Below are 115343 nucleotides of genomic sequence, written 5' to 3' on the forward strand. Positions count from 1 at the left end.
ATAAGGTCCTTCGCAAGCTCAGGATGACACACGCTTTTTTCACCATTCACAACTTCACAAACTCACCACTCACCATTTCACTACTTCACATAAAATGGAATATTGGCCGTTGCTACGTTGTCGTGTCCGTCGTAAGCGTACACGAACAGCCGGTAGGCGCCTTCCGTAGCAGGAGCTTTTAGAGTAGTCTGCCCCTTGGCATTGGCCGGAATCAGGCCCTTAATAGGAGCAGGCCGGCTTTCCCGGTCACCGCCGGATTTGAGGTCGGTGCTTTCCGGCAGCAGTTCCCAGCGGTAGGTCAGCGGGTCTTTGTCGGGGTCCGTGACGGTGGCTAGGGCCGTGTAGGGGCGGTTGGGCTCCAGGTACACCGAATCGGTTGCCAGCTTGCCGTTGAGGCGGAACGCGGCCAGGTGCGGGGCGCGGTTCTGTGGCCACTTGCCACTCCACAGGTACTGCATCACATCCACCACTTCCGACTCCTTGCCATCCTCCGTAAAGATGCCATACCAGGTAGGCGTGCGCTCCTGCTTTTGCCCCCACAAAAACACGTAGGTACCTAGGCACTGAGTTTTGTCCTTCGCCACCGAGGCCTCGTAGCGGCTCTTGTACACGGCGGCTTTCTGGCTGCTGGTTTCTTCCACCGAGGCTTTCCAGGGCGTCACGGGGCTTTCCCAGTGGCCGGTGGGGCCCCACTCGGCCACCACGTAGGGGCCGGTCCAGCCGGTGGCGCGTACCTGCTGCGGAATAGCGGCCAGCCCGGCGTAGGTATTGATGCTGAGGATGTCCACGGCCGGGCATTTGGCTTTGATGTAGTCGACTTCCTTTTGGTTGAGGCCCGCCAGCACGGTGCTGGTGGGGTGGTTGGGGTCTACTTCGTGAATCATTTGGGCAATCTGCTGCACGGCATCCCACACTTTGGGGTTCTTGTACTCCAGATTCAGCTCGTTGCCGATGCCCCAGAACAGCACGGCCGGGTTGTCTTTGTACTTCAGCACCTCGGCGCGCACCTTTTGCAGCTGCTTGGCCACGGCCTGTGGGTCATCGTAGTTGAAGCCGTGCCGCTCGCGGGCCACGTCGAGACCCATCATCACAGTGAGGCCGTTCTTATTGGCTTCAGCCAGCACCTTGTCGGCGCCGTTGGTGCTCCAGGTGCGGATGGAGTTGCCACTATAGGCTTTCACGCGCTCGGGAAACTGCCCGCCACCGGCGCCTTTAATAAAGTAGGGCTGGCCACCGCGTAGCAGTTCGTAGCGGCCGTTGGCTTGTTTCACTTCTACCTTGATAGGCTTCGTTTGAGCCTGGGCGGCCGTGGTCAGAGAAAGCAGGGTAAGGGTAAGGTAGGCTTTCATATTGGGTAGGGAATGGAACGTAGGGCTCCTAAATTTAGTCGTATTTTGCCCATATTTCCTCCTATTCTTATTTATGTCTACCACCCAGAAATCCTGCTGTACCAGTTGCCTGATGGGCAGGCCCAGCTGCACGTACAGCTCCAGAACGAAACCGTATGGCTGACGCAGGCGCAGATGACGGATTTGTTTGATACAACCAAACAGAACGTCAGCCTACACGTTCGCAATCTTTTCAAGGAAAGCGAACTGGATGAAACGGCAGTTGTCAAGGAGTCCTTGACAACTGCCGCCGATGGCAAAAGCTACCGCGTCAAACACTACAATCTCGACGTGATTATCTCCGTCGGATATCGGGTGAAGTCGCTGCGGGGCACGCACTTCCGGCAGTGGGCTACCCAGGTTTTGCGCCAGTACCTGGTGCAGGGCTACGCCTTCAACGAGCAGCGCCTACGCGAGAGTAGCCGCCAGCTGAACGACCTCAAGCGCCTAGTGCAGTTGCAAGTCGACATCGCCGCTACCCAGGAGCTAACCACCGCCGAGTCGGGGGCGCTGCTGCGGGTGCTGGGCAATCGAAGGTCAGCGTAGCTAAGCGCATTGCGGCCTTCCTGTTCGTGTGGTTTCTGGACCGCAACCAGTGCCTCTACAAGCCCGACGGCTCCCGCCGCCTCGCCGACAACGCCCTGGTGGCCCTTACCCTACTCATCGCCGAAAGCAAACCCGAAGACAAAGACACGATGGTGACGCTGGTGGTAAACCTGATCAACCAGGAAAATAACTCCCGCCTACTGGCTACGCCGGCAGGGCCATATTCCTATACCAACCCTATCCTACCCTCCTCGTAAGTATATAGATACAAGCTCTTTATAAACCCCTCACACACCTATGAAAAAGCTACTCTTTACTTCTGCCCTTTGCTGCGGGTTGCTGGTGGCTGGCCTCGATACAACGGCCTTCGCCCAGACCGACGCCCCGGTTACCGCCCAGGCCAACGGCAATCTGCTGAATATGTCGCGGCTGTCGACCAACCACAACACCCTGATGAAAGCTGTGAAAGCCGCCGGCCTCGACGAGAAAGCCCGCGGCACCACCAAGTACACTGTGTTTGCGCCGACCGACGCGGCCTTCAATAAACTGCCCAGCGGCAAGCTCGACGAGCTGCTGAAGCCGGCCAACAAAAAGCAGCTGGCCCTGCTCATTTCCTACCACGTGGTGCCCGGCAGCTACCTGGCCGCCAACCTCAAAGACGGTCAGACGCTGACTACCGTGCAGGGCGAAAAGCTCACGGTGATGCGCCAGGGCAAATCTATTATGATTAAAGACGCCAAAGGCAACACCGCCAACGTGGTAAACACCGACATCATTGCCTCCAATGGCATTGTGCAGTCCGTTGATGCGGTGCTGATGCCCACAAAGTAGGCTGACATTCAACTTTCTATCTAAAAAGGCCCGGCGGTAGTACTACCCGCCGGGCCTTTTTATGCCTGGGGCTGCTGCTACTTCGCTTGCAGCCTTATTTGCCGACTTTGCAGCCCCGGCGCCTGCATCTGCACCGTGATATTCCCGGCGGCCATGGGCTGCACAAACACCAGCAGCTTGCCGTGGTAGGCCCGGTGTTGCGGGGCCTGGTAGTTCTCGTGGCTGGCCAGGTCGCCGCTTTCGATGCCTACTACCCGGCCGGGTCCCTGTACCGATACCGTTACTTCGTTGGCTGCATCGGGCACCGGGTTGCCCTGCTTGTCGACTATAGTTACGGCAAGTTGCGCCAGCTCGTGGGTGCTGGCGGCCAGCTTGGTGTGGTAGGCGGTGGCGTGCAGGGCGTGCGGCGCGGCGGCTGTGCGCAGCTCGGCGCGGCTGGCCTCTTTGCCTTGGTTGTAGCCTTTGAGCAAGACAGTTCCCGGCTGGTAGGGCACGTCCCAGTACACCTCCCTACCCTGCTTACGACCCAGTGATTTTCCGTTGACAAACAGCTCGGCCGCCTCGCAGTTGGTGAAGCCTACCACCCGCACCTGCTCGCCCGCGGGCCAGTTCCAGGAGGGTTGCAGCCGGCGGTGGCTCACGTTGGTCGAGCTGCCGGCTGTGGGCGCGGGAGCAGCGGCCACGTAGGCCATGGGCTGGGTGGTCCAGAGGCTTTGGCGGAAGTAGTACTCGGGTTTCGGGAAGCCGGCCAGGTCCAGCAGGCCCGCGCCATTGCTGCGCTGGGGCCACTTGCCCGCCTCGCCGAGGTAGTCGATGCCGGTCCAGAGGTATTGGGCCGAGATGTAGGCGTTGGTATCGACGGCCGCCCAGGCGTCGCGGCCCATGCCGTTTTCGCTGCCGTAGATGATGCGGTTGGGGTACTTCTGGTGGTCTTCGGGGTAGCGAAACTCCTGGTAATTGTAGCCCACCACGTCGAGCACGGCGGGGTAGTCGGTGAAGTTGGACATCACCACGCCCGCCAGCGCCGCCGTGATGGGCCGCGAGGTGTCGTACTGCTTGGCTACCGCCACCAGGTGCCGGGCCAGCTCGCCCAGCCGACTAGCCGGCGGGTGGTCGGGCAGGTAGCCTTTGCCGTAAATCTGCGGGTTGCGACCGGTGTTCAGCACCTCGTGGGAGTAGGGGTCGTTGGGGTAGTCGATTTCGTTGCCGATGCTCCACATAATGATAGAAGGCCGGTTACGGTTGCGCAGGATCATGTCGCGCAGGTCGCGGTCGGCCCACTCCTGGAAGTGCTCGTGCGAGCCGAACTTAGCCGGCGTGCCCACGTTCCAGCCTTCCACCCACTTGTTTTTGCCTACCTCCCACTCGTCAAAGGCCTCGTCCATTACCAGGAAGCCCAGCCGGTCGCAGAGCGTGTAGAAGTAGTCGGCGTGGGGGTTGTGGCTCATGCGTATGGAGTTGCAGCCTACTTCCTTCAACGATTTCAGGCGCCGCTCCCACACCTCGGCGGGCACGGCTACGCCCAGCGCGCCGGCATCGTCGTGCAGGCACACGCCTTTGAGCTTGGTGTTCTTACCATTCAGGAAAAAGCCCTGCGCCGCATCAAACCGAATGGTGCGCACGCCTACCTCTTCCTCCACCGTATCCAGGGGCTTGCCCTGCACCTCCAGCGCCACGCGCAGCTTGTAGAGGTAGGGGTTCTCCACCGACCACAAGGTAGGCCGGCCGATGTGCAGCGTGAGGGCAGCCGGCGTATCGGTGCCGGGCTGGGCCTGCACCTGCTGCTGCGTAGTGGCTACTACCTTGCCCTTGGCATCTGAGAGAATAGCTTTTACTAATACCGGCGTAACCGCCGAGCTGGCGTTGGTAACGGCTACCGTCACCTGGCCCGTAGCTTCGGCCGCCGACACTTCAGGCGTAGTAAAGCCTACCCCCCACCGCGCCACGTGCACGGGCGCGGTGCCTACCAGGTACACGTTGCGATAGATGCCCGAGCCGGTGTACCAGCGCGAGTCGGCCACTTGGCTGTGGTCTACGCGCACGGCCAGCACGTTCTTGCCCTGCAGGTTTAGGTAGGGCGTCAGCTCGTACTCGAAGGAGGCGAAACCGCTGGGGCGCTTGCCTAGGGAGTGACCATTCAGCCAGACCTCGCTGTTCTTATATACGCCATCGAAGTACACGAACACCTGCTGGCCGCGCAGCTCGGCGGGCACCGCAAACGACTTGCGGTACCAGCCTACCCCGCCGGGCAGAAAAGCCGTGGCGCTGGCCCACTCCTGGCTGAATGGTCCTTCGATGCTCCAATCGTGGGGGAGCAGCACGGTGCGCCAGGCGTGGTCGTCGAGGGCCGGCGTTTCGCCGGCGGCCACGTTGCCCTTGTGAAAGTGCCAATCGTCGTTGAATAGGAGCGTGTGGCGGTCTTGCGCGCGGACGTTTGTGGAGGCGAGCCAGCCCCACACGAAAAGCAGCGCAAGTAGGAATTTACTGGTCATGGGAAAGGAATTATGGCGTTATTATATGCTATTCATATAGAAAACCGCCTGTCATGCTGAGCTTGTCGAAGCATCTCGCGTGCTGATGCTAGATAGTATTCAACATCAGCACGCGAGATGCTTCGACAAGCTCAGCATGACGTTCTGACGGTCTGTTGGTGACACTTAGCGAAAGTTGCCGACAAGGGTAGTAATCGACTGCGGTGCCACCTGCACCGGCTGCCGGGCACGCGGCGCGGGGGTAGGCGCCAGATTGGCCGTGGCCGAGGTGACGTAGGCACGCTGCGGCCGCCAGAATTTCCGGCCAAGCTGCACGTTCAGCGCCGCCACATCTTTGCCCGAGTTGACGACCACCACCACCAACTGCTTGCCGGCCGCATCACGATAGGCCGATACCAATAGTTGCTGCTCCGGGGTAGGCTTCGTGGCTACATCCGCCGCTACGCGCACGGCGCCGGGACGCACAAATCGGCTGTAGTTGCCCAGCGCCCACAGCATTTTGCTGTCGTAGTATTTGCCGTCGGTTTTGTTGCGGTCGATGTAGATGAGGCCGTCTTTGTATTCGTAAGGCGAAATGGCTACCCACCACTGCCAGGCCGCCGCGTTGGCGATGGCCAGATCGGTGTGGATGGTGCGCGCCAGGTATAGCGCGGGCGCCATGCCCAGGTCGCGTTTACTGCCGTTGATTTCGCCCGCGTTGTCGCCTAGGATGCAGTATTCCGACTGCCAGTAACGCAGGCCCGGCACCTGCAGCACCTTCTCGGCCAGCTGCTGCCGCACGGCTACCGCCTGGGGGTAGGGCGAGGTGGTGAAGTAGCTGTGCCCAGCTATGATGGGGACCACGCGCGGCAAGTCGCCCACGTAGGTAGGCGAGCCGGGCTTGAAAAACGCGTCGATTTGGTTGCCGCGCTCGGGTTTATCTTCTGTGGCCAGCAGGTAATTCAGCTTGCCCGCTTCGGCCAGCAGAATCTTGGTAGGCAGGCGTTGCTGCACCAGCTGCGCATTCAGGGCTTTGGTGAGGCCCGCAATTTCCGCGTTGCGGAAAGGCGTGCCTTCCTGGCCGCCGTCGCTCCAATCCCATTGGGGCTCGTTTACGGGGCTGAGGTAGTCGAAGGTGATGCCGGTGACTTGCTGCACGCCGGCTACCACGTTGGCCATGTAGGCGGCCGCGTCGGCGTAGTGCTCGGGGGCCAGGTTGGTGTGGGCGTCGGTGGCGTAGGCTTTACCGTTGACGGTGTACTGCACGGGCGGGCTGTACAGGAAGCCCAAAAACTGCCGAACGCCCCGCTGCTGCGCCGCTTTCAGAAACCACATCTGGCCGGCCTGCTTGGTCCAGTCGTAGGTGTTGGCCGAAGTCAAAAACGACTCGGCGCGGCGCCACTCATCCTTGATACCGCTTTGCTCGCCCTGCTGCGCGCTACCCGCCCCGATGTTGAACCGCCACATCGACAGGCCAATGCCCTTGGGCTGCCCACCGGGGCCTACCTCGGTGCTGAACAGCCAGTCGGCCATGGCGTTCTTTTTGGCCTCGGGCCACTGCCCCACAAACTGGCACGACCACGCATCGGAGGCGCTGAAGTTGTCGATGGTCTGGTAGGTTTTAGTGGGGTCGAGGGTGACGGTAACGGGTGCCTGGCCGCGGGCCGCGGCGGCCGTAAGCAGCAGAGTAGCTACCAGGTAAGAGGGTAGGTTTTTCATAAGCTATTCGTAAAAACGCTCATCACCCCAGTAGATGCGCGCCCTGCGCGACCTACTGGGGTGAGCCGACTGTTTGGAAGTAGAGACACAACATCTTGTGTCTCGTCGTTGAACAACTGGCGGATGCTTGGTCTTTGCAGCGTCCGCAATTCGGAACAAGTAAACAACCTCAGCAACGAGGAGACACAAAATATTGTGTCTCTACCCCTCTTCCACTTAATACCCTGGGTTCTGCACTACGTTGCCACCCGACAGCTGAATCTGCGTGGTTGGAATTGGGAACAGGTTGTTCTTTTCCGAAATCTGGTCTTTCACTTTGCCCTTGTCGTAGGGGTCGGTGCTGGTGAGCTGGGCAGCGTTGAAGGCCTGCATCACAGCCACCAGGCGCTTCTGGCGCACCAGGTCGTAGTAGCGGTGGCCTTCCATGGCCAGCTCCAGGCGGCGCTCCAGCCAGATATGATTCAGCAGGGCCGTGCCCGAGGAGGTGCGCGGCAGCACCGTGCCGGGCTGCAAGCGGTTGGCGCGGGCCCGCACCATGTTCAGCGACGACAGGGCCTTAGCCTCCTGTCCCAGCCGGTACGAGGCCTCGGCGTGCATCAGCAGCAGATCGGCGTAGCGCAGCTCAATGCGGTTGAGGGGGCCGTGGTCCAGCTCGTTGGCCGGGCGGTCGGCCAGGGGGAGGAACGTCTTGCGGCTGATGCGACCCGACTCGTTTTCCGAGAGCTTGGTGTCGTAGCTGGAGTAGTCAAAGTTGGCGGTTTTGGCCCCCACGTTGTCGCCCTGCTTGATGATGGTCCACGACCGGCGCGGGTCGTTTTCGCGCACAAAAGCCTGCTCCAGGTTGCTGGATGGCGTATTGAACCCCCAGCCACCATCGGCGCGGCTACGTTGCACTACCGTGAGGGCGGTGCCTACCCCGAAGGTTTGGTTGGCGCTGTAATTCAGCTCAAACAGCGACTCCGGCCCGTTCACGTTGCCCACGGTCCAGATGTTGCTGAAGTCGGTGCTCAGGTTGTACTCGTTGGAGGCCATCACCGTTTCGGCGGCCTGCTGGGCCTGGGCCCACTGCTCGGTGTAGAGGTAGGCTTTGGCCAGGTAGCCATTGGCGGCGCCTTTGGTGGCGCGGCCCAGGTCGGCGGTGGCGCGGGCACTCTTGGCGGGCAGCACGGCGGCGGCTTCCTGCAAGTCTTTGATTACCTGCGCATACACTTCGGCGGCGGTAGCCCGCTTCAGCGTTACCGACTCGCTGGGCGTTACGGGCGTGAGCACCAGCGGCACGCCGCCGTAGCCTTTCACCAGCTCAAAGTAGTTGTAGGCCCGGATAAACTTCACCTCGCCCAGCAACTGCTGCTTGAGCGTGTTGTCGATGGGGGCCGACTCAATGCCTACCAGCGCCGCGTTGCAGTTGCCGATGGACTGGTAGATGTGGGTGTAGCGGTTGTCGAACCACTCGTTGTTGGGCAGCCAGAAGAAGCGGGCAAAGTCGCCGAACTCGCGCTGGTCACCGGCAATGGCGTTGCCCTTCCAGGCGTCGTCGGAGCCGGCATCGCCAAACATGCGCGTGCGGTCAATCTTCCACCAGCCATCCTGGTCGGCCAGGGCGTAGCAGCCCATCACGGCCGCCTTGCATTCCTCGGCGGTGGCGTAGTAGTTGTTCACGTTCTGCTGGCCCTGCGGGGGCTTGTCCAAGAACGATTCGCAGCCTTGCAGGCCCAGGCCAAGCCCAAGCATCAGGGTAAGGGTAATGCGGATATTTTTCATGATACAGTGCGGTGGGAATGGATTAGAAGCCGATGTTGGCGCCTACCAGGAAGGTGCGGGCTGTGGGGTAATTGCCCAGGTCTACGCCGCGGTTCAAGGCCGAGGCGCCGTCGGTGTAGGAGCGGCCGTACCCGATTTCGGGGTCCACGCCGCTGTAGTTGGTGAAGGTCAGCAGGTTTTGGGCACTCACGTAGAGGCGCAGGCTGCTGGTGTGCAGCATGGTGTTTACGCCCTTGGTGAAGGTGTAGCCGAGCTGCAAGTTGCGCAAGCGGGCGTAGGAGCCGTTTTCCACGTAGAAGTTGGAGAAGCGCGTGAGGTTCTGGTTGTTGTCGTTGGCTACAATGCGGGGCACCGTGTTGGAAGTGCCTTCGCCGCTCCACGCCATGTTTTCGAGGCCGGCAATCTTGTTGTAGTTGTAGCTACCCGAGTACCACCAGCCTTTGTTGGCGTTCACGATGTCGTTGCCGAGGCTGCCGATGAGGGCGGCTTGCAGGTCGAAGCCCTTGTAGCCCATGGTCAGGTTCACGCCGAAAGTCAGATCGGGGGTAGGGTTGCCGATGTACTTCTGGTCTTTCTCGTCAATCACGCCGTCGCCGTTGAGGTCGGCAAAGCGGAAGTCGCCGGGCTTGGCGTTGGGCTGAATCAGCGTGCCCGAGGCCGAGCGGTAGGCGTCTATATCGCCCTGGTTCTGGAAAATACCGGTGTTTTCGTAGCCGTAGAACCCGCCCACGTAGCCGCCTTCCTCGGTTTTAGAAGGGCGTCCGAAGATGGGCGTGTTGCCGGAGTAGATGGCCTGGCCGTTGGCTAGTTTGTCAATCTTGCTGATGGCGCGGGTGGCATTCACGCTCAGGCCGTAGGTAAAGTCGCCCTTGGTTTCGGCGTAGCCCACCGTGAAGTCGAGGCCGTTGGTATTCATGCTACCCACGTTGGTTACGGGGCTGTTGTAGCCGTAGCCCGCATGGCCCGGAATGGCCTGGAACATGAGCATGTCGTAGGTGTTGCGGCGGAACACGTCGGCGGTCAAGGTCAGACGGTTTTGCAACAGACCCAGGTCCACGCCAATGTCGTAGTCCTCCACGGTTTCCCACTTCACGTTGGGGTTGGGCACGTTGCCCTGGATGGCGCCCAGTTGCAGGGTGCGGTCGGGGCCGGTCACGTAGTAGGTTTTGCCAATGGTGCCGGTGTAGGCGCTGTTGGTCAGGCTGGCAATATTCTGGTTGCCTACCCGGCCCCAGCTGGCGCGCAGCTTGGCAAAGTTCAGGGCGTTCTGGTTTTTCAGGAAGCTCTCCTCCGACACCAGCCAGCCCACCGACACCGACGGGAACGTACCCCAGCGGTTGTCCGTGGGGAATACCGAGGCGCCGTCGCGGCGGATGCTGGCGCCCAGCAGGTACTTGCCGCGGTAATCGTAGTTCACGCGCCCAATCAGCGAGGCAATGGTGTTGGTGAAGGTGTTGCCGCCAATAGCGAAGCCCGTGGTGGCCGCGTCGGGGTAGCGCAGGCTGGGGTCGTTGCTAGGAATGCCCTGGCCCGAGGTGTATTCTGTATTCGTCTGGAAACGCTCCAAAGTCACGGCCGCCAGCGCCGACACGTTGTGGTCGCCAAAGGCGTGGGTGTAGTTCAGCGTGTTGGTGTTGTTCCAGTTGATTTCAATGTTGTGCTCCCGCACCACCGAGTTCACCTGGTTGCGCTCGTTGGCGTCGATGGTGTAAAACGGGTTGAAGTTGTTGCGGCGGTACACGTTGTTGTTGGTACCAAAGCGCGTTTCAGCAATCAGACCCGGAATGAATTCGTAGTTGGCGTACACGGTGCCCACCAAGAAGTACTGCTTGCGCTTGTCGTCGTTGCGCTCCACCGTGGCCAGGGGGTTGCCCACGTCGGTAGGCGAGGCGCCGTAGTAGTCGTAGGGGTTGCCGGAGGTGCCAGCCACGCGGGCGGGCGTGATGGGGTCGTCGTTGAAAGCGTCGCGGAACAGCGAGCCGCTGTTGAGGTAGTTGCGCGAGGTCATCGAGATGTTGAAGTCCTCCCCTATTTTCAGGCGCTTGGTGGCCTGGTATTCCGATTTCATGCGCAGCGCCAGGCGGTCAAAATCCGACCCCTGCACCAGCCCACGCTCCTTGAAGTAGCTCAGGCCGGTGGAGTACACCACCCGGTCGCTGCCGCCGGAGAGGCCCACCGAGTAGTTCTGCGTGATGCCGCGGCGGGCAATCTGCTTCCACCAGTTGGTGGTTTCGGTGTACTGCTCGGGGTTGGGGTACACAGCAGGGTTGCCGGAGTTGGCTGCCGCTAGGTTCATGATGCGGGCGTACTCACTGGCCGAGGCCATATCGGGCACGTTGGTAGGGTTGGACACGCCGAAGGTTCCGTCTACCGTGATGCGCGGCTCGCCCTTGGTGCCGGCTTTGGTGGTAATCAGCACCACGCCATTGGCTGCCCGCGAACCGTAGATAGCCGCCGAGGCCGCATCCTTCAGCACGCTCAGGGTAGCAATATCCTTGGGGTTGAGGTAGTCGATATTGGCTACCGGCAGGCCGTCTACCACGTAGAGCGGGCTGTTGCCGTTGATGGTCGAAATACCCCGAATCAGGATTTGCGGGGCCGCGCCGGGCTCCGAGCCCGCGCCTACCACCGTTACGCCGGCGGCTTTGCCTTGCAGGGCGCTACCCACGTCGGCCACGGTCAGCTTGCTCAGCTCCTCGCCTTGCACCGTCGTCACGGCGTTGGTGAGGGTGCGCTTTTCCTGCGAGCCGTAGCCCACCACCACCACTTCCGACATCACCTGGTTGTCGGCGGCCAGCGTCACGTTGATGTTGGTGCGGCCGCCAACAGTTACCTCCTGCTGCTTGTAGCCCACAAAGGAGAATTGCAGCACGCCAGTGCCGGCGTTGGGTACATCGAGGGTGAAGTTACCATCGGAGCCGGTGGCGGTGCCGGTAGTGGTGCCTTTTAGGAGCACTGTTACGCCGGGGAGATTGGCGCCTGTTTCATCGCGCACAGTACCGCGCACAGTGGCCGACTGAGCAAAGGCGGTTGTCAGCGAACAGACGCACAGCAGGAATAACAGGCACGCGGCGTACCATCGCGGGGGTAGAAAGTTTTTCATACGATAAGGTGGGTTGAGAGAAAGAAAAGTACTGGCAAGATCATCGGCTGCTACGGGGTGTTGGCTGCGGTTCACCCTTGGGTGGCCTCTGGCGTTGCAGGCGCAACGGCGCTGCGCACGGCGGCTTTTGCGTGGGGTGCGCAAGCCGAACACAATCGATTGCAAGGAATGTCCAACCGGCGTGATTCTTGGGACAAAGCTACCGGCTCGCCCTGGTTATGGGTGGGTACATTCTCGTGAAAAAGCGGGGTCATTTTATACAAATACCCCGTAATCAGGCCATTCAGGGCCTATTTGACCCGTGCGGCGCACCGGTGCGAGACGGGTTTATCCGCACGCCTACCTGTACGCCAAGGCCAGCCACCCCCAACAATTTGCGGTGCCAACGCAAGCCCGCACAGCTTCATCTCAGGCAGCCGTTGCCGGTTCGGCCAAACGAAAAATGCTCCTGACAAACGGCTATTTTCCGTTCGTCAGGAGCAGGTGTTGGGAGCAGCGTTGCCCCCTACCCTCGCTGCGCGGGAGGGCAGCGGCGCACTACGATTTGTCGATGCGATACAGGCGGCCCTGGTCGGTGATGGCGTACAGGGCGCCGTCGCTACCCTGGGTCACGGCCCGGAACCGCTGCCCCTCGTTTGCCAGCAACCGCTCTTCGCCTACCACCCGGTTGTTGCTATCGATAACCAGGCGGATGAGATGCATGCCGCTGAGCGAGCCGATAAACAGGTTGTTCTGCCACTCCGCTACGCGGTTGCCGCTATAGAAAGTCATGCCGCTGGGCGACACCACCGGGTCCCAGTAGTACACAGGCTGTTGCAAGCCTTCTTGCTGCTGAATGCTGCTGCCGATGGGCTGCCCGCTGTACTCGATGCCGTAGGTGATGGTGGGCCAGCCGTAGTTGGCACCCGCTTGCAGGCGGTTGATTTCGTCGCCGCCGCGGGGGCCGTGCTCACTCTGCCAGGCCTCGCCCGTTACGGGGTGGATGGCCAGCCCCTGCGGGTTCCGGTGCCCGATGGAGTACAGTTCGGGGAGGGCGCCCGCCTGCGCAAACGTTGGGTTGCCGGGGGCCGGGCGCCCGTCTTTGGTGATGCGCAGAATCTTGCCCAGCGCCGACGATACCACTTGCGCCTGGGGCCGGGTCACTAGGTCCGACCGTTCGCCGGTGCTCACCAGCAGGTTGCCGGTGCGGTCGAACACCACCCTACCCCCGTAGTGCAAGGTGCCCGCGTAGGCAGGCGCGGCCCGATAGATAACGGTAGCGCCTTCAATCGTTCGTTCGTCCGTTGCCAGCCTACCCTTGGCAATGGCCGTCACGTTACCGTCGGGGCGGGCTTCCGAAAACGACCAGTACACCATCCGGTTGGTGGTGAAAGCAGGGTCGAGGCATACGCCCAGCAGGCCGCCCTGCCCGGCCGGGTTCACCGCCGGAATGCCCGTAATCGGCTCCCCGACCGCACCGGCAGCCGTCACGATGCGCATGCGCCCGGCCTTTTCGGTCACCAGTACCCGCCCATCGGGTAGCCCGGTGATGCCCCACGGATTGGTCAGGGAAGACGTGATGACCTCCGCGCGGTAGCTGGCGGTAGTAGTCACGCCGCCTACCCGGGTTTGCCCCGCGAAGGCCGGCTTATAAGTGGTATTGGGGGCGTTGGTTTCCACCGGGTCGGTGGTAAGAACAGGCGTCACCGGATCGGTAGCCTGTTCTTTCTCATCTGAACACGAGAGGAAAACCAGGGAGGAACCAAGCAGCAGAAGCAGACAATGTTTCATAGAGGCAGGATAAAGTGGGTAAACGGCTGGCCGGCCGCGTTCGTATCTCTTTGTACGTTGAATACATAAGGCCTTACCACTTCTTCTTTACGTTGCTGCGCCTAAGTGGTCGTAAAACTCCTCCGTGCTAGTAGGTTGCCCACGTCTTTCCGGACGCCCGCTACGGTGGCGTCGGTGCGTCCGTAACGTGCGCTTGCCTGGCATTGGAGCAACCCTATCTCTAGGAACACTGTAGTGCAGGTGCATCGGGGCCAGAGAGCCGCAATGAACTACCCAGCTCGGCGTGCTGTCTTCAAGGCATCTCGCTCGTAGTGTATTGTGTATGAAAACCGTTTTTCTCTCGCTGCTTAGCGCGGGGGTGTTGGCTAGCGTAGCCCTACCCTTTGCCAGCAGGGTAGCCCCCAAAACCACTGCTCCTACCCTGCCAGCCGCGGCCCGCGTGCCCGTGGTGGTGGAGCTGTTCACCTCGGAGGGCTGCTCCAGCTGCCCCGCGGCCGATGCCACGTTGCGCGAATTAGTTGCCACCCAGCCGGTGCCGGGCGTAGAGATACTGGCACTGGGGGAACACGTGGACTATTGGAACCGCCTGGGTTGGAAAGATGCTTTCTCATCGGCGCAGTTCACGGAACGGCAACGGCAGTACGCGGCTCGGTTCGGGACCGGCTCCTACACCCCGCAGGCCGTCGTGAATGGCCAAGCGGAGTTGGTAGGCAGCCAGCGGCAGAAGCTCACGGCGGCCATTACGCAGGCCGCCACGGCCCCGTACGCTACCATTCGCCTCACGCGCCCTACCCCGACCAGCGTACACGTGCAAGTGTCTGCCCTACCCGCCGGCACCACGCAGAGCCAGGTGCTGCTGGCCCTCACCGAAGCGGGGCTGTCGTCGCAGGTAGGGCGGGGCGAAAATGCGGGGCGCTTGCTGCGCCACGCGCCCGTCGTACGGGTTTTGCGCACCGTGGGCACGGTAGACGGCACCGGCAGCTTCGTCGCTACGGTGCCGCTCCAGTTGGCCGCGCAGTGTCACTCTGCGGAGGCGCGCGCCGTGGTGCTGGTGCAAGAAACCGCCTCGCGCCGCGTGGTAGGCGTGGCTAGCCTGGCGTTGGGTGCTGGTACCGACATTACACAATAGACGCGCTGGCAACCGAAAGCGCCCTGTTGCACAATCGGCAACAGGGCGCTTTCGGTTGTTACGGGTAGGCTAGGCGGCTAGTTGATCTGATACGCTGGCTGCGTGGCTTCCATGGGCACCCGCTCGTCGAGGAGGGTTTTGCCGGCCAGGTACACCACCACCGACAGCCCTACCTTGTTCACAATATCGGCCACCGAAAACGACAGGTGCACCCAGTTCATATCAATATCAAGCACCGACAGCACGTAGCCCAGCGGGTACACGCCCCAGGTGGTAACCGTAGACAGCGCAATGATTTTGAACGACTTGCGCTCGATGGGTTTGGCTTGCTCCCTGAAGCGGCTCCAGAGGCGATACAGCACAAACGGCACCACCAGGTAGCCTACCGTGGACACGGCGCCCCAGAACAGCTTTGGTCCTAACAGGATGTGCCCGGCGGCATCCAGCTGCTGCTCGCCAATGTAGCCGGTCAGCACCATAAAGAAGTCGGCCAGCAGCAGGGCCGTGATGGCGCCCTTGGCCTTAGCCGGCTCTACGCGCAGCATCGATACCATTTTCAGCAGCAGCAGCGGCGTGGTCACGGCCCAGTCCATGTAGCGGTACTGCCCGATGGCGTTGTAGCTGGTGCGGATCAGTTCCTGCCGCTCCGCCTCCGTGCCCAACGCCGACAAATCGGCCAGCATGTGCCGGTAGTAATCCTGAATGAAGTAGTACGACAAGCCCGCCACGGCCGCAATAATGGCGCCCATCACCCGCGTAATGCGGTGCTCGGGCACAATGCTATTGTGGGTGGTGAGGGTGAAGATGAGGTTGGCCAGAAACGCGTACATAGCCACCAACATAAAGAAGTACACGACCATGGAAAGGACGCCTACGTTGGCCGCCGTGGGCACGAAAATGTCGGAAAGGTGCATGAAAGAAGAGGGTTTGGTGGAGGAAAGAATTTGCCCCCTCTTCTACGCGCTTTCGCAACTGCTCGAATAATAAAAATTAACGATTTTTGTTATATAATTTATTGTTATACAAGCACTTAATAATAAACTCGTGAAGATTTCATGAATTTCAATAATTAGATTAAGAAGCACTCCTTCTGGCTTTGCCTAACTGTACTGCACACCAATACGCTTTTTAGCCTAGCTCCCATTTGAGGATATATTAGTTAGAAGCAGTAGGTTGTAACGTTTTCACTTCACCCTTTACCTTTTATCCCAATGATATTTTATGGCACCCGCTCTTCTCACTTGCTCACTGAACCGGTAACTGACGTGGTGTGTGCTTCCTGCTACACGCCTAATACGCTCCAGATCAGCATCTTCGGGCGCTATGCCCACGTGTACTGGGTTCCGTTTTTTCCTATTGGCAAAATAAGCGTATCAGAGTGTGAACATTGTCGGCAGGTGCTGGAAGGCAAGCAGATGCCTGAAGCGCTAAAAGCTAAAGTAGCTCAAGTAAAGGCCCACGCTAAAATACCATTCTGGCATTTTGCAGGCCTTATACTTATAGCCGTTGCTATTGTTGTGAGCTTCGTGTTCAACTATGTCAACCATCAGCACACCACCGCATACGTGGCGCAGCCGCAGGTAGGCGATGTATACCACGTCCGGACAGACAGTGCCTATTCGCTGCTGAAAGTAGCCGCCGTGCACGGCAATAGCGTGGAGCTACTAGCCAACGACTACCAAACCGACAACCTCAGCCGCCTCAATGAAATCGACAAACCAGAAAACTACGCTGAGGAGCCTTTCGACCTCACACCCCTGGATTTGCAGATTATGCTGCAAAAGGAGCAGATAGTGAAGGTAGAGCGGGACTGAGAAATACTGGCGTATACTTAATTATGAATTACCCTACGCTAAGCACGGTCTTATTTCTGGTTCGGTGAAACTAAGTACCGATACGCAATCATCCGCGCCGGTAATTAAAAACTCTCGACACTCGAGCAGCTTAGAGGTAAATCCCCCAGCATCATCTTCCATATCAAGCCATCCTCCACTTCGGACCTCAAAAAGTGCGTTTTCCGGTAATAGCTTAGTTTTCCATAGAACTTCCCAATAATTTATCATATCCCTCTCATCCAAGAGTTTAAAGCCTCTGGGGTTGTTGAATACGATTTGATAATCAACGTCTTCATCACCGTTGCTATGATAGTAGATGATTAGCTTTCGCGTTTTTATTCTATAGTCTAACCCCGCTACTATCGGATTTATGAATGTGGTAATAGCTGTTTGGAGAGTCTGAAATTTCATTTCTCTCATTATCAAGTTTTCAAATACATAATCAAATATATTTTCACGGCTTTCCCGCCATCGTAAACACCAACTCCCCACCCTTCACCACATCGTCATACGCCAGGAACGGCCGCGTGAGTTTCTGGCCATTAAGCCGCGCTTCCTTCACGTACACGTTCTTGTCACTCTGGCTTTTGACTTTGATGCGGAAGGTCTTGCCGTTTTCCAGGTTGATGGTGGCGCCGTACACGGCCGGGCTGCCGAGGGCGTACTCCGGCGAGCCGGGGGCCACGGGGTAGAAGCCCAGGGAGGAGAAGATGTACCAGGCCGACATCTGCCCGCAGTCGTCGTTGCCACCGAGGCCGTCGGGGGTAGGACGGTACATTTTGGGCAGGATCATGCGCACGCGGGCTTGGGTTTTGTAGGGCTGACTGGTCCAGTTGTAGAGGTAGGCGGCGTGGTGGGCGGGCTCGTTGCCGTGCACGTAGTTGCCGATGATGCCGTCGCGGGTGATGTCCTCGGTTTCGGCGAAGAACTCGTCGGGTAGGTGCATGGTGAACAGCGAATCCAGATGGGGCACAAACTTCTTCTCGCCACCCATTTTGGCGACGAGCCCGGCCGGGTCCTGGGGCACGTAGAGGCTGTAGTTCCAGGCGTTGCCCTCGATGAAGCCCTGGTCGTTGGTGCTCAGCACATCAAAACGCTGGCGGAACGAGCCATCGGCAAGGCGGGGGCGCATGAAGCCAATGCGCGAGTCGTATACGTTCTGCCAGTTTTGGGCGCGCTTGCTGAACTCGGCGGCAATGTCATTTTTGCCCAGTTTCTTGGCCAGCTGCGCAATGCACCAATCATCAAACGCGTATTCCAGCGTTTTCGACACCGAGGAGCCGCTTTTGTCTTCGGGCACGTAGCCCAGCTGCTCGTAGTAGCCGATGCCGTCGTAGCGCTGTTGGTGGGCGGTAGTCACGCAGGCGTCGAGGGCGCGCTGGGCTTGGTCGGCAGGCACCACGCCTTTCAGCACGGCGTCGGCAATCACGGGCACCGAGTGGTAGCCAATCATACACCAGTTCTCGTTGGCGTAGTGGCTCCAGATGGGCAGCATGTGCAGCGTGCTCTGGTCGTAGTGCGCGAGCATGGATTGCACCATGTCGGCATTGCGCTGGGGTTCCAGCAGATTAAAGAGCGGGTGCAGGGCGCGGTAAGTGTCCCAGAGCGAAAAGGTGGTGTAGTTGGTGAAGCCCTTGGCCTGGTGGATGTTCTGGTCGAGGCCGCGGTACTGGCCGTCTACGTCCATATAGGTAGTAGGGCTAAGGGCGGCGTGGTACATGGCCGTGTAGAAGTTCTCCTTGTCTACCTTCTTCGGCGACTCAATCACCACTTTGCCCAACTGCTCCTGCCACTGCGCCTGCCCCTGGCGCTTCACCGCCTCAAAGTCCCAGCCCGGAATTTCGGCCCGCAGGTTGCGCAGCGCCCCCTCGGTACTCACGCCCGACAAGGCCATTTTCACCTTGATTTTCTCGTTGGCCGTGGTCTTGAAATCGAAGTACAGGCGCAACTGCTCGCCGGCCAGTTCGGGGAAGTTGTGGGCCTGGTCGAACCTACCCCAGAAGCCGCGGTACACCTGCCGCTTGGAGTAGTTGCGGCTGCCGTAGCTCGCAAACGGCTTCGAAAACGCCATGGCGAAGTACTCCACGCGGGTGCGTGCCCAGCCGTTGGTTTGGCGGTAACCCGTTATCAGCGAGTCGTTTTCGACTCGCACAAACGTCCAGACGTTCTTATCGGGGTAGTTGTAGATGCCGGCCGTGAGGTCGAGGATGATGTGCGCCTGCTCGGACTGGGGGAAGGTGTACTGGTGCATGCCTACCCGGTTGGAGGCCGTCAGCTCGGCCAGGATGTTGTGGTCGTCGAGCTTGACGCGGTAGTAGGCGGGCTCGGCAACCTCGTTTTGGTGCGAGAACCGGGAGCGGAAGCCCTTCTCGGGCTGGTCGGCGGTACCAGGGTTGAGTTGGAGCGGGCCGGTGGTGGGCATCACCAGAAAGTCGCCCAAATCGGAGTGGCCGGTGCCGCTGAAGTGGGTATGCGAGAAACCGACGATGGTTTTATCAGCATACTGATAGCCAGCGCAGTACTCGTATACCTTGGGGTTGTACTTGCCGTTTTGCTCGTAGCTGATGGTGTCGGTATCGGGCGAGAGCTGCACCATGCCGAAGGGCACCGTGGCACCGGGGTAGGTGTGCCCCATCTTGGCCGTGCCCACCAGCGGGTGGGCGTACTGCACGAGGTTGTCGGGGGTAGCTTTCTGGGCGAAAGCGGGTAGGGAGGCGAGAAGAAGAGTGGTTAGGGTCAGGCGTTTCATCAGCTTCAGGAAGGGGCGTTGAAGCTGGGAAGTTAGGAGAAAACGTTGCGGAAAAAGACCTTTTTGCAGTATGACGCAAATATTTATTCACGAAATACAGTAGCGTAAAATATGTTATTCTATTGCAATTCAAATCTTTATGAAATAATGTTTTTATTATTTCGTAGATAAGTTGATAACTGTCACTAACCAATCATAACGCCTTATGAAAGCTACCCTTCTCCTATTTATTTGTTTAATGCCCTACACTTTGTGGGCGCAGTCTCGTGCAGCTGATAAATCTAAGCCAACTGATAAGGGTTCTGCTAAGGAAACCATTATCAGCGTGCGCACTGTCACTCCGCCAGAGCGCACTACACATCAGCGAGCCGAGAAATTACCGGCCCCAGGTGTTTATCAAAGCAAACCCCACGCGCTACGCATTCTAGTTCCAGACTCAACAAAAGACGCTCTTCCCCATGCACGCCTTTCTACTTCTGCCGCCAAGGGTCTTATTGCGCCACTGCCCAAGGAGCGTTTACAAAGAGTAAAGCCAAAGCAATAGTTCAGCCAGTTGAACTGCTGGGCTAGCGTGCATCTACAGTGCACGCTAGCCTTTCTTTTTTACTATTTAAGCCAAAAAAATATCTGATAATCACAACTGTATGTTAACTTAGTCGATTGCTACGTCCTGTTTCTCATACCCTCGCACTATGCGTAACTGTTTCTCTGGCAGCTTTTTTCTGTTGCTTTTCCTCGGCGCCACCCTACCCACCCAGGCCCAGCAGCCCCTGTTCAGCTTGCTTAGCCCCAAGGAAACCGGCATCACCTTCCAGAACGACATCAGCGAGACGGAGGCCTTGAACGTGCTGTCGTACGAGTACTTCTACAACGGCGGCGGCGTGGCCGTGGGCGATATTAACAACGACGGCCTACCCGACTTGCTGTTTACGGGCAACATGCGGCCCAACCGGCTCTACCTCAACCAGGGCAACTTCAAATTCAAGGACATCACCCGCCAGGCCTCGCCGCTGCTGGAAGGCCGCAAGGACAGCTGGAAAACCGGCGTGACCATGGCCGACGTGAACGGCGACGGCCTACTGGACCTCTACATCTGCTACTCGGGTAAGAAGGACGAAGCCACGCGCCGCAACCAGCTGTTCATCAACCAGGGCAACGCGACTTTTAAGGAGGAAGCCCAGACGTACGGCCTCGACGACCCCGGCTACAGCACCCAGGCCACTTTTTTCGACTTCGACAACGACGGCGACCTAGACATGTTTCTGCTCAACCACAGCATCAAGAAAATTGACAACATGGCCTTTGCCAGCCTGAAAGGGCAGGCCGATGTGCTGTCGAGCAACAAGCTGTTTCGCAACGACAAGGGCCATTTTACGGACGTATCCAAGGCTGCGGGTATTGTGCAGAACCCGCTCACATTCGGGCTGGGCATTGCCGTGGCCGACATCGACCAGGACGGCTGGCAGGATATCTACGTCACCAACGACTACAACGAGCCCGACTACCTCTACCACAATAACCACGACGGTACCTTCACTGACCAGTCGAAGCAGGTGCTGCGCCACCACTCCCACTTCTCGATGGGCGTGGACGTGGCCGATTTCAACAACGACGCCCGCCCCGACATCCTGACCCTGGACATGATGCCGGCCGACAACCACCGGCAGAAATCCTTGCAGTTGCAGGAGAACTACGAGTCGTTTGCCTTGATGCTGCAACAGGATTTGTACCACCAGTACATGCGCAACATGCTGCACCTCAACAACGGCGACGGCACGTTCAGCGAGATTGGGCAGCTGGCCGGCGTGTCGAATACCGATTGGAGCTGGTGCCCCCTACTGGCCGATTTCGACAACGACGGATACAAGGATATTTTCATCAGCAACGGCTACCTGCGCGACTACACCAACAAGGATTTTTTGCGCTATTGGGGTGATTACAAGATCAAAAAAGCCATGGCGCGGGAGCCGTTCTTATTGATGGACTTGGTGACGGCCATGCCCTCCACGGCCGTGCCCGACTACATTTTCCGCAACAACCACGACCTCACCTTTACCAACAAGCAAACCGACTGGGGCCTAAACCAGACCAATATGTCGAACGGCGCCGTGTACGCCGACCTCGACAATGATGGCGACTTAGAGCTGATTGTGAACACGATAAACCAGCCCGCCAGCATCTACCGCAACCGCAGCGTGGAGGATCAGCACACGGCCTACCTGGCGTTCAAGCTCACGGGCGCGGGTCAGAACACCCAGGCCGTGGGCGCCAAGGTGTATGTGTACGCCGCTGGCAACGCGCAGTATCAGGAGGTGAACCCCAACCGCGGCTACCTTTCCTGCGTGCCTACCACCCTGCATTTCGGGTTGGGTAGCAGCTCGGTAGTGGATTCGGTGCGGATTGTGTGGCCCAACCAGACCCGGCAGCTGCTGACCAAGGTGAAGGCCAACCAGTTGCTAAAGCTCACCAGCCCAGCGTCTAAGCAACTGGCAACCCGCCCGGCCCCTACCCCCAAAGTCCTGTTTCAGCCGGCCGCGCCGCTGTTTGCTTTTCAGCCCGAGGAAGTGGCGCTCAACGACTTCAAGCGCCAGCTGCTGATGCTGTTTATGTATTCCAAAACCGCCCCCGTGCTCACGCAGGCCGACGTGAACAAGGACGGCCTCGACGACCTGTTTGTGAGCGGCGCCCCCGGCGAGTTGGGCCGCCTGTACGTGCAGCAGCCAGGCGGCACCTTCCGCGAAACGGCGCTGGCGGGCGGCCCTACCCCCGCCGCGGGCACCGTGGCTGCGGCTACTTTCCTTGATGCCAACGGCGACTCCTACCCCGACCTCTACCTGGCCAAGGGCGGCTATGCGCTCTACGAAGCCGACACCCCCGATTTGCAGGACGAGCTGTACCTGAACGACGGCCACGGCCGCCTGACGCTGGCTGCCAATGCCCTACCCCCGCTGCACGGCAGCAGCAAAGGCTGCGTGCGCGCCGCCGACGTAGACGGCGACGGCGACCTGGACCTTTTCGTGGGAGGCCGCGTGATACCCGGCCAATACCCGCTAGCGCCGCCCAGCTACCTGTTGCTGAACGACGGCAAAGGCAAGTTTTCGGCAGTGGCCGACGCGCCCTTTGCCCGCGCCGGCATGGTGACGGACGCGCAGTGGGTAGACCTGAATAAAGACAAGCGCCCCGACCTGGTGCTGTGCGGGGAGATGATGCCGCTGATGGTCTGGATCAACACCCCGCAGGGCTTCCAGGACCAAACGGCCGACTACTTTGCTACCCCGCAGCAGGGCTTTTGGTTCAGCCTGCATGTGGCCGACGTGAACCAGGACGGTCAGCCCGACATTATGGCCGGCAATCTGGGGCTGAATACGCAGATCAGGGCCACGGCGCAGCAGCCGGCTGAGCTGTACTATGCTGATTTCGACAATAATGGCTCCATCGACCCCTTCCTCAACTTCTACCTCGATGGCAAGAGCTACCCCTTTGTGAGCCGCGACGAGCTCAACGAGGTTATCTACCCGATGCGGCGGCGGTTCACGTCCTACAAAGCCTACGCCGACGCCACCATGCAGGATATTTTTCCGGCCGAGGAGCTGAGCAAGGCGAAGAAGCTGGAAGCCAATGAGCTGCGTACCATGCTCTACCTCAACCAAAACGGTAAATTTGCAGCTACTCCCCTACCCACCGAGGCGCAGTTTTCGGCCGTGACCCACATCCGCAGCGGCGACTACAACCACGACGGCCACCCCGACCTGCTCCTGCTCGGCAACCACTCCGACAACCGCCTGAAGCTGGGCAGCTTCGACGCCAACTACGGCTGCCTGATGCAAGGCAACGGCAAAGGGGAATTCCGCTACGTAACCCAGCCCCAGGCCGGCCTGTGCGTGCTGGGCGATGTGAAATCGGTGAGTGAAATAACGGTGAATAAGCAGCCCTACCTGGTGGTGGGTGTGAGCAACGGCGCCGTGCAGTTTTACAAGAAGCAAAAATGAAAAAGCAGGTCCTCTTCCTGATGAGCCTGGTGCTGGGCGGCCACGCCGCGGCCTACGCAGCCGCGCCTACTCCCCCCCTGAACCCCGGCAAGGCCTTGGATGCCATCAACATGACGCTGGTACACGATGTGGTGGCCCCGCCGGTGGCAGCGCGCTACTACGCCTACAGCACGCTGGGCGCCTACATCATTGTATCGGCCCACAACAAGAGCCTGCCCGCCCCTACCCGCTTCATTACGGGCTACACCACCGATTTGCGGCTGGATACGGTGAAGGGCAAATACGACTACCAGATAGCGGCCTATTATAGCATGCTGGAAGCGGCGCGCCTGCTGCTTCCTTCCGGCGAAAACCTGGCCGCAGAGGAAGAGGAATTTGTGCGCGGCCTGGAAAAACAAGGCGTGAAGCCGGCCGTGCTGGCGCAGTCGGTGCGGGTAGGGAAGCTGGCGGCAAAAGCGGCTGTTGCCTTCTCCAAAAACGACCGCTACAACCGTCTGAGCGCCCTGAAGCGCTATACTCCCCTAAAAGCAGAAGGCGCCTGGTACCCTACCCCACCTGCTTACATGGAAGCGGTGGAGCCCAACTGGAAAACGATTCGGCCGCTGATGATAGACTCGGCCGCGCAATTCCGCCCGGCCCCGATGGTACCGTTCAGCAAGGACACGGCGTCGGCGTTTCACAAGCAGGTGCTAGCCGTGTACAACGTCTCGAAGCACCTCACCGACGAGCAGCTACAGATTGCCCAGTTCTGGGACTGCAACCCGTTTGCGGTCAATACCGCAGGGCACATGTCTATCGGCTTCAAGAAAATTAGTCCCGGCGGACACTGGATGAACATTGGGGCGCTGGTGGCGCAGCAGCAAAAGGTAGGCTTCGACCGCACGGTGCTGGTGCTAACCATGGAAGGAGTAACGTTGATGGACGCCTTTATCAGCTGCTGGGAAGCCAAGTACGCTACCAACCGCATCCGTCCCGAAACATACATCAACCGCTTCATCGACGTGAAGTGGCAGCCGATTCTGCAAACGCCGCCCTTCCCGGAGTATACCAGTGGCCACGCCGTCGTGTCCAACGCCGTGGCCGAAATGCTCACCTACCTGCTCGGTGATAACATTGCCTACCTAGACAATACCGAAATTCCCTTCGGTAGCGGCGAGCGGGCTTTCACGTCGTTCCGACAGGCAGCCGCCGAGGCTTCCGTGTCGCGTTTCTACGGCGGCATTCACTACATGGAGAGCGTCAACAACGGCAACGAGCAGGGCCGGCAAATAGGTCGCTATCTGGTAACCAAGCTCCGCAACGCCGGCGTGAAGCCGCTGGCGAGTCGGTAGACATAGGACAAAACACCGCCTGTCATTCCTCGACGCGTCTGTCATCCTGAGCTTGCGAAGGACCTTCTCACGGTAAAACGACAAGCGTAACAACGACTCGTCCTAACGTGAGAAGGTCCTTCGCAAGCTCAGGATGACAGACGCGTCGAGGAATGACAGGCGGTGTTTTATCAGCCTATAACCTCTATACCCTACCGCTTCACCGTTTCCACCAATCCCTCATCGTTGATGCGCAGCGTAGCAGTGCCCGCGGCCGTGAGGGTGGCCGTAAACTGCTCGGGCGTAGCTAATAGCACCAACTGATTGGACTTCCCGGCCACCTCTACCTGCGGCGCGATGTTCAGCTCAGCCAGCGAGGCGGCGTAGCGGCCGTTTTTTTCGCGGTACTGCTGCTGGCGGTAGTACACCAGCCACAGGTAGCGCCGGCGCAGCTCGGCGGTAGGCAGCTCGAAAGCCGGCGCCTTGGCCTGGCGCGTGAACTGCAAATAGCCCCACCGCTCGGGGTAGTGCATGTTTATCACGCCCTGCGGCGACCATACCCAGTTGTGCTCGGGCAAATCTTTGCCGGCGGCGTCCTGCTGCTTCACGTACTTACCGTTGGCCGCCCGCGTGTCCCACTCCACCCTGGAGAAGTTGATGCGCCACAGGGTACCCTCAGTGGGAGCATTAAACGGAAAGCCTATGCGCACCGCCTTCAGCGGAATGGCCATTTCCACGGTCCAGCTCCGGTCCTTATCCTTGGGTTGGTTCAGGGTGCCGTCGATAGAAATGCCAGAACGCAGCCCAGCCACGTCCCAGCTGATGAGGGCGTCGCCGTGGTTGCGGTAGGGCTTGGGTAGGAACAGGTCGAAGATCTTGTTGAGGGCGTTTACTTCCACCTCGAAGTACTGGTGCGTGTTGTCATCGGGGTCGATGAATACCTCGAAGTCATTGTCTTTGTAGATGATGTCGTCGTGGTGCGTTTGGTAGGCCCAGATGTGCGGTTCCTGCAAGGTAGCGGCAATGAACAGCGTGGAGTCGTTCCAGAGCATTTTCACCCGCGTCTGGTAGGTAGGCAGCGGCTTGGCGGCGCCTTCGATATCCACGAAATCGGTGGTCCAGGGGGCTTGCTGCCAGGCGCTTTCCCGCAGGTTGCCATCCATAGTGAGGGCCTGCGTGGTGTGCGGCACCACGTAGCCTTTGGGCGGCGTGAAGAGGTGCTCTAGCCCCTGAAAAGCCTGTTTATCCTGCGCCGAAGCTGATAAGCCCGCCCCACTGAGTAGTAGCGTTAGTAATCCTGTTGTCGTGAAGTTGAAGAATTGATGCATGCGTGCAATACTTGGTAAAACTGGTTGATCTGACTTGCAATGGCCCTTATGCACTCGCTCGGCTGTGCCGAGTGAGGCCTACGCTTGAGGGGCTCTGCCCCGAACTCGGCTACGCCGTTTGAACGACACAGTTCGGGGTAGAGCAGACGCGCGCAGCGAAGCTGCTGGAGTATAGCCCTCACTCGGCACAGCCGAGCAAGGGCGGCAACTGGCTGACCTTACTACAAAAAAAGAGGCCTTACCCTACTACTCGGGGTAAAGCCTCTTTTCTCAATTAGGTTGGAACACTATTGTGGTCTGTCCCACCATACCCGCGAGGTCAGTAGGTCGCCGCCATTCAGGCTAGCTACACCCGAGCGGTATCCAGCGGGGTTGTTGGAAATTTCAGCGGCCGGATATGGCAGACGGCGCGGAATGGTGCCGTTGGTCACGTTGCCAGGGTAGTTCACGGGCGTCAGCATCGGGTAGCCCGAACGGCGCCAGTTAAACCAGCCTTCAATGAAGTTGAAGGTAGTAGACGTTTCCAGCCAGTACTGGTTGTTGATCTGCTGATAGGCCGCCATCGTGGATGTTGTATTCAGCGGGTGGGCAGTCACGTAGGCGGTAATGGTAGCACCCGGAATAGTAGCCGCCGCGTCCATCTGCGTCAGAGATTCCATAGCGCTGCGCAGGCCGTTGGCGTAGTGCATGGCGGCCGTAGCGCCCACGTTCCAGCCGCGGGTAGCGGCTTCAGCCAGCAGCAACTCCGTTTCGGCGTAGGTCAGCAGGAAGTTAGGAGCGTTGCGCTTGATGTACACGTTCACGCGGGGGCGGGAATATTTACCCAGCGGCGCAATGTCCTCACCTGTACCAGTCGGGCCAGGGTAGTCGGTGCGCTTCCGAATGTCGAACGCTCCACCGGCCAGGTCGTAGCCATTCGGCAGACCGAGCTGCGCGGCAGGGTCAGTGTTGCCGGTCAGCCCCTGGTTGGCGTTGTTGTCAGCACCCGCCTGTGGCACCTCGGCAATAACACCCAGTCGTGGGTCGTCGTTGGTGCGCAGGTAGTCAATCAGGGTCTTGCTCCACTTCACTTCCCGGAAGTCGTCGGTGGTGAGCAGGGCGCCCGACGTCGCATTCTGTATGTCACCCTGCGAGGCGTCGGTCTGCGCAATGGCGTTGTCGTCGGTCGACGTCATCGTACCGCCAGCCACAGCCTTCTCAGTCCAGGTACGAGCCAGGGTAGGGTTCACCTTGGTCATGCGCATGGCCACGCGCACCATCAGCGAGTAGCCCAGCTTCTTCCATTTCGCCACATCGCCGCCGTACAGCAGGTCGCCGGTAGCCAGCGGGGCCGAGGCATCCAGGCTGTTGATGGCTGACTCCAGCTGCGTCAGCAACGCTGGATAAATGTTTTCCTGCTTGTCGTAAGCGGGTGCCGTAATGCCATCTGCTGCCTTCAGTGCCTCCGAGAACGGAATATCCCCATAGGTATCGGTGAGGCGCTGAAAGATCATCACCTTCATGATGTTGCTGACGGCAATGACGTTGGCAAAACGCTCGGGGCTCTGCGTGTTGGCTACTCGGATGGCCTGCTCCAAGCGGCTCAGCGCCGTGTAGCAGTTGTTAAAGGTCAGTGCCTGATAGCCCCCAAAACCACCTGCGTTGACGTACTTATCCCCGTTGCCGTAGTAGTTGAACGTGCTGGCCAGCGCCTGAATGGCGGGAGCCTGGTACAGCAGCTGCGCGTAGCCCGTATTGGCGTAGCCCAACTGGCCGTCGGTGAGTAGGTAATTGGGGTTTAGGTTGTTAGCCGACGCCGCGTTGGGATTGGTATTGACGTCGTCGAAGCGGTCCTCGGAGCAGGACGTGCTCCAGAGTGCTGCGGTGAGTGCTATAAATAGGAATGGCTTTTTCATATTCCTTTATTACTTGAATTTTACGTTGAGCGTGAAGCCGTATGTGCGGGCAAATGGCAGAGAACCGCCTTCTACCCCAGCGTACGCTACCAGCGGAGAAATTGTATTTTCCGGATCGATGTTATCCGTGCGCTTCATAATCGTGAACAAGTTACGACCTACCAACGACAGCGTCACAGCCTGGAAAGGAGTTTTTGCGAGTACAGCTTGGTTGAGGGTGTAACCCAGCGTGAGTTGGCGGAATTTAATAAAGCTACCATCAAGCACAGCCAAGGCATCCACGTTGTTGATCAGCTTGGGATAGTACACATAAGCCGGCACCACAATGTCGTTGACTTCGTTCGTTACGTTGCCGTTTGCGTCCATTTTCACCCCTTGTGCCACAACACCGGTTTCGCGGCCTTCCAGGGTGGCTTTGTTCAAACCACGCGTATAAGAATAGTATTCCGTGGCCGACAGTACTTTGTTGTTGAACTTGTAGTCGATTAGGAAAGACAGGCTGAAGTTGTGGTAGTTGAAATCGTTGTTCCAGCCGCCGAACAGGTTGGCAATGCCCGAGCCCATCGGCTTCAACTCACCCCGCACGGGTACGCCATCGGTTCCAATCACCACGTTGCCGTTGGCATCGCGCAGGAAGTCGTATGCCCGGATCTGGGCAATTGGCAGGCCTTGCACAATGGCAATGTTAGCACCGCCGTTGGCGCCTGGGCGGTAGGTACCGGTTTGCAGCGGGTTGTTAGCGCCGTTGTCAATGTCCAGTACCTCGTTTTTCAGCTTGGTGATGTTGAACGACGACGTCCAGGTGAAAGCACCCGTTTTCACCGGCGTTACAGTCAGGGCAGCTTCCACGCCGCGGTTCAGGGTAGAGCCCAGGTTCACTGATTGGCTGCTATAGCCAGTAGCCGGCGACAAGCTGGCGCCTACAATTTCGCCATCGGTTTTGCGGCGGAAGTAGGCCACATCCAAGCCAATACGATTCTGGAAGAACTTCAGCTCCGTACCTACCTCATACTCGTTGAGGCTATACGGCTTCAGGTTGGCGTTGGGCAAGCGCGAATCGAATGAGGCACGCGGAACCCCATTGATGGAGCGGTTGATATTGTAATAGAAATCCGTTTGGTAGGGCTGAGCCGGCTCGCCGCTGGTTTCGGCGTAGGAGGCACGCAGCTTGCCGTAGCTCAGCACCGAAGACTGCAGCAGGTCCGAGAAAATAAAGCTGGCCGCTACCGAAGGCGTGAAGAGGCTCCGATTGTTGCGCGGCAGGGTAGAGAACTGATCATAGCGGCCCGTCGTGCTCAGCGTTAGATACTTATAGGTAACGTCTGCTGTGTAGTAGGCCGAGAACGTTTCCAAGAGGCTGTATTGATACTCCTGACCAGGGGTACGCAGGTTGGAGGGCGAGTACAGGTAAGGAACAATAAACTGCCCGCCAAATAAACGCGTAGCTTCAAAATTGTTGCGGCGGTAGTTGGTACCCACACTGGCACTCACCGAAATATCCTGGTTCAGGTCTTTGCTGAACGACAGCAGTGCGTCGGTGTTTAGTTCCAGGCGCGAGCCCAGGGTCAGGTTTTCCAGGTTACCTTCCCCGTTGGCCGAATACAGCGTGCCGTAGGGCGCCACGTTGAAGCGTCGGTCGCTGGAGTAGTCGTAGCCTACCCGGCCTTGCAGGAACAGGTAGTCGGTGAAGGCGTAGCGAGCCGACAGGGCGCTGATGAGGCGCTTGCGCGAAAGGTCGTTTTTGAACTGGTTCACCACAAACCACGGGTTGGTGGCGTAGCTGTCGTTGTTCCAGGCCGTTTCCAGGCCGTTGTTGTCGGGGTCGTAGCCCGGCCGTAGGGTAGCCTGGTCGATGTTAGGCGCCAGGAAGATGATGTTGTTCGCGTTCAGCGGCGCGTCGCTCAACTGAGGGCGGTTGTTGTCTTTCTGGTCGATGTAGTTGGCCGTCAGGTTGAAGCTCAGCTTCTTGGTCAGGTCGTACTGGGTGTTGAAGTTCACCGTGCGGCGGGTCAGGCCGCTGTTGCGCAGAATCGACTTGGCATCCAGGTTCGATACCGACAAACGGTAGGTGCCTTTCTCACCGCCACCCGATACAGCCAGCGTGTTGGTCCAGGACGGGGCAACGCGGTAGAAGTTCTCGATGTTGTTCTTGTGCAGCGAGTAAGGGTGCTCCTGGCCGTCGATGCCGATAGTCGGCTGACCGTCCAGCCGCTCACCCCAGGCCGTGTTACCCGAGTTGATGGCTGAAGCCCGGTCGGAGGGGCGCACGCCCTGGCTGCCCTGGCCGTACACCGTCTGGAAGTCGGTGTTGTCTACTGCCTGGCTGAATTGCAAGTTGGTGTTGTACTCGATAGTGGTTTTGCCGCGGTTACCGCTTTTCGTCACAATCTGAATAACGCCGTTGGCGGCGCGGGCACCGTACAGGGCCGAAGCCGTCGAGCCTTTCAGCACCGTCATCGACTCAATGTCATCGGGGTTGATGTTGCTGATACCGTCGCCCAGGTCGGCGCCGCCCCACTCGCCAGAGCTACCGCGCACACTGTTGTCCATGGGCACACCGTTGATAACGATGAGCGGTTGCGAAGTACCCGAGAAGGATGTTACGCCGCGGATGTTGAGGCGGGCCGAGGAGCCGGGGCCGCCACTGGTGCCACCCACGTTCAGGCCCGCCACGCGGCCCTGCAGGGAGTTGGCCACGTTGGTTTCGCGGGCTACGTTCAGCTTTTCACCGTCTACCTTCGTGATGGCATAGCCAAGCTTGCGCTCGTCTTTCTTGATACCCAGGGCCGTAACCACTACCTCACCTAGCTCCTTGGTATCGTTTGCCAGGATGATATTAATGGAAGAACGGCCATTTACAGGCACCGTCTGGCTGATGTAGCCGATGTAGGAGAACACCAGCGAGGCGCCGTCTGGAGCCGTTACGGTGTAGTTGCCATCCACGTCGGAAGTGGCGCCTTGGGTGGTACCGCTTACCACCACGCTTACCCCAATCAGAGGCTCGTTACGGTTGTCGGTTATCTTGCCCGAGACTTTCGTCCCCTGCGCGTAGGCGTGGGCCTGGCACAGCAGCAAGAGTAGTACAAAGAACTGTAGAGTTTTTCTTATCATGGTGTATGGAGTGAGAGAAATGATGGAAATGAGCTACTTATGATGAAGCAGTCCGCGTCTCGGACTCAGTAAAAAGCACCAACTGCTTTCATGCTCTGCTCAACGGGCAGTACACAACAGCAGCGGAAAAGAAGTATATGGAAAGGGTGGGAAATCAGGGCGGCAGGTCTCACACAATCGGTTGCACCTTGTGGTGGATGGTGGCAACGCACGGCAGACGTACTTTTAAACACGAGTTTCAACCAAACTAAGGTAATAAGATTTTCCCGACATCTGGCAACTACTTTCTTTCAAACATACTGCTAGTGGTGAAGCAATCCAAATAGCGAATAGAAGAAATGTGTGCGTACACACGAAGTCAGAAGGTAACTTATGTACTACTTTTTATGAACAGCATGCAAAACCTGCGGCGAATCTAGGTCAAAGGTAGACGCAAAGCAAAATGTAATTTTTCCGTTATATTAACACAACACTCTCATGCCCACACCGGGTAGCAACCAGTGGGGTTTAGAGTACTCTTGCTGCTGTACCGCTAATCAGCTTACGGAGCGCCAACGGGAACCTACTATAACTGTACTTTAAGAAGCTTGTTTTAGTGGCTTAACTCAAACGTAATCATCGGTTAATTATAAAGCAAATAATATAAAATAAAAATGTGCGGGCACACGCAGAAGATAAAGCACGTATGTGTGCGCACACAAAAAAAAGTTTCTTCTCTGTAATATTGTCGTATTTTAGTCTACGATTTAGGACTTAATTTAGTAAATGTGCATTATTACGGTCCTGGTTTACTCGTAGTAGGCCGCCGCTTAATGCCCTATGCGGCTTTCATTCAATTTTCGACGCTTAGGAATTTCCCTACCTCCTCGGAAAACTGCTTCAGCCTGCGCTTTCTTCTGCCCTAGCCCGGCAGGTACCTTAGCTTCTACTCATGTAGCGTTGCAACGCTACCTCGATTTAAACGACCTTCTGGTACTGCTTATTTCCTTGCGTAATGGCACGCTTTATGGCTGCGGCCACGAAGCTACCTATTGAACCAACGCAGCTAGCCTGGGTAGGGAATAGCCACGGCAGCGCAACCTGCACGTTGCGGCCGCGCCATACGGAGCGGCCAACCACAGTTTTTTTTGCACTACAAGTATATACCAATCAGCCACTTAAGCAGCAAGTATTATTATGGGCAAGAATGCCGTACGCATCAAGGATATAGCAGCCAAAGCCAACGTTTCGGTGGGCACGGTAGACCGGGTGCTGCACAACCGCGGCCGGGTGGCCGAGGACGTGCGCCAGAAAGTGCTGCTGATGATGCAGGAGCTGGAATACGAGCCCAACATGATTGCGCGCACGCTGGGCGCCAACCGCACCTACCGGCTGGCGGCTGTGCAGCCCAGCCACACGCTGGACCCCTATTGGCAGGCCCCCTGGGAGGGAATCAACAAGGCGGCGCGGGAGTTGCAGCAGTACGGCGTGGTGCTCACGGTGTACCCCTACGATATGTCGCGGGTGGAGTCTTTCCGAGAGCAGATGGAGTTGGCCACACAGGCCCGACCCGATGGTATTGTGATTGCGCCGCTGTTCTACCGCGAGTCGCTGCCGTATTTTGAGCAGTGGCAGCACGCCCAGATTCCGTACGTGCTGTTCAACACCTACATCACCGAGATTAATCCGCTGAGCTACGTGGGGCAGGACTCTTACCAAAGCGGATTTCTGGCAGGCAAGCTCTTGCAGTTTGGGCAAACGCAGCCGGGCACCTACCTCATTGCGCACATTGCCGAGGACATTGCCAACTCCGTGCACGTGACGCAGAAAGAACAGGGCTTCCGCGACTACTTTGCGCAGCTGCCGGCCTCGCACGCCGCTGGCATCACTGTCCGCAGCATCGACCTCCCCTACCCCACCGAGCCTGCCTTCGCCGGTCGGCTTACCGGGCTGCTGGCCCAGAACCAGCCGGTACGGGGCATCTTCGTGAGTACGTCCAGGGCCTACGCCATTGCGCCCTACCTCCAGCCCTACCCCGCCGCTATCCGGCTGGTGGGCTACGATTTGCTGGAAGAAAACATCCACTATTTGCAGGAGGGCACCATTGATTTTTTGATCAACCAAAACCCTAAGGAACAGGGATATTACGGGCTGTATGCTTTGGCAGATCAGCTGGTGTTCAAAAAGGAAGTGTCTCCCCTCAAATACCTACCCCTGGATATTATTGCGAAAGAAAATCTACACTACTACGTGGAGAAATAGTTGGTTCTGACCCGCACTATCTGCTTCGATTATCGCCACTAAAAAGAAAGCCGACTACCTGAGGTAGTCGGCTTTGCGTAGCGCACAGCGAGGTGTAGACGCGTGCAGCAGGTTAGAGCAAGGTAGATCGGGTTATTGCATCACAGAGCGCGGCCGGTTTTCCGGCGCTACGCCCCAGGTAGGGCTTGGCTTCGGTCCCATTTCCAGCACCAGCGTACCGCCTTGCATCAGGTCTTGGTGGGTGATGTAGGACTTGAGGTAGGGCTGACCGTTGCGGGTCACAGACTGAATATACTTATTTGTGGCGTTATTATTCTTGGCTTCGATAGAAAGCGACTTGCCGCCGGGCAGAGCCAGTGTGGCTTGCTGCACCATGGGGCTGCCAAACACGAAGGCGCCGTTGGCCGGGTTCAGAGGATAGAAGCCCATGGCAGACAGCACGTACCACGCCGACATCTGCCCTACGTCCTCGTTGCCGATGATGCCGTCGGGCTTGGTGGTGTAGAACTGATCCATGATGAAGCGCACCTTGTCGGCGGTTTTCCAGGGCTGGCCCACGTAGCTGTAGAGGTAGGTGATGTGGTGGCCGGGCTCGTTGCCGTGGGCGTACATGCCAATCAGTCCCGAAATGTCGGGTGAGGCTTCTTCTCCCATGTTGCCCTGCACCGTGAACAGCGAATCGAGTTTCTGTGAGAAGCGCTTCTCGCCGCCCAGCAGGCCAATCAGGCCTTCCACGTCTTGGGGTACCAACCACGTGTACTGCCACGCATTGCCCTCTGTAAAGTCGCTCTTCATGTGCACCGACTGGAAGGGGCTGAACGGCGTGCGCCACTCGGTTTTGGATACGCGACCCCGCATGAAGCCCACGCTTTTGTCGAAATAGTTCTGGTAGTTTTTGGCGCGCTTGCTGAAGTAGGCGTAGTCGTCCTGCTTACCCATTTTCTTGGCCATCTGGGCAATGCACCAGTCGTCCACGGCGTATTCCAGGCCTTTCGATACGTTTTCTACCTCACTGTTGGCCGGGATGAAGCCCAGCTCCTTCACCGCTTTCAGGCCGCTTTCGTCGCGCATGGCGGTGGTTTTGATAGCCTCGTAGGCCAGGTTGGCATCGAAGCCGTTGAAGCCTTTGAGGTATGCATCGACCACCACCGGCACGGCGCTGTAGCCTACCATGGTGTTGGTTTCGTTGGCCATCAGGTGCCACACCGGCAGCTTGCCCTGCTGCTGGTAGATGGCCAGCATGGTGTTCACCATGTCGTTCACCCGGTTGGTTTGCAAGAGGGTAAACAAGGGGTGCGCCGCCCGGTAGGTGTCCCAGAGCGAGAAGGTGGTGAGGTTGGTGAAAGGCGCGTTTTTGTGCACCTGCTTGTCGGTGCCCCAATAGTCGCCGTTGTGGTCGTTGAAGGTCGACGGAGCAATCATGGTGTGGTAGAGCGCCGTGTAGAAAACCTTCTGCTGGTCCGGGTTTTCGGTTTTGATCTGCACCTTGCCCAGCTCCTGGTTCCAGGCGGCATCGGCGGCAGCCACGGTTTTCTGGAAATTCCAGCCGGGAATTTCGGCCCGAATATTCGCCAGCGCATTTTCGCTGCTCACGGGCGAAATACCCACTTTCAGCTTCACCTGCTCGCCGGCCTTCGTGGCAAACGTGACGATGCCCTTCAGGCGGATGCCCTTATTCGCTGGCACGGTGTTACCCAGCGAGTCTACTACCTGCACGCTGTTGAACTCCTGGATGGGTTTCGAGAGAACCGCCGCAAAATGCAGGCGCTGGTCGCGGGCCCAGCCCCTGGAGAAGCGGTAGCCTACTAGAGTGCTGTCGTTGAGCTTTTCTATATGCGTATCGGTGGCCTGGTCCCAGCCGATGCCCTGCTGCAAGTCGATGATCAGGTGTGCGTTTTTCGACTGCGGGAAGGTGTACTGATGAAAGCCTACCCGCTCGGAGGCGGTCAGCTCGGCCCGGATGCCGTAGCGCTTCAGCTGCACGGCGTAGTAGCCGGGGCGGGCAGTTTCGTCCTCGTGCGAAAACAGCGACACATAGCTGTTTTTCATATTTTTCACCGAGCCCCGCATCACCTTTACTTCGCCCGTAGTCGGCATCACCGCCACGTCGCCCAGGTCGCCGATACCGGTGCCACTGAGGTGGGTGTGCGAAAAGCCGATGATGGTGGAGTCGGAATAATGGTAGCCCGAGCACCAGTCCCAGCCCTCGGAAATGTTAACCGGCCCCAGCTGTACCGCGCCAAACGGCACGTTGGCCCCCATGAACACGTGCCCGTGGAAGCCCGTGCCAATGTAGGGGTCGACGAACCGGGTGAGGCCCGTGGGGGCCGGAATGAGAGCGGCAGGAGCGGTGGAGCCGCCGGCTACCTTGGCCGTGCCGGAGCAGGCGCTAAGCAAAGTAGCGCTGCCAGCCAGCGCCACAATAGACCAGACAGAGCGGGTGGGTTGTATTTTCATTAAACTATTTCGTTAGACTTTATTGCTTGTTGAGTGAACGTCATTTCGACCAGCGGGAGAAATCTCGCTTGGTAGTAATTTCTATCTAGCGTCAGCACGAGATATTTCTCCCGCTGGTCGAAATGACGTTCTGTTGGTCGCGAAGCAGAGCTTCGCGTTACTACTTAGTGTTTCAGCCAGCTGGCCGGTATTTCCCGCGGCTCGCTGCCGTCTTTGCTGTACTTGAGCAGCAACGTGTAGCCGCCTCCACCCTCTACAAAATCCAGCGCGATTGGGTGCAATCCTTTCGCCAACGCTACCTGCCCGGTTTTCTCGATGGCCGAGTGTAGGCCGTCGTTGTCGACCACCATGCGGTCGGCCAGGCGTAGGGTGCCGCCGTCGTCGCAGGTGAGGTAGAAGGTGTAGATGCCGGTTTCCGGCACGTCGAGGTAGCCCCGGAACTGTACCCCGAACTGGTCGGCCTCGGCTTGCTTGGGCACCTGCACGCTGGTTACGGTGGTGCTGCCGTTGGCCTTGGCCTCCTGCATCAGCGCCGATTTTTTGAAGTAGCCCGTAAAGTACGTGGCCGTGAGGCCCGGCGCCGGAGACTTCGCCGACACAGGCGCGGCGTAGGGCTGCTGCTTGTACCTGATGGTATAGGTGTCACCCCGCAGCCCTTCCGGCGTGAAAGCCACCAACTTCACCGTGGTGGGCTCTGTGATGGGTAGGGCGGCCGGCAGCACCGGTGAAGTGGGCGTGGGCGTGCTGCCGTCGGTAGTGTAGCGCAGAATCAGATTGTCGAGTGGCTTCTCGACCTGCAACGACGTTTTGTCGGTGAAGACGCTTTCCTCGGAGAAGCCTGCTAGGTCGGGCACGCGGTAGTGCACGTTCAGCTGGGCCAGGCGGGGGTAGTGCTGCCGGAGCCGGCTGAGGTAGGAGGCGTACTGGGTCTTATTGGTCCAGACCACCTCGGCCAAGGCCGTCATGCGGGGCATCACCATGTAGTCGGCGCGGTTTTCGGAGGGCACTTGTTCGGTCCAGAGGTTGGCTTGGGCGCCTAGAATGGCCTTTTGGGCCGTAGCGGGGTCGAGGTCAGCGGGCACCACGTCGAAGTTGTACACTTTCTCCACCGAATTCTTGTCTGGTAGGTTGTCGAAGTAGAGCGTACTCACCGGCGTCATAATGAGCGGATTGCCGTTGCGGATGGCTTTGGCGGGGGCGTCTTTCACCCAGCTGCGCCAGTACATGACGGTGGCCGAGGCGTCGATACCACCTTCCAGCATGTCGTCCCAGCCAATCATTTTCTTGCCCTTGCTCTGTAAAAACCGCTCAACGCGCCGCACAAAATAGCTTTGCAGCCCGTTCACGTCTTTGATGCCTTCCTTCTGCATCAGCTCGGTGCAGGCCGTCGTGCTCCAGCTGGTTTTGTCTACCTCGTCGGCGCCGATGTGCACGTAGGGGCTCGGAAACAGGGCCGCTACCTCCGTCAGCACGTTTTCCACGAACTCGTAGGTGGTCTCGTTGCAGGGGCAGATAGGGGTAGAAAACAGCTTGCCCCAGTCGTTTTTACCATTGCAGGTCAGGAAGGGGTAGGCCCGGATGGCGGCCATCATGTGGCCAGGCATGTCAATTTCGGGAATCACCTCGATGTGGCGGGCCGCGGCGTAGGAAATGATGCCACGCATGTCGTCCTGGGTATAGAAGCCACCGTACTCCGTTTGACCGTTGCGCTGGCGCAGGTGCTTGGGCTCTAGGGCAAAGTCGGGGTTATCCTTCGACTTTTTAATACACGCCGAATCCTGGTTGTTGAAGGTGCGCCACGCGCCTACTTCTGTCAGCTTAGGGTACTTCTTGATTTCCAGGCGCCAGCCTTGGTCGTCGGTGAGGTGCAGGTGCAGCTTGTTGAACTTGTAGAGCGCCAGCAGGTCCATGTACTTCTTCAGGTAGGCCACGTCGAAAAAGTGCCGCGACACATCCAGGTGCATGCCGCGCCAGCTATAAGCCGGCTGGTCCTGGATCTGCACGGCTGGCAGCGTCAACGGGACGCTTTTCCCCGCCTTTTCCACGGTAGGCGGCAGCAGCTGCCGCACCGTTTGCACCGCCCGAAACATACCCGCCGGCTCCTTCGCCGCCAGCGTCACCTGCTGCGGCGTGATGGTCAGCTTGTAGCCCTCCGGCGCCGTAATCGACGCATCGTAGCGTAACTCAATGCCGTTGGCGGCAGGTTTCTTCGCGGTTTTCAGCGACGCCCCTACCCCGTTACGCAGCAAGTTTTGCAACTGCTCGGCCTCCTGCGCAAAACGCTTGCTGTCTTTGGGTAGGGCCAGCTGGGTGTTCTTGGTGATGGTGAACGTACCCGTCGCCGGCGTCAGGGAAGCTGGGTAGGGAATCAGCGGATAGCGCTCGGGAGCCGTTTGAGCGGTAGCTGCGAGCGGAAGCAGAAGGAATAGGAGATACCAGAATCTTGTCATGCGCTATGTTAGGTCGTGCAATGGTTCACCCCACCCCCCGGCCCCCTCCCCTCCGGGAGAGGGGGAGCCACGGCGGCGCGGGCGTAGGCGTATGTTGCAAATCGTCAGGCTCCCCCTCTCCCGGAGGGGAGGGGGCCGGGGGGTGGGGTGAACCTACTGCGCCACCGGCACCACCTGCTTCACCACATTCCACCCTTCCACCGTCACCACCGGCGTGCCTACTTCCGCGCCGGGCGTGTAGTCCAGCGTGATGGTCTGCCGCCCGCCGGGCAGCACCGACACGTAGTTGTCGGTGTAGAAGGTAGGCAGCACACGCTTCTGGGTCTGCTGGTTCACCAGCGACACGCGGTTGAAGAAGGCCACGGGCTGGTTGGCGGAATTCGTCAGGGTCACTTCCACTTTGCCAGGCGCAGTTTGGCGGGCCTGCACGCCCAGGGGCGCTTTATTCATGGTTTGCAGGCCCGAGTATTGCCCTTTGGCGTCGGGTATCCAGTAGAAGTTCTGGCTCACGGGCTGCTTGTTCAGGTCTAGCAGTTGCAGGTTCAGAAACGTGCCTTTCTCCTTGGCCAGCTTGCGCATGGCGCCGGCAATGGGCAGGTATTTTTTGGCCTGCGAGGGGTTGATTTCCACGATTACCTGCGTCATACTGGTTTTCTTGCCAGCCATGTCGTAGGCATCTACCACCAGCATCAGGTCGCGCTTGGTTTCGAAGGTGTTATTCACCAGCACCACGGCGCTATCCACGGGATTGTACATCACGTGCAGCGGCTCGCTGCCGGTGCGCAGGCCGTAGAGGCAGGCGTTGGGGTCGAGGTAGTAGTCGTACATCTGGCCGCGCAGGGCGGTCCAGGGGTTTTGGGTTTTCCAGATGATGCTGCCCGTGTACCACTCCCACATGTGCGAGCTGAAGCCCTCCATCAGGGCGCGGTATTGGTCGTAGTTCACCAGCTGGGCTTTCAGGCCGAAGTCGCGCACGTTTTTGGGCGCGCCGTAGGGTAGCAGGTGGTCTTCGTAGCCGATGTAGAGGTGGTATTGCCACACCGAATCCACGGCCTCCGTGGGCCGTTTATCGGCGCCCAGGTAGCGCGGGGGCACCATATTCGCGGGCGGCACAAACCGCGCCAGCGACTCCTCATCGCCTACCCCCACCGAGCCCACTTCCGAGTTGAAGGGGTAGGTGCGGTGCGCCCAGAAGCTGCGCAGGTTCTGAATGCCGTAGGGTCCGTCGCCGTTGCCGCCCTGGTTGTTGTACGACATGCTATCCGAGTTGGAGTAGGGCACAAACCAACGCGTGCCGTCCAGCCGGGGCAGAATCGAATCCTGCAAGGCCGTGAGGATGTCTTTGGGCGGGGTGATTTCGTTGCCGCCGCACCAAATAGCCAGCGAGGCGTGGTTGCGCACCATTTTCACCTGGTCGGCCGCGGAGTTGATGAACAAGCGGTGGTCGTTGGGGTACTGGCGGCGGGTCCACTGGTCCTCCAGCTTCATGGGGTCCACCCAGCGGCCGTTGGCATCGCCCGACATCCAGAAGTCCTGCATCACCAGCATCCCGTACTTGTCGCAGGCCTGGTAGAACTCGGGGCGCTCCACCAGCGCGCCGCCCCACACCCGAATCAGGTTCAGGTTCATGTCGCGGTGGAAGCGGATTTCGGCGTCGTAGCGGGCATCCGTGAAGCGCAGCATGGCGTCGGAAATAATCCAGTTGCCGCCCTTGATGAAGATTTTTTGCCCGTTGAGGTGCACCTCCATGCTCTGCGTCGTGGTGTTCCACTCCCGCTGAATCTCGCGCACGCCTACCGATACCGTTTCCTCATCCGACACGGTTTTGCCCTTCACCAGGAATTGCAGCTTCGACTCGTAGAGCGGCTGTTCGCCGTAGCCGTTGGGCCACCACAGCTTGGGGTTGGGTAGGCTGAGGTCCTTCAGGCTCACCTGCTGGGTAGAGCGCGCCGGCACGGTCACTTTCTGCTCCACCGTGCGGCCATCAATCGTGTAGCGCAGCACGCCCGCCACGGCTTTGGCGGTGGGGTTGTCCAGCTCGGCCGATACCTGCACGGTGGCCGGCGCCTGCGGACCGGTAGGCTTGCGCTTGCCCGGCACGCGGGTGATGATGTGTGGGTTCTTGACGTTGATCTGCTGGGTTTTCTCAATCGTCACCTTGTCCCAGATACCGGTGTTTCGGTCGCGGATGGGCTGAATCCAGTCCCAGCCGGCGGTGTACTGCGTGGTATTGTTGCGGGCAATGGTGCCGTCGCCGCCCTGGCCGCCGTTGGGGTTGCCCACAGGGTCGGGTGGGTAGACGATGACGGCCAGGCGGTTTTTGCCGTCCTTGGCCAGGTAGGACGTGATGTTGTAGGTCTGGCGCAGAAACATGCCGTGGTGGGTCTGCACGTTCAGCTTTTGGCCGTTCAGGTACACGTCGCAGCTGTAGTTCACGCCGCGTAGGTGCAGCCAAGCCTGCTCATCACCCGTAACTTTTTCGGTGAAGTCCTTGGTAAACCAGTAGGTGTAGTAGTCGCGGCCTGTGCGGTAGATGTCGGGTATCTGCTTATTATTCATCCCGTAAAACGGGTCGGGCACTTGCTTGTTGGCCAGTTGGGTAGTGAGTACCGTGCCCGGCACCACGGCCGGCTGCCATCCGCTAAGCGCGTAGGTAGGCTGCGAAAGCGCGGCGCCGTCTACGCTCACTTTGCTTTTGGGCGTGGCCTGCCAGCCGGTGTTCAGCTCGTAGCGCTGCTGCGCCAGCAGCGGAGTAGCGAGAAGGAGAAGCGGGAGTAAGAGTTTGTGTGGTGACATTCGGAGTATTGTGTGCAGTTAACTAGTAGCTGCTGGCTTTTATCTTATTTCTATTGCCATTAAGGCTGGGCTATTTGAGTTAACTGCTGGACGGTGTAGAGACGCAACCTCTTTAGTTAACTCAAACTGCCTAAGCACGCCGCACTTTGTGCCCAGCCAGGCCGTAATACAGAATGAACAGGTAGCAGGGAATCACCAGCCAGTAGGCCTGCTGGGGGCTGAAGGCATCGGCCAGGGAGCCGTAGATGGGGGGTAGCACGGCGCCGCCGGCAATGGCCATAATCAGGAAAGACGAGCCGATTTTAGTGAAGCGCCCCAGTCCTTCAATAGCGAGCGGCCAGATAGCCGGGAAGATCAGCGAGTTGGCCAGCCCGAGCAGGGAAATGAACAGTACCGACGTGATGCCGCTGGTGCTCAGCGCCGCCAGGGCAAACGCTACCCCGGCCACCGCGAAAATTTGCAGCGCCCTTTCCTGCGACAAAAACTTCGGAATGGCCACTACCCCGATGAGGTAGCCCACCGTCATGGCCACCATGGTGCAGGTGGTGAAGAACTTCGCCGTTGACAGCGCAATGCCCTGCGCCGCGCCGTAGCTGATGATGGTGTCGCCAGCAATTACCTCCACGCCCACGTAGAAAAACATGGCCAGTGCCCCCAGCAGCAGATGTGGAAATTGCAAAACGCTGGTTTTGTTGGTGTTGGCAGCGGCCACGGTTTCGTCTTCGTGGTCGGTGTCGATTTCGGGAAGGGAGGAGAAGTAGATCAGCACGGCCAGCACCACCAGCACGGCCGTCATCAGCAGATAGGGCGTAATAACGCGGGTCGCCAGCGTGTCCAGCTCGGCGGTTTTGGCGGCCACGTCCATCGTTTTGAGGCGCGCTACCAAGGCGTCGGCGTCCTTGAGGGCCACGGCGCCCAGGGCCACGGGGGCCAGCGCGCCGGCAATTTTGTTGCAGATGCCCATCACGCTGATACGCTTGGCGGCGCTTTCGCGCGGCCCCAGGATGGTGATATAGGGATTGGCCGCCGTTTGCAGCACCGCCAGGCCCGTGCCCTGCACAAACAAGCCAAACAAAAACAGCCCGTATGTGCGCGTGAGGGCCGCCGGAATGAAAATCAACGCCCCCACGGCCATCACCAGCAACCCCACCGACATACCGTTCTTGAAGCCCGTCGCCTTCAGCACCCACGCCGACGGTATGGCCATCACGAGGTAGGAAATGTAGAACGCAAATGCCACCAGGTAGGCCTCAAAGTTGTTCAGCTCGCAGGCAATGCGCAGGTAGGGAATCAGCACCGAGTTCAGCCACGTCACGAAGCCGAAAATGAAGAACAGCGCCCCAATGATGACAATGGACTTGGTTTGCTGCGTGGTGGCCGTGGGCACGGCCGCCGGAGACGTGGTAGCTGCTTTTGTCATACTATACGGGTTGAAGGGGCTGAAATAGACGGTTAGAGAGGCAATGTTTGGGGAGTGGCAGTACTGAGCTCCTGCTTCATTTTGCATAGCGCCGCCGCGCCCAGCACGGCCGCGTTGCGCAGCTTGGAGGGCGCCACCACCAAGCGGTCGGTGACGAGGCGGAAGGGAAACTCGCGGATGCTGGCTTCCATGGCCTCCCGGAACAATTCGTAGCCGTGGCTCACCGAGCCGCCCAGGAAAATGGCTTCCGGCGCCAGCGTGTGCAAAATGATTTTGATGGTGTTGCCCAAGTGGCGGCCGTAGCTGGCTAGCGCTTCCAGGGCGCGGGCGTCGCCGGTGCGGGCCAGGGCGTATAGGGCGCCGCCCTCCTGCTGGTACTGCTGCACGAAGAACTTACCGCTGCAATAGTCCTCCACGGTTTTGTCGAGGTAGGGAATGCAGCCAAACTCGCCGGCGCTGGACAGCGTGCCGGCGTGCAAATCGTGGTTGATGATGATGCCCGCGCCTAGCCCGGTACCTAGCGTCAGGCCCACCAGGTTGGCGTAGGGCTGGCCCTGCCCGAAAATCTTTTCGCCCACGGCAAACGCGTTGGCGTCGTTGGTCATGTACACGGGCTGCGCGAAGTGGCGGGCCAGGTGCTCCTTCAGCCGCACCTCCCGCCACGACGGGATATTCTGCACGTTGTGCACCACGCCCTGCTGCTCGTCTACCAGCCCCGGCACGCCAATACCAATACCAGCTACGTCGGCGGTATCTAGCATCAGCTGAATGTGCCGCACCAGTTCACCCAGGATCTGCTCCTGCGGGGCCTGCGCCGAGGTTTCGAAACGAACGTCGCGTACAATCTGCCCATCCTGCACCACCCCGATGTGCACTTTGGTGCCGCCGATGTCGATGCCGATGTAGTTGGTTTGGGTCATGCTATTTACTGCTGCGCGCCTACCCGAAAGCGGCTTGCTGTATGCGAACGGAAATAGTAATTGGCAAATGGGTTCGCCATTCATTTTATCTGTCATCCTGAGCTTGCGAAGGACCTTATCACGGCTGAACGACAAGCGTAACAACGACTCGTTCAAATGGCATAAAGTCCTTCGCAAGCTCAGGATGACAGCGAAAAAACTCCCCTACCCCTTAAAAATGCCAACGCACGAAGGCCTCCATGGCTTCGTAATCAGCCAGGCCGAGGTTATCGTATTGCAGGGCGGTTTCGCGGTTGCGCTGCTCGGCGCGTACCCAAAATTCGCGGGAATCGTCGCCGGGGAATACGGGCGTGTCTTTCTGGCTCTGGTGCTTGAAGATGGCGTTGCGCTTGCGCAGCACTTCCAGCGGTGAGAGCGGCACGGCCATTTCAATCTCGTAGGGCTTGAACTCATGCCACGCGCCGCGGTACATCCACACCCAGCAATCCTGCACCCAAGCTTCTTTTTCCTTCAGGCGGCGCAGGGCCTCCGTCACGATGTTGAAGCACACAATGTGCGTGCCGTTGGGGTCGGCAAAGTCGCCGGCCACGAACACCTGGTGGGGCTGCACCTGTTGCAGCAGCTCCATGGTTAGCTCAATGTCGGCGTCCGTTACGGGATACTTCGAGGTCTTGCCCGATTCGTAAAAAGGTAGGGCCTGGAAGTGAATGTGGCTGTCGGGGAGGCCGGCGTAGCGGGCGCCCGCAATAGCCTCGCTCTTGCGGATGTAGCTCTTCACGTTCCGGATTTCCTGGGTGTCTACCTGGTTAGGCTGCTTCTGCTCGATAAACGCGCGCATGTTGTCATACACAGTTTGCAGCTCGCTGCTGTCGCGGCCCAGGCTGTTTTCCAGGTCGATGGCAAACTCCATGTAGCGCAGCACGTCGTCGTCCCACACCGCCGTGTTACCGCTGGTCTGGTAGGCCACGTGCACGTCGTGGCCCTGGTCGATGAGGCGGATGAACGTGCCCCCCATCGAAATTACGTCGTCGTCGGGGTGGGGTGAGAACACGATAACGCGCTTCTTGGCCGGCAGGGCGCGCTCGGGGCGCTGCGAGTCGTCGGCGCCGGGTTTGCCGCCGGGCCACCCCGTAATGGTGTGCTGAATCTTATTGAAGATGTCGATATTGATGTTGTAGGCCGGGCCGCGCTCGGTGGCCAGTTGGGCCATGCCGTTGTTGTTGTAGTCTTCCTCCGTGAGCTTGAGGATGGGCTTGCGCAGCGTATTCGACAGCCATATCACGGCCTTTTTGATCAGCATTTCGTCCCACACGCAGTCCTTCACCAGCCAGGGCGTATCAAAGCGCGTCAGCTCGGAAGCGGCGTCGGCATCCAGCACAAACTCCACGTTGTCGGCTAGTTGCAAATAGGTGGCCGGCACCTCCCCCGACACCTCGCCTTCCACGGCTTTCTTGATGATGGGCGCTTTCTTGCCACTCCAGGCCATCAATACAATCTCGCGGGCCTTGAAAATGGTGCCGATGCCCATGGTAATGGCCTTGGTGGGCACGTTTTCCTTGCCACCGAAGTCGCGGGAGGCGTCGCGGCGGGTGAGGTCGTCGAGCGTGACCAGGCGCGTGCCCGAGTTGGGCGCCGAGCCGGGCTCGTTGAAGCCTACGTGGCCCGTGCGGCCAATGCCCAGAATCTGCAAATCCAGTCCGCCTACCTCCTCAATCTGCCGCTCGTAGTTCAGGCAGTATGCCACCACTTCTTCCAGTGCCAGCGTGCCGTCGGGAATGTGAATGTTTTCCCGCTTGATGTCGATGTGGTCGAACAGATTCTCGTTCATGAACGTGACGTAGCTCTGCGGCGCATCGGGCTGCATGGGGTAGTACTCGTCCAGGTTGAACGTCACCACGTTCTGGAAGCTCAGGCCCTCTTCCTGATGCAGGCGCACCAGCTCCTCGTACACGCCTACCGGGGTAGCGCCGGTGGCTAGGCCCAGCACAGCCTGCTCGCCGGCTTCCTGCTTGCGCCGGATGAGCCGCGCAATGCGCTCGGCCACCTTCACGGAGGCGGTCTGCTTATCAGGGTAAACGGTTACCGGCAGCTTCTCAAAACGAGTTTCTTCGAGTAGATTTAATCGTGCCATAAGCGGTGTAGGTGAGGGGTAGAAGGGTTGTTAGGCGGTTGGAAGTTGCGGGACGGAGCGGTTAGAAGAGGGGCAGTATGAACGTCATGCTGAGCGGAGTCGAAGCATCTCGCGTGCTGATGGGAGATACTATCTATCGTCAGCACGCGAGATGCTTCGACTTCGCTCAGCATGACGTTCATTGTTTATTTTTCATTATTAATTACTTACATCTGTTCCAGGTGCGTTTCGAATACGTTTTCCATCACCGTAGCCACGGAGCCCAGAATCATGGCGTCGCGGCCCAGCTCCGACACCACAATGCGGGTGTTTTCGCGCAGCTGCTTCATGCAGTAGATGGTTATGGCCTGCTGAATGGCGGGCACCACAAAAGGCTTGGCCTGCGCCATATCGCCGCCCAGAATAATCAGCTCGGGATTAAAGAGCTGAATCAGGATGGCAATGCCCTTGCCCAGGTTCAGCCCTACCTCGGCCAGCAGGTTGATAGCAAATTGGTCGCCGTCGTGGGCAGCGCGGATGACTTGCTCCACCTCCAGCTGGTCGATTTCGGATTCCGACAGGGCTTGTAGCTGGGTATTCTCGCCGGCCCGAATACCCTCCTGGGCATTGCGCACCAAGGCGCTGCCCGAGGCCACAGTTTCCAGGCAGCCGCGCTTGCCGCAGTGGCACAGGCGGCCGTCTTCCACCAGCGGAATGTGCCCAAACTCGCCGGCAAAGCCCGAAGCACCACTGCGCAGCTTGCCGTCCAGGATCATACCCAGGCCCACGCCCCAGTCCATGGATAACACCAGCACGTCGCGGCGGCCGTGGGCCAGCCCGAAGCGGTACTCGGCCAGAGTGGCGCTTTTCACGTCGTTCTGGATAAATACGGGCTTGCCAAACTTACGCTCCAACAGCTGCTGCAACGACTCCGCACCGTCCGGCACGCGCAAATAGGTGTGGTTGTTGCCCTCCTTGGAAGCCACCAGGCCCGGCATATTAATGCCTACCCCGATGAGCTTTTGCGGGTCGATGCCCGACGCCTCGATCAGGCGCATGGCCTGCTCGTGCACCTGGTCCACGGCTTGTAGGTCCTGCGTCACTTCGATCGGGAAGGTCTGCACGCCGGTTACGGGACTGTTGTTGTTGTCGAAAATAGCCAGGCGCGCCTTGTACTTCTCCATGTGGATACTCAAGACAAACAACGACTTATCCCGCAATCCATACAGCTCCGGCTTGCGCCCGCCGATGGATTTGCCCCTACCCTGCTTCTCCACCAAGCCCTCAGCAATCAGCTCGTTTAGCATGGCCGTGGAGGTAGGCGCGCTGATCTGAAAGCGGCCGCAGATATCGGCGTTTGTCTTAGCACCCTTCACATACAAGTGCTTGACAATCTTTATCTTCTGTACGTATTTCCGTCGCTCTACATTATTCAGCCCGGCCAGAAACGTATCTTCCAAGGCTAATAATGAACTCATGGCAGCGGGTTTTCGATAAATGATGTCTCAAGAAGCCCACTTTTTTCAACAAGTCAAAGGACTTTACTAAAATTTTAATAAAAGATTATCTGATAGGGGTAAAAAATAACAGAACACAGCACTCCTGTTCTACTTCGGATTGAAGATTAATAGACCGTCATGCTGAGCTTGCCGAAGCATCTCGCGTGCTGACGATAGATAGTAATCAAACGAAGCGAGCGAGATGCTTCGACAAGCTCAGCATGACGTTCTGCGCACAATTACTTTCTATTTCCCACCTCCCTGCAACACCACGTGCTTGATGTTTTTGCGGTCGTAGGTGTAAGTGATGTGCACGCGGCCGTCGCGGGTCTGGATGATGGCGGGGTAGCTGTATTCCTCTTTGTCGCCGTTTTCGAGTACGGCTATGTCGTTCCACTTTTGGCCGTCTTGCGACTGGGCCACGCGCAGCTTGCCGCGGCCGTTGAACCAGTCCTTGCCGGGCACGTCGGGGTTGTAGACGATGAGCTGGGAGCCGTCGCGCAGGGTCACGGCGTCGGTGCCGGAGTTGGGGTTCAGTAGAGTGGTTTTTGATAGCGGGCCCCAGGTGTTGCCGTTGTCCGTGGACCAAGTCTGCACCACGGAGCCCTGCTTGCTGCGGCACAGCAGCTGCAAGCGGCCACCGGGGTAGCGCAAAATGCTGGGCTGGATCACGTCAAACGCCGACGCCGTGTCCACGGGAATGCGCTGCCAGGTCCGGCCGCGGTCCGTCGATTTTTCGAGGTGCACTTTCCAGCGCTCCGTGGTTTCCTCCACGCTGGAAGGGGCCAGAATAGTGCCGTTGGTGAGCTGAATCGGTTTGTTTTTGATGGGGCCGAGGATGCCCGGCGGCAGGCGCCGGGCGGTGGCCCAGGTCTTACCCTCGTTGGTCGAGGTTTGCACCATGCCCCACCACTCGCGCGGGTTGGGACCTACTTTATAAAATAGAAACAGCTTGCCTTTCTGCTCTTTAAACAGCACCGGATTCCAGGTAGGGTAGCGCAAGGTGTCGTTTACTACCCCCGTCGCCACACTCGCCGGCTTCGACACCTGGCCTTGCTTGTCGATGGAAGCCAGCCAGATAGCCACGTCTTTCTGCCCCTCCCCCGAGCCGCCAAAGCAAGCTACCAGCAGCCGACCACCCTCCACCTCCACCAGCGTGGAAGCGTGGCACTGCCGAAACGGGGGATTCGGGAACAGCACTTCTTCATTCAGCTTCACCCAGTTAGATTGGGCTGAGGCGGATAGGGGTAGGAAAATGGCAGCGAGAAGAAGACGGAGTTTCATGGGGCTTTTTTATTGAAATGTCATGCTGAGCGCAGTCGAAGCATCTCGCGTGCTGACAGCAGATACTATCTTTCATCAGCACGCGAGATTTCTCACTCCGTTCGAAATGACGTTCTTTCCATGTTCAGGACTTATGCCCTGAGCGTGTGCCGACGTCTGCCGGTCCGACGCCGTAGGCGTCCGACCGGTTGTCGTTGCTGACAGCCGCGCCATCTGTTGGCGTCTACGCCGTATGAACCAACGCGTCTACCTCGTTCGCATGCCGTTCGTGCAACGTCAGCTAGCGGCAACCGGTCGGACGCCGCAGGCGTCGGACCGGCAGACGTTGGCACACGCTTAGCGCGTAAGTCCTGGTACTATCCAGACAGCCAACCTTCTACTGCACCGCCGACAACTTCACCGGCTGCTTCACCTCAAAATCCTGCTTCAACCGAATATCCTCCGACGACGCGCCGACCATTACGGTGAAGGCACCGGGCTCTACTACCCATTCCATTTTCGGGTTGAGCAGCTTCAGGTCTTCGGCGGTTAGGTTGAAGGTTACCTCCTGCTTTTCCCCGGCTTTCAGGGTGATGCGCTGGAATTTTTTGAGCTGTTTGAGGGGCATTACGGTGGAGCTTATTTTATCATTGAGGTAGAGCTGCACCACTTCGTCGCCGGCGCGGACGCTGGTGTTTTGTACGGTGCAGCGCACTTGCACGCGCACGGCGCCGGCCGTTTCGGTGGGGGTGATTTGCAGGCCGGAATACGCAAACGTGCTGTAGCTCAAGCCGTGGCCGAAGCTGTAGAGCGGCTTGGCGTCCATCTCCACGTAGTCGTGCTTGTTGGGGCTTTTGAAGTTGTAGTACACCGGCAGTTGGCCCACGCTTTTGGGCACCGAGATGGGTAGGCGGCCGGCGGGGTTGTAGTCGCCAAACAGCACGTCGGCCACGGCGTTGCCACCCTCCTGTCCGGGGTACCAGGCATCCACTATAGCGGGCACGTGCTCAGCCATCCAGTTCAGATTCAGCGGCCTACCCTTGATGAGCACCACGACTACTGGCGTGCCGGTAGCAGCCACGGCCTGCACCAGCTGCAACTGCTTGCCCAGTAGGTCGAGGGTGGCGCGGTCGTAGCCCTCGCCGCTTTCCATGTCGCTGATGGGTTGGTTGTCCTTGGCGGCCGACACGGTGGCGGCGCCGGTGCTCTGGTACTCGGTTTTGAAGTCGCGGGCGCTGGAACCGCCTACTACTACCACGGCCACCTGGGCCTGTTTGGCGGCCGCCACGGCCGCCGCAATATCGGCGGTGGTGGTGTCGCGGATGGCGCAGCCCTGTACGTAGGTGACTTGCGTGCCCTTGCCGACTTTGGCTTTGATGCCTTCCAGCACCGTCACCACGTTTTCGTCGGGCTGGGGGGCGGTGTAGTCGCCGAGCTGGTTGTAGAGGTTGTCGGCGTTGGGGCCGATGACGGCAATGCGTTGCAAGCTCTTGCTGAGGGGTAGGGCGTTCTGCTCGTTTTTCAGCAGTACGATGGATTCGCGGGCTACCTGCCGGGCCAGCGCCACGTGGGCCGGCGTCTTCACCTGCCGGGCCACTTTTCGAGTATCTACGTAGGGATTCTCAAATAAGCCCATGTCAAACTTCAGGCGTAGCACCCGGCCCACGGCCCGGTCCAGCACTTCGGGGCTCACCAGCTTCTGGTCGATGGCCGCGCGCAGGGCCTTGTCGTAGCCGTAGCTGCTCAGGTCGCTGTCGAGGCCGGCATTGAGAGCTAGGGCCACCGCCTCGGCGGGCGTAGCCGCCACGTGGTGGTTGCTCATCACCCCCACCACACTGTTCAAATCCGACACCACAAAGCCCTGAAAACCCCACTTCGCCCGCAGCAAATCCGTCAGCAGCCACTCGTTGGCCGAGCACGGCACGCCGTCGATGGAGTTGTAGGCCGCCATCACCGACAGCGCCCCCGCCCCCACCGCCGCCCGAAACGGAGGCAGGAAACTCTGCTGCAACTCGCGCATGCCCGTGCTGATGCTGCCGCCGTTGTGGCCGCCCTCGGGCGTGCCGTAAGCAGTGAAGTGTTTGAGCGTGGACACGATGTTCACACCGCTTTTCAAATTATCACCCTGAAAGCCCTGCACCATGGCCACGCCCATTTGCCCGTTGAGCACCGGGTCCTCGCCGTAGGTTTCCTCCACCCGCGACCAGCGCGGCTCCCGCGCCAGATCCAGCACCGGCCCGTAGCCGATGTGGGCGCCCTGCGCCCGCGCCTCGGTAGCAATAGCCGCCGCCATCTTTTGGATCAGGGCGGGGTGCCAGGTGCTGCTCTGGCCGATGGAGGTAGGGAATACGGTGGTGCCGATGGCCATGTGGCCGTGCGGGCACTCCTCGGCCAGCAGTAGCGGAATGCCCAGGCGGGTATGCTCCACGGTGTAGCGTTGCAGGGCGTTGGTGGCCTCGGCAGCCAGGGCGGGAGTCAAGCCGGTTTTCAGGGTTTTCTGGGTCCAGGGGTCGGCGCGCAGGGTGGCCCACAGGGCGCCGATGTGGCGCTCGTCGATGGCCTTGCGGTAGGCGGCGCTGGTGCCCACGCGCTGGCCGTTTTTCTCGTACATCTCCCAGCCCAGCAGCGTACCCAGCTGGCCTACCTTCTCCTCCGTGGTCATGCGGCCCAGCAGGTCCTTCACCCGCGCTTCGGTGGTGGCGTTGCGGTCTTTGTAGAGCGGTTTCTGGGCGTAGGCCGGGGTGAGAGTGAGCAGGGAAAGACTGAGAAGTAGGGGTTTTAGCATGTTGATAGTGAATGGAGTAAGTGAGTGTAACGCGAAGCTCTGCTTCGCGACCCTCAGAACGGCTCTACCAGAACGGTGGGCACGGCGCGAATGGCGCGAACGGTCGCGAAGCAGAGCTTCGCGTTACGCTCTCTGGTCAGCTTTGTGAACATCACTTCTGCGACAATTCGTCCAGAATCGGCTTATCGACGGTTTTCAGGGATTGTTGAATGGTATCGTTCTGTTGCTCGAACACCACCACCTCATTCTTGCCTTTCGTGAGCCAGCAGCCGGGCACGTAAAGCGTCTGCTGGGGGCCAATTTTCCAGTAGCGGCCCAGGTTGTGGCCGTTCACGAAGACGATGCCCTTGCCCCAGCCGCGCATGTCCAGGAAGGTGTCGCCGGGTTGCTTCACCTCGAAGCTGGCCGTGTAGAAGGTAGGGTGGCCGGCTTTGTTTTTGTCGAGGTAGCGCGTCAGGTCGGGCACCTTGCCGAGGGGTAGCTTATACATCTGCCAGTCGCCGGTGAGGGCCGTGCCGTCGAGGGTTACGGGCTCGATGATGCCTTTGGTGTTGTGCACGATTTCGGCGCCGTAGTTGATGCGGCCCAGGTTCTCGACCAGCAGCTCCAGCGTGCCATTAGCCGGAATCTGCACGGGTAGTGTGTAGCGGTTGTCCTGGCGGTTCAGCTCCCCTACCCGCTGGCCATTCACATACACGGTGGCGTAGTCGCGCAGGCCGGGCACTGCCAGCTGGCCTTGCATGGGCTGGGCCAAGCGCTTGCTGTACAGCACGTAGCCGTGGCCCTGGTTCAAGGTCTCAAACGACAGCGGCCGGGTGCTCACAACAGGCTGAATGTCAGTTTTTAGATCAAACAGATCTACGGTTTTGCCCAGAATAATATCGGGGATGGTGACGACGGGCAGGGGCGCGGGCACGGCCGGCACGCGGTACTTCACGTAGCGCTGCATCAGCTCGCGCACGGCGGTGTACTTGGGCGTGGCCCAGCCCGGCTCGCTTATAAGGGCGTCGTAGTCGTAGCTGGTGAGGTCGGGCTGGATGTCGTGCTCCTTGCTGTAGTTGGCGCCCGAGGTAAGGCCGAAGTTGGTGCCGCCGTGCACCATGTAGAAGTTGAAGTTGATGCCGTTTTTCAGGTAGGTTTCCACCTGTTTGGTCACCTGCTCGGTGGGCACGCGCACAAACGGCTCGCCCCAGTGGTCGAGCCAACCGGGGTAGTACTCGGCCACCATGTAGGGGCCTTTGCCGCCGTGGTACTGGTTTACGGCCGTTTTCAGCGCCTCCACGTTACCTTCGCCGTTGGCGGTGGGTAGGGCACCCGGCGTGGCCCCGCCTTCAAACAAGCCCGCCGCATCGGATGTAAAAAACGGCCCCTCAAAACCGGCTTCGGTGAGCTGCTGCTTGATGGCGGCATTGTATTGCCGGTGCTCGGCCAGCGAAATATCCTTGCGCTGGTCCACGTACGAACCGAACTCATTCTCTACCTGCGTCATGATGATGGGGCCGCCCTTGCTCACTTGCAAGCCCTTCACCTGCCCCGCCAGCTTGTTGATGTAGACCCGGCACGAGTCCAGAAACGGCTGGTTGTTGGCCCTGATCACCAGGTTTTCATTCTTCTGCAACCACCACGGATAGCCGCCAAATTCCCACTCAGCGCAGGCATACGGCCCCGGCCGCAGAATCACAAACAGTCCCTCTTCCTGTGCCGTTTTCACGAACTGCGCCACATTGTGATTGCCAGTTTTGAAGTCCCACACGCCCGGCGCGGGGTTATGGTAATTCCAAAACACGTAGGTAGCCACCGTGTTCAGCCCCAGCGCCTTCAGCATCTTCAGCCGGTGCCGCCAGTAGGGCTGCGGCACGCGGGCGTAGTGCATCTCCCCGGAGTGAATCTGGGTAGGCTTATCATCGTACAGAAACTGCCCGTTTTTTATCTCAAACGTGTGCTTTTTCTGCGCTTGCGTGGGTAGGCTGCCGAGGAGCAGGAGGGCAAGGAAGCAGCGGGTGAGGGTGGAGTAAGACATAAAGGATTCGTTCTGGTGAACACCCCACCCCCCGGCCCCCTCCCCTCCGGGAGAGGGGGAGCCTGACGATTGGGCTGTTAGCTACTAGCTCTTGGTCAACGAAAAGCTAACAGCTCCGGTAATGGCTCCCCCTCTCCCGGAGGGGAGGGGGCCGGGGGGTGGGGTGAATCGTTGTTTACTCCGCCGCGTAGGCAAACGCCAGCGCCGGGTAGGCGCCTGCTTGCTTGGCCAACGAGGTGGGTAGGGAAACGCTCACCTTATCGCCGCTACGGGTCCACTTCACCGATTTGCCGGTTTGCAGCAGCGTCATTTTGCTACCCTTCTTCGGGAGGTTGCCGGTCCAGGTGAGGGTAGTGGGGGCGGCTTGGGTTTCGGGGAGCAGGGCAATGGCGTAGCGGGTGTTTTTTTTGCCTTGGGTGAAGTAGGTGCTGCCGTCCTGGTAACGGTCGGTAGCGCGGGTGCTGTAGATAGCGTCGCCGTTCACGTCCAGCCACTTGCCGATGGCGAGCAGGCGCGTTACGGCTTGCTGGTCCAGGGTACCGTCGGGCTTGGGGCCGACGCCTAGCAGCAGGCTGCCACCCTTGGCTACCACTTCTACCAGCGAGTGGATGATTTTGGTGGGCGACTTATACGTGTCGTTGGGCACATAGCCCCAGTTGTTGGCCAGCGTGAGGCAGCTTTCCCAGGGGTTGTCGATTTTGTGGTCGGGCACGCGCTGCTCGGGCGTCTGGTAGTTCTCGTAGGGGCCGTGCACGGTGCGGTCTACCATCAGCAGACCGGGCTGGGCCTGGCGGGCCATGGCGGCAATGCGGGGCATGTTCACCTCCTGGCTGAACTCGGGGATGGGGGCGCCCCAGGCGCGCACTTCGTCGGTCACGGTTTCGCGGGGGCGCACCCAGCCGCCATCCAGCCACAGGATGTCCATGGCGCCGTAGTCGTGCATCAGCTCGCTGATCTGGTTGTAGGTGAAGTCCTGGTAGTTTTTCCAGCGCCAGGGGTACTTCTTGATGTCGTAGTTGACGTTGCGGTTGGGCGTGGCGTATTTCGACCACCAGAAATCCTGCGAGTGCCAGTCGGGCTTCGAGAAGTAGGCCCCAATCATGAAGTCCTGCTTCCGAAACGCGTCGAAGATGTACTTGGCCACGTTGGCCTTGGGGTTGTCTTTGAACGGGCCGTTGGTGATTTTGAAGTCCGACTGCTGGGTGTCGAACATATTGAAGCCGTCGTGGTGCTTGGTGGTGAACACCAGGTAGCGCATGCCGGCCTTTTTGGCCACGCTGGCCCACTGCTCGGGGTTGAAATTCACCGGGTTGAAGTCCTTGTTCAAGCCCCAGTACCACTTTTTGTAGTCGTTGTAGGCCACGGTGCTGTCGCGCTCTACCCAATCCTCGGAGCACAATTGCCACGATTCAATAATACCCGGCACCGCGTACAGACCCCAATGCAGAATCAGCCCGAATTTCTGATCCTGCCACTTATCCAACTTCTTCTTCACCAGCGGGTCGGTGGGCGCCTCGTACAGCGTTGATTGCTGGTGAATGCCTTGCTCCTGAGCTTGCCCGGCACGAGCACAGAGCACAGAAAAAGCAGCCAAAGCCAACGTACGGGTAAATAAATTCATAGAGAAGAGCGGTTGAACGGCGGGTAAGAAGTAGCGAAGCGGAACATACACATTCCGCCTACCTGCTTCCAATATAGCAAAGCATTGCAACAAAGTATTGCTAAAATCAAAAATGTGCGCGCAAACGCACCGCGTCCGTGTGTAAACAACCCTAAATCAGCAATCCATAAAATGCTGTTACTGACTAGCCGCAGTAGTGCCCTTTTCGCCTACCAATTTCTCTGCCCGAAACACGTTATCAGCCGCCTGCAATACCTTCGCTTTCAGCTTCGGATTGTAGGTAGGGTTTGCCTGCAAAAAGTCGCGCACCACGGCCGCGGCGGTGGGTGTCTGGTACCACCGAAACGTGGCCTGCAACCAGCTTTGCGGAAAGAAAATGTCGCCGGTTTGCTGGATTTCTCCGAGCAGCGCCAGGCTCTGCGGCAGGTATTTTTCGGAGGTAGCAGCGCGCAGTGGGTGGTGCAGGTAGCCCAGCGCCGAGAGCACCCAGGCTTCTTTCTGCCGATTCTTTTCCTCGGCCAAGCCCGCAAAAAACGCATCCCGCGTGGCCACATCATCCGACAGTGCCGGCAACAGATACTGCAAGCGCAGGCGCCGGTCGGGGTTTTGGATGCGCTGGAGCTGGGTTTGCAGGAGTTGCTCATGGCCGGGGTAGGCGCGCAGGGCCAGCGCGGCGGCCAGGTCGGTGTAGTCGTCTTCCGAGAGCTTCACGCCCGTAGGCGGCTGCTTGGTTTGCCAGATAGTGTGCAGCCGGTCCTGCGCTTCGCGGCTCAGTGCAATGCTGGCGTAGGTCTTGAACAGCTGCTTTTTCTTGTTCGGGGCTTCTACCTGCTGCATGGCCTGCCACAGCTCCGGCTCCAGGGTAGCGGCCAGCGCCGGGCGCTGCGCCAGCGGCGTGAAGCGCCAGAACACGGTGCCCAGCTGATCGAGCAGCAAGTTCAGGTTCAGCTCTTCCTGCTCCTGCGCCAGCAACGGCCGCACCAGCGCCAGCAGCTGCGCGGGCGACACTGCTTGGCCCGCCAACATATTCTCCGTGAGATTGATATACGCGGCGGCGCGCATCACCGGGCTTTGCAGCCGCCCCAGGTAGGGCAAGCTCTGCGCATCCACCGGAAACAACCCATACCCCTGCCCCGACGAGTTGAACAGCACAAACCGCGGCGCGGGCTTGCCCTCCGCTTCGCGCACGCGTACCTTATCGGCGAGCATGTCCACTGTCAGCTCCTCCACGTGGTCGGCGTAGACCAGCGCCACCTCAAACTGCTGCGGCCACACACGGCGGCTGCCGTCTTCGCCTTTCTGGTCGATGGTGAAGCGCTTGATTTTGCCGTTTTGCACGCGCAGCCAGTAGTCGAACTGCGGGCGGCCGGGCTCGTTCACCCACACCCGGTTCCAGGCTTGCAGGTCGGTGGGCGTGCGCTCGTCCAGAATCTGGATCAGGTCGGGCCAGGTGGCGTTGTGGTAGGCGTAGCGCCGGAGGTAGGCGCGCAGGCCGTCGCGGAAGGCCTCCTGGCCCATCAGCCGTTCCAGCTGGCGCATCATAATGGGCGCTTTGTGGTAGATGATGTTACCGTAGAGCGAGCCGGCGTCCTGCAAGTTATCCAGCGGCTGCCGAATGGGGTTGGCCCCGGCCGTGCGGTCCACGGCGTAGGTGGCGGGGTAATGGTCGGTGAGGAATTTTAGGTCGAAATTGCCGTCGGGCTGGGTCACCACGCTGATTTTGTCGGCCATGAAGTTGGCAAACACTTCCTTGGTCCACACGTCGTCAAACCAGCGCATGGTCACCAAATCGCCAAACCACATGTGGGCCGTTTCGTGGGCCAGCAGGTTGGCGCGGGCGTTCAGCTGGTCGCGGGTGGCGCCTTCGTCCAGAAACAGCGTACTGGCTTTGTAGTCGATGGCACCCGCGTGCTCCATGCCGCCGTACTGGAAATCGGGCAGCGCCGCAAAATCGAACTTGCGGAAGGGGTAGGGAATCTGGGTGTACTCGGTCAGAAACTTCAGCGCTCCGGCCTGGATATCGAAAATCGGCCCCAGGCTGCGGCTGATTTTATCCTGATCGGTCTCGCGGTAATAGAGGTGCATGGGCCGCCCCTCCGGCTGGCGCGCCGTGTGCCGAAACTTGCCCGCCACAAACGCAAACAGGTAGGTGCTGATGGTATCCGAAGGCTGAAAGCGGTAGGTCTGCCGCGCCCCTACCCTGCTCGAATCGGCCACCGGGCCGTTGGCCACCGCCTGCCACGCGGCGGGCACCGTGAGCGTGAGGTGAAACACGGCCTTCACGTCGGGCTGATCGAAGCAAGGAAACACCGTGCGGGCGCGGTCGGGCACCAGCAGCGTGTAGAGGTACTCCGGGTTACGGTTCAGCGACAAGTCGCCGGCCGTGAAGTCGATGCTCACGCGGTTCTCCCCTACCCGCAACGCTGCCGCCGGCACCACCACATGCTCCTGCTGCACCGTGAGCGGCTGCGGCTGCCCGTTCACCACAATGCGGGTTACGTGGTCGGGCTTTTCCTTGAAGTCGAGTTGCAACGGCGCGGTGTTTTCCAGCAGTTGAAAGCTGATTTCCTCGGTGGCCGGAATCGGCTCCGTCACCTGCGGCGGCACGTTGAAATGCAGCCGGTACGCCACCTGCCGCAACACCCGCGCCCGGTGTTGCGCTAGCTCCTGCGACACGCCGGTAGTAACCACTGGCCCCTGCGCGTGGCTGGGGGTAGGAAGAAAAGGAAGCAGGAACAGCAGGTGTTTGGCGGAGAGCATAGCGGGCGTTGTTTCCGCCGAAAGTACGGGAGGACGGTGGAAAACTGACGGTAAAACAGGCAAATACATTGTCATCCTGAGCGCAGCGAAAGACCTTATCACCGAAGAACAAGCCGTTGTTACGCCTGTCGTTCTCGCGTGATAAGGTCCTTCACTGCGTTCAGGATGACAATATTAAATGCTGCTTCATCAGCAACGATAGGCGCGTGCAACGCGCCCCTACACCAACAAGGCCAGGAAATCGGGTTTACCGTTGAGGTATTCGTAGCTGAAGCCTTCTTCCACCATGCGGGCCTTAATCAGCTCTTCATCACCGGATTTTTGCACCTCGATACCGACGAATACCGGGCCTTTTTCCTTGTTGTTTTTCTTGATGTACTGGAAGTGGATGATGTCCTGCTCGGGTTGCAGCACGTTGTTGACGAAGGTGCGCAGGGCGCCGGGCTGTTGGTTGAAGGTCACCATGAAGTAGTGCTTGAGTCCCTGGAAGCGTAAGGCGCGCTCCTTGATATCCTCCATGCGGGTGATGTCGTTGTTGGAGCCGCTGATGACGCACACCACGTTTTTGCCCCGGATTTCGGCGGCGTACTGGCGCAGGGCCGAGATGCTGAGCGTGCCGGCCAGCTCCAGCACGATGCCTTCCTCGTTGTACATCTTCAGCAAGTCGGCGCACACCTGGCCCTCGGGCACCAGCACCACATCGTCGAGCAGCTCGCGGCAGAGCTGGTAGGTTAGCTCGCCGGGGCACTTCACGGCCGCGCCGTCCACGAAGCTCTCAATGGTTTCCAAGGCCCGCCGCTCTTGGTGCACTTTAATGGAATCGTGCATGGAAGGCGCGCCGGCCGGCTGCACGCCAATGAGCTTGGTATGCGGACTCAGCTGCCGAAACACGCTCCCTACCCCCGAAGCCAGCCCGCCGCCACCAATCGGCATAAAGCAATAGTCGATGCTGAACGTGGCCTGTTGCAGTGCCTCCAGCCCCACCGTGGCCTGGCCCGCCACAATGGCCGGGTCATCAAACGGATGCACAAAAGTGTACTCGTGGACGTCGCAGAAGGCTTTGGCCTCGTGGTAGGTATCGTCGAAGGTAGCACCACTGAGCACTACCTCCACTTGCTCTTTGCCGAACAGCCGCACCTTATCGACCTTCTGGGCGGGCGTGTTGGCGGGCATGAAAATATAGCCGCGCACGCCCAGCAGCTGGCAGGCATGAGCCACGCCCTGCGCGTGGTTGCCCGCCGAGGCGCACACCACTTCCCTACCCCCCGGCGCGGGTGGCAGCGTGACCATCTTGTTGTACGCCCCCCTAATTTTATAGGAACGCACCACCTGCAAATCCTCGCGCTTGAGGTACACGGCGGCCTCGTAGGTGCGCGAGAGCCACAGATTTTGCAGCAGCGGCGTCTTCAAAATCACGCCTTCCAGCGTGCGCGCGGCTTGCTGCACGTGGTCGAGGGTGACGGCCGTAGTGGGGATGGAAGTGGCTGGTTCTTGCATGGGGATATCAATAGGTGAATTATGGCGCGGGGCTGCGCCCCGTGCCGACTATGCGCAGGCCTCTGGCCTGCCATCGTCGGCGCCGGTAGGAACGTTCGACCAAGTCGTCCTGGCGGGCAGGCCAGAGGCCTGCGCACAGTCGGCACGGGGCGCAGCCCCGCGCCAGTAGCCCCGCGTTATTTCTGCGCCACCACGCGCAGGCGTTTGTAATCGGCTACCCATTGGCCGTTTTGAAACAGCGCGGGTCGTAGCTCCGCTTCCACGGCCGCTAGGATATCGGCTTGCTCCTCGGCGCCTACTCCCGCAAAAAAGTTGGCCCCAAACTGCTGAATCCAATCGGTGAGGCCGGTTTTAGGGTCGGTAAGCGGGGTAGGCCGGTCGTAGTACTGCACTAGCTGTACCCGGAAACCGTGTTGCTCTAGCAGCGTGGCGTACTCGCCGGGCGAGGGAAAGTACCACCACTCGACCCGGATATGCGTATGGCCGCGCCGGTGCAAATGGCGCAGCAGTGCGTTGGTAATCTGCGCTACGTTGCCTTGGCCGCCAAACTCCGCTACCAAGCGTCCGCCGGGTTTCAGGTGCTGGTGCATCTGCCGGGCTACTGCTGCGGCATCGGGCATCCAGTGCAGAGCGGCATTGGAGAAGATGGCGTCAAAACGCTCCGGCAACTCAAAGGTGGCGCCGTTGCCTACCCGAAAGTCAAGGGTAGGAAACTGCGTGCGGGCTTTGGCAATCATGCTGGCCGAGGCATCTAAGCCAATAACCTCAGCACCCGCAGCGACTATCTGCTGCGTCAGCTCGCCGGAACCGCAGCCCAGATCCAGGATCAGTTCACCCGGTTGCTGGGCCAGCAAATCCAGCAGTCCCGCACCGTATTTGAAGACGAAGGCGTGCTTTTGGGTGTAGGTGTCGGCGTTCCACTGCATGGCAATCTTTTTTAGAGCTAAGGCTAAAAAGCTAGTGCCCCTCCTTAGCCAAGGAGGGGCTAGGGGTGGTTGGTAATCGTTGAACGACGTCTAGCTTTAGCCCTTAGCTCTAGCATCGTTCAACGATTTTTACCACCCCGCCCTTCGGGCACCCCTCCTTAAAAAAGGAGGGGAACTAGCTTCTAGCTCTAGTTTTTAGCTCACCTTACGCCTCTACGTTCGTCGTATTCGAGCGCAGCTCGCGCACTTTGGCGCCGGTCTGCCATAGCTCCGATTCGCGTACTTCCTTCAGCTCTTCTTGCAACTTCTCGCGGTAGTCGGGGGTAGAGCCGCGCTCGATGGTGCGCTTGGCTTCGGCACCGCTGGCCACGCTGTCGTACAGCTCGTTGAGCACGGGCAGGGTGGCTTCGCGGAACTTGCCTTTCCAGTCGAGGGCGCCGCGCTGAGCGGTTACCGAGCAGTTGGCAAACATCCAGTCCATGCCGTTTTCGCCTACCAGCGGCACCAGGCTCTGGGTCAGCTCTTCCACGGTTTCATTGAAGGCCTCGGAGGGCGAGTGGCCGCGCTGGCGCAGCACCTGGTATTGCGCCTCAATGATGCCGGCCAGAGCACCCATCAGCACGCCCCGCTCGCCGGTGAGGTCAGAGTATACTTCCTTTTTGAAGTCGGTTTGGAACAGGTAACCCGAGCCTACCCCGATGCCCAGGGCCGTGGCCTTGGTGAAGGCTTCGCCGCTGGCATCCTGGAAGATAGCAAACGACGAGTTCAACCCGCCGCCGGCCACAAACAGGCGGCGCAGGCTGGTGCCGCTACCCTTGGGTGCCACCAGAATCACGTCGATGTCCTTGGGCGGTACGATGCCGGTTTGGTCGTTGAAGGTCACGCCGAAGCCGTGCGAGAAGTAGAGCGTTTTGCCGGGCGTAAGTTTCTCCTTGATCTTCGGCCACAGGGCAATCTGGCCGGCGTCGGAGAGCAGGTAGCACACGATGGTGCCGCGCTCAGCGGCTTCTTCCAGCCCAAACAACGTTTCGCCGGGTACCCAGCCATCTTCTACCGCCTTCTGCCACGAGGCCGAATCTTCGCGCTGCCCCACAATCACGTTGAAGCCGTTGTCGCGCAGGTTCAGGGCCTGGCCGGGACCCTGCACACCGTAGCCGAGCACGGCAATGGTGTCGTCTTTCAGAAACTCCTGCGCTTTAAACAGCGGAAATTCGTCGCGGGTGATTACAGTTTCGTCGACGCCGCCAAAGTTGATGGTTGCCATGATGGAAATGTTGAGTGTTAAGGGTTGAATGTTGAGTTATTGGGGTAGAGACACAATATTTTGTGTCTCGTCGTTGCTGATGTTTCTATCGTTTCCGCTCCGTGTCCCAGGGTTGAAACCCTGGGCTATTGATGATTTGCGGAAGGGTAAAACGGTTTGTCTGCTCCGTAGCCCAGGGTTTCAACCCTGGGTCATTGTTACATCGTAAAGACCTTCTCGCGGTTGTTCAGGTACTCGTTTTCGACTACCTCCGAGCCCGGCTCGCGCTGCTCAAACTCGCGCAGCTTCTTGTTGAAGCCCTCGCTGTCTTTGATGATGGCAATGCGGGCCGAGCGCACGAATTCAATCAGGCCATAGGGCTGTAGCACCTTGATTAGGTTGTCGGTTTCCTCGCGGTGGCCGGTCGTTTCAAACACCGTGTAATCCTTGCGAATGACCACGGCGCGGGCGCCGTTTTCGCGCAGTAGGCGCTCTACCAGGGCCTTTTCGGCAATGACGTCGGTAGGGACTTTGTAGAGGGCCATTTCCTGCCAAATCACGTCCTCGTTGGTGTTGTAGTACACCTTCAGCACCTCCACCTGCTTCTCTATCTGCCCCGCAATCTTGCGCACCACCTCCTCCGTTTCCTCAATCACGATGTTGAAGCGGTGGATGCCCTCAATCTCCGAAGGCGAGGTGTTCAGGCTCTCGATGTTGATTTTGCGGCGCGAGAAAATGATGGCAATGCGGTTGAGCAAGCCAATCTGGTTTTCGGTGTAGGCCGTGATGTTGTATTCCTGACGGTCGATGGGTTTTTGATTCATAGCGTTGTTATTCAGAACGTCATTTCGACCAGCGGGAGAAATCTCGCGTGCTGACGTTGCATCAGTAATTTTCTTGCGATTGAGATTAGCGTGGCACGCGAGATTTCTCCCGCTGGTCGAAATGACGTTCTACTACATCGTCTCTACTTCAACCGGATTTCCGCCACGCTGCACCCTTGCGGCACCATCGGGAAGATGTTGTTTTCCTTGGTCACCATCACCTCCAGCAGGTAGGAGCCGTCTTGGTCCAGCATGGTGCACAGGGCGTCGCGCAGGTTGGCACGCTCTGAAACGCGCTGGCCTTCAATGTGGTAGCCTTTGGCCACCTGCACGTAGTCGGGGCTGGCAATGTCCACGAAGGAGTAGCGCCGGTCGTTGAACAGCTCCTGCCACTGCCGCACCATGCCCAGGAACTGGTTGTTGAGGATGATGATTTTGACGTTGACGCCGGTTTGCATGATCGTGCCCAGCTCCTGAATCGTCATCTGCACGCCACCGTCGCCGATGATGGCTACCACCGTGCGGTCGGGAGCCCCGAACTTGGCGCCGATGGCGGCGGGTAGGGAGAAGCCCATGGTGCCCAGACCGCCCGAGGTGATGTTGCTCCGGCTCCGGTTGAACTTGGTGTAGCGGCAGGCCACCATCTGGTGCTGGCCCACATCGGTCACCACAATGGCGTCGCCGCCGGTCAGCTCGTTCAGCTGCTGAATCACCTCGCCCATCGTCAGCTCCTCGGAGGTAGGAAACAGCTCGTTCTGAATCACGGCCTCCACCTCTTTGTCCCGGAACTCATCGAAGTGCTGGCGCCAGGCGGTGTGCTGCTTTTCTTCCACCAGGGCCGTGAGCAGGGGTAGGGTTTCCTTGCAGTCGCCCCACACGGGCACGGCCGTGGGCACGTTTTTGCCGATTTCAGTCGGGTCAATGTCGAGGTGGATGATCTGGGCCTGTTTGGCGTATTTATCCAGGCGGCCGGTCACGCGGTCATCGAAGCGCATCCCAATGGCAATCAGCACGTCGCACTCGTTGGTGAGGACGTTGGGGCCGTAGTTGCCGTGCATGCCCAGCATGCCCACGTTCAGCGGGTGGTCGGTGGGTAGGGCATCCACGCCCAGGATGGTCCAGGCGGCCGGAATCCCGCTTTTCTCCACAAACGTTTTGAATTCCTGCTCGGCCCCGCCCAGCATCACGCCTTGGCCCCAGATGATGAACGGCTTTTTGGCCTGATTGATCAGCGCGGCGGCCTGCTCCACGTACTCGTTGCGCACGATGGGCTTGGGCCGGTAGCTGCGAATGTGCTGGCAGGGCGTATAGCCGGCAAAGTCGAACTTCTGAATCTGGGCGTTTTTGGTGATGTCGATGAGCACCGGGCCGGGCCGGCCGCTGCGGGCAATGTAGAACGCCTTGGCCAGCACCTCCGGTATTTCCGTGGCGTCTGTCACCTGGTAGTTCCACTTGGTCACGGGTGTGGTGATGTTGATGATGTCGGTTTCCTGGAACGCATCGGTGCCCAGCAAACTCGCAAACACCTGCCCCGTGATGCACACCAGCGGCGTGCTATCAATCTGGGCATCAGCAAGTCCCGTTACCAAATTAGTAGCCCCCGGTCCGCTGGTCGCAAACACCACCCCTACCCTACCCGACGACCGCGCATAGCCCTGCGCCGCATGAATACCGCCCTGCTCGTGGCGCACCAGCACGTGGTGCAGCTGCTCGCGGTAGTCGTAGAGCGCGTCGTAGATGGGGATGATGGCGCCGCCGGGGTAGCCGAAAATCGTGTCCACGCCCTCGGTCAGCAGGGCTTCCAGCGTGGCGACCGCGCCGGAGGTAGGCGTGGTTTCGAGGGCTGCGGTAGCTACGGCCGCGCTAGCGACTGGCTGGGCTAAGGGCTGGTTCGTTGACATAGTCTTCTTCGAGTAGATCGGTGATGCAGCCGTGGCTGGCGTCGCTCACGGTGCGGATGTACTTCAGCAGCACGCCCTGGCGCACGGGCAGCGGCGGGCGCTGCCAGGCGGTGCGGCGCTGGGCCAGCTCCTCATCGGAGAGCTGCACGTTGATGGTGTTTTCGGTGGCGTCGAGGATGATCCAGTCGCCGTCTTGCACCAGGGCCAGGCCGCCGCCGTCGTAGGCCTCGGGGCACACGTGGCCAATCACGAAGCCGTGGGTGCCGCCCGAGAAGCGGCCGTCCGTTATCAGGGCCACTTTGTCGCCCAGGCCGGCGCCCATGATGGCGGAGGTAGGCTTCAGCATTTCGGGCATGCCGGGTCCGCCCTTGGGCCCCACGTAGCGAATGACCACCACCTGCCCAGCCTTAATTTTGTGGTCGGTAATACCCTGGTTCAGTTCTTCTTCAGAGTTGAACACGATGGCCGGCCCTTCAAACCGCAGGCCTTCCTTGCCGCTGATTTTCGCCACGCTGCCCTTGGTGGCCAAGTTGCCGTAGAGCATCTGAATGTGGCCGTCGGCTTTGATGGGGTTATCCAGCGGGCGCAGCAAATCCTGCCCGGCTCCGAGGGGCGGCACGTCGGCCAGGTTTTCGGCCAAGGTGCGGCCGGTCACGGTCATCACGTCGCCGTTCAGCAGGCCGTGGTCGAGCAGGGTGCGCTGCACGGCCGGCACGCCGCCCAGCTTCGACAGGTCTTCCATCAGGTACTTGCCGCTAGGCTTGAGGTCGGCCAGCACCGGCACGCGGTTGCTCACGGCCTGGAAATCGTCCATCGTCAGATGCACGCCGGCGGCATGGGCAATGGCAATCAGGTGCAGCACGGCATTAGTAGAGCCACCCAGCACCGTAATGATAACCAGCGCATTCTCAAAGGCTTCGCGCGTCAGAATGTCGCGGGGTTTGAGGTCTAGCTCCAGCAAACGGCGCAGGTAGGCGCCCGTATCCAGGCACTCCTGGGTTTTGGCCGCGCTATCAGCTGGCAGCGACGACGACGCCGGCACCGACATACCCAGCGTTTCGATGGCGGCCGCCATGGTGTTGGCCGTGTACATACCCCCGCAGGCCCCAGGGCCAGGGCAGGCGTTGTGGATGATGCCGCGGTAGTCTTCGTCGGAAATCTGGCCGTTCACCTTCTTGCCGTAGGCCTCAAAGCACGACACAATATTGAGCTGCTGCCCTTTAAACTCCCCGCCCCGAATGGTGCCGCCGTACACCATCAGCGAGGGCCGGTTGAGCCGCGCCATGGCGATGAGGGCGCCGGGCATGTTCTTGTCGCAGCCTACCACTGTGGCAATGGCATCGTAGTAGTGCGCGCCCGCCATGGCCTCAATCGAATCAGCAATAATCTCCCTCGAAACCAGCGAGTAGCGCATTCCCGGATTGCCGTTGGTGATGCCGTCGCTCACCCCGATGGTGTTGAAGCGCAGCCCGACCAGACCCTGCGCCGTCACGCCGCGCTTCACCTCGTCGGCCAGGCCGTTGAGGTGCATGTTGCAGGTGTTGCCCTCGAAGCCCGTGGAGCAGATGCCCACAAACGGCTTGCGCAAATCCGCATCCGAGAGGCCCGCGCCAATGAGCATGGCCTGGGAGGCCGGCAGGCCATCGTCTTGGGTGTAGATGCGGCTGTATTTATTGAGAATCATGTGGTGGTGGTGTGGGTAGGGGCGCGTTGCACGCGCCCGTTTTTCGTAGTTAGGATATTTAAGCGGAGTGTTCAACGGCCGGGCGCGTCGCACGCGCCCCTACCTCCTCGCGTACTAAGGCTGCGTAAGCGGCGGCCAGGCGGGCGCCAATCGTTGCTTCGTAGGGCGTTTCAAATACATGGTCATCAATAGAGGCCACGCCTACCACCTCGGCGGCGGTGCCGGTGAGGAAGGCGCCGGTGGCATGGTGCAGGGTTTCGGGCGTGAAGAACTCCTCGAACACTGGAATACCCATGTTGCGGGCCAGCTCGATAATAGTGTTGCGGGTGATGCCTTGCAGGATGTTGCCAGCCGGGGCAGTGTAGAGGGCGCCGTCCCACTCGTAGAAGAAGTTGGAGCCGGGACCTTCGGCCACGTAGCCATTGATGTCCAGGAGTAGGGCTTCGTCGTAGCCGCGGCTTTTGGCTTCGTGGCTGGCAATGATGGAGTTGGCATAGTGGCCGCTCACCTTTGCCTCAATGGGCACCGACTTGGGATTAGGGCGCTGGTAGGGCGAAATGGTAAGGCGCGTGAGTTGATTGCTGAAGTAGTTGCCCCACTCCCACGCTGCCATAAACAGGCTGCTAGAAGTAGGCGCCTTGATGCTCATCATCGGGTCGGGGGCGTATACCAGCGGCCGGATATAGGCATTGGAAAGGTTGTTCTTTTTGAGCAGCTGGTAGGTGATGTCCGTCAGTTCTTGCACCGAGTAGGCCAGCGGAATACTGGTGGCGCGACAGGAATACGCTAGGCGCTCGTAGTGCTCCTTTATCTTGAAAACGCGCGTACCGTTGGCCGTATCGTAGGCCCGAATGCCTTCAAACACGGCGTGCCCATAGTGCAGGCTGGAGGCATAAAGGCTGCACTGCGCCTGCTCGGCTGGTATAAACTGGCCGCCGTGAAAAACGAGCGTGTGGTTGGTGAAGTACATAAGCAGGCAGAGAGTAAGAGAGAACATCAACAAAAAGCCTTTCTGAGCAGGGGCTTAGAAAGGCTCTTATGCGCAGCAATAAGTAGCGGTTTCTAGCAGCCCCACAGGCTTTGAATAATGACCAGAACGACGCACATAACACGAGCAACTGACGGAGACAACAGTAGGATTTGCAGCGAAGCCAGCAGGTACTTTGCTGCCATCCATTGTATCAAAACTAACAGGCCCCATTGCCACCTGAAAAGCCGAGCAGGTAGAGCGCTACTATTTCTAAATCGAAGGATAAAAAAGCTATGGCTTTGACTTTCAATCAATAGCAAATAAGTAAAATACAATGTCTAAGCACTAAAACAAGTTTGTTTTTTACCTAAAACCAGCCGTATCCGTGCCGATAACGTCCTCCTTATCTGGCCGCGGCGCCTTCCCACGCTTCAAGCGCCGCCTGATGCTCCTGCTTCGCTCGTGCTAATAAGGCCGGTGTGGGGCCGGAGCCTACCATGACAGCGGTGCCTCGCTCGCGGGCATAGGGATTCTGCACTTCCGCTACGCGTCGATACCTGGTAAAATAGGCCGTCAGGTCGTCGGGTTCGTCGTCGATGTTGATCAGGTGCTGGTAGCCTTGCAACTGCTGCGGAAACCAGAACAGGTAGCTGCCATTGAAGCTCTGCGCCGGCGGCATGTGGCGGTGGCGATTGTAGTAGTTGATGGCGCCGGCCTGCCCATAATTGCTGCATTTGATGAGCGTGCGGGCGCGCGTGGCCGCAGGCAATGCCTGGTAGGCCTGCCAGGTTTTATTGGCCAGCTCGCGCCAGCCCAGCATATCGGCGTAGTCCTGGGGTAGGGCGTGCTGGCGGCCATCCTCCCAGCGCGTCACGCCCAGACTGCTATACCGGGCGCTGATGGCCTGCATGTGGGCGGGGGCATAGAGCGGGTACAGCAACGGTAGCAGCGGCAGCGTAATCAGCACCGGCAGCGCCACCAGCACGGGCTGCACATAGGCGTGGTAGCGCAGCCGGGCCAGCCACCGTGACCACAGCACTGCCCCAAAGCTGAACAGCACCGGGTAGTAGCCCAGCGCATAGTAGCCCTTGCCGTGCAGCACCGTGAGCAGCAGCAGGCCCAGCACGCTGGTGAGCCCCACGGCGCGGTAGGGCCGAAACGGTGGGTAGAGCAGCAGCGCCACCACCCCCGGCACCCACACCCAGAGGGCAGGCAGGCACATCACCAGCTGCTCTTTCCAGAAATCGGCAGCCGACATGTGCACCAGCTGGGTGTCGTGCAGCTCGCGCATGTGGTGCAGAAACGGAATGCCATGGCGCAGCTGCCAGAGCAAGTTGGGCAGCCACAGCAGCAGCGCCACACCGGCCGCCGCCCACACATGTCGGCTCAGGAGCAAGCGGCGTTGCGGCGTGAGGAGCAGCGCGCCTACCAGCGCCGCCACAAAGAAGAACGTGGTGTATTTGTTCAGTAAGCTCAGCCCTACCCCTACCCCCAGGTAGTATAGGTACCGCGGCTGCTTCGTTTGCCAATGAGCCACCAGCCAGTAGAGGCACGCCGTGAAAGCCAGCACCTCAAACGAGTTGGGCTGAAACAGAAAATTCAGGCGGGTGTAGGCGGTGGCCAGGTAGCAGCTGCCAGCCAGTGCCGCCGCAAACCAGCCGCCCCCAAGCCGCTGCGCCAGCCGACACACCAGATACACCGTGAGAGCACCCCACAGAAAAGGCCAGAACTTCACCCAGAAATAGCCACCACCCAGCGCGTGCGTCAGCCAGGCCTGGGCAGCCAGCAAGGGTGGCACCTCCAGGTAGCCCCACGCCAGGTGGCGGCCGTGGTCGAGGTAGAGGTATTCATCGCGGTGCAGATCGTAGGCGGGACTAGCCAGCAGAAAGCCCACTGCAAATTTCAGCAGCGCAAACAGCAGAGGAACAGTGCGTTTTGGCACAACAGAAGCAGCTTAATGCGGATTACTAGAAGGTATGCGGACACCAGCGCCGGAAGATAACGCAAAAAATAAACGCCCTCCAGACCTATGTGGTAGAGGGCGTTTAATGTAGTGGTTTTGACCGGCGGAGCTGAACAACCAGCAGTGTACCATACCGGCAGTTTGGCAGCGGTGGTGCTCATCAACGGCTGCCTATGCGGCGGTGTGCTGCTCGCGACCCTTCAGGCCGGCCAGCTTCGACATATCTGTATAATAGCGAGCCAACGCGCCGTAATACTCTGCCTCATCGGCATAAATGCGGCCGGGCGCTGCTTCCTGGTAGGATGGTACTATTCCGAACTCACCTTGAATCAGGATTTGTCCCTCGGCGTCTTTGCGGGTAATGCGGCGGAAGGATTCCGGATCGAGCTGTAGCAGGGCTGCCAGCACGCGGTCGTCGAGCAGGTAGCGGGTTTTGCCGAGGGCGTCGGTGATGTAGCGGCCAGTGTGGTGGGTCAGCTCGGGTACGGTTTCGGGCATGGCTACCCGTTGGAATCCTTCCACTGTGCGCTCGTGGCCGAATAGTTGAACCGGTTGCTCCCCATCGGGGCTAACGTCCCGATATGAACCAAATGGCACTGGCACGGCGTGCACCACCAGGGGGGTATCGTAGATATTAGGCGCATCCAGCGCGTAGTCGGCGTAGCCTAGGCGCAGGTAGTACGCCTCGTTGAGCAGGGCGCTGTTGAGCACCGCCAGCTCGTTTTGCATTTGTTCCAGCCGACGCTCAATAACGCTTTTTCTGGCTACTATATCCAGTAATTCATTGCGAATGGACAGGATATCCTCGCGCACCTGCTTGCGCGTTTTCCAGTATTCTGCCTCGTTGATAGTTGACATCGTATCCTTTCGTTTTCCTTCTGAGCAAAGCTACCTAAGTTGTTCCGGATTTTATATGCCCGGCAGTATGATTTTTTCCAGATAATGGAAAAGACAATCCGGATTCTGGAAAATATGAATAAAAAGCACTTGCTCCTCTCCTTGCACCCGCCACATCTCTGCGTAGAAGTCATGACAGGCAAATAGTTGCAGATCAAAACTATCCTGGTGCAGCGCGGCCAAAAAGCGGCCGTGCTGCACCAGGTAATCGGTTTGCCGGGGAAGAGGCAGGAGCTTGAAAGCGGTAAATTGCATAAGCAGGACGATGATAGCAGCAACTGCAACACCACCGTAGCAGGTTCCCGCTCGGTGCAGGTTGTGCGCCATACGGTAGACAGACAGCAGCATTGGAAAGCAAATTTTCCGCAAAATATCGAGGCCTCCACCTGTGTACTACCCTTTGATTTTCTGAATTTTATCTTACCTATACCGCCGTTAGGCATGAAAAAAACTCTCCGTTTCCCGCATCCGTTGGTGCTGCTGCTTGGCTTTATTGTTTTAGCTCTACTGTTGAGCTACCTGTTGCCGGCCGGCGTGTTCAACCGGATGCCTGACCCCGCTACGGGCCGGGAGGTAGTGGTGCCGGGCTCCTACCACCTGGTGCCTTCCACCCCCGTGAATCCGCTGGCCGCAATTGTGGACATTCCGAAGGGAATGGCCGACGCGGCCAGCGTTATTTTCTTTGTGTTCCTGACGGGCGGCGCCTTCACCGTGGTAGATCAGACGGGGGCATTGCGCCACGGGGTAGACTGGCTGCTGGTGCGGCTGCGTGGGCGCGAAGCGCTGGTTATTCCCATCGTGTCGCTGCTGTTTGCTACCATGGGTGCCCTGGAAAATATGCAGGAAGAAATCATCCCGCTGGTACCGGTATTGCTCGTGCTGATGCGCCGCCTGGGCTACCCTACCCTCACGGCAGCGGCTGTGAGCCTGGGCGCGGCCGCGGTGGGGGCCGCCTTCAGCCCCCTGAACCCATTTCAGGTAGGCATTGCCCAGAAACTAGCGCAGTTGCCGCTGCTATCCGGGGCCAGCTTTCGATTAGTATTTCTGGCCGGCGCACTGCTGATCTGGATTGGCGGCACCATGCGCTTTGCCCGGCGCCATCGGGAGGTGCCGTTGGTAGACGTGGCAATGGAGGAAGCGGAGCTGGCCGAAACCAGCCACGGCCGGCACGGACTGGTGCTGGCGCTGCTGCTGCTGGCGTTTGCCGTGTTCACCTACGGCGTGCTCCGGTTGGGCTGGGAGTTTGAGCAAATGGGGGCTTTATTCTTCGGGCTGGGAGTAGCTGCCGGACTACTGGGCGGGCTGGGCCTCAACGGTACCGCCGAGGCGTTCATTGCCGGCTTCCGCGACCTGGCCTTTTCGGCTTTGCTGATTGGATTTGCACGGGCCATTTTTGTGGTGCTGGAACAAGGGCAAATCGTTGATACCATCGTTCATAGCCTGTCGGCGCCGCTGGGGCATTTGCCGGTTACGCTCTCGGCCTTGGGCATGATGGGCATGCACACGGCCCTGCACCTACCGGTGCCCTCGGTAAGCGGGCAGGCGGTACTCACCATGCCCATCCTCACACCCCTCTCCGACCTGCTGGGCCTACCCCGACAGGTAACGGTGCTGGCCTACCAGTACGGTGCCGGCCTGTGCGAGCTGATTACGCCCACCAACGGTGCACTGATGGCCATTGTGGCGGCCTGCGGCGTGCGGTTTGATGCGTGGTGGCGGTTTGCTTTTCCCCTCTACCTCCTGCTGCTTGCGCTGGGTGCGGTGGCCGTGGTGGTGGGCATTGTGGTGGAGTTGGCTTAAACGACATCGGGTGTAGCCGGGTAGCAGTATACTACCCGGCTACACCCGATACTTTCATATAAATAGCTAATTCTTACGTATTTAACACAGATCCACCATTGGGATGAATGGCTTGACCCGTGATATACGACGAGTCTTCCGACGCCAGGAATACATAGGCCGGCGCTACTTCCGAGGGCTGCCCGGGGCGTTTCATGGTGGTGTCCTGGCCAAACTTAGCCACCTTATCAGGCGGGAAGCTGGCCGGAATTAGTGGGGTCCAGATGGGGCCGGGCGCTACGGTATTGGCGCGTATTTTCTTATCCGCCAACTGCTGCGAAATGGAGCGAATGTAGGCCGTGATGGCACCTTTAGTAGACGTGTAGTCCACCAATTGCTCGTTGCCTTTGTAAGCATTTATCGAGGAGGTAGCAATGATGGAGTCGCCCTCGTGCAAGTGTGGCAAGGCGGCTTTCACCACGTATACCATCGGGAAGAAGTTCACCTTAAAGGTATCCTCAAACTGCTCGTTGGGCAGCTCCGACACATCTGTACTCACAAACTGTTCGGCGGCGTTGCTCACCACAATGTTCAGCTTGCCCAGCTCATCTAGGGTGCGCTGCACAATATCGGCGCAGAACTGCTTGTCGCGCAGGTCGCCGGCGAGGGTTACGCAGCGACGACCTTCGGCTTCTACCAGCTGGCGCGTGTCGTAGGCATCCTGCTCTTCTTCCGGCTTGTAGGTGATGGCCACATCGGCGCCTTCGCGGGCAAAGTGGATGGCCACGGCCCGGCCAATGCCGGAGTCGCCGCCCGTAATGAGGGCTACCTTGTCTTGTAGCTTCTCGCTGCCTTTGTAGTTCGCCCGGATATATTCCGGTTGTGGAGTCATTTCTGTTTCGAGGCCAGGCTGTTGGTCCTGGGCCTGCGGGGGTAGGGAGGTTGGTTTGTTGTCCATCAGGGTGTTGGTTGTTGAGGTCAATAGCTACAATGTGAGTCGTGGCCAACCTCAAAAACGACTTCCCAGGCCCCAGAGTTGCTAGTGCGCAGCTTACTACCCGCCGCCGCCTGCCAGCACACGCCACCCGGTTTTTGAGTGTAGCGGCGCAGTATGCCGGCCCAAAAACAGTGTATCAGGACTGGAACGTGGGTAGGGCAATGTAGAACGTAGTACCCTGATTTTCGGCACTATCCAGCCAGATCCGGCCGCGGTGCAGCTCCACAATCGTTTTGATGATGGACATACCCAGGCCTGTGGTTTTCTCGCCCCGCAGTCCTGGGCGGCGCGCCTTCGTGAAACGCTCAAACAGCACGGGATGCAATTCCGGCGCAATACCAATGCCGTCGTCCTGCACCGTCAGGAGCACCTGGCCCGGCTGCTGTGCTACGCGCACGGTGATGCGGCCGCCATCGTGCGTAAACTTAATAGCGTTGCTGATCAGGTTGTTGAACACCTGCAAGAACTTGTTTTCGTCGAGGTTCACATAGATAGGCGCTGAAGCAGGCAGGAAAACAAACTGTTTATTGAGCTGCCCCGCCGCACGCTGGTACTCCTCCATGGTCAGGTTTACACGCCACACCAGGTCCACCCGGTCCAGTTTCAGCTCCACGTTGGCAGACGTCATGAATTCATTGTCCACAAAGTCGCGAATCAGGTTCACGCTGTCGTGGCAGATGGTTTGCATAATGCCCAGCGCTTCCGTGAGTTTGGCATTTCCCAGGGGTAGCACCTGTGCCTGCATGATTTCACTTATTTGCTGCACCAGCGCCAGTGGCCCCGCCAGATCGTGCGAGAGGATTTCCAGCGTGGCGTTCTTTTTGGCATTGAACCTATTCGCATTTTCCAGGTTATCGCGCTCCGTGGTAACATCGCGCAGGAAGCCACCAATTAGCACCTCCCCGTCTGCAAGCTGCTGTTGATGAGGGCTTAACACCAGAGACATCCACTGGTCAGGGGCCTCGGTGCGGCGCACTCGGAATTCCAACTCATCGTGCAGATGGCCGCGCACCCACAGGTTCCAGCACCGGGCCAGATAGGGTCTATCATCGGGATGGAGGCGACTCAGCAACTGCGGCAGTTGCTCGGTGGCTCGCGCGGGCGCTACCCCCAGCAGTTGCTCGCAGGCGGGGGTAGCGTACACCACCTGCCTGGTATTCACTTGATAGATAAAGAAAACATGCGGCATCTGCTCGACCATCGTCTGTAGAAAAGCCGCCGGATTCATCATACTCATATTTCTATATAGGCGAAGTCCCATCTATAGTACCACGGTCGCGCTTGTGAAGTTGCGCCACGGGACCAACTGCCGTTTCCTCCGCGTGAAATTATCATTCTACGCCAGAGAACAGGAGGTGAAATCCTAGCACCCTTGAGGAACAGTTAGCAAAGAAATCAGACTTAGCGACAGGGATGGAGCGCGGCATACCCGCCTCCTACCCTGCTGCACACAGTGCACTGAGAGGGCCTGCCAAGAAACTACCATGCGGCCGTAGCAATGGCACCTCAACGAAGCTAAAGCTAGGGACTGCGCTTTAGAAGGTGCCCCTCCTACGCCAGCCGCAACTCATTGGCCTCAAACACCTGTCGCACTTTGCGTTTGCGCTCCACTAGCTGATAAGTGGCGCGGTCGGTGGCTTCGTCCCAGAATACATCGGAAATGAGGCCGCGGTGGGCAGCCCGGCCGGCGGGTGGGTTCACCTCTTCTACCAAGTCGCCAAAACTGAAGGTAGGGCGGTTGTAGAGCTCTTTAAACAGCTCGGGGCTGACTTTAAACTGCTGCTCATCGTAGCGCAGCAGCAGCCACTCGTCGGTTTCGTCAATCTTCTCGAAGAGCTTGCCTACCGGTTCCAGCCACTCAAAGGTGCGGCGGTTGGCGGGGTGAATGTAGCGGTAGCCGTAGGCCGGCGTCCAGGCATAGAGGCCGTATACAACAGGTTTTGGTCGGGGCACAGAAAAGCAGGTAGTGAAGCCGCAAAGATAGGCGTTGCGGCGGGTGGGTTGATTTGGCGAAATTAAACCAACATCAAAACGGCCTTGTTCATTCCCAGCCCATTTTGTGGGAAGAACGGCAGGCCTACCCCTCCTCCTATAGCAGCCGTTCCAACCTACGTGGCTCTAACAATACACGCGCTTGAAAATTGTCCCACACCTTCGCCTATTGGGCTGTAAGCAGCATTTCTATTACGCGCAATGGCCCCCTAACCTCAGCAGCACAACCTAAATGAAAACCGGACAGTTAAAGGCTCACACTCCCGCTGGGATTTTCTTTGAACTATTATGCCTGAAACTGACCTTTCACCCGCCCCTACCGCTACACCTACCCCTCTTCAGCCCGGCATGGGCGCCATTCCGCACGAGCACGGCACCACCTTTCGGGTGTGGGCGCCTTCGGCCGAGGCCGTAGCGCTGGTAGGCCCCTTCAACAACTGGAACCACGAGTCGCACCCGCTTACCCACGAAACCGACGGCTACTGGGCCGCCGATTTTGCCGACCTCGGCCCCGGTACGGAATATAAATTCTGGCTGAATACGCCCACCGGTCAGCTACAGCGCAATGACCCCTACGCCCGCCAGGTGACGCACTCGGCCGGCAACTCGGTGGTGCTGGACCCCAATTTCGACTGGGAAGACGATAACTTCCAGATGCCCGCCTGGAACGAGCTGATTATCTATGAGCTGCACGTGGGCACCTTCAACGCTCCCGACCCCGAAAAGCCCGGCACGTTCTACGACGTGATTGACAAGCTGGACTACCTGCGCGACATGGGCATCAATGCCATTGAGGTGATGCCGGCCACGGAGTTTCCCGGTGGCCGCTCCTGGGGCTACAACCCAGCGCATCCCTTTGCTCTGGAAACCGATTACGGCGGACCACAGGCCTTCAAAGAGTTGGTGAAACAGGCCCACCGCCACGGCATTGCCGTGATTCTGGACGTGGTGTACAACCACTTCGGCCCCGGCGACCTGGATTTGTGGCAGTTTGATGGCTGGTCGGAAAACAACGGCGGCGGCATCTACTTCTACAACGATTGGCGCGCCGAAACGCCCTGGGGCCACAACCGCCCCGACTACGGCCGCGACGCCGTGCGCTACTACATCCGCGACAACGCTCTGATGTGGCTGGAAGACTACCGCGTAGACGGCCTACGCGCCGACTCCATCTCCCACATTCGCAACGTAGACGGCTCCGAGGACCCCTCCCGCGACCTACCCGATGGCTGGTCGCTGATGCGCTGGATCAACGAAGAAATCCGCCAGCGCATGCCCTGGAAGATTACCATTGCTGAAGATTTGCTAGGCAACGACTACATCACGCGCATGCCCGAAGACGGCGGCCAGGGTTTCTCAACCCAGTGGGACTCGGCCTTTGTCTACCCCATTCGCCACGCCATTACAGCCTACTCCGACGAGGAGCGCGACATGCATGCCGTGGCGGCGGCCATCACCAAAGTATACAACGGCGACGCTTTCCAGCGCGTGATCTACACCGAGTCGCACGATGAGGTAGCCAACGGCAAATCGCGCGTGACGGAGGAGATTATGCCCGGCAATGCCCACACGTGGTTCCCGAAAAAACGGGCTACCCTGGGCGCCGCGCTGGTCTTCACAGCACCCGGCATCCCCATGGTATTTCAGGGACAGGCCATGCTGGCCGATGGGTTCTTCTCTGATGATCAACCGCTGAACTGGGAACACGCCGAGCAGCACAGCGGCCTCGTACAGCTCTACCGCGATATGGCGGCGCTCCGCCGCAACTTCCACGGCAATACCCGTGGCCTGATGGGGCAGTACGTGGATGTATTCCACCTCAACAACGAAAGCAAAGTCATTGCCTTTGCGCGCCGCGACCAGGGCGGCCCCGGCGACACCACCATCGTACTCGCCAATTTTGCCAACCAGGCCTACGATGCGTATGCCATCGGCCTACCCCGCAGCGGCGAATGGCACGTGCGCTTCAACTCCGACTGGGAAGGATACGACGAAGAATTTGGCAATTTCCAGAGCACCGGCACGCACGCAGAGGAAGGAATTTACGACGACCAACCTTACTATGGCACCTTTGGCCTGGCGCCTTACTCTGTGCTGATTATCTCGCAGAACCCGCAGTAATCAGCGGCCTGATTTCGGCAACGCAAAACGCCTACCCTGCTTCATTGCGGGGTAGGCGTTTATAGTTATATACCAATTATTTATCGTCGTATGACGTTAGATTCCTTCAAATATTTCTTCCCATTCCAGGGCTACGCCTGGCAGAGTGTGCACCGCTACGAGACCCGGCGCAAAAAACTCGCCTCGAATCTGGTATTCCCCTTCCGCCAGCACCCACACCACAATATTCTTGAGGCCGGGGTCTACCATCCAGTATTCCTGCACGCCGTTTTCCTCGTACAGGTCAAACTTGGTTTTGCTATCGTGGCCCATGCTGCCGGGGCTCAGAATTTCGATAATCCAGTCGGGCGCACCCACGCAGCCTAGCTCGTCCAGCTTGGTAGGGTCGCAGATAACGCAGAGGTCGGGCTGCACTACGGTGGTAATTTGCGCGTCGCCGTCGGGAGTGGAGCGCTTCAGGCGTACGTCGAAGGGGGCGGCAAACCCCTGGCACTTGCTGCCGCGCAATGCGGTACCAATCAGCGTGTTCAGACGAAAAGAAATCTTCTGATGACGCACCCGCGGCGCGGGGCTCATACGCCATATTTTACCCCGAATCAGCTCCACAAAGTCGCTCATCTGCCACGTGAGGTAGTCGGCGTAGGTATACGTTTGCGAAAGGTCAAGCTGGGAAATATCGGTGATGAGGGGCATAATAGCACAGTAACAGAAGGGGCTTGACGAAGATACGACACAACGAAAAAAGAAGCTGCTTTATCCAGCATCGATACCTTTCTGGCCAGCACTACCAGCGCAAATCGGGAAAATCTTGCTGCATCTGCCAACTCTGCCCGCTATATTGCCCGTACTCCTACCATACACCTCCCTGCTACCCTTTCTCTTATATGCAATACCCCACCCGTACCAACTCCAATGCTATTGCCCTGGACGCGTTGCTCGTTGAAGCCGCCTGGGAAGTTTGTAACCAGGTAGGCGGCATCTATACCGTGATTCGCTCCAAAGTGCCCGCCGCCGTGCAGGGCTGGGGCGACCGGTACTGCCTGCTGGGTCCCTACTTCGCGCAGCAGGCCCAAAGCGAGTTTGAGCCTTTCGATGATATACAGCTGACGCTCCTCTCCGACCCCTTTGCCGGGGCCGTGCGCCAGATGCGGCAGCGGGGCTACGATGTGCAGTACGGCGTGTGGCTTGTTACGGGTAGGCCCCGCACGGTGCTCATCAACCCGTATCAGGTATACGGGCATCTGGGCGCCATCAAAAGCGACCTGTGGCACCACCACGGCATCCCTACCCCCGACACCGACGACCTGCTACACCAGGTAGAGGCGTTTGGGCACTTGGCCAAGATTTTCATTGAGATTCTGACCGCCGAGGTGGTGCCGCCGCGCCGCGTGATTGCGCACTTCCACGAGTGGATGACCGGCGTGGCCATTCCCGACCTGCGCCGCGACCAGGTGCCGGCGCACATCGTGTTTACCACACACGCTACCCTGCTGGGCCGCTACCTGGCCATGAACGACCCCAACTTCTACGAGCACCTGATGCAGGTAGACTGGCTGGCCGAGGCGCGCCACTTCAACATCGAAACGGCCGTGAGCATAGAGCGCGCTGCCGCGCATGGCTCGCACGTGTTTACCACCGTGAGCGAGCTGACCGTGCGCGAGTGCATCTACCTGCTCGACCGGTTCCCCGATGCCGTGCTACCCAATGGCCTCAACATTGAGCGGTTTGTGGCCCTGCACGAGTTCCAGAACCTGCACAAGCAGTACAAGGACAAGATCAACGAGTTTGTGATGGCGCACTTTTTCCAGAGCTATTCGTTTGATCTGGACAACACGCTGTACCTGTTCACCTCGGGGCGCTACGAGTACCACAATAAGGGCTTCGACTTAACGCTGGAAGCTCTGGCCCGCCTCAACTACCGCCTGCAACAAAGCGGCTTGGAAGGCAACGTGGTGATGTTCTTCATCACCAAGCGGCCCTTCACCAGCATCAACCCGCTGGTGCTGCAAAACCGCGCTATCTTGGATGAGGTGCGCGAAACCTGCGAGGCCATTCAGGAGCAAGTAGGCGAGCGACTGTTCTACGCTGCCGCTGCGGGCACCGACCACCGCCTTCCCGACCTTAGCGGCATGGTAGACGACTACTGGCGCCTGCGCTACCGCCGCACCCTGCAAAGCTGGAAAACCAACGCCCTACCTTCCATCATCACGCACAACCTGATCGACGACCAGAACGACGACATCCTCAACTTCATGCGTCGCGCCAACCTGCTGAACTACCAGCACGACCGCGTGAAGATGGTGTATCACCCTGATTTTGTGTCGCCTACCTCGCCGCTGTTTGGCATGGAGTACGGGCAGTTTGTGCGGGGCTGCCACCTGGGCGTATTTCCGAGCTACTACGAGCCCTGGGGCTACACGCCGCTGGAGTGCATTGCCCGCGGCGTGCCGGCCATCACCTCCGACCTTTCCGGCTTCGGCGACTATGTGATGCAGCACGTGCCCGACCACGAGGACAAAGGCATCTACGTGGTGCACCGCCAGGAGCGCTCCTTCCACGAAGCAGCTGAAGAACTCACCGACATGCTCTGGAACTTCGTGCTGCAAAACCGCCGCGAGCGAATTGCCCAGCGCAACCGGGTAGAAAATTCCTCCGAGCTATTCGACTGGAAAAACCTGCGCGTGTATTACGACCGCGCTTATGCCTTGGCCTTGGAGCGGTTTTAGTTTCTCGATTTCTGAAACGTCCTTTCGACCAGCGGGAGAAATCTCGCGTGCTGACGATAGATAGTAACATTCGTCAGCACGCGAGATTTCTCCCGCTGGTCGAAATGACGTTGTAAAGAGCAAGTAGGGCAACTTCATCTCCTACACATTCTTTTTTGACAACTTGAATGCACTACTGCCTGGGCAGTGTGCGTTTCTCAGGCCGCTGCCTAGGCGGTAGTATCCACCCAACTTTCACTCGCCCATATGCGGCTTGCGCTGAAAAGCACTGTTCTTACCTTCGCCATTAGCCTGCCCGCGCTGCTGGCGGCTGCGCACGAGTTTTGGCTGGCGCCCCCACAGTACGTGGTGGCCGTTGGGCAAGCGGTTCGGCTCCAAACCTGGGTAGGCGAGAATTTCACCGGCCAGCGCTGGGCCGGCAAGAGCGGCCGCATCACGCGCTTTGTACACGTTGGTCCGGCCGGCACCGAAGACCTCACCACTAGCGCCACCCAAGCCGATACCATACAATCGACCCTCACCTTTGCCCAACCCGGCACGCATGTAGTAGCCCTCATCACCAACGACGCCTACCTGGAGCAAACGGCTGAGCAATTCAACACTTATTTGAAGGAGGAGGGGCTGGACAAGGTGTTGGTGCTGCGCCAGCAGCGCAATGAGCTTATGAAGCCTGCCCGCGAGGCATACCAACGATGCGCCAAAACGCTAATGCAGGTGGGCAAGCCCAACTCCCGCGATACGGCCCGTGCCTACGCCCACCCCCTTGGGCTGCCACTAGAATTGATACCGGAACAAAATCCTTACCTGCTGCGGCCAGGAGCCGTGCTCACGGTGCGCGTAGAGCAGGCCGGCCAGCCCGTTGCGGGGGCGCTGGTGCAGGTGTGGCAGCATCCGCCCGGACAAAAACCCAAAGCTTCGCGCCTTTACAGCAACCTTAGCGGCCGAATTTTGTTACGCTTATCTACCTCTGGTAGCTACCTGTTAAGCACCGTGCAAATGGCCGCCGCCGCCGACCACTCCCGCGCCGATTGGCATAGTACATGGGCCTCCCTCACCTTCGGTACGGTAGGTCCAACTAGTTATTAAAATTCTACTATCTTTCCCGTACCTTTCTTCTCTCCGTCTCGAACATTTTTTTCCTACCTTCGCAACTCCCTTAACCACCGAAACACGCGGTATGAAGTACTCGATTGATAAAAAGGACACCTACACCATAATTACGATTGACGAGAAGAAGCTCGATACCACTGTCGCGCCCGATCTGAAGTCGGAATTTGTGAAACTGAATGCCGAAGGCACCAACAACCTGATTCTGGATCTGGCTAACGTGAAATACACCGATTCGTCGGGCCTTAGCTCTATTCTGATTGCCAACCGCCTGTGCAACTCCACCGGCGGCCTGCTGGTACTCACCGGCCTGCAAGACCACGTGATGAAGCTCATCACCATCTCCAAACTGGAATCGGTACTGCACATTCTGCCGACCGTAGAAGAAGGCATTGACCGCATTTTCCTGCACGCCATCGAGCGCGACCTGACCAACAAAGAATAGCGTTTTCGGTTGTCAGTTGTTGGTTGTCAGTTGTCAGGCTTTATCTAGCCGGCACCTGACAACCAATTTGTATTTCATACCGCTGGTACTGACAACTATCAACTGACAACCGACAACTCTCTTGGAGTTTGAACTAAAAATACTCGGTAGCGCTTCGGCTACCCCCGTGATGGACCGCCACCACACGGCACAGCTCCTCACGGTGGGCGGCAGTCAGTACTTGATTGATTGCGGGGAGGGCACGCAGCGGCGCCTGTTGGAATACAAGATCCGGCACCCGCGCATCCACACCATCTTTATCTCCCACCTGCACGGTGACCATTTCTTTGGGCTGTTCGGGTTGCTGGGCACCATGCACCTGCATGGGCGCACTGATCCGCTGCAACTCTTTGGCCCGCCCGGCCTCGACGAGATTCTGACCACACAGTTTCGCTACTCCGGCACCAAGCTCAACTTTGAGCTGCTGTTTACGGCGGTAGATACCACCCAGCACCAGCAGATTTTTGAGGACAAGCAGCTGACGGTGCACACCCTACCCATGCAGCACCGCATTCCGTGCTGCGGCTACTTGTTTCGGGAAAAACCCAGGCGGCGCCATCTCGTCAAGGAGCAATTACCCGCTGGCCTCACCCCTACCCAGCTTGCGTCCCTCGCGCAGGGCGAAGACGTGTACGACCCGGCCACCCGCGCTCTGCTCGTCCGCAACGCCGACGTTACCACCGACCCTACCCCTTCGCGCAGCTACGCCTTTTGCTCCGACACGCTCTACCTGCCGGGCCTGGCGACGCTGCTGCACGGTGTAGACCTGCTCTACCACGAAGCCACGTTTTTGGACGAAATGCGGGAGCGGGCGGCGCTTACGCACCACTCCACGGCCCACCAAGCGGCGCTGCTTGCACAGCAGGCGCAGGTGAAACAGCTGCTTATCGGGCACTTTTCGTCGCGCTATCGCGACCTGGCACCACTGCTGGCTGAAGCCCAAGCAGTATTTCCGAATACAGAATTGGGTGTGGAAGGCAAAACGGTTAGCTTATAAGAATTGAAAAATAAACAAGAACGTCCTGCTGAGCGGAGTCGAAGCATCTCGCGTGCTGACGTTGGATACTATCTGTCGGTCGTTAGCGCACGAGATGCTTCGACTCCGCTCAGCAGGACGTTTCGATAAGTTTATAAGTAGCTTCTTTCCACTCTATCCCCTCCCACCCATGCCCAAAATTATTCTACTGCTTGCCCTATTGCTCAGCTCTTTTGCTGTTGCTAGTGCCGCCCCGGCGCCCGTACGTGTGGGCATTGCCGGCCTCACACACGCGCACGTGCACGTGCTGCTGGGCCGCGCCCAACGCGGCGACGTAGTGATTGTGGGTATTGCCGAGCCCAACCGCGACTTGGCCCAACGCATCACCAAGCAGTATGGCCTAAGCATGAAGCTGGTGTATCCTACCCTGGAGGAGATGCTGACGAAGACCAAGCCCCAGGCCGTCACGGCTTTCAATAGCATCTACGACCATTTGGCCGTGGTGCAAGCCTGCGCGCCCCGCGGCGTGCACGTGATGGTAGAAAAGCCCTTGGCCGTGAGCGTAGACCACGCCCGCCAGATGGCCGCGCTGGCTACCAAGCACCATATTCATTTGCTCACCAACTACGAAACCAGCTGGTACGGCACCAACCACCGCGCCTACGACTTGGTGACGCAGCAAAAAACCATCGGTGATATTCGCAAGATGGTGGTGCACGATGGCCACCAAGGCCCCAAGGCCATCAACGTAAACCCGGAGTTTCTGGAGTGGCTGACGGACCCAGTGCAGAACGGCGGCGGCGCGCTGATCGACTTCGGCTGTTACGGCGCTGATTTGATGACCTGGCTGATGCAGGGCCAACGGCCCCAATCTGTAACGGCCGTGACCCAGCACTTGCAGCCCCAGGTATATCCTCGCGTGGATGACGAGGCCACGATTGTCGTGACTTACCCACACGCGCAGGGCATTATTCAGGCGTCCTGGAACTGGCCCTACTCCCGCAAAGACATGGAAATCTATGGGCAAACCGGCGCCGTGTTTGCGCTGGATAGCCGCCAGCTGCGCGTGCGCCCAACCGAAAAAGCCGCGCCCCAGGAGCTGACCATTGCCGCCCCAAAGGCCCCCTACGATGAGCCGTTTGCCTACCTGGCCGCCGTGGTGCGGGGCGATATTCAGGAAGACAAATTGTCGTCGCTGGATACCAACTTAATTGTGGTGGAAATTCTCGACGCGGCCCGGCAGTCGGCCAAGGAAGGCAAAACGATTTATCTGTCGAAATAAGTAAGCTAACCAGCTCTGCTAGAGACTCTACACACGGATTTACGGCTTACTATCCGCCGTTATGGTGAAGAAGAAACAACAGCTCTACCTGGTGCTCAGCGGCATTTTCATTGTGAATGCGCTGCTGGCCGAAATTATCGGCGTGAAGATTTTCTCCGCCAATGCCCTCCTGGGCCTACCCCCTACCCTACCCGGCGACCTGACCGCCGGGGTACTCATCTGGCCGGTGGTGTTCATCACCACCGACATCATCAACGAGTATTTTGGCAAGGCGGGCGTGCTGCGCGTGAGCTTTCTCACGATGGGGCTGATTCTGTACGCGTTCTTCGTGATTCTGGCCACCACGCACCTGCCGCCGGCCAAGTTCTGGCTGGACGTGAACGGCACCGACGCTCAGGGTAGACCGTTCAATATCGACTTTGCCTACCAAAGTATTTTCCGGCAGGGCCTGGGCATCATCACGGGCTCTATCGTGGCCTTTGGCGTTGGGCAAGCCTTGGATGCCACCATTTTTGCATGGCTGCGGCGCCTCACCAAGGGACGCTACGTGTGGCTGCGCGCCACAGGCTCCACGCTGGTTTCGCAGCTAGTCGACTCGTTTGTGGTGCTGTATGTGGCGTTCTACCTGTTCGGCAACTGGAGTCTGGCGCAAGTGGTGCAGGTTGCCAACACCAACTACTGGTATAAATTTGCAGCAGCCATTCTGCTCACGCCGGTGCTTTATGTAGCCCACGGCCTCATCGACCGATACCTGGGCCGGGAAGAAACCGAGGAGCTGCAAGAAGAAGCCGCCGCCGACGTGAGCGTGTAATTTCGAGCTGTTAGCTACTAGCTGTTGGCTGTTAGCTAACTCACATCTATCACCCTGAAAACAGCTAACAGCCAACAGCTAGTAGCTAACAGCTAAACTTTATGTCCCGCATTCTCACTGGCATTCAGAGCACCGGCCGCCCGCACTTAGGCAACCTGCTGGGAGCCATTCTTCCGGCCGTCGAGCTGTCGAAAACCAGCACCAACGAGTCGTTGCTGTTTATTGCTGATCTGCACTCCCTTACCACCGTGCGCGACGCCGATACGCTGCGCCAGAACACCTATGCGGTGGCCGCCGCGTGGCTGGCCTGCGGGTTCGACACGGAGAAGAATATGTTCTATCGGCAGTCGGACGTACCGCAGGTGACGGAGCTGACGTGGTACCTGTCGTGCTTTGCGCCCTACCCCATGCTGGCCAACGCACACTCGTTCAAGGACAAATCGGACCGGCTTTCCGATGTGAATGCGGGCCTATTCACCTATCCTGTACTGATGGCGGCTGATATTCTGCTCTACGATGCGGAAATCGTACCCGTGGGCAAAGACCAGATTCAGCACCTGGAAATCACCCGCGACATTGCCGCGGCCTTCAACAACCGCTACGGCGAAACCTTCGTGCTGCCCCAGGCCCGCGTCGATCAGCAGCTGATGACCATTCCCGGCATCGACGGCCAGAAGATGAGCAAGAGCTACGGCAACATCATCGACATTTTTGTGGACGACAAAGCCCTGCTCAAAACCATCCGCAGCATCGTATCGGACAGCACGCCCCTGGAGGCGCCCAAAGACCCCGACAACGACACCACCTTCAAGCTCTACTCCTTGCTGGCCACGCCAGAGCAGATTGCCGACATGCGCGCCAACTACCTGAACGGCGGCTACGGCTACGGCCACGCCAAAACGGCGCTGTACGAGCTAATCCGGGAGCGGTTTGCCACCGAGCGGGAGCAGTTTGCCTACTACATGAACAACCTACCCGAAATAGACGCCCGCCTCGCCGAAGGCGCCCGTAAAGCGCAAGCCTATGGCAGCACCGTCCTCAATAAAGTCCGTGAGAAGGTGGGGTATCAGGTGAGATAGTGAAATGGTGAGTTAAAAAACGCGTGTCATCCTGAGCTTGCGAAGGACCTTATTACGCGTGAACGATTGACGTAACAACAAATCGTTCTAATGTAATAAGGTCCTTCGCAAGCTCAGGATGACACGCGTTTTTTAACTCACCATCTCACTATCTCACCACTCACTCAATACACTAATCCCTCGCCGAAGTGTTGCTGGTGGGAGAAGCTGAAACCCACTTTGCTGCCACGACTTACTTGTTGATTTTCAAGCTTCTGCTTCACCGTAATCTTCTTGATTTCGTTCATGGGGGGCGCGATGAGGTCGTTGTTGACGGCCGCAATCATAGCGCTTTCCACGAATAGGCGCAGCATTTCTGGGGTGATGGGCGAGGCGGCCATGTCGTGGTCGGGTAGCTCCAGCTGCTGCACGCCCTCCAGGAAGTAGTGGTTGTCGATGTTGACGAGCAGGCGCCCCACGAGGTAGCCAGGGTCGTTCATGCGCTGAAATTTCACGCTGTCGGCCATGAAGTTGTAGGCCATGATGTGCCCAAAGAAGCGCCGCCGAAAATCAGCCTCCACATACGCCGTATTCATCGGGCCATAGTCGTCGGGGAAAGTGACGATGTTGGAGTGAAGCACAAATACCAGCAAATCGCCCGAAAACTTGATGTGGAATTCCATATCGTTGATGGGGCGGTACTCCACCACCACGCTCGAATCGAGGGGCGTAATCTTGCGGCTCAACTCCACCACTAGCTCCTGCGATACCTGCCGCAGCAAATCAAATGCGGCAATGGTATTGCGGTAGATCTGCTGCTTGGCCGAGGACTTTTGCTTGAGGCCATCAAAGATCTGATCCAGGCGGTCGGGGGTTTCTTCTGCCGTTGCCGTCGTGGTATCGGGGGTAGGCGCAGTGGCGCTTTTGGGGGTAGGGAGTTGCTCAGGGCTGAAAGCAGCCGGCGGGGTAGAGCGGGGCGTATCGTCCATAAGTGAAAGGGCGCCGCCCGAGCGGCGCGTTAAAGTACACAAGGCCGCACAGCGGCTGAAAACTGAGTTAACACAAGCTGCTAGTATACAAAATCAAGCCAATCTGCGCGTGCCGAATCTGTATAAGCCGCGTGCAATTTTCTCTTTTCTTACCTCTATTTATCTACTATTCCCTGCCGCAGAAACACCGGAAATACCACCTCCCGCTCCCCAGCGCCCCAGCGCTGCGTCACCTCCTCCTCGATGGCCAGCACCGGGTCGGTACCATGCTGCTGCTCATATTTCACCACGCTCGACCACGTGCGCAGATACTTCAGAAACCACGCGGCCGTCCAGCTGCGACGCACGTGGTAGGTACGGTGCTGCACCTGCGCAAACGGAAACGGAATGCGCGCGTACTGGTCGTCGATGTGCCAGCGGTTTTCATCCCAATACGGGCGCATGGTGTAGGCATAGAAATGCGCCAGCACCGGGTTCAGCTCGGCCTGCACCTGAGCCAGTTGGTAACCCCACTCGGCAACGGTAGCCCTTGGCCGGGCCACGCGTTGCGCCTCGTTGTTGAATCGGTCGAAGTCGAACCAGTGCGCAGCCTGCCCGACGGTTATTAGATCGAAGGTATTGTCGGCGAAAGGCGTTGCTTCGGCAGTGACCACTTGGTAGGTGATATTGGGTCGCAGAGCGGCATTTGCCAGTTGGGCCGCGCTGCTGTCGGTGGCGTCTACCTGCGCAAAGTGTTCGGCCAGCGCGGTGGCTACCTGTCCGTTGCCGGTGGCGCAGTCCCAGGCGCGCTGCCGGGACGCTAGGCCAGCCAACAGATCGGTGTACAACTCCCGAGGGTAGTTGATGCGGTACTGCGCATATTGGGCAGCTTGCAAGGAAAAACGGTCGAGCGGAGGCATACAAAGGCAAAGAATAGGAGGAATTTCTGCGGAGCTACTAGCGTTGCACAAGCGTAGCATCCTGGTTTTGTGTACGGTCCTAACCGTACAAATGCCGTATCTTTACCACATTACCCGCTGTTTTGCTGACCGGAAACGCAAGGTCAGCCTGTTTTTCACTTCATATTTGCTGTCCCTTGACGTTTCACGATTTCAATCTCCACGAAGACCTACTGGCCGGCGTGGATGCCATGAATTACCAACAGGCCACGCCTATTCAGGAGCAGGCTATTCCCAAAATTATCGAAGGCAAAGATCTGATTGCCTGCGCCCAGACGGGTACTGGCAAAACCGCCGCCTACCTCATTCCGCTGCTCGACAAGATTTCGCACGCTCAGCACACGCACACCAGCACTCTCATTCTGGTGCCTACCCGCGAGCTAGCCACCCAGATTGATGAGCAGGTGACGGGCTTCGGCTACTTCGTAGAGGCCAGCAGCATTGCCATCTACGGCGGGGGCAAAAGCGAAGGCTGGGAGCAGCAAAAGCGTGCTCTCACCGGCGGCGCCGACATCATCATTGCAACCCCTGGCCGCCTGATTGCCCATATGCAGATGGGCTATGTAAACTTCGAGAAGCTCAACTATCTGGTACTCGATGAGGCCGATAAGATGATGGACATGGGCTTCTCGGATGATATTCTGAGCATTGTGCGGCACCTGCCCAAGGAGCGGCAAACGCTGCTGTTCTCGGCCACCATGCCCAACAAAATCCGGGAGTTTTCGAAGCAGCTGCTACAGGAGCCCGACGAAATCCGGTTGGCTGTATCCAAGCCGGCAGAGGGCATCAACCAGCAGTTCTACATGGCTTTCGACCGCCAGAAAATCTACTTGTTGGAGCACATTCTGAAGAATCAGCAAGTGCAGAGCATGGTGCTGTTCACCTCGCAGAAAGCGGCGGTAGGCGGCATTGTGCGCAGCATCAATAAGTTGGGCTACGCGGCCAAAGGTATTTCCTCAAACTGCACGCAGGAGGAGCGCGAACAGATCATGCGCGAGTTCAAGAACAAGCAGTTCCCCATCCTGGTAGCCACCGACGTGCTCAGCCGCGGCATTGACATCGACTCCTTGAGCCACGTGGTGAACTACGACATTCCGCGTGCTGCCGAGGATTACGTGCACCGCATTGGCCGCACGGCCCGCGCCGCCACTACTGGCACCGCCATCACCTTCATTTCGGATCAAGACCAAGACCGCGTAGTGAAGATTGAGAAGCTGCTGGAGCGCGAGGTAGAAAAGCAGAACATCACGGAAGAGCTGGGCTTAGGCGAAGCCCCCGAGTTTGATCCCAAGCGTTTTAGTGGCCTGCGCGGCAAAATAGGTGGGCGCGATGGGCGCGGCAGCTCTGGCCGCGATGGTGGCCGCCCCCGCCGCGAAGGCGACCGGCCCCGCGGCGAAGGTGGCGAGCGACGCAATGGCCGTGGCCCGCGCCGCGAAGGCCAGGGTGCCCCTACCACAGCTGCCGATGGCACTACGCCGGCTGCCACTACGGATAGCCGCCCTCCCCGCGCCCCGCGCCCAGAGGGAGCTACTGCCGAAGCTGCTGGCACCGAGGGGCCGGCACGCGAAGGGCAACGCCGCCGGAAGCGTGGCGGCCGCAACCGCGGCGGCCGTGGGCCACGCCCAGAAGGCCAAGCCTCAGAAGCATCAGCCATGCCTACCTCAGCGCCGGCTTCTTCCAACGCAGAGTAGCGCGCCATCTACAGCAAAAGAACACCCCCGGTACTATTGGTACCGGGGGTGTTCTTTTTACTAGCTAATTCGTTTTAGCAGAGCACTAAAGTGCTTTTTGCTTGTGGCCGCTCAAACCATACCATCCAATGTAAGCATAACACAACGCTGGTAGGATAAAAGCTAAACGCAAGCTCTGATAGTCAGCAATTAAGCCAAACAGCGGCGGAATGAGCGCGCCACCTACGATGGCAGTGCACAATAAGCCAGACGCTTCTTCCGTGAGGGAACCCAGGTCTGCCACTGCCAGCGTGAAAATGGCGGAGAACATCAGGGAGTTCATAAAGCCTACAGCCAGCAGTGTCCACATGGCTACTTCGCCGGTCGAGCTTACGGAAAGTAAGATCAGCAGCACTGCTCCCACAGCGTTGATGGCCAGCAGCCGCCCCGTTGGGAATCGACCTAGCAGATACGCGCCAAGGAAGCGCCCTACCATGGCCGTACCGCCATAGAACATCAGCATAATGCCGGCTTCTTTTGGCGACATATTCATCACATCGGGCAGGTTGAGGTAGTTGACGATGTGCGAGCCAATGGCTACCTCGGCACCTACGTAGGTGAAAATGCCAATTACCCCCAGCACCAAGTGGCGGCGGTGCCATGCCCGCCCCATGTCGGCAGCAGAGTAGCCATCGGGGGTGGTGTGTGCGATAACCGGTAGTTTGAGCCGGCTCAGCACGATGCTCACGAATAGCAAAATACCGCCGAATACCAGGTAGGGAATCTGCAATGCTCCAATGTCAATCGTTTCGGGGGCTACATTGTCCAGCTCGGGCAAATGCGAGAGGATGAGGATGGAGCCGATGTACGGAGCAATGAATACCCCCAGCGAGTTGAAGGCCTGCGTAAGCGTGAGTCGGGCCGAAGCCAACGACGGCTTGCCCAGGATGGCTACGTATGGATTTGCAGCTACTTGTAGTATCGTAATACCAGAAGCCAGAATAAATAAGGCCCCCAGAAACAGAGGGTATGCTCTGCTACCAGCTGCAGGGTAAAACAGGAAACAGCCCAATGCAGCAACTAGCAGTCCTATCAGCAAGCCATTTTTGTAGCCTACCCGCGCCACCATCTTACCGGCAGGAATGCTCACGAGAAAAAAAGCTCCAAAAAAGCAAAAATTAATCAGGTTAGCCTGCGCATAGCTGAGGCTAAAGATGACTTTGAGAAAGGGAATCAGTATGTCGTTCAGGCAGGTGATGAACCCCCACATGAAGAACAAGACCGTTAGAGAAGCTAGCGCTGAGGTGTAACTTTTACCCCCATCAGGGAGGTTATCAACCGCAAGAGTTGGTGAATTGGATTGTGGAGGACCAGCCATGAATGAAAGAATAATTGGAAGAATGACGCAATTACCCGGTTTTTTCCAACATTTACACTGAATAACGCAGATAGGCCATTCCAAAAGAGCCGGCCCGCTACCCTAACAACAAGCGGAACCGGCTCCCGGAAACTCGGTGCAGCTATGCCACACCGCAGATATAGCTGACAACACTAGCGATACTATTTTGCTAAAATCACTTTGCTTTTAAGCCTAAACAGGCAGACACAAATTCATAATATACTGCAAGCCTGCCTGTTGATGAAGGCAAAGAACAACATTCCTATACCATAGCAAGCATCGCTCCTACCCCTATACCCCGCTGCTTTCCCCACACTTTACTTGTATTGATAGAAGCGCACGTAATCCACTAGCATCTGCTGAGGGAAAGTGGTTGTATTGATAGTCGCCGGTGTAGGATTGCCCAAAAAATTGCCTCCTACCGCTACGTTTAGAATCACGAAAAATGGATTATTGAACGGGTATGCGTAGGGCGAAACATCGTTCGTCGTGAAAGAATAAAACTCGCGTCCATCTACGTAAGAACGAATTTTATCCTTGCTACGCACCACGCTGAAAATGTGAAAATCGTTGGCGAAATCGCCACTGGCGAGTGTGGTTTCCGACCCTTTGTATTGATGGGTAGACGTGCTGCTACCATAGTGCATGGTAGAGAGTATCTTGTTTGGCTCGTGCCCCCGCAGCTCCATAATGTCAATCTCGCCACACGCCGGCCAATTGTTTTGGTCGATGTCGCTGCCCAGCATCCAGATGGCGGGCCACATTCCTTGCCCTTTGGGCAGTTTGGCCCGCACATCAATGCGGCCGAACGTGAAGCTCTGTTTGCCTTTGGTAATGAGACGGGCAGACGTATAATCGCGGCCCTCTTTACTTTGTTTCTTGGCTTCAATGACCAGATTACCACCCGACACGTAAGAGTTTTCTATGGAGTTGGTGTAATACTGTAGCTCGTTGTTGCCCCAGCCACTGCCACCGGTTTCCTGCGTCCATTTGGCTTGGTCTACGGCGCCGCCACCGTCAAACTCATCACTCCAGATCAGCTCAGTGTATTGCGCGTAGTCTTTGGCTTCTGCATTCGCGGTGGTGCTGGTCGGGTCGGGGGTAGGCGCCGGAATATCTGGCTTTTTTTCTTCCGTACAGGCTAGTAAGCTCAGGGCCAGCAGTGCACTGGTCCCGGCTTTGCGGAAATGAAAAGATCGGGAAGGTATGGGGGGGTTCTTCATACTAAGAGAAAGGCAAATGCCGGATGAACAAGTTCATCCGGCACGAGAAGCTATTTGGCAATCAGCTTGATATCGAATACGGTACCGTTGTTTTTGCCCGTACCAGCACGTATCACCATGTTTTTATCCGTGATGGAAAGAATACGGTATGTAAGATCCGGTGCATCGGTGATGCCGATAAACGTACCCGCTTTCGCAAATACCAACTGGGCTAATCCAGCGCCATCGGCCGGCCCAAAGGTGTAGGCCGAAGTACCCGAACGAGCGGCCTGGCAGCTACCAGGACTACCAGCCACAAACGTTTCGTCCTTGGCGTTGTAGGTAAACATATCGGTAGCAGAGAACGTAAACTCGTCATCAGCTTGGCAGGCAGGCAGAGCACCAACACTGCCCCCACCGTAATACTGGGTAGGGTTACCCTCAGTACCTACCGTAATGGTTTTTTCCACCGAGTTGTCGAGCATCCAGGTTTTCTGGGTACCGCCCGTCAGCAATTGCTTCACGCGGGTTACGGCATCGAAGGGCACCAGCGTCACCTCAGTTTTAGTACCGTTTGTTAGTGTACCCCGCAGGCGCAGAATGGTATTGCTGGCTTCTACAATGGTGTAAGTACTGTCTCTCAGCGCTACTTGCTCGCCAATGTAGGCTTTGCTGCTACTCAGGGTTAGCTGCCCTAGCCCATTGCTACCTGGCTTATACACAAAGCTGGTCGAGGCGTTGGCTTCGCTACCGCACTTATTATTCGTAGTATATGTGTAGGTGAAAGAGCTGCCGCTGAAGCTGAATTGGTCATCGGCCTGGCAAGAAGCCAGGGCATTGGCGGCCGACGAAGACGTAACGTTGTTATTGGCATCTAAGCGCTTAATTGCGCCGGCTTCATTCGAAAACGTCCAAACGCGCGCCGATGGTGCGCTGCCGTTGCAGGCTACCAGCACTGAAAAGCCGGTGTTGCCGCAGGCCGAAGGCACTACCACATCGGTTTGCGATGTCTGCGCGAAGCCACCCTTTCCTGATACCAGCAGCCGTACTTTATAAGTGCCGGGCGTATTATAGGTATGCGTGGCGGGCGAGCCAGTGCCAGTGGTGCCGTCGCCGTATTCCCACTCGTTGATGAAGCCGTTTTCGCTGGTGTTGTTAAACGTGACTTTCACGGGAAACTGCGTCGAGTTGACGGTGCTGGTGAAACTGGGCGACGGCAGTGCGCCTTCCAGTTGCCCCTCGTCGTTTTTGTCGCAGCCGGTGAAGAGCAGTGGGCTCGCCAATAGCGCCCACACTGCTTTGTTCCTGGTAATTTTCATATCAAATAGGCTGAAAGCGTCTGTAAAAGCGGCTTAGTAGCCGGGGTTCTGGGTCAGGTTGGGGTTCACGTCGCGCTCCGACTGCGGGATAGGCAGCACCAGGTTGTTGGGCGTGGGCACCCCTCTGTTGATACCCAGCGTTTTGAGGTAGGCGCTCTGCGCGGTCATTACCGCTACCAGGCCGTATGGGGTGCCGCCGTAGCGCTTCAGATCAAACCACCGGTCAAACTCAAACGCTAACTCGTACTTACGCTCACGCAGAACAGCAGCTGTGAAATCAGGTGTGTTGCCGGCATTCAGGTCGGCGGTAGCATTGGCCGTGTTATAGTCTACCCCAAGTGCACGACGGCGCACTTTGTTGATAGCCTCAAAGCCTTCGGGTGTAGGTCCTACTGCCTCGGCCAGAATCAGGTACATTTCGGCTAAGCGTAGTACTGGCACGTTGAGGGGTGAATCCCAGATGTTGGTATTCACTTTACCTACAAACCATTTTCTGCAGCTGTACCCAAATGGCGAGCCACCTAGCGTAGCAGGGTTCTTGGTGCCATCGGGGTAGGTGTCGCCAGGCGCCCAGATGGTGACGGGCTTCCGCGTGTCACCGGCCAGGTAGCCATTCACGAAATCCGGCTCCGGAATATCAAAGCCATAACCGCTACCCGGCGTCTGGTTCTGGCCGCGTGGCCCCAGGAACTCATTCAGCGCCGAGCCCACATTGTTGCGGTCGTACTCGTTGCGGCCGTTGATGTACTGCACCTCAAACAGCGACTCTTTGCCATTTTCGTTGGCCGTTTTGAAGTTGTCGCCGTAGTTGGCCCACAAGCTTTTACCCGACCCCGAAATGACCGCGCGGGCCTGCTCGGCAGCGCCGGCTTTGTTGCCCTGCGTGATGTATACCTTCGCCAGCAGGCCCGTGGCTGCCCACTTGGTAGCCCGGCCCAGGTCGGCACCGCTATACGACGCGGGCAGGTTCCCAATAGCGTCTTTCAGGTCCTGCTCAATCTGCTTATACACGTCGGCTGCTGGGGAGCGGGCCACGTTGGCCTCCGCAGCGCTGGCGGGGGGCACCGTCACCAGCGGCACATCGCCAAAAGCCCGCACTAGATCGAAGTAGTACTTCGCCCGCAGAAACTGTGCTTCCCCCAGGCTACGCTTCTGGATGGTGGCGTCAATTTCCGTGATAAGCGGCACTTTTTGCAGCACAATATTGCACCGCCCTACCCCGATGTAGCTACCCTGCCAGAGCTGTTGCGCTATTAGGTTGGTAGTCGGAATGTTGTAGTCATCGAGCTGGGTATACTCAATCCCGTCGCTACCGCCACCGCCACCTGTGGTCGAGATATCAGCCATGATATCCATGCCCCACAGGGCGCTGTTGTACTGACCGGCTTTGGTTAGCTCGCTATACGCGGCCGTTACGGCCTGAATGGCGTCGGTTTGGTTTTTGTAAAAGTTGGCGTCCGTTATCTGGTCAGAGGGAGATTCCTCCAGAAATTTTTCCCCGCAGCTGGTAGTCAACAGGCCCAACGACAGCAGGAAAGCACCGCAGGTATATTTTGTGATAGTCATTCTCGTGGGAATTGAAACAGATTAGAAACCGATGTTGATACCACCCATCAGCACCCGCGACTGCGGATAAATGCCTTGGTCGACACCGCTAGCGCTTACCTCTGGGTCGAAGCCGCTGTACTTGGTCAGTGTCAGCAGATTTTGCCCCGTTACGTACACGCGCAGCTGCGAGGAGCCGAAACGATTTGTAATGCTCTGGGGCAGTGAATAACCCAACGTCAGGTTCTTGAGACGCACATATGAGCCATCCTCAATGAAGTGCGTAGACACCCGTAGGTTTTGGTTCGGGTCGCTGTCGATGGCGCGGGGCACATCGTTGCTGGTGCCAGGACCAGTCCAACGGTTCAGCACCCGGGTGCCACCGCTAAACGAGCCGTATAGCGCACTCTCCAACAGGTAGCGGTTCAGGTTATACACATCGTTGCCCTGCACACCTTGGATAAAGAAGCTCAGATCAAAGCCTTTGTAGTTCAGCGTGTTGGTAATACCAAAAGTAAAGTTCGGGTTTGGGTTGCCGATAAACTTCCGGTCGTCGGCGTTGATGATACCATCTCCGTTCAGGTCTTTGAAACGAATATCGCCTGGGCGCGTGCCGGATGTTTGCGTGGCGTGCGTATCTACCTCTTCCTGCGTCTGGAACAAGCCATCGGCTACCCAACCGTAGAACGAGCCAAAGGCGTACCCTTCGTCGTAGCGCACAATGCTATTGCCGCTCAGCGTGCCAGCCCCGTTGTAGGGTAGGCCTGCCCCCAGCGACTCCAGCTTGGTTTTGTAGCCCGATACGTTCAGCGTAGTAGTCCAGCTGAGCGCTTGGCCCGCTCCTGTGAAGTTGTGCGAGGTCAGCGAGAAGTCGATACCACGGTTGTAGGCCGAGGCCGCGTTGGTATTGACGTTTTCGTAGGTACCTGTTACGTAGGAAACCGGCACCCCGGCAATCAGATTGGGCGATTTGCGGTTGTACACATCGATGCTGGCTTCTAAACGGTTTTCCAGCAAACCTACATCTATACCAACGTTTGTCTGGTTGTTGTTTTCCCAACGCAGGTTGGGGTTGGCCTGCCGGGTAGGAGCTCCACCCGTGTTGATGGTACCATCTGGTCCGAAGGGGTAGGTAATGCCGAAGTTGATGGCGTAGAGGTAGGCGAAACGACCGGCGTTCAGCGGGTTACCTACCTTGCCATAGCCGGCCCGCAACTTCAGGTTGCTGATGACGCGGCTACCTTTTAGGAACTCCTCCTCCGAAATGCGCCAGCCGGCCGAAATACCGGGGAAGAAACCGAACTTATCACCGGGAGGGAATACGGAAGAGCCGTCGTAGCGTGCCACAGCCGACAACAGGTATTTACCAGCAAACTCGTAGTTAAGACGCCCGAAATAGCTAGCCAGACGCTGCGAGGGGCTGATGGCACCCGCGTTGCTCAGCTGCGTATTGATGGGGCCGGCGTTAATAACCTGCAAATCGTTGCGCAGGTACAGCGAACGGTAGGCCTCTACATTGCTATAGTTGAACTCCTGCGCCGACTGACCGAGCAGAAACGTCACCTGGTGCTTGTCGGCAAACAGGTGGTCATAGGTCAGCGTGTTTTCGATAAGGTAGCTGGGCGCGTAGCTGGCCGTAGCCGAAGCACCGGCAGTGTTGTAGCGCTGGGTGTAGCCCGCCAGAACCGGCCCGGCCGGCGCGAAGGAATTGAAGTTGTCGAATACAAAGTCAAAGCCTACGTTGGTTCGGAATCGTAATCCAGTCAGAGGCTCCAATTCCGCAAAGAATGTGCTCAGAGCACGGTTTCGCGTGAATTTCTGGTTGACACGTTGTGCCGTGGCCAGCGGGTTTTCTTCGGTAAAATTGTCCGTTGCGCCGTTCGGCTGGTACCAGTACCCATCGGGACGATATGCCGGCACAATGGCAGGAATGCGCAGTAACTGCTGCACAGTGCCATACTCCCCGTCGTTTGATGTGATCTGGCGGTCATTTAGGTGTGTGAGCTGAATACTGTTGCCTAGCTTCAGCATCTTATTCACCTGCACGTCGCCATTAGCACGCAACGTGAAACGCTCAAAATGTGAACCCACAATGATACCATCCTGCTGGAAATAGGTTCCAGACAAGGCGAAGCGTGCTTTCTCGCTGCCTCCAGTAGCTGAGAGAGCATAGTTCTGAATTTTGGCGCGCCGGAAGACCAGATCCTGCCAATCGGTGCCCTCTCCTAGCGCGGCGGGGTCACGCAGTCGGTCTACCACAATGGGCTTGCCAGCGGCTATCCGGCTTTCATTGTTGATGGTAGCGTACTCTTCCGCGTTGAGCAGGTCCAACTTGCGCGCTACCGTCTGCACACCCCGGTAAGCATCTACGTTGAACGTAGTCTTGCCGGCCTTGCCTCGTTTGGTGGTAATAATTACTACCCCGTTGGCCGCACGCACCCCGTAGATAGCGGTAGCAGAGGCATCCTTCAGTACATCAATCGTCTCAATATCATTAGGGCTAATGGCATTAAGCTGATTTTCGCTACCGGAAGGCAAGGGAAAGCCATCTATTACATACAGCGGTGCGTTGTTGCCAGCCGACGTTATACCGCGAATCCGCACCGATGTACCAGCAGCGCCACCGGGGGCACCGCCGTTTGAGGTGATAGTCACACCGGCCGCTTTGCCCTGCAAGGCCTGCGTCACATCGGCCACTGGCTGACGTACCAGTTCCTGCCCGTTCACCGACGAAATAGCGCCCGTTACGCTGCCGCGCTCCTGGGTGCCGTATCCCACTACCACCACTTCGCCCAGCGCCTGACGGTCTTCCAGCAAGCTGACATTGATGTTGCTAGTTGCGCCTGTGATGGGTACCTCTTTCCTGATATAGCCCACTGAGCTAATTACCAGTGTGCTTCCCTCTGGAACATTCAATGAGAAAGACCCATCGGCGCCTGTAGAAGTACCCAGGGTAGTACCCTTCACAATTACAGTGACACCGGGAAGCCCTTCGCCGTTGGCCTGCGTTACGCGGCCTGATACGGGAACATCTGCCAAGTACTTCCCCGGCAGCATCGAGAACGGACCGACGGGTGCCTTGGCCCCTGCTGCGGGTAGCGCTGCTACCGGTAGCCCACAGGCAGCCAGTAGTACTACCCGCCGCCTGAAAAAGAGTGAGTAGGAGTTGTGCTTCATGAAGAAAATGGTGTGGGAATTAGGAAATACCGAATACTGAAAGCGTTTTCAGAAATCGATTTAGGAATTCAACGATAATATCTTAGTGAAAAAGCCTCTAACATCAACACTCATCAGCACAATGGTCAAACCCATGGCTTGATAAGAATGCTTGCTCTTGTAAGCGGCGTAATCAACAAGTCAAAGATATCCTGACTTGTTTGGCAAATGCAAACCTAAAAACCCTCTACACAACGTGTAAATGGCTATTTTTCAACTACCGCACAAGTAAATTACACACTTACTACACACGTTGCACATACATATTCATGGTTTAGATCCTGTTCTTTGATTTGCACATGACTCATTCGTACAGTTAAAAAACAATGCTTTAAGAAAGGCTTAAGCAGATTATTTTTTTGCATTCATCATGAAATACAGAAATCGTTTGCAGTTAAAAACACCTAGATAGTTATTGTTCTGCCGAACCCTGCTCTACTAGTGAGTCTTCTACACCTACTTCGTGCGTATCTAAGAGTAACTTTGTCCAACTTTCTTGTTCGTCATATTCAGGAGTTTGCTCTCGGCGGCGCATTGCTTCGGCTACTTTCTGGCTGAAGCTCCAACAGGTTCCTTGCCGCAGATCTAATACCCGCGATAATTCCTGAGAAGAATAATTGCCGTGGTGCGTGTGCAGCAAAAACACTGCGTAGAAAGCCTTTACAATCGAGAATTTACATTTCTGAAAAAGTGTGTAGGCAGTGGCCGACTCTACGTACCGGCAGCGGGTACAACGCCGAGAATGGGCCTCGCGCCCATCGCAATACTTTTCGTGGCCACAGCGACGACATTGGTAGCCGCTGCTCCACTTTAGTTCGGCTAGGTAGGTTAAGCACGCTTCTTTGTCTGGGTAGATTTGGCTGAACTCTCCAAAATCTACCTCGCGAGAGAGCACCCGTGCCTCCTGCGCCTGTTGTAAATCGTGCTGTAGCTCCGCATTTAGCTTCTCAATGGCTGCCGATTGTAGCGCCAGCAACCGGTTTGCCTGTACCAATTCGCGGTTCTGACCGGCAATTGTTTCGCTCTGATGGCGCAGCTCTTCCGTTCGGCGCGCCACCTGAGCTTCCAGCTCGGAGTTAAGTTGATCTTTCAGGTGCTGATTCTGTTGCAATTGCTCCAGCAACTGGCTTTGGGCATGCTGCCGCTTGCGTAGTTGTTTCACCAACCGCTCCTGTGCCCGAATAGTAGCGTCTTTGATGGCCTTTATCTTATCGCCAAGCGCATAAGACAGCACAGCTATTTCTAGCACGAAGGCCACGTTCATACTGTATACCGTGAAGGTATTGGTAAGCGCATGAATACCCAGTTTTCGTAAAACCAGAAATAACACACTGATAGCAACAAAGCTATGAGCAGCTAAAAAGAAAATGGCCGGCCGAAAGCCGCGCTGATATACCCGCACGGCTAGATAGCACACCATGGTATACGGTAGTGGGTAAAGCCAGAACCCTAGCCCTGAATGCAGCATTAAGGCATCGATTAATAGTAGCGCAGCACTACCTAGCACTACACGCCGCACCCACGCATCATACTGCGGCAGCCGCTCTGCAGAGTCCATAAACTGCCGGGCGTAGTAACTGAACGTGAGCAGCAGCAGTACTGGGGCTACCGCATTCACTAGCTGGTTCAGCCAGGGTAGCGTAGGCCACAGATACTGAAAGCCCAACCCATCTTCTGATAAAAACACTAGGCTACAGCTCAGCACATAGGCCACATACCGCAAATACATCTGTTCGCGAATAAACAGGTAGATGCATAGATTGTAGATGACCATAATCAACAGCACACCATAGAACCCACCCAACAGGCCATACTCGCGCTGAAAATGACCGGCAAGGATTGTTTCCGTGCGCAGTCGGGCCAGAAAGGATGTTCTAGAGCTCGATTGTAGTCGGATATAATAAGTATGTGTCTTATTTGGGGTCAACGGGAGCCGGAACAGAAAATTTTTGTAGAAGTACGGCCGGCTGTTAAAAGGCAAGTCTGCTCCCGTACGCACTGCAGGGGCAGTATTTTCATCCTGGTAGAGTGAGATGTTGTTAATGTGGGAGTCCAGCAACTCCAGGTACCAGTGGCGCTCCGCCTGTTCGGCATCGTGCAGCGTTAGGCGCAGCCAATAAGTAGCCGATGGATGCTGAATGCTAGTAAACGCTTGGCTTGCAACCATAAAACGTCGCGACCACTCCGGCTTGTGCACATCCTGAATGGTGAGCCGGCCTGTAGGATCCTCCAGTACACTATAGGCAGCGGGGGTAAGAAACAGTTCGTCTATGTTCGTGGTAATGTGCAGCGTGTCTTCCCGCACTGCGGCACGACATATCGAACTACCACCCAATAAGCTTATTAACCATACTATACCCAGCGAAAACCACTTGGTGGAATGCCACAACACTGTGTAAGGAAGACTCATACCGTCTTTTATCAGGATATGAAACGACTTAGCGCCTGTTTACTGGCCACTCTGAGTTGACGCCGCTACTAAATTGAATTGTAGCCAGCCCAATCGGGCACCCGGCTCTGCCACGTACACACGCAACGTATGCTGTCCAGCTGGCAGAGCAGTTGTCGTTGTTGTCAATGTAGTCCAGGTGCCGGCATTGTCTGTTGGCGGAACGGCCAGGGTAGCAATGAGTTTGTCGGCCACTCGTAGCTGTAGCTTAGCGGGAGACGCACCTTCATTTGCCACTCGTGCCTGTATGGTATAACGTCCAGCCTGTTTGATATTTACCGTGTACTGGAGCCATTCTCCGGCGGTCATGTGTTGCACGGCCAGCGCGGTGTCACCACCATCGTGGGCCACGCCCACATCTACGCCATCGTTACGGCTGGCGCCACCCAGGTTCCAGCGGTCGGGTCGGCGGTAGTCCGTTTTTTGATACACACTATCTTGGTAGGCAACTCCTGCCCTACCCATATCATAGTGGGTAGCAGCTATAGTACCAGGTAGCGTTAGTGTTGTGTAGGGCGTAGTAGCTGTCGTGCCAGGCTGTCGCATCAACGCGTCGAGCACGTCGTGGTTGGGCTCACAGTTGCGGAACTGAATGTTGCGCAGCAGAGTAGTCCTGCCCTCCGGCGTTAGGATAGAGCCGTAGGGCTTAATATTAAGTAGACTGGTAGTGCCAGCTACTCGCTTCACGTTCCAATGGCACCAGCCAATATGCTGCTTATTCAAAGCCTGTGCGGCAGCAGTTAGCCATTCGTTGGAGTTTTCGCCGGTCTCCCCTACCCACACCGGTACCTGCCATCGCTCCCGGAAAGCCACCAAGTTGTAAATCAGGTTGATCTGGTTAGGATTTGCGTCGCTTATGGTAGGGTCGTTGGTACACCAGTAGCGGTGAGCGTTGTATACCAAATTTGTTTTGTCCTTTACTAGTAGCTTATCAGGTGTCAGATTTGTGTATTCGTTACCGTAGCCGTTGCCTTCCAGCATAATTAGGTGCTTATCACCTTGCGCCCGAATGGCCGTAATCAGACGACTATACAGGGTTTGCGCTTCTGAGTTGTCACCGGCCATGCCGTGAGTGGCATCCATGCCATGCGGCTCATTTATAACATCATACATTGCTACCCAAGGCTCGTTGTGGTAGCGGGCGGCCAGCTTTTGCCACAGCCGCACAGTAATGTCCTGGTAAATAAGGCGTCCTTTGCCATCACGCCGTTTCCATAGATCCAACGGCACAATACCGTCGTTGATGTTGCGGTCGGCACCCTGGCCACCAGGAGCCGCGTGTAGGTCGAGAATTACATATAGCTTATTAGCCTTGCACCATGCCAGCAGGTTATCGATGTAACGGAATCCATCCAATTCTTTCGGATTCGCGAATAGCTGGTCTGCATCGTACCATTTTGCCAGTGCCGCCACATAGGCTGGCACAGCACTGGCCTGGTCTAAGGCCTGTTCGCGCAAACGACGCTGGGCAGTCGTCAGGAACAGGTCATAGTGCATAGGTAGGCGCACGCAGTTAAAACCTTGAGCGGCAACGAAATCAATATCAGCCTTCGTTATAAATCCGTCGCGGTACTGCTTGTAGAAGTTCTCTACCTCACCTGCTGACATTGTGCGGCGCATGGCTCGCTTAATGCGTCCTTGCGCGTTCAGCGTGTCGGTACCTAGCATGTAGCTTTCTTGCAACAACCAGCCTCCTAGTCCTACTCCTTTCAGGACAACTTCCTTTCCTTGTGCATCTACAATAGTAGCGTCTTTTGCTCGTAGCAGGCTCTGCCCTTCGCTCCTGTTAGAAAGAAGTATCAGCAAACCAGTAAGCAGACAAGTCCATTGCCTGTTCAGAGCAACGAACTGGTGGAAACGTAGCACCATAAAGAGTGGGATTGTAGATAGGGGCAGAATTACCTATTCCACTTTTGGTACCCGTTCATAAGCTAGCTATGACATGCGCCGAGGATGCGTGATTCGCTATGCAAATGTACTCTTGCTATAACGTTTGCGCTTTTTGGATAAATGCGCTTCTAACGAGTGGTCCCTTGTGGAAAGGTAACCAAATATAGAGTGGCGAGTGTGCTAAATGCAAACTTTAAAAGCTTGGTAATTACGTTTAAATCAGCTTTTTCAGGTGTAGCACAATTTACGTTATACACTTATTACACACATAGTGATGTTTCCGACCCTTGCGTATTGGCTATTACTGGCAGATGAAAGAGCAGCCTTTACAAATAAAAAACAACAGCATGGTGAATGGATAATGAGATATTATTCATTGCTTACGAAATCGTTTGCGCTGTTTGTATAAGGAATTCTATCTAATAGACTAGCTTAGCTCCTATTAGCTACCTACTACCTGCCCTACCCCAAACAGGAGGGTAAAAGCCAGCGTGCTCATAGCCATCTGTTTCAATAAAGGGTCTAACTGCATCGACTCCTGGCGTTGCCAAACCTGTTGACCATTGCGCAATAGTAGAGGTGCTGATAAGAAGAACAGCCACTGCCAGGGCGAACAATAGGTAAGTATGACGTATACTACCGCACAGGAGAAGCCCGTCCCTATCAGTAGCCAGTGGTAGCGACGAGCAGTTACTGGCCCCAGCCGCACCGGAATCGTGATTTTGCCGGCCAGCTTATCGGAGCGGATATCCCGGATGTTATTGACGTTCAGCACAGCAGTTGCGAAACACCCCAGCGCAGCAGCTGGCAGTAGCACTAGTAGCGGCAACGCTTGGGTTTGGAGGTAGTATGTGCCGCACACACCAACCAATCCAAAAAATAAGAAAACCGATATGTCGCCCAGCCCAGCGTAGCCGTAGGGTTTGGCTCCTGCTGTGTAGTTGATGGCTGCCCAAATAGCTGCCAGCCCCAGCAGAAAAAAGCTAATTGTAATCCACATAGCTGCCAGTCCCAGCGCGACCCACAGCAGCGCAATGCCAGAGGCCAGGGACAGAGCCCCGAAAAGGAGCATGCCGCGCTTCATCTGGGCTGGTGTGATGTGGCCGGCCTGCACCGCCCGCTGTGGTCCTTCGCGGTGGATGCTGTCGGCGCCATTTTGGGAGTCGCCGTAGTCGTTGGCTAGGTTGCTTAAGATCTGCAGCAGAATGGTAGTCAGGACAGCTATGGCAAACACGCTACCCCGAAACTGCCCGTGAGCTGCCGCTAGAAATCCTCCAGTGAAGATGCTGGCCAGCGATAAGGGTAGGGTGCGCGGCCGGAAAGCTGAAATCCAGGCTTTGGCTGGACTAACGGCACCAGAGGACGTGGCAGAAGCAGAAGCAGCCATTGTGAAGCAGAAATACAGGGTAGGGAAATGAGAGGATGGAAAGCCAGACTTATGCTGGCTCAATGGCCGCTATGGTGGCAGCGTTCAACTCAGAAAAATCATGAATAACCAAGTCTGCCTGGCTTAGATCCTGCAAGGCTGAGTGCTCACTATCGTAGCCAATGCAATAAATTCCTGCGGCTTTGCCTGCAGCAATACCATTGGTAGAGTCTTCAATAATGACGCACTCCTTTTTGGAGCCGACGGCTAGGGACGCAGCCTGTTCGAAAATAGCTGGATCGGGCTTAGAGTATGTGAAGTCCTCGCCGCTAAGCACGTGGTCGAAATAGGGGTACAGGTCGAACCGCTTCATAACCCGGCCTATCGTTCCTTTTGAAGCCGAAGAAGCCAGAATCAATTGAAAATCGTGCGCGTGCAGGTCTTCAATAAGGGCACGAACAGTACCTAGCAGGTAGAGGTCTGGCTTTTCATCAAATGCACGGTTGAAGAACTCCCGCTTTCGGGCCATCAACTCATCAACACCAGCAGAAAGCCCATACTGCTCTTTCAATTGCTGATACACGTTTTTGGTGGAAGATCCGGTGAACGTCGCATATTCCTCATCCAACATATCGATACCTAGTTCCTCAAAATGCCGAAAAAAAGCATAACGGTGTACAGGCTCCGTATCGACAATCACCCCATCCATATCAAAAATAACCGTGCGTATCATACAAAAGCAGCTTGTGGTGGCAGGAGCCACGAAGGTAGGCAGCCTACCCACATAAAATAATAATCCGGACAGCAGGAAGCGGCAGAACCTTCTCCTATTGTCCGGAATACTACAATTTAGTAACTAGTTTACTTCAGGATGGCGGCTACCAGTTCGTCGCTCATAGGCTTCACCTTGGATGGGTAGAACGCTACCACGTGGCCTTTCTCATCGACAAGATATTTGCAAAAATTCCATGTCGGAGCGTCGCTCACAACTCCGTTCTTCGATTTGTCAGACAGGAATTTGTACAGTGGTGCGGCATCATCGCCCTTCACCGATACGGTGCTGAACAGCGGGAACGTAACACCATAGTTTTTCTCGCAGAACGAGGCTACTTCGGCATCGGAGTCTAACTCTTGGTTAAAGCTATCTGATGGGAAACCCAGCACGACTACCTTGCCAGCGTACTTTTTTGACAACTCTTCCAGCTCTTTGTATTGAGGCGTGTAGCCGCATTTAGAAGCCGTATTCACGATGAGCAGCTTTTTACCCTTGTACTGGCTCAGCTTCACCTCTTTCCCGTCAATGGTTTTCACGGTGTAGTCGTACACAGTGGCGGGGGCAGCGGGCGCTTCGGTCATGGCAGGAGTAGGTTGAGTGGCAAACGTGGCGGCCGAGAGACCAGCAATAGCCAAGGTGCCGAGCAGAAACAGCGACGAAATTTTCATGAGAGTAATCGAGGGAGAAGTGGAAGATATGCAACCGACAAACCACTAAACTAGCTCATTGGTTTCGGCAGGAGAAGGTACGTATTTGTTGGATACAACGGTTCTGCTTTCTCGCGGAAAACAGCTCTGCGCTTACGTTTTGGAGGGTGTCAGCCACTTTTCTACCTGCGCAGGCTGATAAGCGGCCATGTGGTCGAGCAAAATGGCGGGCGTTTCGGCTTGCAGCAGTTGCTGGCGATTTTCGGAGCGGAGTAGAGCTTCGTCTACCATGTGGTCGAGGGCGCGGAGCAGGTGGGTGTAGAAACCGGCTACGTTCAGCACCCCAATGGGCTTGGGGTGTAAGCCCAACTGCCCCCAAGTCAGCACCTCAAACAGCTCTTCCAGAGTACCATAGCCGCCAGGCATAGCCACAAAGCCATCGGCTAGCTCGGCCATTTTCAACTTACGCTCATGCATGGATTGCACCACGTGCAGCTCCGTCAGGCCCAGATGCGCTACTTCTTTATTGGCTAAGAATTCGGGAATGACGCCAATAGCTTGGCCGCCGTGTTGGAGCACGCTGTCGGCAATAGCGCCCATTAGCCCTACCTTCCCGCCGCCGTATACCAGCGTCAGGTCACGCTCGGCCAGAATACGTCCCATTTCGTGCGCCTGCTGCCGGTAGAGGTCGTTGCGGCCGATGCTGGAGCCGCAGTATACTGCTACTGATTTCATAATTGCATTATAAACTTTATCCGCTCTACAGCCTAGAGTCTACGCCTTAAGCTATAGAGCGGGTTGATGCGCGGGTATTACATGCGCTCCGGTACCTGAATACCCAACAGCCCCATGCTGGCCTTGATAACACTACCAGTTTGCGCTGACAATGCTACGCGGAAAGCTCGTTTCGTTTCATCGGGTTCAGGGAAAATAGGCACTTCTGTGAAGAAGCGATTGTATGCTTTAGCTATGTCATAAGCATATTGTGCTATAATGGCTGGCGATTGAATACGCGCTGCCTCAGCAATAGCACCACTATACCGCGCTATTTCTTGCACTAGCTCTATTTCTGTAGGCTGTAATTCTGAGATGCTGTCCGAAACCAAAGCAAAGTCTATATTCCTTTCAACTGCTTTGCGAATAATGCTTGAAATACGAGCGTGCGAATATTGAATAAACGGCCCCGTGTGCCCCTCCAGGCTCACCGATTCTTCGGGGTTGAACAGCATCCGCTTCTTGGGGTCTACCTTCAAGAGGTAGTATTTCAGCGCGCCCAGGCCCAGCATGTGGTAGAGTTGCTGCGCTTCTTCTTCTGAGAGCCCTTCGGTTTTGCCTTTTTCGAGGGTAGCAGCTTTGGCAGCTTCCACCACCTCGCTTACCAGCTCGTCGGCATCTACCACTGTACCTTCGCGGGTTTTCATCTTGCCTGTGGGTAGGTCTACCATACCGTAGCTGAGGTGGTAAATAGCGTCGGCATACGGCTTACCCAACTTCTTGAGCACGGCCTTTAGCACCTGCATGTGGTAGTTCTGCTCATCGGCAATAACGTACACACTCAGGTCGTAGTGGAAATCCTGGTACTTCAGCTCGGCCGTGCCCAGGTCTTGGGTAATATATACCGAGGTGCCATCGGCACGGAGCAGCAGCTTTTCGTCGAGGCCTTCTTCTTTCAGATCAACCCACACAGAACCGTCCTCTTTTTTAAAGAATACGCCTTTCTGCAAACCCTCCTCCACGCGCTCTTTACCCAGCAGATAGGTGCCCGATTCGTAGTAAAATTTGTCGAAATCGACACCAATAGCCGCATAGGTAGCGTTGTGGCCTTCGTACACCCAGCCGTTCATTTGCTTCCAGAGGTTCACTACCTCCTCGTCGCCGGCTTCCCAAGCCCGTAGCATGTCCTGCGCGGCCAGCATCATGGGAGCCTGACGTTTGGCCACATCGGCGGCTACCCCGTCGGTTTCAAGCTGCTTCACCTGCTCACGGTAGTGTTTCTCAAACAACACATAGTACTTGCCGATGAGATGGTCGCCCTTCATGCCGGCTTCCTGTGGTGTTTCAGCGTGCCCAAAGATCTGGTAGCCCAACATCGACTTGCAGATGTGAATACCCCGGTCGTTTACAAGGTTTACCTTACTAACCGTAGCACCTGTAGCTTTTAGAATCTCGGCCACCGAGTAGCCCAGGAAATTGTTGCGCAAGTGGCCCAGGTGCAGGGGCTTGTTGGTATTTGGCGACGAATACTCCACTACCACTTCCTGCGGACCGCCGGTGGCTACTGGTGCATCGGCGGGCTGCTGACGCAACTGCTGAAACACCTTCACCCACTCCTGCACGGCCACTTCTAGGTTCAGGAAACCTTTTACCACGTTGTAGCCCGTCACGGCCGGCTCGTTGGTGACCAACCACTCGCCCAGCGCCTGCCCAATCTGCTCGGGGCCTTTGCCTAGGGTTTTGGTGAAGGGAAACGTGACGAGCGTAAACGAGCCAGCAAAATCCTTGCGGGTAGGCTGCAACGCGAGCTGCTGGGCGGGCACATCGGCCCCGAATACGTGTTGCATGGCCGCGCTAAGGGCGGCTTTTAGGGTCTGTTCGAGTTGTTGCACGGGAGAGCTACTGGGGTGGCGCTACTGCTTCTACCCTGCGTCACGGATAGGGCGCAACGGGCAGCAGCAGAAGCCGCAACCGGTTTCTACTGCTGCAAAGGTAGGAGGTGGCGGGGAAGGTGGGCTTATTTATTTTATAATCTATACTCTTGATATGATGCTCTGTACCTATTATAGAATAATTTAAAATTACAAATAATCACAAAGTATATTCCATAAAGTATTTAGCTTGGAAGTTCACTGAATACTCTATTCATCAGTTCTAGCTAACCATCAAATATTCACTCTTCAATGAAGTAGGCCGCAAAAGTTTTTGCATTGGCGATTCTACCCACTTATAAAGAGCTATTGAGAAGAGTGTATAAGCTAATAACCGTATCATCCAATGCCCGGCTATAAATTGACTAAAAATAAGATCGACAACGCCTACGTGAATTAAATAAAATACATAAGAACTCTTACCCAACAGAATAAATAATTTAGATTGCAATAATTGCTGTAGCTTGGTACGCTCGTGAATTAATCCCCAAAACGTAACAGCAATAAAAACAGGCAGTATAGCATAAATCAATAAATGATTTCCGTAATCAATTACTGTATCCTCAGGCGACGACATTCGCTCACATATAGTCATTAAAATCATACACGCTAAGATTCCAAGCCCACCTACCAAGGTAGCCATTTTTCTCGTGCTATATAGCTCTGCATGAGGCCGTCGGTTCATCCACAGGGCCAACCCGATTCCAATGATAAATTCTACACAACGCCCAAAAAAAGTATCAGATAACATCATGCCCATGCTTTTCATCAAGCCATAGTAAGGCAAGAAATTAGAGCAAAAAGCTACTAGTAATCCACCGGTTAACAGCAGAAGAAGGGGATAAACATATATCCAACGAATGCTCTGCTTAAGGCCTAGAAATAGAAATGGCGCAAATAAGTAAAAGGTTTCTTCAACGGTTAGAGTCCATGCAGTTGGGACGCCCACAAAAACTATATCATTAAAAAAAGCTCGTGTAAGAGTAATGTTTATAAATACGGTTATAATCTTATCATGCAATTCAAAAGACTGAGGCCATTCATACCAACTACCTGTATAATGGAAAATCATTACCAAAAAAGTAAATAATGTTAGTAAAAAATAAATTGGATAAATTCGGGCAAATCTACTTTGCAGATAATGACGAAACCACAATCCCGTCAATTCGAATCTATCAAAATATCGCGTGGTAATGAGAAAACCACTAAGCACAAAAAAGATATTGACGCCTATATATCCCTGTTGAACAAACCGTATAGGCCATTTAAAAAGGTGGCTTTGTGCATCCATAGGAGCAACTGGTGCTGCATGGAAGAGGAATACCATCAAGGCAGCAACAGCGCGAACACCCGTCAGAGCAGGATAGTATTTTGGAGGAGTTGTAACGGATGTATAGATAGATGCCAAGGGAGGTATAGTATTGTTAGTTTTATTAAACTGTAAAGGAATTTTGTCCTAAAAATATAGATTAATTCTTAATCTATGTACATCCAATCGGCCTTCATTCATTCTGATTATAGTTATATAGGCGAGGACCTTTTACTAAGCAGTTCTTCTAATTCGAAATAAGTATGTAATTCCCTGGATGTCACAGCTGTTTTTTGATTTATCCTACCAACTATACATCTAGCATATAGCTAATTACATATCATTTTAGTCTTTATATTTCCCCTTTTGGCAACTCAGTGAAAAGTATAGGCTAAATACCAACTTTCTTAAAGCAAGCCACTAGAATAAGTATTCTACCCTCCCGCCACCTCCCCCCGCGGCCCGCGCGAGGTCACCGCGTCCACGCGCAGGCGCTCCTGAATGGTCTCCGTGGCGGCTTCCAGAATCGTGAAGGCGTTGTGGGCCATGGTATTCTCTGAGTCGAGGGTAGGGTTGATTTCCACCATCTCGAAGCATACTACCCGTTCGTTTTCCAGCAGGGCCTGGCAGAGGGCGGTGGCTTGGGGTACGTCGAGGCCGGCGCGCACGGGCGTGCCGGTGCCCTTGCTGAAGCGCGAATCCAGCGAGTCGACATCAAAGGAAATGTACACCATGTCGCAGAAGCGCAGGCGCTCATAGATTTCGCGGGCGACTTGGTGGGCACCTTTTTCGATTACTTCTTCCAGCGTGAAGTTCTTGATGCCGTGGCGCCGGATGATGGCGTTTTCCTCGGCTTCGGTGTCGCGCACTACTACGTACACCAAGTGTTCGGGTAGGAGCTTAGGGCCGGGCTCGCCCAGGTTTTGGAGGCGGCGCCAGAAAAATTCGGTTTCGGGGGGCACCTGGTTGCGCTGACAGAGCAGGTTATCGTCGTTCAGAGCCAGGGCCAGCGGCATGCCGTGCATGTTGCCCGAGGGCGTGGTGTAGGGCGAGTGAATATCGGCGTGGGCATCTATCCACACTACCCCGAGCGTTTTGTGGGGGTAGGCCGCCTTGATGCCGGCAATGGTGGCGGCGGCGTTGGAGTGGTCGGCCGCCAGCACTACCGGAAACTCGCCGAAGCGCAACGTTTGCTCCACGGCGCCGGCAATGGCCTTTTGCACCGTATACACCGCATCGATGTGCTTGGCGAAGGGAAACTGATTTTCGTCGAACAGCGCCTGGTTCTGGTCGGGCACCACCACGGCACTGAACCGGCGGAAATAATCGGAGCCTTGGTTGAGGCAGGCAATGCGCAGGGCATCAATGCCGAGGCTGGACCCTCGGGTACCCGCTCCCAACTCAGAGCGGACTTCGAGCAACTTAATGCGACGCATACTACATGGGCAGAAAAAGGTTAAGTGGTTCTAATGCTTGCCGATTGCCAGGGGTGGGACCGGGGTAGGCTTGGCGCCAGCGGACCTTCCGCGGCGGCCAACGAACAAAGCACAACCAAAACCCCGCGGGCGGGGTATCTTTGCAAGTCTAAAGTTCGCGAAAAGCGCGCATTTGGTTGTTATGATGACCAGTCGGACCGTTATGCTGAGCGCAGCCGAGGCATCTCTACCGTGAGTAATCTGATTACTATCAGTAGTGATGCCTCGGCTGCGCTCAGCATGACAGCCTACATTCTTTTCGCCTCACTTCCACCCCTACCCTCCTCCATGGATACTTACCACGACCTGATTAGTCAGACGTTTGATTTTCCCAGCCAGGGTTTCACCGTCGAGAACAACGAGCTGCAGTTCCACGACATCGACCTGATGGCACTTATTGAGAAGCACGGCACGCCGCTGCGGCTCACCTACCTTCCCAAAATCAGCTCCCAGATTCAGCGGGCCAAGGAGTGGTTTGCGCAGGGAATCAAGAATATCGATTATAAAGGCAGCTATTCCTACGCCTATTGCACCAAGGCCTCGCACTTCTCCTTTGTAGTGGAGGAGGCCCTGAAAAACAACGTGCACATCGAAACGTCGTCGTGGTTTGATACCAGCATCATTCGGGCCATGCACGCCAAGGGCAAGCTCACGAAGGATACGTACATCATCTGCAACGGCTTTAAGCGCACAGAGTACCGCCAGGAAATCTCGGCCCTCATCAACGATGGTTTTGTGAACTGCATGCCGATTCTAGACCACCTCGGCGAGTTTGACTTCTACCACGAGCACGTGCGTGAGAAGTGCAAAATCGGTATCCGGGTGGCGTCGGACGAGGAGCCGCGCTTCCAGTTCTACACCTCACGCCTTGGCGTGCGCTACGCCGACGTGATTCCGCTCTACGAGGAGCGCATCAAGGAAGACCCGCGCTTCGAGCTGACGATGCTGCACTACTTCATCAACACGGGCATCAAAGACACCAGCTATTATTGGTCGGAGCTGAGCCGGTTTGTGCACAAGTACTGCGAGCTGCGCAAGGTGTGCCCTACCCTCACGACTATTGACATCGGCGGGGGCCTACCCATCCAGACCAGCATCCAGCCGGAGTACGACTACCCCTACATGATTCAGGAGGTGTTGCGTACCATCCAGCGCATTTGCCGCGAGCAGGGCGTGCCGGAGCCGGATATCTTCACCGAGTTCGGTATTTTCACGGTAGGCGAGTCGGGTGCCATTCTGTATTCTATCTTGGACGAGAAACTACAGAACGATAAGGAGTTGTGGTACATGATTGATGGCTCGTTCATCACTAACTTACCCGACACCTGGGCCCTGAATCAGCGCTTTATTATGCTGGCCGTGAATGGCTGGGAGAAGAACTACCGCCGCACCCAGCTCGGTGGCCTCACCTGCGACTCGCAGGATTACTACAACGCCGAGAAGCACATCTACCAAGTGTTCCTACCCGAACGCAAAGAGGCAGATAAGAAGCCGCTGTATGTGGGTTTCTTCCATACCGGCGCCTACCAGGAAAGCCTCTCCGGCTACGGCGGCATCAAGCACTGCCTGATTCCGGCCCCCAAGCACATTATCTTAGACAGGGCCGAAGACGGCACCCTTACTGACCGGGTGTTTGCCGACGAGCAAAAGCCTGAAACGATGATGAAGATTCTGGGGTACCAAGCGTAATTGTCATCTTGAGCGCAGCGAGGAATCTGAGTAAGAATTTGCCGGATTCCTCATTGCACTTGGAACGACCTCTTCCCTTTTTGCATTCTGGTATCTTTGTTGCTCAGGCCTTAGTGCCTCAACTTTATCAGACGACTTCAGTTTCGCTTTCACTCATGGCAAAAAAACTACTTCTGCTCAGCCTCGTGGCTCTGTCCGGTTTGAGCGCCTGCAACAAATCCAAGTGCCCGGCTTACACCAGCACCAAAGCAGCCAACCGGATTTCCTCGACCATCACGGCTTCAGAAGCTACTACCCCAGCCGTGCGTCAGTAGACCCTTGCTTCATTGTATAACAAAAGCGCCTTTCGCCTCGTGCGGAAGGCGCTTTTGTTATTAAGTGACTTCTACTAGTTAATGGCAACGCGCAATTTCACCACTTCATCAGCGTTAATAAGCTGATTCACTTACTCCTATTTACAGAAAATGAGAAAAACTTTGCTTCTGGTATTTGTTGGGTTGGTGGGGTTAGGTTCGTGCAAATCCAGTTGCCCTGCTTACACCCACACGCCACCTACCCCGCCGCGTGCTGTACCGGCCGTGGTACTCACGGCCCAAGCTGCCCCTACCCCGCAGCCAGAATAAGATCCGTAGCGGCTGCCAGATCTACCGCATAGGGCGTGGTAGCATAGGCTTCGGAATGGCCCACCAAAATGCCCTGCACGCCTACCCGTGCCCCCGCTTCCAGGTCGCGGAGCCGGTCGCCGATAATCCAGCATTGCGCGGGGTCGAGGTGAAAGCGGGCTATGGCTTTTTCCAGCATCAGCGAGTTGGGTTTGCGTGAGAGCGACTCGCTCACCGATGGATGCCCCGGCGCATAGTAAAACGCATCAATCAACTGATTGCAAGCAGCTTGCAGCTTATCGTGGCAGGCGGTTACGTGCTGCACATCGTAGAGCTGCTTGGCAATACCGGCCTGGTTGGTCACCACGATGAGGTAATATCCTGCGGCTTTCAACCGGGCCAGACTTTCGGGTACCCCCGGCGACACAACGAACTTATCCAGTTCCAGAATATAGTCGCCGATTTCATCGTTTAGCACGCCGTCGCGGTCCAGGAAAATGGCTTTGTTGAGGGTAGGCGACATAGGAAAATGCGATGAACGGTACGTAGTGAGGGCAAAGACAAGCGCAAATTTGCGTCTTTTGCACAGAAGCAGGCAATCCACTCGGCTTATCCTTCTTTCCTGCACTTCTAAACTAAGCACGCTGAAATGGGGTTTTAACATGTCCTTTTTCAGTATCTCACTCTTTCTACCTCATGGCTATAGCCATCATCGGCGGCGGTATCTCGGGTCTCACCGTAGCGTGGTATCTGCAACAGGCTGGCGTTGCCTACGACCTTTTTGAAGCCAACAACCGGGCGGGCGGCACCATCCGCACCCAGCCCACAGATGGCTACCTACTCGAAACCGGCCCCAACTCCCTACAACTCAGCGACGACTTGCGCGACTTGGTGCAGGACCTCGGCCTCACTGAGCAGCTTCGGGATACGGCCGCTGTGAGTGCTAACCGCTACGTGCTACGCAATGGCCGCTACCGCAAGCTACCTGGCAAACCCCAACAGTTGCTGTTTGACGGGTTTTTCAGCCTGAAAGCTCGCTACCACATTTTGCGGGAGCTGAGCCGTCCGGCCGCCCCTACCGACCCCAACGAAACGCTGGCCGGCTTCATCCGGCGCCGCTTCGATCAGGAATTGGTTGACTATGCACTGAACCCGTTCATCTCCGGTATTTATGCCGGTGACCCCGAACAGTTACTTCTGCACAAGACATTTCCGCAATTAGCAGCATTAGAGCAAGCGCACGGTTCTGTGTTGAAGGGTTTTGCCAAAAGCGGTAGCGGGCAACGACGACGTATAGTTTCGCTACAAGGCGGTTTGCAGACGTTAACCGACACGCTTACGCAGCGCCTTGTCCATTATCATAGTAACCAAGCTATCAACAGCATCGCCCGGCAGCCCGACGGCACTTATCAGCTGAGCACATCTGTTGAGGCAATGCCTACCCCCTACTCGGCTGTAGTGCTGGCACTACCCGCGTATGCTGCTGCGGCTTTGCTCAAACCATTGTTTGCACCGGAGGCAGCAGCTTTGGCCAACGTATATTACCCACCCATGGCCGCTGTTTACTCGTCCTACCCTCGCGAGGCCGTCACGCACCCACTCGATGGCTTTGGGGCTTTGCATCCGAAAAAAGAGAATCGCTACGCCGCCGGCAGCGTCTGGACCACGTCGTTGTTTTCAGACCGTGCGCCAGCCGGCGAAGTGCTCTTTACGACCTTTGTAGGCGGTGCTCAATATGAAGAACAAGCCCGCCAACCCGAAGCAGCCCAAAAAGCTGCTGTTCATCAGGAGCTAAGCCAGCTGTATGGCATTGAAGGGCAGCCAACGTGGCAATTTCGCTATTACTGGGAGCGGGCTATTCCGCAATTTGATACCCGCATTGTGCCCGCCCATGCCGCTGCTGCTACCTTAGCCGAGCACCGTATCTACACTGCTGCCAACTGGCTAGCCGGAGTGGGCGTCCCCGACTGCATCCGCCACGCCCGTAAGCTGAGTCGTCAGTTGATAGACATGTAGGCTGCTCCAGGCGCTAGCTTTTCGCTGAAACGCTACCCTACCCATAACTTTTCCCCGCATACTCGTACCATTTCCCGCATCCTCCTACCTTTGCCGCATGAACGAAGGGATTGTCCTGATTCCTACTTACAATGAGCGCGAAAACGCGGAGTTGATCGTGCGAAAGGTATTTTCGCTGCCGACGACTTTCGACGTGCTCATCATCGATGATGGCTCACCCGATGGCACCGCCGACGTTATCCGGCAGCTACAGTTAGAATTTCCAGACCGACTGTTTCTGGAAGAGCGGGCGGGTAAGCAAGGACTAGGCACGGCTTACCTCCACGGTTTTCGGTGGGCACTACAGCGCGACTACGGCTACGTTTTCGAGATGGATGCCGATTTCTCGCACAATCCCGAAGATCTTATCCAGCTGTATGAAGCCTGCACGCAGCAGGGCTATGACCTGGCCATTGGCTCGCGCTACATTCAGGGCGTGAATGTGGTGAACTGGCCCATGGACCGCGTATTGATGTCGTGGTTTGCTTCGGCCTATGTGCGCATTATTACCGGCATGCCTATTATGGATGCTACGGCAGGCTTTAAATGCTACTCAGCCAATGTATTGCGCACGGTGGTACGCCACCGAATCCGGTTTGTGGGGTATGCCTTCCAGATTGAGATGAAGTGGCTGGCCTACAAATATGGGTTTCGTATCAAGGAAGTGCCGATCATCTTCACCGACCGCACGCGGGGCACTTCCAAGATGAGCAAAGGCATTTTCAAGGAGGCTTTCTTTGGCGTGTTGCAGATGAAAGCGTCCAGTTGGTTTCGGCGCTTCAACCGGGCGTCAGCCCAGGCATCAGCTCAAAATGAGGAAGCCGCTTTATCATCTGCTGCCAAAAGTCGCTAGTGCTTTCCGCCTGATTCCAATCGGCTGCTTACCGAAATATGCGGAGCCTCGTATCTTGAGCTACGCATGGAAAATTCTCCTCTATTCTGGGTCGGCTTCGTTGTATTCGTGCTGGCCATGCTCTTACTCGATTTGCTGGTGCTCAACCGCAAAGCGCACATCGTGCGCATGCGCGAGGCACTCGGCTGGAGCGCTTTCTGGGTAGCGTTATCCCTAAGCTTCAACTATCTGGTGTACCGCACCATGGGCCACCAAGCTGGCCTTGAATTCCTGACCGGCTACCTCATCGAGAAGTCGTTGAGCGTTGACAATCTGTTTGTCTTTCTGTTGATTTTCAGCTACTTCAAGGTTCCTGCACAGTATCAGCACAAGATTTTATTTTGGGGAATAATGGGGGCACTGGTGCTGCGGGCAGCCTTTATTCTGGCAGGTGCGGCGTTGCTGGCAAAATTTCACTTCCTACTCTATTTGCTAGGAGCCTTCCTCGTGTACACCGGTATCAAAATGGCCATCAGCGCCGACGACCCCGAAATTGACCCCGAATCCAATCCTATCGTCAAGTTCCTGGGCCGCCACCTCCCCATCACCAACCGCATCGATGGCCCTGATTTTTTTCTACGGCGCAATGGAGTTTTATTTGCTACCCCGCTTTTTGTGGTACTGGTGATGGTAGAAACCACCGACGTGGTCTTTGCCGCCGATTCTATTCCAGCTATTCTGGCCGTGTCGCGCGATACCTTCATTGTGTTTACATCCAATGTGTTTGCGCTATTAGGCTTGCGGGCTATGTATTTC

General features: G+C 57.4%; 81 protein-coding genes (1 of these 81 running past the window's edge). 26 read left to right on the forward strand and 55 right to left on the reverse strand.

Going from position 1 to position 115343, the window contains the following annotated elements; all coding sequences use genetic code 11:
• Nucleotides 1-80 precede the first annotated feature (80 nt).
• A complete protein-coding gene (locus H8B15_RS16890) occupies nucleotides 81-1349 on the reverse strand; it encodes a glycoside hydrolase family 2 TIM barrel-domain containing protein (protein ID WP_187320829.1) in 1269 nt (422 codons plus the stop codon).
• A gap of 45 nt (nucleotides 1350-1394) precedes the next feature.
• Here H8B15_RS16890 and H8B15_RS16895 point away from each other — a divergent pair, with 45 nt between their 5' ends.
• The 3 genes from H8B15_RS16895 to H8B15_RS16900 are packed head-to-tail and all read left to right on the forward strand — an operon-like array spanning nucleotide 1395 to nucleotide 2765.
• A complete protein-coding gene (locus H8B15_RS16895; protein WP_246455582.1) occupies nucleotides 1395-1934 on the forward strand; it encodes a virulence RhuM family protein in 540 nt (179 codons plus the stop codon).
• A 26-nt stretch (nucleotides 1935-1960) separates the two neighbouring features.
• Nucleotides 1961-2191, forward strand: a complete 231-nt coding sequence (locus tag H8B15_RS21100; protein WP_246455584.1) for a hypothetical protein — start codon at nucleotides 1961-1963, stop codon at nucleotides 2189-2191.
• Nucleotides 2192-2231: 40 nt separating this feature from the next.
• Nucleotides 2232-2765: a fasciclin domain-containing protein gene (locus H8B15_RS16900; protein ID WP_187320830.1), complete on the forward strand. Its 534-nt coding sequence runs from the start codon at nucleotides 2232-2234 to the stop codon at nucleotides 2763-2765.
• 77 nt (nucleotides 2766-2842) lie between these two features.
• Here the strand turns inward: H8B15_RS16900 and H8B15_RS16905 are convergent, their stop codons facing one another.
• The 5 genes from H8B15_RS16905 to H8B15_RS16925 all read right to left on the reverse strand — a co-directional run bounded on the left by H8B15_RS16905 (nucleotide 2843) and on the right by H8B15_RS16925 (nucleotide 13589).
• The gene (locus H8B15_RS16905; protein ID WP_187320831.1) at nucleotides 2843-5257 is read right to left on the reverse strand and encodes a glycoside hydrolase family 2 TIM barrel-domain containing protein; all 2415 of its coding nucleotides are present in this window, start codon (nucleotides 5255-5257) and stop codon (nucleotides 2843-2845) included.
• Between the two features lie 165 nt (nucleotides 5258-5422).
• Entirely contained in the window at nucleotides 5423-6955 is a 1533-nt protein-coding gene (locus H8B15_RS16910) for a glycoside hydrolase (protein WP_187320832.1), read from the reverse strand.
• Between the two features lie 216 nt (nucleotides 6956-7171).
• Nucleotides 7172-8716 carry a RagB/SusD family nutrient uptake outer membrane protein gene (locus H8B15_RS16915; RefSeq protein WP_187320833.1) on the reverse strand — a complete coding sequence of 515 codons (1545 nt, stop codon included), beginning with the start codon at nucleotides 8714-8716 and terminating at the stop codon, nucleotides 7172-7174.
• A 22-nt stretch (nucleotides 8717-8738) separates the two neighbouring features.
• Nucleotides 8739-11819, reverse strand: coding sequence for a SusC/RagA family TonB-linked outer membrane protein (locus tag H8B15_RS16920; protein ID WP_187320834.1), 3081 nt, complete (start codon nucleotides 11817-11819; stop codon nucleotides 8739-8741).
• Between the two features lie 537 nt (nucleotides 11820-12356).
• Nucleotides 12357-13589, reverse strand: coding sequence for a PQQ-dependent sugar dehydrogenase (locus H8B15_RS16925; protein ID WP_187320835.1), 1233 nt, complete (start codon nucleotides 13587-13589; stop codon nucleotides 12357-12359).
• Between the two features lie 322 nt (nucleotides 13590-13911).
• Here H8B15_RS16925 and H8B15_RS16930 point away from each other — a divergent pair, with 322 nt between their 5' ends.
• Nucleotides 13912-14718, forward strand: a complete 807-nt coding sequence (locus H8B15_RS16930; protein WP_187320836.1) for a DUF1223 domain-containing protein — start codon at nucleotides 13912-13914, stop codon at nucleotides 14716-14718.
• Nucleotides 14719-14795: 77 nt separating this feature from the next.
• On the opposite strand, the gene H8B15_RS16935 is transcribed toward H8B15_RS16930, so the two are convergent.
• Nucleotides 14796-15632 carry a bacteriorhodopsin gene (locus H8B15_RS16935; protein ID WP_187320837.1) on the reverse strand — a complete coding sequence of 279 codons (837 nt, stop codon included), beginning with the start codon at nucleotides 15630-15632 and terminating at the stop codon, nucleotides 14796-14798.
• 327 nt (nucleotides 15633-15959) lie between these two features.
• Here H8B15_RS16935 and H8B15_RS16940 point away from each other — a divergent pair, with 327 nt between their 5' ends.
• On the forward strand, nucleotides 15960-16532 hold the full coding sequence (locus H8B15_RS16940) for a hypothetical protein (RefSeq protein ID WP_187320838.1): 573 nt from the start codon (nucleotides 15960-15962) through the stop codon (nucleotides 16530-16532).
• A gap of 33 nt (nucleotides 16533-16565) precedes the next feature.
• Here the strand turns inward: H8B15_RS16940 and H8B15_RS16945 are convergent, their stop codons facing one another.
• Both H8B15_RS16945 and H8B15_RS16950 read right to left on the reverse strand, forming a co-directional pair.
• Nucleotides 16566-16964, reverse strand: coding sequence for a hypothetical protein (locus H8B15_RS16945; protein WP_187320839.1), 399 nt, complete (start codon nucleotides 16962-16964; stop codon nucleotides 16566-16568).
• A 43-nt stretch (nucleotides 16965-17007) separates the two neighbouring features.
• Complete coding sequence (locus tag H8B15_RS16950) at nucleotides 17008-19302, reverse strand: GH92 family glycosyl hydrolase (RefSeq protein ID WP_187320840.1); 2295 nt, start codon at nucleotides 19300-19302, stop codon at nucleotides 17008-17010.
• 205 nt (nucleotides 19303-19507) lie between these two features.
• On the opposite strand from H8B15_RS16950, the gene H8B15_RS16955 reads away from it, so the two are divergent.
• From H8B15_RS16955 to H8B15_RS16965, 3 genes are all read left to right on the forward strand, one after another.
• Entirely contained in the window at nucleotides 19508-19846 is a 339-nt protein-coding gene (locus H8B15_RS16955; protein WP_187320841.1) for a hypothetical protein, read from the forward strand.
• 148 nt (nucleotides 19847-19994) lie between these two features.
• A complete protein-coding gene (locus H8B15_RS16960) occupies nucleotides 19995-23291 on the forward strand; it encodes a VCBS repeat-containing protein (RefSeq protein WP_187320842.1) in 3297 nt (1098 codons plus the stop codon).
• Nucleotides 23288-24622, forward strand: a complete 1335-nt coding sequence (locus H8B15_RS16965) for a vanadium-dependent haloperoxidase (protein ID WP_187320843.1) — start codon at nucleotides 23288-23290, stop codon at nucleotides 24620-24622. The genes H8B15_RS16960 and H8B15_RS16965 overlap by 4 nt, the downstream gene beginning before the upstream one ends.
• Before the next feature lie 191 nt (nucleotides 24623-24813).
• Here the strand turns inward: H8B15_RS16965 and H8B15_RS16970 are convergent, their stop codons facing one another.
• From H8B15_RS16970 to H8B15_RS16980, 3 genes are all read right to left on the reverse strand, one after another.
• Entirely contained in the window at nucleotides 24814-25929 is a 1116-nt protein-coding gene (locus tag H8B15_RS16970; protein WP_187320844.1) for a carbohydrate-binding family 9-like protein, read from the reverse strand.
• A gap of 287 nt (nucleotides 25930-26216) precedes the next feature.
• A complete protein-coding gene (locus tag H8B15_RS16975) occupies nucleotides 26217-27824 on the reverse strand; it encodes a SusD/RagB family nutrient-binding outer membrane lipoprotein (RefSeq protein WP_187320845.1) in 1608 nt (535 codons plus the stop codon).
• Nucleotides 27825-27833: 9 nt separating this feature from the next.
• Nucleotides 27834-30935, reverse strand: coding sequence for a SusC/RagA family TonB-linked outer membrane protein (locus H8B15_RS16980; protein WP_187320846.1), 3102 nt, complete (start codon nucleotides 30933-30935; stop codon nucleotides 27834-27836).
• A gap of 1176 nt (nucleotides 30936-32111) precedes the next feature.
• Between H8B15_RS16980 and H8B15_RS16985 the strand changes: the two genes are divergently transcribed.
• Nucleotides 32112-33176 carry a LacI family DNA-binding transcriptional regulator gene (locus H8B15_RS16985; RefSeq protein ID WP_187320847.1) on the forward strand — a complete coding sequence of 355 codons (1065 nt, stop codon included), beginning with the start codon at nucleotides 32112-32114 and terminating at the stop codon, nucleotides 33174-33176.
• Between the two features lie 132 nt (nucleotides 33177-33308).
• On the opposite strand, the gene H8B15_RS16990 is transcribed toward H8B15_RS16985, so the two are convergent.
• The 22 genes from H8B15_RS16990 to H8B15_RS17095 all read right to left on the reverse strand — a co-directional run bounded on the left by H8B15_RS16990 (nucleotide 33309) and on the right by H8B15_RS17095 (nucleotide 69509).
• Complete coding sequence (locus H8B15_RS16990) at nucleotides 33309-35633, reverse strand: GH92 family glycosyl hydrolase (RefSeq protein ID WP_187320848.1); 2325 nt, start codon at nucleotides 35631-35633, stop codon at nucleotides 33309-33311.
• A 164-nt stretch (nucleotides 35634-35797) separates the two neighbouring features.
• Complete coding sequence (locus tag H8B15_RS16995) at nucleotides 35798-38083, reverse strand: family 20 glycosylhydrolase (RefSeq protein WP_187320849.1); 2286 nt, start codon at nucleotides 38081-38083, stop codon at nucleotides 35798-35800.
• A gap of 153 nt (nucleotides 38084-38236) precedes the next feature.
• On the reverse strand, nucleotides 38237-40879 hold the full coding sequence (locus tag H8B15_RS17000; protein WP_187320850.1) for a glycoside hydrolase family 2 protein: 2643 nt from the start codon (nucleotides 40877-40879) through the stop codon (nucleotides 38237-38239).
• Between the two features lie 130 nt (nucleotides 40880-41009).
• On the reverse strand, nucleotides 41010-42299 hold the full coding sequence (locus H8B15_RS17005) for a sugar MFS transporter (RefSeq protein WP_187320851.1): 1290 nt from the start codon (nucleotides 42297-42299) through the stop codon (nucleotides 41010-41012).
• A gap of 32 nt (nucleotides 42300-42331) precedes the next feature.
• Entirely contained in the window at nucleotides 42332-43219 is an 888-nt protein-coding gene (locus tag H8B15_RS17010; protein WP_187320852.1) for an ROK family protein, read from the reverse strand.
• Between the two features lie 211 nt (nucleotides 43220-43430).
• Nucleotides 43431-45350: a glucosamine-6-phosphate deaminase gene (gene nagB, locus H8B15_RS17015; RefSeq protein ID WP_187320853.1), complete on the reverse strand. Its 1920-nt coding sequence runs from the start codon at nucleotides 45348-45350 to the stop codon at nucleotides 43431-43433.
• Between the two features lie 206 nt (nucleotides 45351-45556).
• Nucleotides 45557-46807: an ROK family protein gene (locus H8B15_RS17020; protein WP_187320854.1), complete on the reverse strand. Its 1251-nt coding sequence runs from the start codon at nucleotides 46805-46807 to the stop codon at nucleotides 45557-45559.
• Nucleotides 46808-47074: 267 nt separating this feature from the next.
• Nucleotides 47075-48112 carry a sialidase family protein gene (locus H8B15_RS17025; RefSeq protein WP_187320855.1) on the reverse strand — a complete coding sequence of 346 codons (1038 nt, stop codon included), beginning with the start codon at nucleotides 48110-48112 and terminating at the stop codon, nucleotides 47075-47077.
• A 376-nt stretch (nucleotides 48113-48488) separates the two neighbouring features.
• On the reverse strand, nucleotides 48489-50876 hold the full coding sequence (locus tag H8B15_RS17030; RefSeq protein WP_187320856.1) for a glycoside hydrolase family 3 N-terminal domain-containing protein: 2388 nt from the start codon (nucleotides 50874-50876) through the stop codon (nucleotides 48489-48491).
• Between the two features lie 151 nt (nucleotides 50877-51027).
• Entirely contained in the window at nucleotides 51028-52896 is a 1869-nt protein-coding gene (locus H8B15_RS17035; protein WP_187320857.1) for a beta-galactosidase, read from the reverse strand.
• 175 nt (nucleotides 52897-53071) lie between these two features.
• Nucleotides 53072-54517 carry an alpha-L-fucosidase gene (locus H8B15_RS17040; RefSeq protein WP_187320858.1) on the reverse strand — a complete coding sequence of 482 codons (1446 nt, stop codon included), beginning with the start codon at nucleotides 54515-54517 and terminating at the stop codon, nucleotides 53072-53074.
• 177 nt (nucleotides 54518-54694) lie between these two features.
• Nucleotides 54695-57277, reverse strand: coding sequence for a M1 family metallopeptidase (locus tag H8B15_RS17045; protein WP_187320859.1), 2583 nt, complete (start codon nucleotides 57275-57277; stop codon nucleotides 54695-54697).
• 219 nt (nucleotides 57278-57496) lie between these two features.
• Complete coding sequence (gene ilvA, locus H8B15_RS17050; protein WP_187320860.1) at nucleotides 57497-58774, reverse strand: threonine ammonia-lyase IlvA; 1278 nt, start codon at nucleotides 58772-58774, stop codon at nucleotides 57497-57499.
• A gap of 176 nt (nucleotides 58775-58950) precedes the next feature.
• On the reverse strand, nucleotides 58951-59700 hold the full coding sequence (locus H8B15_RS17055; RefSeq protein WP_187320861.1) for a class I SAM-dependent methyltransferase: 750 nt from the start codon (nucleotides 59698-59700) through the stop codon (nucleotides 58951-58953).
• 205 nt (nucleotides 59701-59905) lie between these two features.
• The gene (gene ilvC / locus H8B15_RS17060) at nucleotides 59906-60964 is read right to left on the reverse strand and encodes a ketol-acid reductoisomerase (RefSeq protein ID WP_187320862.1); all 1059 of its coding nucleotides are present in this window, start codon (nucleotides 60962-60964) and stop codon (nucleotides 59906-59908) included.
• 197 nt (nucleotides 60965-61161) lie between these two features.
• Nucleotides 61162-61767 carry an acetolactate synthase small subunit gene (gene ilvN / locus H8B15_RS17065; RefSeq protein WP_187320863.1) on the reverse strand — a complete coding sequence of 202 codons (606 nt, stop codon included), beginning with the start codon at nucleotides 61765-61767 and terminating at the stop codon, nucleotides 61162-61164.
• Nucleotides 61768-61910: 143 nt separating this feature from the next.
• Nucleotides 61911-63668 carry a biosynthetic-type acetolactate synthase large subunit gene (gene ilvB, locus H8B15_RS17070; RefSeq protein ID WP_187320864.1) on the reverse strand — a complete coding sequence of 586 codons (1758 nt, stop codon included), beginning with the start codon at nucleotides 63666-63668 and terminating at the stop codon, nucleotides 61911-61913.
• Nucleotides 63631-65352, reverse strand: coding sequence for a dihydroxy-acid dehydratase (ilvD, locus tag H8B15_RS17075; protein WP_187320865.1), 1722 nt, complete (start codon nucleotides 65350-65352; stop codon nucleotides 63631-63633). Before ilvD ends, ilvB begins: the two co-directional genes overlap by 38 nt.
• A gap of 58 nt (nucleotides 65353-65410) precedes the next feature.
• Complete coding sequence (locus tag H8B15_RS17080; RefSeq protein ID WP_246455586.1) at nucleotides 65411-66349, reverse strand: branched-chain amino acid transaminase; 939 nt, start codon at nucleotides 66347-66349, stop codon at nucleotides 65411-65413.
• 376 nt (nucleotides 66350-66725) lie between these two features.
• Nucleotides 66726-68264: a glycosyltransferase family 39 protein gene (locus tag H8B15_RS17085; protein ID WP_187320866.1), complete on the reverse strand. Its 1539-nt coding sequence runs from the start codon at nucleotides 68262-68264 to the stop codon at nucleotides 66726-66728.
• A gap of 192 nt (nucleotides 68265-68456) precedes the next feature.
• A complete protein-coding gene (locus H8B15_RS17090; RefSeq protein ID WP_187320867.1) occupies nucleotides 68457-69143 on the reverse strand; it encodes a hypothetical protein in 687 nt (228 codons plus the stop codon).
• Between the two features lie 51 nt (nucleotides 69144-69194).
• Nucleotides 69195-69509 (reverse strand): hypothetical protein, encoded by a 315-nt coding sequence (locus H8B15_RS17095; protein ID WP_187320868.1) that lies wholly within the window; start codon nucleotides 69507-69509, stop codon nucleotides 69195-69197.
• Between the two features lie 114 nt (nucleotides 69510-69623).
• Between H8B15_RS17095 and H8B15_RS17100 the strand changes: the two genes are divergently transcribed.
• A complete protein-coding gene (locus H8B15_RS17100; protein ID WP_187320869.1) occupies nucleotides 69624-70982 on the forward strand; it encodes a YfcC family protein in 1359 nt (452 codons plus the stop codon).
• Nucleotides 70983-71055: 73 nt separating this feature from the next.
• Here the strand turns inward: H8B15_RS17100 and H8B15_RS17105 are convergent, their stop codons facing one another.
• Entirely contained in the window at nucleotides 71056-71919 is an 864-nt protein-coding gene (locus H8B15_RS17105) for an SDR family oxidoreductase (RefSeq protein ID WP_187320870.1), read from the reverse strand.
• A 41-nt stretch (nucleotides 71920-71960) separates the two neighbouring features.
• Here H8B15_RS17105 and H8B15_RS17110 point away from each other — a divergent pair, with 41 nt between their 5' ends.
• Entirely contained in the window at nucleotides 71961-72125 is a 165-nt protein-coding gene (locus tag H8B15_RS17110) for a hypothetical protein (RefSeq protein ID WP_187320871.1), read from the forward strand.
• On the opposite strand, the gene H8B15_RS17115 is transcribed toward H8B15_RS17110, so the two are convergent.
• Both H8B15_RS17115 and H8B15_RS17120 read right to left on the reverse strand, forming a co-directional pair.
• A complete protein-coding gene (locus tag H8B15_RS17115) occupies nucleotides 72095-73195 on the reverse strand; it encodes a PAS domain-containing sensor histidine kinase (protein ID WP_187320872.1) in 1101 nt (366 codons plus the stop codon). The genes H8B15_RS17110 and H8B15_RS17115 overlap by 31 nt on opposite strands.
• A gap of 314 nt (nucleotides 73196-73509) precedes the next feature.
• The gene (locus H8B15_RS17120; protein WP_187320873.1) at nucleotides 73510-73911 is read right to left on the reverse strand and encodes a DUF6960 family protein; all 402 of its coding nucleotides are present in this window, start codon (nucleotides 73909-73911) and stop codon (nucleotides 73510-73512) included.
• Between the two features lie 327 nt (nucleotides 73912-74238).
• On the opposite strand from H8B15_RS17120, the gene H8B15_RS17125 reads away from it, so the two are divergent.
• A complete protein-coding gene (locus H8B15_RS17125; protein WP_246455588.1) occupies nucleotides 74239-76071 on the forward strand; it encodes an alpha-amylase family glycosyl hydrolase in 1833 nt (610 codons plus the stop codon).
• A gap of 96 nt (nucleotides 76072-76167) precedes the next feature.
• Here H8B15_RS17125 and H8B15_RS17130 read toward each other — a convergent pair whose 3' ends face one another.
• Nucleotides 76168-76764: a Uma2 family endonuclease gene (locus H8B15_RS17130; RefSeq protein WP_187320874.1), complete on the reverse strand. Its 597-nt coding sequence runs from the start codon at nucleotides 76762-76764 to the stop codon at nucleotides 76168-76170.
• 191 nt (nucleotides 76765-76955) lie between these two features.
• Between H8B15_RS17130 and H8B15_RS17135 the strand changes: the two genes are divergently transcribed.
• The 7 genes from H8B15_RS17135 to trpS all read left to right on the forward strand — a co-directional run bounded on the left by H8B15_RS17135 (nucleotide 76956) and on the right by trpS (nucleotide 84536).
• The gene (locus tag H8B15_RS17135; protein WP_187320875.1) at nucleotides 76956-78797 is read left to right on the forward strand and encodes a glycosyltransferase; all 1842 of its coding nucleotides are present in this window, start codon (nucleotides 76956-76958) and stop codon (nucleotides 78795-78797) included.
• A gap of 246 nt (nucleotides 78798-79043) precedes the next feature.
• Nucleotides 79044-79883 (forward strand): DUF4198 domain-containing protein, encoded by an 840-nt coding sequence (locus H8B15_RS17140; protein ID WP_187320876.1) that lies wholly within the window; start codon nucleotides 79044-79046, stop codon nucleotides 79881-79883.
• A gap of 91 nt (nucleotides 79884-79974) precedes the next feature.
• Nucleotides 79975-80349: an STAS domain-containing protein gene (locus H8B15_RS17145; protein WP_185280723.1), complete on the forward strand. Its 375-nt coding sequence runs from the start codon at nucleotides 79975-79977 to the stop codon at nucleotides 80347-80349.
• 121 nt (nucleotides 80350-80470) lie between these two features.
• On the forward strand, nucleotides 80471-81385 hold the full coding sequence (locus tag H8B15_RS17150; RefSeq protein WP_187320877.1) for a ribonuclease Z: 915 nt from the start codon (nucleotides 80471-80473) through the stop codon (nucleotides 81383-81385).
• Between the two features lie 169 nt (nucleotides 81386-81554).
• A complete protein-coding gene (locus H8B15_RS17155; RefSeq protein ID WP_187320878.1) occupies nucleotides 81555-82646 on the forward strand; it encodes a Gfo/Idh/MocA family protein in 1092 nt (363 codons plus the stop codon).
• 61 nt (nucleotides 82647-82707) lie between these two features.
• Entirely contained in the window at nucleotides 82708-83457 is a 750-nt protein-coding gene (locus H8B15_RS17160) for a queuosine precursor transporter (RefSeq protein ID WP_187320879.1), read from the forward strand.
• A gap of 101 nt (nucleotides 83458-83558) precedes the next feature.
• A complete protein-coding gene (trpS, locus tag H8B15_RS17165) occupies nucleotides 83559-84536 on the forward strand; it encodes a tryptophan--tRNA ligase (RefSeq protein WP_187320880.1) in 978 nt (325 codons plus the stop codon).
• 164 nt (nucleotides 84537-84700) lie between these two features.
• Here trpS and H8B15_RS17170 read toward each other — a convergent pair whose 3' ends face one another.
• Together H8B15_RS17170 and H8B15_RS17175 are read right to left on the reverse strand one after the other, a co-directional pair.
• Nucleotides 84701-85504 carry a hypothetical protein gene (locus H8B15_RS17170; RefSeq protein WP_187320881.1) on the reverse strand — a complete coding sequence of 268 codons (804 nt, stop codon included), beginning with the start codon at nucleotides 85502-85504 and terminating at the stop codon, nucleotides 84701-84703.
• 155 nt (nucleotides 85505-85659) lie between these two features.
• Nucleotides 85660-86403, reverse strand: coding sequence for a class I SAM-dependent methyltransferase (locus tag H8B15_RS17175; protein ID WP_187320882.1), 744 nt, complete (start codon nucleotides 86401-86403; stop codon nucleotides 85660-85662).
• Nucleotides 86404-86633: 230 nt separating this feature from the next.
• On the opposite strand from H8B15_RS17175, the gene H8B15_RS17180 reads away from it, so the two are divergent.
• Nucleotides 86634-88133, forward strand: coding sequence for a DEAD/DEAH box helicase (locus tag H8B15_RS17180; protein ID WP_187320913.1), 1500 nt, complete (start codon nucleotides 86634-86636; stop codon nucleotides 88131-88133).
• Nucleotides 88134-88218: 85 nt separating this feature from the next.
• Here the strand turns inward: H8B15_RS17180 and H8B15_RS17185 are convergent, their stop codons facing one another.
• From H8B15_RS17185 to H8B15_RS17250, 14 genes are all read right to left on the reverse strand, one after another.
• A complete protein-coding gene (locus tag H8B15_RS17185) occupies nucleotides 88219-89490 on the reverse strand; it encodes a glucose/galactose MFS transporter (protein WP_187320883.1) in 1272 nt (423 codons plus the stop codon).
• 338 nt (nucleotides 89491-89828) lie between these two features.
• On the reverse strand, nucleotides 89829-90734 hold the full coding sequence (locus tag H8B15_RS17190) for a glycoside hydrolase family 16 protein (RefSeq protein WP_187320884.1): 906 nt from the start codon (nucleotides 90732-90734) through the stop codon (nucleotides 89829-89831).
• A gap of 50 nt (nucleotides 90735-90784) precedes the next feature.
• Nucleotides 90785-92032: a PKD domain-containing protein gene (locus tag H8B15_RS17195; RefSeq protein WP_187320885.1), complete on the reverse strand. Its 1248-nt coding sequence runs from the start codon at nucleotides 92030-92032 to the stop codon at nucleotides 90785-90787.
• 33 nt (nucleotides 92033-92065) lie between these two features.
• Entirely contained in the window at nucleotides 92066-93598 is a 1533-nt protein-coding gene (locus H8B15_RS17200) for a RagB/SusD family nutrient uptake outer membrane protein (RefSeq protein WP_187320886.1), read from the reverse strand.
• Between the two features lie 21 nt (nucleotides 93599-93619).
• Nucleotides 93620-96754: a SusC/RagA family TonB-linked outer membrane protein gene (locus tag H8B15_RS17205; protein WP_187320887.1), complete on the reverse strand. Its 3135-nt coding sequence runs from the start codon at nucleotides 96752-96754 to the stop codon at nucleotides 93620-93622.
• Nucleotides 96755-97205: 451 nt separating this feature from the next.
• Nucleotides 97206-99203 (reverse strand): 7TM diverse intracellular signaling domain-containing protein, encoded by a 1998-nt coding sequence (locus tag H8B15_RS17210; protein ID WP_187320888.1) that lies wholly within the window; start codon nucleotides 99201-99203, stop codon nucleotides 97206-97208.
• 39 nt (nucleotides 99204-99242) lie between these two features.
• Nucleotides 99243-100910: a cellulase family glycosylhydrolase gene (locus H8B15_RS17215; RefSeq protein WP_187320889.1), complete on the reverse strand. Its 1668-nt coding sequence runs from the start codon at nucleotides 100908-100910 to the stop codon at nucleotides 99243-99245.
• A 664-nt stretch (nucleotides 100911-101574) separates the two neighbouring features.
• A complete protein-coding gene (locus H8B15_RS17220; protein ID WP_187320890.1) occupies nucleotides 101575-102519 on the reverse strand; it encodes a 1,4-dihydroxy-2-naphthoate polyprenyltransferase in 945 nt (314 codons plus the stop codon).
• A gap of 49 nt (nucleotides 102520-102568) precedes the next feature.
• On the reverse strand, nucleotides 102569-103261 hold the full coding sequence (locus H8B15_RS17225; protein ID WP_343069176.1) for an HAD family hydrolase: 693 nt from the start codon (nucleotides 103259-103261) through the stop codon (nucleotides 102569-102571).
• Between the two features lie 98 nt (nucleotides 103262-103359).
• Complete coding sequence (locus H8B15_RS17230; RefSeq protein WP_187320891.1) at nucleotides 103360-103941, reverse strand: glutathione peroxidase; 582 nt, start codon at nucleotides 103939-103941, stop codon at nucleotides 103360-103362.
• Between the two features lie 132 nt (nucleotides 103942-104073).
• Nucleotides 104074-104655 (reverse strand): LOG family protein, encoded by a 582-nt coding sequence (locus H8B15_RS17235; RefSeq protein WP_187320892.1) that lies wholly within the window; start codon nucleotides 104653-104655, stop codon nucleotides 104074-104076.
• A gap of 77 nt (nucleotides 104656-104732) precedes the next feature.
• Nucleotides 104733-106526 carry an arginine--tRNA ligase gene (gene argS, locus H8B15_RS17240; protein WP_187320893.1) on the reverse strand — a complete coding sequence of 598 codons (1794 nt, stop codon included), beginning with the start codon at nucleotides 106524-106526 and terminating at the stop codon, nucleotides 104733-104735.
• A gap of 262 nt (nucleotides 106527-106788) precedes the next feature.
• The gene (locus H8B15_RS17245; protein WP_187320894.1) at nucleotides 106789-107973 is read right to left on the reverse strand and encodes an acyltransferase family protein; all 1185 of its coding nucleotides are present in this window, start codon (nucleotides 107971-107973) and stop codon (nucleotides 106789-106791) included.
• A 335-nt stretch (nucleotides 107974-108308) separates the two neighbouring features.
• On the reverse strand, nucleotides 108309-109310 hold the full coding sequence (locus H8B15_RS17250; RefSeq protein ID WP_187320895.1) for an arginase: 1002 nt from the start codon (nucleotides 109308-109310) through the stop codon (nucleotides 108309-108311).
• A gap of 327 nt (nucleotides 109311-109637) precedes the next feature.
• On the opposite strand from H8B15_RS17250, the gene H8B15_RS17255 reads away from it, so the two are divergent.
• The 3 genes from H8B15_RS17255 to H8B15_RS17265 all read left to right on the forward strand — a co-directional run bounded on the left by H8B15_RS17255 (nucleotide 109638) and on the right by H8B15_RS17265 (nucleotide 111661).
• On the forward strand, nucleotides 109638-111038 hold the full coding sequence (locus tag H8B15_RS17255; RefSeq protein WP_187320896.1) for a type III PLP-dependent enzyme domain-containing protein: 1401 nt from the start codon (nucleotides 109638-109640) through the stop codon (nucleotides 111036-111038).
• 155 nt (nucleotides 111039-111193) lie between these two features.
• Nucleotides 111194-111352: a hypothetical protein gene (locus H8B15_RS17260; protein WP_187320897.1), complete on the forward strand. Its 159-nt coding sequence runs from the start codon at nucleotides 111194-111196 to the stop codon at nucleotides 111350-111352.
• Between the two features lie 150 nt (nucleotides 111353-111502).
• A complete protein-coding gene (locus H8B15_RS17265) occupies nucleotides 111503-111661 on the forward strand; it encodes a hypothetical protein (RefSeq protein ID WP_187320898.1) in 159 nt (52 codons plus the stop codon).
• Here H8B15_RS17265 and H8B15_RS17270 read toward each other — a convergent pair.
• Nucleotides 111642-112163 (reverse strand): D-glycero-alpha-D-manno-heptose-1,7-bisphosphate 7-phosphatase, encoded by a 522-nt coding sequence (locus H8B15_RS17270; RefSeq protein ID WP_187320899.1) that lies wholly within the window; start codon nucleotides 112161-112163, stop codon nucleotides 111642-111644. The two genes, H8B15_RS17265 and H8B15_RS17270, sit on opposite strands and share 20 nt — an antisense overlap.
• 173 nt (nucleotides 112164-112336) lie before the next feature.
• Here H8B15_RS17270 and hemG point away from each other — a divergent pair, with 173 nt between their 5' ends.
• The 3 genes from hemG to H8B15_RS17285 form a co-directional block, all read left to right on the forward strand.
• Nucleotides 112337-113656 (forward strand): protoporphyrinogen oxidase, encoded by a 1320-nt coding sequence (hemG, locus tag H8B15_RS17275; protein ID WP_187320900.1) that lies wholly within the window; start codon nucleotides 112337-112339, stop codon nucleotides 113654-113656.
• A gap of 97 nt (nucleotides 113657-113753) precedes the next feature.
• On the forward strand, nucleotides 113754-114548 hold the full coding sequence (locus H8B15_RS17280) for a polyprenol monophosphomannose synthase (protein ID WP_187320901.1): 795 nt from the start codon (nucleotides 113754-113756) through the stop codon (nucleotides 114546-114548).
• 66 nt (nucleotides 114549-114614) lie between these two features.
• Nucleotides 114615-115343: the 5' portion of a TerC family protein gene (locus H8B15_RS17285; protein ID WP_187320902.1), read on the forward strand. It continues 201 nt past the right edge of the window; only the first 729 of its 930 coding nucleotides appear in the window; the start codon lies at nucleotides 114615-114617; the stop codon falls past the right edge of the window.

The organism is Hymenobacter citatus, assembly GCF_014333615.1.
In the GTDB taxonomy this organism is placed as follows: domain Bacteria; phylum Bacteroidota; class Bacteroidia; order Cytophagales; family Hymenobacteraceae; genus Hymenobacter; species Hymenobacter citatus.

Coding starts and splice junctions, on each gene's coding strand:
- H8B15_RS16890 (WP_187320829.1), bottom strand. CDS start 1,349: ATGAAAGCCTACCTTACCCTTACCCTGCTTTCTCTGACCACGGCCGCC.
- H8B15_RS16900 (WP_187320830.1), top strand. CDS start 2,232: ATGAAAAAGCTACTCTTTACTTCTGCCCTTTGCTGCGGGTTGCTGGTG.
- H8B15_RS16905 (WP_187320831.1), bottom strand. CDS start 5,257: ATGACCAGTAAATTCCTACTTGCGCTGCTTTTCGTGTGGGGCTGGCTC.
- H8B15_RS16910 (WP_187320832.1), bottom strand. CDS start 6,955: ATGAAAAACCTACCCTCTTACCTGGTAGCTACTCTGCTGCTTACGGCC.
- H8B15_RS16915 (WP_187320833.1), bottom strand. CDS start 8,716: ATGAAAAATATCCGCATTACCCTTACCCTGATGCTTGGGCTTGGCCTG.
- H8B15_RS16920 (WP_187320834.1), bottom strand. CDS start 11,819: ATGAAAAACTTTCTACCCCCGCGATGGTACGCCGCGTGCCTGTTATTC.
- H8B15_RS16925 (WP_187320835.1), bottom strand. CDS start 13,589: ATGAAACATTGTCTGCTTCTGCTGCTTGGTTCCTCCCTGGTTTTCCTC.
- H8B15_RS16930 (WP_187320836.1), top strand. CDS start 13,912: ATGAAAACCGTTTTTCTCTCGCTGCTTAGCGCGGGGGTGTTGGCTAGC.
- H8B15_RS16935 (WP_187320837.1), bottom strand. CDS start 15,632: ATGCACCTTTCCGACATTTTCGTGCCCACGGCGGCCAACGTAGGCGTC.
- H8B15_RS16945 (WP_187320839.1), bottom strand. CDS start 16,964: ATGAAATTTCAGACTCTCCAAACAGCTATTACCACATTCATAAATCCG.
- H8B15_RS16950 (WP_187320840.1), bottom strand. CDS start 19,302: ATGAAACGCCTGACCCTAACCACTCTTCTTCTCGCCTCCCTACCCGCT.
- H8B15_RS16955 (WP_187320841.1), top strand. CDS start 19,508: ATGAAAGCTACCCTTCTCCTATTTATTTGTTTAATGCCCTACACTTTG.
- H8B15_RS16960 (WP_187320842.1), top strand. CDS start 19,995: ATGCGTAACTGTTTCTCTGGCAGCTTTTTTCTGTTGCTTTTCCTCGGC.
- H8B15_RS16965 (WP_187320843.1), top strand. CDS start 23,288: ATGAAAAAGCAGGTCCTCTTCCTGATGAGCCTGGTGCTGGGCGGCCAC.
- H8B15_RS16970 (WP_187320844.1), bottom strand. CDS start 25,929: ATGCATCAATTCTTCAACTTCACGACAACAGGATTACTAACGCTACTA.
- H8B15_RS16975 (WP_187320845.1), bottom strand. CDS start 27,824: ATGAAAAAGCCATTCCTATTTATAGCACTCACCGCAGCACTCTGGAGC.
- H8B15_RS16980 (WP_187320846.1), bottom strand. CDS start 30,935: ATGATAAGAAAAACTCTACAGTTCTTTGTACTACTCTTGCTGCTGTGC.
- H8B15_RS16985 (WP_187320847.1), top strand. CDS start 32,112: ATGGGCAAGAATGCCGTACGCATCAAGGATATAGCAGCCAAAGCCAAC.
- H8B15_RS16990 (WP_187320848.1), bottom strand. CDS start 35,633: ATGAAAATACAACCCACCCGCTCTGTCTGGTCTATTGTGGCGCTGGCT.
- H8B15_RS16995 (WP_187320849.1), bottom strand. CDS start 38,083: ATGACAAGATTCTGGTATCTCCTATTCCTTCTGCTTCCGCTCGCAGCT.
- H8B15_RS17000 (WP_187320850.1), bottom strand. CDS start 40,879: ATGTCACCACACAAACTCTTACTCCCGCTTCTCCTTCTCGCTACTCCG.
- H8B15_RS17005 (WP_187320851.1), bottom strand. CDS start 42,299: ATGACAAAAGCAGCTACCACGTCTCCGGCGGCCGTGCCCACGGCCACC.
- H8B15_RS17010 (WP_187320852.1), bottom strand. CDS start 43,219: ATGACCCAAACCAACTACATCGGCATCGACATCGGCGGCACCAAAGTG.
- nagB (WP_187320853.1), bottom strand. CDS start 45,350: ATGGCACGATTAAATCTACTCGAAGAAACTCGTTTTGAGAAGCTGCCG.
- H8B15_RS17020 (WP_187320854.1), bottom strand. CDS start 46,807: ATGAGTTCATTATTAGCCTTGGAAGATACGTTTCTGGCCGGGCTGAAT.
- H8B15_RS17025 (WP_187320855.1), bottom strand. CDS start 48,112: ATGAAACTCCGTCTTCTTCTCGCTGCCATTTTCCTACCCCTATCCGCC.
- H8B15_RS17030 (WP_187320856.1), bottom strand. CDS start 50,876: ATGCTAAAACCCCTACTTCTCAGTCTTTCCCTGCTCACTCTCACCCCG.
- H8B15_RS17035 (WP_187320857.1), bottom strand. CDS start 52,896: ATGTCTTACTCCACCCTCACCCGCTGCTTCCTTGCCCTCCTGCTCCTC.
- H8B15_RS17040 (WP_187320858.1), bottom strand. CDS start 54,517: ATGAATTTATTTACCCGTACGTTGGCTTTGGCTGCTTTTTCTGTGCTC.
- H8B15_RS17045 (WP_187320859.1), bottom strand. CDS start 57,277: ATGCTCTCCGCCAAACACCTGCTGTTCCTGCTTCCTTTTCTTCCTACC.
- ilvA (WP_187320860.1), bottom strand. CDS start 58,774: ATGCAAGAACCAGCCACTTCCATCCCCACTACGGCCGTCACCCTCGAC.
- H8B15_RS17055 (WP_187320861.1), bottom strand. CDS start 59,700: ATGCAGTGGAACGCCGACACCTACACCCAAAAGCACGCCTTCGTCTTC.
- ilvC (WP_187320862.1), bottom strand. CDS start 60,964: ATGGCAACCATCAACTTTGGCGGCGTCGACGAAACTGTAATCACCCGC.
- ilvN (WP_187320863.1), bottom strand. CDS start 61,767: ATGAATCAAAAACCCATCGACCGTCAGGAATACAACATCACGGCCTAC.
- ilvB (WP_187320864.1), bottom strand. CDS start 63,668: ATGTCAACGAACCAGCCCTTAGCCCAGCCAGTCGCTAGCGCGGCCGTA.
- ilvD (WP_187320865.1), bottom strand. CDS start 65,352: ATGATTCTCAATAAATACAGCCGCATCTACACCCAAGACGATGGCCTG.
- H8B15_RS17080 (WP_246455586.1), bottom strand. CDS start 66,349: ATGTTCTCTCTTACTCTCTGCCTGCTTATGTACTTCACCAACCACACG.
- H8B15_RS17090 (WP_187320867.1), bottom strand. CDS start 69,143: ATGTCAACTATCAACGAGGCAGAATACTGGAAAACGCGCAAGCAGGTG.
- H8B15_RS17095 (WP_187320868.1), bottom strand. CDS start 69,509: ATGGCGCACAACCTGCACCGAGCGGGAACCTGCTACGGTGGTGTTGCA.
- H8B15_RS17100 (WP_187320869.1), top strand. CDS start 69,624: ATGAAAAAAACTCTCCGTTTCCCGCATCCGTTGGTGCTGCTGCTTGGC.
- H8B15_RS17105 (WP_187320870.1), bottom strand. CDS start 71,919: ATGGACAACAAACCAACCTCCCTACCCCCGCAGGCCCAGGACCAACAG.
- H8B15_RS17115 (WP_187320872.1), bottom strand. CDS start 73,195: ATGAGTATGATGAATCCGGCGGCTTTTCTACAGACGATGGTCGAGCAG.
- H8B15_RS17125 (WP_246455588.1), top strand. CDS start 74,239: ATGCCTGAAACTGACCTTTCACCCGCCCCTACCGCTACACCTACCCCT.
- H8B15_RS17130 (WP_187320874.1), bottom strand. CDS start 76,764: ATGCCCCTCATCACCGATATTTCCCAGCTTGACCTTTCGCAAACGTAT.
- H8B15_RS17135 (WP_187320875.1), top strand. CDS start 76,956: ATGCAATACCCCACCCGTACCAACTCCAATGCTATTGCCCTGGACGCG.
- H8B15_RS17140 (WP_187320876.1), top strand. CDS start 79,044: ATGCGGCTTGCGCTGAAAAGCACTGTTCTTACCTTCGCCATTAGCCTG.
- H8B15_RS17145 (WP_185280723.1), top strand. CDS start 79,975: ATGAAGTACTCGATTGATAAAAAGGACACCTACACCATAATTACGATT.
- H8B15_RS17155 (WP_187320878.1), top strand. CDS start 81,555: ATGCCCAAAATTATTCTACTGCTTGCCCTATTGCTCAGCTCTTTTGCT.
- H8B15_RS17160 (WP_187320879.1), top strand. CDS start 82,708: ATGGTGAAGAAGAAACAACAGCTCTACCTGGTGCTCAGCGGCATTTTC.
- trpS (WP_187320880.1), top strand. CDS start 83,559: ATGTCCCGCATTCTCACTGGCATTCAGAGCACCGGCCGCCCGCACTTA.
- H8B15_RS17170 (WP_187320881.1), bottom strand. CDS start 85,504: ATGGACGATACGCCCCGCTCTACCCCGCCGGCTGCTTTCAGCCCTGAG.
- H8B15_RS17175 (WP_187320882.1), bottom strand. CDS start 86,403: ATGCCTCCGCTCGACCGTTTTTCCTTGCAAGCTGCCCAATATGCGCAG.
- H8B15_RS17180 (WP_187320913.1), top strand. CDS start 86,634: ATGAATTACCAACAGGCCACGCCTATTCAGGAGCAGGCTATTCCCAAA.
- H8B15_RS17185 (WP_187320883.1), bottom strand. CDS start 89,490: ATGGCTGGTCCTCCACAATCCAATTCACCAACTCTTGCGGTTGATAAC.
- H8B15_RS17190 (WP_187320884.1), bottom strand. CDS start 90,734: ATGAAGAACCCCCCCATACCTTCCCGATCTTTTCATTTCCGCAAAGCC.
- H8B15_RS17195 (WP_187320885.1), bottom strand. CDS start 92,032: ATGAAAATTACCAGGAACAAAGCAGTGTGGGCGCTATTGGCGAGCCCA.
- H8B15_RS17200 (WP_187320886.1), bottom strand. CDS start 93,598: ATGACTATCACAAAATATACCTGCGGTGCTTTCCTGCTGTCGTTGGGC.
- H8B15_RS17205 (WP_187320887.1), bottom strand. CDS start 96,754: ATGAAGCACAACTCCTACTCACTCTTTTTCAGGCGGCGGGTAGTACTA.
- H8B15_RS17210 (WP_187320888.1), bottom strand. CDS start 99,203: ATGAGTCTTCCTTACACAGTGTTGTGGCATTCCACCAAGTGGTTTTCG.
- H8B15_RS17215 (WP_187320889.1), bottom strand. CDS start 100,910: ATGCTAGGTACCGACACGCTGAACGCGCAAGGACGCATTAAGCGAGCC.
- H8B15_RS17220 (WP_187320890.1), bottom strand. CDS start 102,519: ATGGCTGCTTCTGCTTCTGCCACGTCCTCTGGTGCCGTTAGTCCAGCC.
- H8B15_RS17230 (WP_187320891.1), bottom strand. CDS start 103,941: ATGAAAATTTCGTCGCTGTTTCTGCTCGGCACCTTGGCTATTGCTGGT.
- H8B15_RS17235 (WP_187320892.1), bottom strand. CDS start 104,655: ATGAAATCAGTAGCAGTATACTGCGGCTCCAGCATCGGCCGCAACGAC.
- H8B15_RS17250 (WP_187320895.1), bottom strand. CDS start 109,310: ATGCGTCGCATTAAGTTGCTCGAAGTCCGCTCTGAGTTGGGAGCGGGT.
- H8B15_RS17255 (WP_187320896.1), top strand. CDS start 109,638: ATGGATACTTACCACGACCTGATTAGTCAGACGTTTGATTTTCCCAGC.
- H8B15_RS17260 (WP_187320897.1), top strand. CDS start 111,194: ATGGCAAAAAAACTACTTCTGCTCAGCCTCGTGGCTCTGTCCGGTTTG.
- H8B15_RS17265 (WP_187320898.1), top strand. CDS start 111,503: ATGAGAAAAACTTTGCTTCTGGTATTTGTTGGGTTGGTGGGGTTAGGT.
- H8B15_RS17270 (WP_187320899.1), bottom strand. CDS start 112,163: ATGTCGCCTACCCTCAACAAAGCCATTTTCCTGGACCGCGACGGCGTG.
- hemG (WP_187320900.1), top strand. CDS start 112,337: ATGGCTATAGCCATCATCGGCGGCGGTATCTCGGGTCTCACCGTAGCG.
- H8B15_RS17280 (WP_187320901.1), top strand. CDS start 113,754: ATGAACGAAGGGATTGTCCTGATTCCTACTTACAATGAGCGCGAAAAC.